Annotated in this window: 98 protein-coding genes and 5 tRNA genes (1 of these 103 only partly in view); 67 read left to right on the plus strand and 36 right to left on the minus strand. The window is 50.0% G+C overall.

The window, feature by feature from the left end; genetic code table 11:
* Window positions 1-341: 341 nt before the first annotated feature.
* Complete coding sequence (locus tag ACT53C_RS12095) at window positions 342-827, minus strand: ester cyclase (protein ID WP_194747692.1); 486 nt, start codon at window positions 825-827, stop codon at window positions 342-344.
* Window positions 828-973: 146 nt separating this feature from the next.
* On the opposite strand from ACT53C_RS12095, the gene ACT53C_RS12100 reads away from it, so the two are divergent.
* Window positions 974-1,417: a winged helix-turn-helix transcriptional regulator gene (locus ACT53C_RS12100; protein WP_476146451.1), complete on the plus strand. Its 444-nt coding sequence runs from the start codon at window positions 974-976 to the stop codon at window positions 1,415-1,417.
* A 4-nt stretch (window positions 1,418-1,421) separates the two neighbouring features.
* Here ACT53C_RS12100 and ACT53C_RS12105 read toward each other — a convergent pair whose 3' ends face one another.
* From ACT53C_RS12105 to ACT53C_RS12125, 5 genes are all read right to left on the minus strand, one after another.
* Window positions 1,422-2,135 (minus strand): SAM-dependent methyltransferase, encoded by a 714-nt coding sequence (locus tag ACT53C_RS12105; protein WP_476146453.1) that lies wholly within the window; start codon window positions 2,133-2,135, stop codon window positions 1,422-1,424.
* Between the two features lie 118 nt (window positions 2,136-2,253).
* On the minus strand, window positions 2,254-3,693 hold the full coding sequence (locus ACT53C_RS12110) for a DUF4139 domain-containing protein (RefSeq protein WP_275355363.1): 1,440 nt from the start codon (window positions 3,691-3,693) through the stop codon (window positions 2,254-2,256).
* 97 nt (window positions 3,694-3,790) lie between these two features.
* A complete protein-coding gene (locus ACT53C_RS12115; protein WP_476146455.1) occupies window positions 3,791-4,384 on the minus strand; it encodes a Maf family nucleotide pyrophosphatase in 594 nt (197 codons plus the stop codon).
* 61 nt (window positions 4,385-4,445) lie between these two features.
* Complete coding sequence (gene oadA, locus ACT53C_RS12120) at window positions 4,446-6,293, minus strand: sodium-extruding oxaloacetate decarboxylase subunit alpha (RefSeq protein WP_476146457.1); 1,848 nt, start codon at window positions 6,291-6,293, stop codon at window positions 4,446-4,448.
* 41 nt (window positions 6,294-6,334) lie between these two features.
* Window positions 6,335-7,753, minus strand: coding sequence for an acetyl-CoA carboxylase biotin carboxylase subunit (locus ACT53C_RS12125; protein WP_275355359.1), 1,419 nt, complete (start codon window positions 7,751-7,753; stop codon window positions 6,335-6,337).
* A 340-nt stretch (window positions 7,754-8,093) separates the two neighbouring features.
* Here ACT53C_RS12125 and ACT53C_RS12130 point away from each other — a divergent pair, with 340 nt between their 5' ends.
* The 8 genes from ACT53C_RS12130 to fabF all read left to right on the plus strand — a co-directional run bounded on the left by ACT53C_RS12130 (window position 8,094) and on the right by fabF (window position 14,525).
* On the plus strand, window positions 8,094-8,600 hold the full coding sequence (locus ACT53C_RS12130; RefSeq protein ID WP_476146459.1) for a YceD family protein: 507 nt from the start codon (window positions 8,094-8,096) through the stop codon (window positions 8,598-8,600).
* Between the two features lie 209 nt (window positions 8,601-8,809).
* Window positions 8,810-8,989 carry a 50S ribosomal protein L32 gene (rpmF, locus tag ACT53C_RS12135; protein WP_018985326.1) on the plus strand — a complete coding sequence of 60 codons (180 nt, stop codon included), beginning with the start codon at window positions 8,810-8,812 and terminating at the stop codon, window positions 8,987-8,989.
* A 127-nt stretch (window positions 8,990-9,116) separates the two neighbouring features.
* Complete coding sequence (plsX, locus tag ACT53C_RS12140; RefSeq protein ID WP_476146462.1) at window positions 9,117-10,169, plus strand: phosphate acyltransferase PlsX; 1,053 nt, start codon at window positions 9,117-9,119, stop codon at window positions 10,167-10,169.
* A 48-nt stretch (window positions 10,170-10,217) separates the two neighbouring features.
* Complete coding sequence (locus tag ACT53C_RS12145) at window positions 10,218-11,159, plus strand: beta-ketoacyl-ACP synthase III (protein WP_228518732.1); 942 nt, start codon at window positions 10,218-10,220, stop codon at window positions 11,157-11,159.
* An 83-nt stretch (window positions 11,160-11,242) separates the two neighbouring features.
* Window positions 11,243-12,166, plus strand: a complete 924-nt coding sequence (gene fabD / locus ACT53C_RS12150; RefSeq protein ID WP_476146464.1) for an ACP S-malonyltransferase — start codon at window positions 11,243-11,245, stop codon at window positions 12,164-12,166.
* Window positions 12,167-12,176: 10 nt separating this feature from the next.
* Complete coding sequence (gene fabG, locus ACT53C_RS12155; protein WP_275355353.1) at window positions 12,177-12,917, plus strand: 3-oxoacyl-ACP reductase FabG; 741 nt, start codon at window positions 12,177-12,179, stop codon at window positions 12,915-12,917.
* Between the two features lie 86 nt (window positions 12,918-13,003).
* Window positions 13,004-13,240, plus strand: a complete 237-nt coding sequence (acpP, locus tag ACT53C_RS12160; RefSeq protein WP_018985321.1) for an acyl carrier protein — start codon at window positions 13,004-13,006, stop codon at window positions 13,238-13,240.
* Window positions 13,241-13,292: 52 nt separating this feature from the next.
* Complete coding sequence (gene fabF, locus ACT53C_RS12165) at window positions 13,293-14,525, plus strand: beta-ketoacyl-ACP synthase II (RefSeq protein ID WP_194747679.1); 1,233 nt, start codon at window positions 13,293-13,295, stop codon at window positions 14,523-14,525.
* An 89-nt stretch (window positions 14,526-14,614) separates the two neighbouring features.
* Here fabF and tpx (ACT53C_RS12170) read toward each other — a convergent pair whose 3' ends face one another.
* Together tpx (ACT53C_RS12170) and tpx (ACT53C_RS12175) are read right to left on the minus strand one after the other, a co-directional pair.
* Entirely contained in the window at window positions 14,615-15,118 is a 504-nt protein-coding gene (gene tpx / locus ACT53C_RS12170) for a thiol peroxidase (protein ID WP_194747678.1), read from the minus strand.
* Window positions 15,119-15,206: 88 nt separating this feature from the next.
* Window positions 15,207-15,713, minus strand: a complete 507-nt coding sequence (tpx, locus tag ACT53C_RS12175; RefSeq protein WP_476146467.1) for a thiol peroxidase — start codon at window positions 15,711-15,713, stop codon at window positions 15,207-15,209.
* Window positions 15,714-15,897: 184 nt separating this feature from the next.
* On the opposite strand from tpx (ACT53C_RS12175), the gene dnaE reads away from it, so the two are divergent.
* The 7 genes from dnaE to ACT53C_RS12210 all read left to right on the plus strand — a co-directional run bounded on the left by dnaE (window position 15,898) and on the right by ACT53C_RS12210 (window position 27,657).
* Window positions 15,898-19,377, plus strand: a complete 3,480-nt coding sequence (gene dnaE, locus ACT53C_RS12180; RefSeq protein WP_476146469.1) for a DNA polymerase III subunit alpha — start codon at window positions 15,898-15,900, stop codon at window positions 19,375-19,377.
* 33 nt (window positions 19,378-19,410) lie between these two features.
* Window positions 19,411-20,406 carry an acetyl-CoA carboxylase carboxyltransferase subunit alpha gene (locus ACT53C_RS12185; protein WP_476146471.1) on the plus strand — a complete coding sequence of 332 codons (996 nt, stop codon included), beginning with the start codon at window positions 19,411-19,413 and terminating at the stop codon, window positions 20,404-20,406.
* Between the two features lie 10 nt (window positions 20,407-20,416).
* A complete protein-coding gene (gene tilS, locus ACT53C_RS12190) occupies window positions 20,417-21,868 on the plus strand; it encodes a tRNA lysidine(34) synthetase TilS (protein ID WP_476146473.1) in 1,452 nt (483 codons plus the stop codon).
* A 218-nt stretch (window positions 21,869-22,086) separates the two neighbouring features.
* Complete coding sequence (locus ACT53C_RS12195) at window positions 22,087-24,438, plus strand: TonB-dependent receptor (RefSeq protein WP_476146474.1); 2,352 nt, start codon at window positions 22,087-22,089, stop codon at window positions 24,436-24,438.
* 17 nt (window positions 24,439-24,455) lie between these two features.
* Window positions 24,456-25,871 carry a sigma-54-dependent transcriptional regulator gene (locus tag ACT53C_RS12200; protein ID WP_476146476.1) on the plus strand — a complete coding sequence of 472 codons (1,416 nt, stop codon included), beginning with the start codon at window positions 24,456-24,458 and terminating at the stop codon, window positions 25,869-25,871.
* A gap of 155 nt (window positions 25,872-26,026) precedes the next feature.
* Window positions 26,027-27,223, plus strand: a complete 1,197-nt coding sequence (gene purT, locus ACT53C_RS12205; RefSeq protein ID WP_476146478.1) for a formate-dependent phosphoribosylglycinamide formyltransferase — start codon at window positions 26,027-26,029, stop codon at window positions 27,221-27,223.
* 11 nt (window positions 27,224-27,234) lie between these two features.
* Window positions 27,235-27,657 carry a group II truncated hemoglobin gene (locus ACT53C_RS12210; protein ID WP_476146480.1) on the plus strand — a complete coding sequence of 141 codons (423 nt, stop codon included), beginning with the start codon at window positions 27,235-27,237 and terminating at the stop codon, window positions 27,655-27,657.
* A 122-nt stretch (window positions 27,658-27,779) separates the two neighbouring features.
* On the opposite strand, the gene ACT53C_RS12215 is transcribed toward ACT53C_RS12210, so the two are convergent.
* Both ACT53C_RS12215 and ACT53C_RS12220 read right to left on the minus strand, forming a co-directional pair.
* Window positions 27,780-29,231 carry a DEAD/DEAH box helicase gene (locus tag ACT53C_RS12215; RefSeq protein ID WP_476146482.1) on the minus strand — a complete coding sequence of 484 codons (1,452 nt, stop codon included), beginning with the start codon at window positions 29,229-29,231 and terminating at the stop codon, window positions 27,780-27,782.
* A 9-nt stretch (window positions 29,232-29,240) separates the two neighbouring features.
* Window positions 29,241-30,791, minus strand: a complete 1,551-nt coding sequence (locus ACT53C_RS12220) for a DEAD/DEAH box helicase (RefSeq protein WP_194747667.1) — start codon at window positions 30,789-30,791, stop codon at window positions 29,241-29,243.
* Window positions 30,792-31,168: 377 nt separating this feature from the next.
* On the opposite strand from ACT53C_RS12220, the gene typA reads away from it, so the two are divergent.
* From typA to ACT53C_RS12245, 5 genes are all read left to right on the plus strand, one after another.
* Window positions 31,169-32,977, plus strand: coding sequence for a translational GTPase TypA (gene typA / locus ACT53C_RS12225; protein ID WP_194747666.1), 1,809 nt, complete (start codon window positions 31,169-31,171; stop codon window positions 32,975-32,977).
* A gap of 241 nt (window positions 32,978-33,218) precedes the next feature.
* Window positions 33,219-33,962, plus strand: coding sequence for a protein NO VEIN domain-containing protein (locus tag ACT53C_RS12230; RefSeq protein ID WP_476146485.1), 744 nt, complete (start codon window positions 33,219-33,221; stop codon window positions 33,960-33,962).
* A 95-nt stretch (window positions 33,963-34,057) separates the two neighbouring features.
* Window positions 34,058-34,870, plus strand: a complete 813-nt coding sequence (locus tag ACT53C_RS12235) for a polyphosphate kinase 2 family protein (RefSeq protein ID WP_476146487.1) — start codon at window positions 34,058-34,060, stop codon at window positions 34,868-34,870.
* Window positions 34,871-34,997: 127 nt separating this feature from the next.
* Entirely contained in the window at window positions 34,998-36,299 is a 1,302-nt protein-coding gene (locus tag ACT53C_RS12240) for an ATP-binding protein (protein ID WP_476146580.1), read from the plus strand.
* A 29-nt stretch (window positions 36,300-36,328) separates the two neighbouring features.
* Window positions 36,329-36,949, plus strand: coding sequence for a response regulator (locus ACT53C_RS12245; protein ID WP_194748431.1), 621 nt, complete (start codon window positions 36,329-36,331; stop codon window positions 36,947-36,949).
* A 104-nt stretch (window positions 36,950-37,053) separates the two neighbouring features.
* On the opposite strand, the gene ACT53C_RS12250 is transcribed toward ACT53C_RS12245, so the two are convergent.
* Window positions 37,054-37,890: a DMT family transporter gene (locus ACT53C_RS12250; protein WP_476146582.1), complete on the minus strand. Its 837-nt coding sequence runs from the start codon at window positions 37,888-37,890 to the stop codon at window positions 37,054-37,056.
* 89 nt (window positions 37,891-37,979) lie between these two features.
* A complete protein-coding gene (locus ACT53C_RS12255; protein WP_476146488.1) occupies window positions 37,980-39,131 on the minus strand; it encodes an aromatic ring-hydroxylating oxygenase subunit alpha in 1,152 nt (383 codons plus the stop codon).
* A 274-nt stretch (window positions 39,132-39,405) separates the two neighbouring features.
* On the opposite strand from ACT53C_RS12255, the gene tal reads away from it, so the two are divergent.
* From tal to hxlB, 3 genes are all read left to right on the plus strand, one after another.
* The gene (gene tal, locus ACT53C_RS12260) at window positions 39,406-40,359 is read left to right on the plus strand and encodes a transaldolase (RefSeq protein WP_476146490.1); all 954 of its coding nucleotides are present in this window, start codon (window positions 39,406-39,408) and stop codon (window positions 40,357-40,359) included.
* 172 nt (window positions 40,360-40,531) lie between these two features.
* On the plus strand, window positions 40,532-41,164 hold the full coding sequence (gene hxlA / locus ACT53C_RS12265) for a 3-hexulose-6-phosphate synthase (protein WP_194747659.1): 633 nt from the start codon (window positions 40,532-40,534) through the stop codon (window positions 41,162-41,164).
* A 105-nt stretch (window positions 41,165-41,269) separates the two neighbouring features.
* Window positions 41,270-41,806 (plus strand): 6-phospho-3-hexuloisomerase, encoded by a 537-nt coding sequence (gene hxlB / locus ACT53C_RS12270; RefSeq protein ID WP_091470596.1) that lies wholly within the window; start codon window positions 41,270-41,272, stop codon window positions 41,804-41,806.
* A 45-nt stretch (window positions 41,807-41,851) separates the two neighbouring features.
* Here the strand turns inward: hxlB and ACT53C_RS12275 are convergent, their stop codons facing one another.
* The gene (locus ACT53C_RS12275; protein ID WP_476146493.1) at window positions 41,852-42,559 is read right to left on the minus strand and encodes a HisA/HisF-related TIM barrel protein; all 708 of its coding nucleotides are present in this window, start codon (window positions 42,557-42,559) and stop codon (window positions 41,852-41,854) included.
* Here ACT53C_RS12275 and ACT53C_RS12280 point away from each other — a divergent pair.
* The 4 genes from ACT53C_RS12280 to ACT53C_RS12295 are packed head-to-tail and all read left to right on the plus strand — an operon-like array spanning window position 42,554 to window position 46,793.
* Window positions 42,554-43,630, plus strand: coding sequence for an ATP-grasp domain-containing protein (locus tag ACT53C_RS12280; protein ID WP_476146495.1), 1,077 nt, complete (start codon window positions 42,554-42,556; stop codon window positions 43,628-43,630). The two genes, ACT53C_RS12275 and ACT53C_RS12280, sit on opposite strands and share 6 nt — an antisense overlap.
* A complete protein-coding gene (locus tag ACT53C_RS12285) occupies window positions 43,617-44,669 on the plus strand; it encodes a hydantoinase/oxoprolinase family protein (RefSeq protein ID WP_476146497.1) in 1,053 nt (350 codons plus the stop codon). Before ACT53C_RS12280 ends, ACT53C_RS12285 begins: the two co-directional genes overlap by 14 nt.
* Window positions 44,666-46,093, plus strand: a complete 1,428-nt coding sequence (gene pabB, locus ACT53C_RS12290) for an aminodeoxychorismate synthase component I (RefSeq protein WP_476146584.1) — start codon at window positions 44,666-44,668, stop codon at window positions 46,091-46,093. Before ACT53C_RS12285 ends, pabB begins: the two co-directional genes overlap by 4 nt.
* A gap of 34 nt (window positions 46,094-46,127) precedes the next feature.
* Complete coding sequence (locus tag ACT53C_RS12295) at window positions 46,128-46,793, plus strand: amino acid kinase family protein (RefSeq protein WP_194747655.1); 666 nt, start codon at window positions 46,128-46,130, stop codon at window positions 46,791-46,793.
* Window positions 46,794-46,813: 20 nt separating this feature from the next.
* On the opposite strand, the gene ACT53C_RS12300 is transcribed toward ACT53C_RS12295, so the two are convergent.
* From ACT53C_RS12300 to ACT53C_RS12315, 4 genes are read right to left on the minus strand one after another with little or no spacing between them, the layout of a single operon-like run.
* The gene (locus ACT53C_RS12300) at window positions 46,814-49,945 is read right to left on the minus strand and encodes an efflux RND transporter permease subunit (RefSeq protein WP_476146586.1); all 3,132 of its coding nucleotides are present in this window, start codon (window positions 49,943-49,945) and stop codon (window positions 46,814-46,816) included.
* Between the two features lie 19 nt (window positions 49,946-49,964).
* On the minus strand, window positions 49,965-51,032 hold the full coding sequence (locus ACT53C_RS12305; protein WP_476146499.1) for an efflux RND transporter periplasmic adaptor subunit: 1,068 nt from the start codon (window positions 51,030-51,032) through the stop codon (window positions 49,965-49,967).
* On the minus strand, window positions 51,029-52,444 hold the full coding sequence (locus ACT53C_RS12310) for a TolC family protein (RefSeq protein ID WP_476146501.1): 1,416 nt from the start codon (window positions 52,442-52,444) through the stop codon (window positions 51,029-51,031). The genes ACT53C_RS12305 and ACT53C_RS12310 overlap by 4 nt, the downstream gene beginning before the upstream one ends.
* Before the next feature lie 10 nt (window positions 52,445-52,454).
* Window positions 52,455-52,703, minus strand: a complete 249-nt coding sequence (locus tag ACT53C_RS12315) for a hypothetical protein (RefSeq protein ID WP_476146503.1) — start codon at window positions 52,701-52,703, stop codon at window positions 52,455-52,457.
* Between the two features lie 168 nt (window positions 52,704-52,871).
* Between ACT53C_RS12315 and ACT53C_RS12320 the strand changes: the two genes are divergently transcribed.
* From ACT53C_RS12320 to ACT53C_RS12365, 10 genes are all read left to right on the plus strand, one after another.
* Window positions 52,872-52,956: transfer RNA gene (locus tag ACT53C_RS12320), tRNA-Leu, on the plus strand.
* A 159-nt stretch (window positions 52,957-53,115) separates the two neighbouring features.
* Window positions 53,116-53,490 (plus strand): RidA family protein, encoded by a 375-nt coding sequence (locus tag ACT53C_RS12325; protein ID WP_476146504.1) that lies wholly within the window; start codon window positions 53,116-53,118, stop codon window positions 53,488-53,490.
* Window positions 53,491-53,826: 336 nt separating this feature from the next.
* Window positions 53,827-55,137 (plus strand): trigger factor, encoded by a 1,311-nt coding sequence (tig, locus tag ACT53C_RS12330; RefSeq protein WP_476146506.1) that lies wholly within the window; start codon window positions 53,827-53,829, stop codon window positions 55,135-55,137.
* A gap of 3 nt (window positions 55,138-55,140) precedes the next feature.
* Window positions 55,141-55,788, plus strand: a complete 648-nt coding sequence (gene clpP / locus ACT53C_RS12335) for an ATP-dependent Clp endopeptidase proteolytic subunit ClpP (protein ID WP_275355305.1) — start codon at window positions 55,141-55,143, stop codon at window positions 55,786-55,788.
* Between the two features lie 27 nt (window positions 55,789-55,815).
* On the plus strand, window positions 55,816-57,105 hold the full coding sequence (clpX, locus tag ACT53C_RS12340) for an ATP-dependent Clp protease ATP-binding subunit ClpX (protein ID WP_194747643.1): 1,290 nt from the start codon (window positions 55,816-55,818) through the stop codon (window positions 57,103-57,105).
* A gap of 136 nt (window positions 57,106-57,241) precedes the next feature.
* Entirely contained in the window at window positions 57,242-59,674 is a 2,433-nt protein-coding gene (gene lon, locus ACT53C_RS12345) for an endopeptidase La (protein ID WP_194747641.1), read from the plus strand.
* Window positions 59,675-59,794: 120 nt separating this feature from the next.
* A complete protein-coding gene (locus ACT53C_RS12350; RefSeq protein WP_018985281.1) occupies window positions 59,795-60,067 on the plus strand; it encodes an HU family DNA-binding protein in 273 nt (90 codons plus the stop codon).
* 60 nt (window positions 60,068-60,127) lie between these two features.
* Window positions 60,128-60,203, plus strand: a tRNA-Val gene (locus tag ACT53C_RS12355).
* A gap of 163 nt (window positions 60,204-60,366) precedes the next feature.
* Window positions 60,367-60,443, plus strand: a tRNA-Asp gene (locus tag ACT53C_RS12360).
* A gap of 332 nt (window positions 60,444-60,775) precedes the next feature.
* On the plus strand, window positions 60,776-62,674 hold the full coding sequence (locus ACT53C_RS12365; protein WP_476146509.1) for a SurA N-terminal domain-containing protein: 1,899 nt from the start codon (window positions 60,776-60,778) through the stop codon (window positions 62,672-62,674).
* A gap of 78 nt (window positions 62,675-62,752) precedes the next feature.
* Here the strand turns inward: ACT53C_RS12365 and ACT53C_RS12370 are convergent, their stop codons facing one another.
* The 9 genes from ACT53C_RS12370 to gloB form a co-directional block, all read right to left on the minus strand.
* On the minus strand, window positions 62,753-63,370 hold the full coding sequence (locus ACT53C_RS12370) for a DUF1294 domain-containing protein (RefSeq protein ID WP_476146511.1): 618 nt from the start codon (window positions 63,368-63,370) through the stop codon (window positions 62,753-62,755).
* A 138-nt stretch (window positions 63,371-63,508) separates the two neighbouring features.
* Window positions 63,509-64,126: a hypothetical protein gene (locus tag ACT53C_RS12375; protein WP_476146513.1), complete on the minus strand. Its 618-nt coding sequence runs from the start codon at window positions 64,124-64,126 to the stop codon at window positions 63,509-63,511.
* A 113-nt stretch (window positions 64,127-64,239) separates the two neighbouring features.
* Complete coding sequence (locus ACT53C_RS12380; protein WP_476146515.1) at window positions 64,240-64,482, minus strand: hypothetical protein; 243 nt, start codon at window positions 64,480-64,482, stop codon at window positions 64,240-64,242.
* 303 nt (window positions 64,483-64,785) lie between these two features.
* Complete coding sequence (locus ACT53C_RS12385; RefSeq protein WP_476146517.1) at window positions 64,786-65,571, minus strand: enoyl-ACP reductase FabI; 786 nt, start codon at window positions 65,569-65,571, stop codon at window positions 64,786-64,788.
* 48 nt (window positions 65,572-65,619) lie between these two features.
* Entirely contained in the window at window positions 65,620-66,444 is an 825-nt protein-coding gene (locus ACT53C_RS12390; RefSeq protein WP_476146519.1) for an ABC transporter permease, read from the minus strand.
* Between the two features lie 11 nt (window positions 66,445-66,455).
* Complete coding sequence (locus tag ACT53C_RS12395; RefSeq protein ID WP_338654154.1) at window positions 66,456-67,481, minus strand: ABC transporter permease; 1,026 nt, start codon at window positions 67,479-67,481, stop codon at window positions 66,456-66,458.
* A 3-nt stretch (window positions 67,482-67,484) separates the two neighbouring features.
* A complete protein-coding gene (locus ACT53C_RS12400; RefSeq protein ID WP_476146588.1) occupies window positions 67,485-69,092 on the minus strand; it encodes a peptide-binding protein in 1,608 nt (535 codons plus the stop codon).
* A 125-nt stretch (window positions 69,093-69,217) separates the two neighbouring features.
* Window positions 69,218-70,786, minus strand: coding sequence for a transglycosylase SLT domain-containing protein (locus ACT53C_RS12405; protein WP_476146521.1), 1,569 nt, complete (start codon window positions 70,784-70,786; stop codon window positions 69,218-69,220).
* Between the two features lie 210 nt (window positions 70,787-70,996).
* On the minus strand, window positions 70,997-71,776 hold the full coding sequence (gene gloB / locus ACT53C_RS12410; protein ID WP_476146522.1) for a hydroxyacylglutathione hydrolase: 780 nt from the start codon (window positions 71,774-71,776) through the stop codon (window positions 70,997-70,999).
* A 90-nt stretch (window positions 71,777-71,866) separates the two neighbouring features.
* On the opposite strand from gloB, the gene ACT53C_RS12415 reads away from it, so the two are divergent.
* From ACT53C_RS12415 to rfbD, 7 genes are all read left to right on the plus strand, one after another.
* Window positions 71,867-72,646, plus strand: a complete 780-nt coding sequence (locus ACT53C_RS12415; protein ID WP_476146524.1) for a methyltransferase domain-containing protein — start codon at window positions 71,867-71,869, stop codon at window positions 72,644-72,646.
* The gene (rnhA, locus tag ACT53C_RS12420) at window positions 72,636-73,061 is read left to right on the plus strand and encodes a ribonuclease HI (protein ID WP_194748425.1); all 426 of its coding nucleotides are present in this window, start codon (window positions 72,636-72,638) and stop codon (window positions 73,059-73,061) included. Before ACT53C_RS12415 ends, rnhA begins: the two co-directional genes overlap by 11 nt.
* Before the next feature lie 13 nt (window positions 73,062-73,074).
* Window positions 73,075-73,755 carry a DNA polymerase III subunit epsilon gene (dnaQ, locus tag ACT53C_RS12425; RefSeq protein ID WP_476146526.1) on the plus strand — a complete coding sequence of 227 codons (681 nt, stop codon included), beginning with the start codon at window positions 73,075-73,077 and terminating at the stop codon, window positions 73,753-73,755.
* 122 nt (window positions 73,756-73,877) lie between these two features.
* Window positions 73,878-74,963 (plus strand): dTDP-glucose 4,6-dehydratase, encoded by a 1,086-nt coding sequence (rfbB, locus tag ACT53C_RS12430; protein WP_476146528.1) that lies wholly within the window; start codon window positions 73,878-73,880, stop codon window positions 74,961-74,963.
* Entirely contained in the window at window positions 74,963-75,844 is an 882-nt protein-coding gene (gene rfbA / locus ACT53C_RS12435) for a glucose-1-phosphate thymidylyltransferase RfbA (RefSeq protein WP_476146530.1), read from the plus strand. Before rfbB ends, rfbA begins: the two co-directional genes overlap by 1 nt.
* Complete coding sequence (gene rfbC / locus ACT53C_RS12440) at window positions 75,844-76,389, plus strand: dTDP-4-dehydrorhamnose 3,5-epimerase (protein WP_275355271.1); 546 nt, start codon at window positions 75,844-75,846, stop codon at window positions 76,387-76,389. The genes rfbA and rfbC overlap by 1 nt, the downstream gene beginning before the upstream one ends.
* A 39-nt stretch (window positions 76,390-76,428) precedes the next feature.
* Complete coding sequence (gene rfbD / locus ACT53C_RS12445) at window positions 76,429-77,346, plus strand: dTDP-4-dehydrorhamnose reductase (protein ID WP_476146533.1); 918 nt, start codon at window positions 76,429-76,431, stop codon at window positions 77,344-77,346.
* A 13-nt stretch (window positions 77,347-77,359) separates the two neighbouring features.
* Here the strand turns inward: rfbD and queD are convergent, their stop codons facing one another.
* Together queD and ACT53C_RS12455 are read right to left on the minus strand one after the other, a co-directional pair.
* Window positions 77,360-77,806 (minus strand): 6-carboxytetrahydropterin synthase QueD, encoded by a 447-nt coding sequence (gene queD / locus ACT53C_RS12450; RefSeq protein WP_476146535.1) that lies wholly within the window; start codon window positions 77,804-77,806, stop codon window positions 77,360-77,362.
* A 70-nt stretch (window positions 77,807-77,876) separates the two neighbouring features.
* Window positions 77,877-78,050, minus strand: a complete 174-nt coding sequence (locus ACT53C_RS12455) for a hypothetical protein (RefSeq protein WP_476146536.1) — start codon at window positions 78,048-78,050, stop codon at window positions 77,877-77,879.
* Window positions 78,051-78,271: 221 nt separating this feature from the next.
* Here ACT53C_RS12455 and ACT53C_RS12460 point away from each other — a divergent pair, with 221 nt between their 5' ends.
* From ACT53C_RS12460 to ACT53C_RS12470, 3 genes are all read left to right on the plus strand, one after another.
* Window positions 78,272-78,802, plus strand: coding sequence for a glutathione peroxidase (locus tag ACT53C_RS12460; RefSeq protein WP_228518728.1), 531 nt, complete (start codon window positions 78,272-78,274; stop codon window positions 78,800-78,802).
* Between the two features lie 182 nt (window positions 78,803-78,984).
* Window positions 78,985-79,060, plus strand: a tRNA-Ala gene (locus tag ACT53C_RS12465).
* 89 nt (window positions 79,061-79,149) lie between these two features.
* A tRNA-Glu gene (locus ACT53C_RS12470) sits at window positions 79,150-79,225 on the plus strand.
* 162 nt (window positions 79,226-79,387) lie between these two features.
* Here the strand turns inward: ACT53C_RS12470 and queF are convergent.
* Complete coding sequence (queF, locus tag ACT53C_RS12475; protein WP_194747615.1) at window positions 79,388-79,834, minus strand: preQ(1) synthase; 447 nt, start codon at window positions 79,832-79,834, stop codon at window positions 79,388-79,390.
* Between the two features lie 79 nt (window positions 79,835-79,913).
* Here queF and smc point away from each other — a divergent pair, with 79 nt between their 5' ends.
* The 7 genes from smc to ACT53C_RS12510 all read left to right on the plus strand — a co-directional run bounded on the left by smc (window position 79,914) and on the right by ACT53C_RS12510 (window position 92,211).
* Window positions 79,914-83,423 carry a chromosome segregation protein SMC gene (smc, locus tag ACT53C_RS12480; protein WP_476146539.1) on the plus strand — a complete coding sequence of 1,170 codons (3,510 nt, stop codon included), beginning with the start codon at window positions 79,914-79,916 and terminating at the stop codon, window positions 83,421-83,423.
* 52 nt (window positions 83,424-83,475) lie between these two features.
* Complete coding sequence (locus ACT53C_RS12485) at window positions 83,476-84,909, plus strand: cell division protein ZipA C-terminal FtsZ-binding domain-containing protein (RefSeq protein ID WP_476146541.1); 1,434 nt, start codon at window positions 83,476-83,478, stop codon at window positions 84,907-84,909.
* Window positions 84,910-84,911: 2 nt separating this feature from the next.
* The gene (gene ligA, locus ACT53C_RS12490; protein WP_476146590.1) at window positions 84,912-86,996 is read left to right on the plus strand and encodes an NAD-dependent DNA ligase LigA; all 2,085 of its coding nucleotides are present in this window, start codon (window positions 84,912-84,914) and stop codon (window positions 86,994-86,996) included.
* A gap of 59 nt (window positions 86,997-87,055) precedes the next feature.
* Entirely contained in the window at window positions 87,056-87,877 is an 822-nt protein-coding gene (locus ACT53C_RS12495) for a tetratricopeptide repeat protein (RefSeq protein WP_194747610.1), read from the plus strand.
* A gap of 177 nt (window positions 87,878-88,054) precedes the next feature.
* Window positions 88,055-89,002 carry a protein-methionine-sulfoxide reductase catalytic subunit MsrP gene (msrP, locus tag ACT53C_RS12500; protein ID WP_476146543.1) on the plus strand — a complete coding sequence of 316 codons (948 nt, stop codon included), beginning with the start codon at window positions 88,055-88,057 and terminating at the stop codon, window positions 89,000-89,002.
* Between the two features lies 1 nt (window position 89,003).
* Complete coding sequence (locus tag ACT53C_RS12505) at window positions 89,004-89,618, plus strand: protein-methionine-sulfoxide reductase heme-binding subunit MsrQ (RefSeq protein WP_476146545.1); 615 nt, start codon at window positions 89,004-89,006, stop codon at window positions 89,616-89,618.
* Window positions 89,619-89,949: 331 nt separating this feature from the next.
* Window positions 89,950-92,211 carry a putative bifunctional diguanylate cyclase/phosphodiesterase gene (locus ACT53C_RS12510; RefSeq protein ID WP_476146547.1) on the plus strand — a complete coding sequence of 754 codons (2,262 nt, stop codon included), beginning with the start codon at window positions 89,950-89,952 and terminating at the stop codon, window positions 92,209-92,211.
* Window positions 92,212-92,270: 59 nt separating this feature from the next.
* Here ACT53C_RS12510 and ACT53C_RS12515 read toward each other — a convergent pair whose 3' ends face one another.
* From ACT53C_RS12515 to flhB, 7 genes are read right to left on the minus strand one after another with little or no spacing between them, the layout of a single operon-like run.
* Entirely contained in the window at window positions 92,271-93,206 is a 936-nt protein-coding gene (locus ACT53C_RS12515; protein ID WP_476146592.1) for a flagellar motor protein MotB, read from the minus strand.
* Window positions 93,206-93,958, minus strand: coding sequence for a flagellar motor protein (locus ACT53C_RS12520; protein ID WP_476146549.1), 753 nt, complete (start codon window positions 93,956-93,958; stop codon window positions 93,206-93,208). The genes ACT53C_RS12515 and ACT53C_RS12520 overlap by 1 nt, the downstream gene beginning before the upstream one ends.
* The gene (locus ACT53C_RS12525) at window positions 93,958-94,692 is read right to left on the minus strand and encodes an RNA polymerase sigma factor FliA (RefSeq protein ID WP_476146551.1); all 735 of its coding nucleotides are present in this window, start codon (window positions 94,690-94,692) and stop codon (window positions 93,958-93,960) included. Before ACT53C_RS12525 ends, ACT53C_RS12520 begins: the two co-directional genes overlap by 1 nt.
* A 17-nt stretch (window positions 94,693-94,709) precedes the next feature.
* The gene (locus ACT53C_RS12530; RefSeq protein WP_476146553.1) at window positions 94,710-95,501 is read right to left on the minus strand and encodes a MinD/ParA family ATP-binding protein; all 792 of its coding nucleotides are present in this window, start codon (window positions 95,499-95,501) and stop codon (window positions 94,710-94,712) included.
* Entirely contained in the window at window positions 95,494-96,843 is a 1,350-nt protein-coding gene (gene flhF / locus ACT53C_RS12535; protein ID WP_476146555.1) for a flagellar biosynthesis protein FlhF, read from the minus strand. The genes ACT53C_RS12530 and flhF overlap by 8 nt, the downstream gene beginning before the upstream one ends.
* A 1-nt stretch (window position 96,844) precedes the next feature.
* A complete protein-coding gene (gene flhA, locus ACT53C_RS12540) occupies window positions 96,845-98,932 on the minus strand; it encodes a flagellar biosynthesis protein FlhA (RefSeq protein ID WP_194747601.1) in 2,088 nt (695 codons plus the stop codon).
* Between the two features lie 21 nt (window positions 98,933-98,953).
* Window positions 98,954-100,126, minus strand: a complete 1,173-nt coding sequence (gene flhB / locus ACT53C_RS12545) for a flagellar biosynthesis protein FlhB (RefSeq protein ID WP_476146558.1) — start codon at window positions 100,124-100,126, stop codon at window positions 98,954-98,956.
* A gap of 609 nt (window positions 100,127-100,735) precedes the next feature.
* On the opposite strand from flhB, the gene flhD reads away from it, so the two are divergent.
* The 12 genes from flhD to ACT53C_RS12605 form a co-directional block, all read left to right on the plus strand.
* Window positions 100,736-101,056, plus strand: a complete 321-nt coding sequence (gene flhD, locus ACT53C_RS12550) for a flagellar transcriptional regulator FlhD (RefSeq protein ID WP_194747599.1) — start codon at window positions 100,736-100,738, stop codon at window positions 101,054-101,056.
* Between the two features lie 49 nt (window positions 101,057-101,105).
* Entirely contained in the window at window positions 101,106-101,672 is a 567-nt protein-coding gene (flhC, locus tag ACT53C_RS12555) for a flagellar transcriptional regulator FlhC (protein WP_476146560.1), read from the plus strand.
* A 46-nt stretch (window positions 101,673-101,718) separates the two neighbouring features.
* Window positions 101,719-102,567, plus strand: coding sequence for a class I SAM-dependent methyltransferase (locus ACT53C_RS12560; protein ID WP_476146562.1), 849 nt, complete (start codon window positions 101,719-101,721; stop codon window positions 102,565-102,567).
* A gap of 182 nt (window positions 102,568-102,749) precedes the next feature.
* Window positions 102,750-103,607 (plus strand): flagellar motor stator protein MotA, encoded by an 858-nt coding sequence (gene motA, locus ACT53C_RS12565; protein WP_476146564.1) that lies wholly within the window; start codon window positions 102,750-102,752, stop codon window positions 103,605-103,607.
* A 59-nt stretch (window positions 103,608-103,666) separates the two neighbouring features.
* Window positions 103,667-104,611: a flagellar motor protein MotB gene (gene motB, locus ACT53C_RS12570; RefSeq protein WP_476146565.1), complete on the plus strand. Its 945-nt coding sequence runs from the start codon at window positions 103,667-103,669 to the stop codon at window positions 104,609-104,611.
* A 95-nt stretch (window positions 104,612-104,706) separates the two neighbouring features.
* A complete protein-coding gene (locus tag ACT53C_RS12575; RefSeq protein ID WP_476146567.1) occupies window positions 104,707-105,249 on the plus strand; it encodes a chemotaxis protein in 543 nt (180 codons plus the stop codon).
* Window positions 105,250-105,293: 44 nt separating this feature from the next.
* A complete protein-coding gene (locus ACT53C_RS12580; RefSeq protein WP_018985223.1) occupies window positions 105,294-105,662 on the plus strand; it encodes a response regulator in 369 nt (122 codons plus the stop codon).
* Window positions 105,663-105,692: 30 nt separating this feature from the next.
* Complete coding sequence (cheA, locus tag ACT53C_RS12585; RefSeq protein WP_476146569.1) at window positions 105,693-108,101, plus strand: chemotaxis protein CheA; 2,409 nt, start codon at window positions 105,693-105,695, stop codon at window positions 108,099-108,101.
* 12 nt (window positions 108,102-108,113) lie between these two features.
* Window positions 108,114-108,629, plus strand: coding sequence for a chemotaxis protein CheW (locus ACT53C_RS12590; protein ID WP_194747587.1), 516 nt, complete (start codon window positions 108,114-108,116; stop codon window positions 108,627-108,629).
* Window positions 108,630-108,719: 90 nt separating this feature from the next.
* Window positions 108,720-111,329 carry a methyl-accepting chemotaxis protein gene (locus tag ACT53C_RS12595; RefSeq protein ID WP_476146572.1) on the plus strand — a complete coding sequence of 870 codons (2,610 nt, stop codon included), beginning with the start codon at window positions 108,720-108,722 and terminating at the stop codon, window positions 111,327-111,329.
* 174 nt (window positions 111,330-111,503) lie between these two features.
* Entirely contained in the window at window positions 111,504-114,008 is a 2,505-nt protein-coding gene (locus tag ACT53C_RS12600; protein ID WP_476146574.1) for a methyl-accepting chemotaxis protein, read from the plus strand.
* A 216-nt stretch (window positions 114,009-114,224) separates the two neighbouring features.
* Window positions 114,225-115,343, plus strand: partial view of a methyl-accepting chemotaxis protein gene (locus ACT53C_RS12605; RefSeq protein ID WP_476146576.1) — the start only. The gene runs 1,527 nt beyond the window's last position; the window shows 1,119 of its 2,646 coding nt (coding positions 1-1,119); the start codon lies at window positions 114,225-114,227; the stop codon falls past the right edge of the window.

Genomic DNA, 115,343 nt, shown 5'->3' on the forward strand with positions numbered 1-115,343 from the left:
GGATGGCAGCCAAAGAGATAGAGGAGATTGCAAAGCCGGATTATCCCACGAGAGTACTTAAAAACAATTCTTGTCCAAGAGTGCTTTTTTAAACGGCCTCTACAATCACCATTGCTTTATCCGCTATGAAAACCGCCGTAATAATAGCCCACTTGGGCGGCATATTCGTTCCGTTTCCCGGTAATGATTGTGTTGCATGCGTTTTTTCAACAGCGATGTACTGATTGATTAATACCGCGGTTGGATCATATAGTTTAAATCGCTTTAAGCAGTGCGGTAGCGGATATTGTTGTAGGTGCAAAAAAGGCCTATCTTGGATAGGCCTTTTTAATCGGTGAAAGTTACTGAATAACGCCTAGTTGTTTGAACAAGCCATAAGCATCCAGCACATCCCAGTGCTCGGCCAGTTTACCGTTCTCGATCCTGAAAATATCCACGGCGTAAATACTGTAGTGCTTGCCTGTAGCCGGGATGCCTAACCAGTCGCCTTTTTGCGTCCCTGAGTACACGCCGTACGCCCAAACGGTATCCCCTTCGGCGACCAGCTTTTCCAGTTGATAGTGCCAGTCTGGTACGGCTTTAAACCAGGCACTAAAAAACTGCTCGAAGCCAGTCAGGCCTTGTGGCACGAGCGGGTTGTGTTGAATATAGCCTGGCTGCATGAAGTTGGGCAGTTGGCTAAGGTCTTTTTTCACAAAGACGGCAGTGGCAAAGTCTGCCAGCAGTTGTTTGTTTTGTTGCGTTTGGTCTTGTGCCATGGTGAGGGTTCCTTTGGTTAACAGGGTGGTGAATAGCAAGGTGGTAAGCAGCGATTTGAATAGATGCATATGGCTTCCTTAAGTGAATTGAAAATGCTTGCGTGCTGTAGGTGTTGCGCATCATAATTTCAATGGTTACTTTTAGTAAGTAGGCACCTTAAAGTAACTTATGCACTTGTCACTCACTTGAACGTCTTGGATACCGAGGGAAAACCATGCTGGAAGAGATAGAACAACCGTTGCAGATTGTCAGTAGCTGGAATGCGTATCAGGCAGCGTGCCCGACACGTTTGATGTTGAACCGGATAGCGGATAAGTGGACAGTGCTGGTGTTGGGGTTGCTGGAGAGTGAAACCAAGCGGTTTAGTACCTTGCAGCGTGAGATTGGCGGAATTTCACAGAAGATGCTGACGCAAACATTGCGTGGGTTGGAGCGGGACGGGCTGATTGCGCGTACGGTGTATCCTGAGGTGCCGCCAAGAGTGGAGTACAAGATAACACCGCTGGGGAACACGCTGGTGGGCCTGCTAGCCGCATTGCGTGACTGGTCTGAGACGCATATGGATGAGGTGTTGCAAGCGCAACGTGATTATGATCAGGCGCAGCAGGCAGCCTCCAATCCCGAGGCTGCCTCTGGTGTGAGGGTGGTACGTTTTTGATCCCTTAGGCTAGCAGCAAAAAAACGGTCGGTTTTTTATGCAAATCTGGCAGGGGTGCTTTCTTCCAGTCAGCCACTGTTTTTGTCACAATCAATTCTTCTTTGCCTGACACATTGCACGCCACACATAATTTTGTTTGTGCTTGCAGGTTAGCAATCAGGTCTTCTAATACATGCTGATTGCGGTAGGGTGTTTCAATAAACAGCTGGGTCGCTTGCTGTTTTTTTGAGTCAAACTCAATGCCTTTGATGGTTCTGATACGTTCATTTTTATCGCTGGGAAGATAGCCTAAAAACGTAAATCTCTGGCCGTTCAAGCCGCTGGCCATCAGTGCCAGCAGCAAGCTGCTGGGGCCGATGAGCGGGGAGACGCGTATGCTTTTGTGATGAGCGACGGCGGCGAGCGCGGCCCCCGGATCGGCGATACCCGGGCAGCCGGCTTCACTCATCAAGCCAACATCCATGCCCTGTTGCACAGGTTGCAGTAACTTTTGCAGGTCTTTATTCGGTGTATCTTTAGTCAGCACCGTGAGCGTGATTTCACGCATAGGCACTGGGTGCCCGCTGGCGCCTAGAAAGTGACGGGCCGTTTTTTCGTTCTCGACGATAAAGTGACGCAAGCTGTGCATACGTTGTATGACTTCAGGCGGTACGACTTGTTGGGGTGTGGTGTCCTCGGTGAGGGGGACGGGAATAAAGTAGAGGGTTCCAGCAGTCATGGCAATCTTAATGAGTTAAACAACGTGATTATCCCACGGCCAGACAGCAAAAAAGCATTCTTTTGCAAGAATGCTTTTGTTGACGCCCTTGAAGCATGTTGAGCGGGAGTGTGGCAGGCTAATATTTCACCTGCACACGATATTTCAGCGTGGCATCGCCATCGGCAGGTACATTGATTTTCCAGCTGGCCTGGTGGGCACTGGTTTTCTGGTGTGGCTGTGATTCGCTTAGTATTTTCCAGCTACCTGCAATCGGCTCTTGCACGGTGACGGTGACCGCTTCTTTTTTCGCGTTGTGTAAAGTGATGGTATAAGCGCTTTCATACACGGGTGGCTGGTTTTGCTTGCTCAGGTTTTTAAAATCGGTTTGCACACGGTCAGCCGTCACATCAAAGGCATTGCCAAGTTTGAGGCGCACCGTGTCGTTCTTTGGTGTATGGTCGATCTGGTCTTCGCCCACAAACTGTGCCGTGCCGTCGTGATCTTTTTTGTACACGCGCATGGTGCCTTTAGGCAGAGGAATGCCCAACTGGCTACTTTCTTTGTTATCAAATTCTACAAAGACCTGCACTTTGAGTTTTTTATCGATATCGGGATACTGACCCTGGAAGTAATACTCCGAGCCATTCAGTACCAGTTCTTTATGCGCCGGGATATGTTGCGCAGAAAGCAAGGCCACTTGTTTGGTTTGGTTTTCTGCAATGGTCGTGGGGCGTGGCAGGGTGTATAAATGATATTCGAGTAATGCTTGCTCGGTGGGCATGGCGGCTTCGGCGACCATGGCATCCGCGCGCATCATCATGGTTTTGGGGTGGATCACTTCACGCACACGGTTGACATCCCCTGCCACCAGTTGCACTTTTGCGTTGGGATAGCTGGTGCCGCTGGTATTGGTGAGCGTGACCCAGCCAGACAGGTCTATCGCATCCTCTTTGCTGCTGAGCTCAGCGACATAGTCGGTTTTCCACTGCAAGCCACCTGTGAGGTAACTGAGCTCCAGAGTGGACTGTTCACCGCCTTTATATTGCAACTGCGTCGTCAGGGTTGGACGGTCTTTGAGCATGCCGGGGACGTTAGGATAGGCGATACGGCCCGGGATCACGGTTTCGATACGGTTACCTATTTTGAGCACCGGGCCATCCTGGGCAGAGAGTACGGTGGCTGTTTCTTCAGTTTCGGCACCTGTGGTCGGGTTGGTACGAATCACGGTGACTTGTTGGCCGACATATTTTTCCAGCAGTTTGTGCGGGGTGAGCAAGTCAAAGTCGAAGTTCTGCTCCAGCACCTGCAAGCTGGTGTTAGGGAGCAAGCTACGCAATAAGGCAGTTTCAGGCTTGATCTGCGCACTGACATCACGGAAAGAAACGGCAGACAGGCCGTTGCTTAACTTTAACTTGCGACTGTCTTTGACCAGCGCAAGGTCTTCATTGTAAATCGTCACCGCCACACTGGTCTGGTCAGATTGCGGGCTGGTGAGGGTGGTTTCCGCTTGTGCAGCGGCTGCGTACGTCAATGCAGCCGTCCCCATGGAGAAAAATAGCAGGGTGCTGAGTCGCATGTGTATCCTTTCGTTATGGGTTATTTGCGTTTTAAGCATGAGACTGCCTAAACGCAGTGGCCGTTCAAAAGTTAACACATGACTTTGTTTTATGCTATCAAGTTGAAGCCGATAATACGTCTACACCCGCTTGTCGCAGCATCTCGACCAAGGCAATCAAGGGCAGTCCTATCAGCGCATTCGGGTCATCGCCCCGCATATAGTCCAGCAGCGCGATGCCCATGCCTTCAGATTTGGCACTGCCTGCACAATCATAAGGTTGTTCAAGGTGCAGGTAGGTCTCGATCTGGCTGGCACTTAAGGATTTGAATTTAACGAAATAGGGCACGATGGTGGCTTGCATGTGCTGCCGTTGGCTGTCATACAGGCACAAGGCACTATGAAAAACCACCTCTTTGCCGCTGAGCATGGTGAGTTGCGTGACAGCATTGGCATGATTACCAGGTTTACCTATCTGCATACCATCCACGGTCGCGACCTGGTCGCAGCCAATAATCAGCGCATCAGGCTGGGTTTCTGCCACTTTGCGGGCCTTGGCCTCTGCCAAGCGCAAAGCAGTCTGTTCGGGGCTTTCATTTGGCAACGGGGTTTCATCAATCTCTGGTGACAGGCAGGTAAACGGTAAATGCAGCTTTTGCAATACTTCACGACGGTAACGTGAAGAGGAGGCAAGAATCAGTGATTGTTTCATGGATCAGGCAGCTCAAAAGCAAAAATCCCTGAATTGCTTCAGGGATTTTTGTTGATTGTAATTATTCAGGTTGAATTTCAATCAGTGTTTCATCTGGCGTGACACTGTCGCCCTTGGTCACATGAATGGCAACCACGGTGCCCGATTTGCTGGCCTGGATCTCGTTTTCCATTTTCATGGCTTCGATCACCAACACGCCATCACCGGCATTGACTTTGTCACCCACATTTACTTTTACCGTCACTATCGTGCCTGGCATTGCCGTGGTGACGCAGCCTGGATGGTGAGGGCGTGGACGCCCACTCGCGGCGACTGCAGCGGCTTTTTTCTTGCTGCCGTTACTGCCGCCACCGCTGACTTCCATTTCGCTCAAGGTCTCAACAAACACTTCTTCAGAAATGCCGTCTACCTTGACATAGTAAGGTCTGCGTTCTTCACCCGCGTGACCGCTGCCGGTCAGTTTGATGTGGTAGGTTTCACCGTGCAGGGTAATATTGAATTCATTCGGCGCATAACGGGCGGCCGCTGTTTGCTGGGTGACTGCGTCTTTGCTCAACAATGGCTCTGGATTCAATGAGCCTGCATTGCGTTCTTGCAAGAAGGTTTTACCGATGTCCGGGAACATGGCATAGGTCAATACATCTTGCTCGTTATTGGCAAAGCGCTCGGCCTCGGACTGCAGCTTGACCATTTCCGGTTGCAGCAAGTCTGCTGGACGGCAGGTAATGACTTCAGCATCGCCAACCGCTTGTTTGCGCACCTCAGCATTGACTGCCGCAGGCGCTTTACCATATTGGCCTAACAAGTAATTTTTGACTTCGTTGGTAATGGACTTGTAGCGGCCACCGGTCAATACGTTCAGTACAGCTTGTGTCCCGACGATTTGCGAGGTGGGCGTCACCAACGGAGGATAACCAAGATCCTCACGCACACGCGGAATCTCGGCCAGCACCTCGTCCATACGGTTGAGTGCGCCTTGTTCTTTCAACTGGTTCGACAGGTTGGAAATCATGCCACCTGGCACCTGGTTAACCAAGACGCGGGTATCCACGCCGGTAAACTCGCTTTCAAATTGCCAGTATTTCTTGCGCACTTCTTTGAAGTAGGCGGTGATTTCCTGCAATTTGCCTAAATCGAGGCCTGTATCGTATTCCGTGCCTTTCAATGCGGCCACCAGGCTTTCTGTGGTCGGATGGCTGGCACCTTCGGAGAATGAAGAGTTGCAGGTATCAATAATATCCACGCCGCTTTCCACGCTCTTGAGCAAGACCATACTGGCCAGACCGGAGGTGGCGTGGCTGTGCATGTGTACGGGCACGCTGACCGCAGCCTTCAGACCTTTGACCAGTTCAGCGGCCATGGTAGGTGTCAGCAGGCCAGCCATGTCCTTGACGCCAATGCTGTCACAGCCCAGCGCCTCAAGCTCTTTGGCCATGTTCACAAAGTAGGCCACATCATGCACCGGGCTGGTCGTAAAGGACAGGGTACCGATGGCATGTTTTTTGACTGATTTGACGGCCTCAATCGCAGTTTTAAGGTTGCGGATGTCGTTCATCGCATCAAAAATACGGAACACATCGACACCGGCATCGGCTGCCTGTTTGACAAAGGCATGCACGACGTCATCAGAGTAATGACGGTAGCCGAGCAAGTTCTGGCCTCGCAACAGCATGTTGATAGGCGTGTTTGGCAAGGCTTTACGCAAGCTGCGCAGACGCTCCCAGGGGTCTTCCTTCAAAAAGCGGACGCAAGCGTCAAAAGTTGCACCGCCCCAGGCTTCGAGAGACCAGAACCCAATCTCATCCAGCTTGCTGCAGATCGGCAGCATGTCTTCGGTGCGCATGCGCGTTGCAATCAGGGATTGGTGACCATCTCTTAAAACGAGTTCGGTGACATGTATTTTGCTCATAGTCTTGTCGATCTAAATAAATATCTTGCAATGCGGGTTAATCAAATACCTTCGTGGGCGGCAATCGCAGCCGCAATGGCGGCTGCCATTAACTCTTTGGGTAATCCTACGTCGTACTCAGTCAGCTCGGGGTGTTGCTCCACAAAGCTGGTGTTGAAATCAGCGGCGCGGAAGTCCGGATGCTGCATGATCTGCTGGTAGTATGGAATGGTCGTTTTGACGCCATAGACAATCATGTCATTCAAGGCACGGCGACCACGTTCAATCACGCTTTCCCAATCCAGGGCCCAAACTGTCAGTTTGGCACACATGGAGTCGTAGTAAGGCGGGATGACATATCCGCTGTAAATCGCCGCATCCATACGCACACCCGGACCGCCGGGCGCATAGTAGCGGGTGATTTTACCAAAGCTGGGCAAAAAGTCTTTTTTCGGGTCTTCTGCGTTAATCCGGTACTCCATGGCAAAGCCACGGAAAGCAATTTCACTTTGCTTGTATTGCAGCGGTAAGCCGGCCGCAACACGAATCTGCTGTTGAACAATGTCCACGCCAGTAATGGTCTCGGTCACAGTATGCTCTACCTGTAAGCGCGTGTTCATTTCCATGAAGTAAAAGTTATTGTCTGAATCCAGCAAGAACTCAACCGTGCCTGCGTTCTCATAGCCAACAGCTTTAGCGGCTTTCACGCCCAGACCACCAATATATTCACGTTGAGCTTGAGTCAGTTGTGGAGAGGGGGCGATCTCGATCAGTTTCTGGTTACGACGCTGGATGGAACAATCGCGTTCAAACAAATGAATGACATTGCCATGTGAGTCGGCCAGCACTTGCACTTCGATATGGCGCGGATGCACCACGCACTTTTCGAGAAAGACTTCTGGCTTGCCAAAGGCTTTGCTGGCTTCTGAAATGACACGGTCGTAGTTACTGAGCAGCTCTTTCTCGTTGTCGCAACGACGAATTCCGCGGCCACCGCCACCATTCGTCGCCTTGAGCATCACGGGATAGCCAATTTTATTGGCCAGGGTCACTGCGGCCTCTACCGATTCCAGATTGCCTTCACTGCCTGGCACGCAAGGAATGCCTGCGTTAATCATGGCATTACGTGCCTGGATCTTGTCACCCATTTGACGGATGACGTCGGCATCAGGACCAATGAACTTGATGCCGCGACGTGCGCAGACTTCAGCAAGTTCCGGATTCTCTGACAGGAAGCCATAACCAGGATGCAAGGCGTCACAGCCTGCAGCCACAGCAATGTTGACTATATTGTGTGCGTTCAGGTAGCCTGCGACAGGGTCTGAGCCAATGTTATAGGCTTCGTCTGCCTTTTTAACATGCAACGCATGGCGGTCAGCATCGGAGTAAATAGCTACCGATTTAATGCCCATTTCAGAGCAGGCACGTACGATGCGCACCGCAATTTCACCGCGATTCGCGACTAAAATTTTCTTAAACACACATTACCCTTAAAGCAAGAAAAAAGGACTAGAGTCTTTTAGTAACTCAACCGAGTTTTTCAATCTCCAGGAGACTGAATATAAAACGGTTCAAGTTGATTTGGTTGTGGTTTGGAGTCGTCTTTGCTACAGCAACAAATGGCCGATCAGGCAAACCGGCACCATGGGTGCGCCCTTGAACAGAGCGCCGCGTGATGCGGTGTCATTATAACAACAAACCTTGCGCTTAAACAGAGGCCTGTCATTTTAGTGCTGGCCTTGTCCGTGTTTTAGTCGTCAATGATCATTGAGTTTGTTATAGTGCCGGCTTAATAGTTGATTGAATTGTTTGGTAAAGATCATGGCGCATTTTCAGGGGCTGGCAAGGCAGCAAAAAACCGTTGAGGGGGCGTTAGCGCTGAGCGCTATGCCCAGGTTACATGAGGCGTTGCAAGCGCTAGGGGTGTCGGATGTGGCCGCCCTCGACGGCATGCAGGTGCATTATCGGTTGCAAGGCTTGTCATCCCGCTATTTTGGTGAGGTGTCGCTGCCTATGCTGGCGCTGAGTTTGCAGACGACTTTGCCGCTGGTGTGTCAGCGTTGCTTTGAGCCCATGCCAGAGTCTCTAGAGATGACCTTTGAATTTGCGCTTTGTGACGAGCCGCCGGAAGCATTGCTAGAAGATGAAACGGTGGATTGGCTGGAATCTACGGATGAGTCGTCGCTGGAAGTGTTGGTCGAGGATGAGTTGTTGATGGCGCTACCTATTTCTGTCATGCATGAAGAAGCGTGTACACAATTACAGCGGTCTGCGGGTGAAAAGCCGAATCCATTTGCTGTGCTCAAGCAGTTGAAGTTGGACAAATAACCCCGTAAGCTGGGTGTTCATGCCGCGAATCATGGCAAATAAACCAATGAAAAGCGATATTTGCATGATTTATTTGCAGTTGTCCCTGAGTTATTTTATAATGCTGGATTAGGTAGCATTTTTAATTTATTAATAACCGAGTTTGTTTTATAAACTGTCATTGAGCTTCGATACCTGAGGTGTGGCGGTTTGATATTGGAGTAACTTAAATGGCCGTTCAGCAAAACAAAAAGACACCTTCCAAGCGTGGTATGCACCGTTCCCACGACTTTTTGACTAACCCACCTTTGGCAATTGAGCCAACCACAGGTGAAGTGCATTTGCGTCATCACGTGAGTCCTAACGGTTTTTACCGTGGCCGCAAAGTGATGCCTGCAAAAGGCGAATAATCGCCACATTAAAGCGAACCGCTTTAAAACGCGCCGCGCAGTAAAATGCGCGGCGTTTGCGTATCTGACGTAAGCCGCTGTGATGGCTGCGCTTAAACGCGCAAAGTTAACAAACTTGGAAAATCACATGACAACTGGTCAACACGTGCATTCACATGAAGTAGTGATTGCCATTGATGCCATGGGAGGAGATCACGGTCCGCATGTGACTGTGCCCGCGGCAGTTCGAATTCTGAACGAAAATCCTGAATTAAACATTATCCTGGTCGGCCTGCAAGGGGCAATTGAATCCGAGCTTAAGGTCTTGAATGTCCAGCCGGGGCCGCGATTGCGTATCCGCCATGCCAGTGAAGTGGTGTTGATGGATGAGTCGCCACAAAGTGCGATGAAGAACAAAAAAGATTCTTCTATGCGGGTGGCTATTAATATGGTGAAAACGGGAGAAGCGCAGGCTTGCGTGAGTGCCGGTAACACCGGTGCATTGATGGCGACCGCACGTTTTGTCCTCAAAACCTTGCCCGGGATTGACCGGCCAGCCATTGCCTCGACTTTACCCTCTGAAAAAGGCAGTACATTTATGCTGGATCTGGGGGCGAATGCCGACTGTACACCTGAGCATTTGTACCAGTTTGCCATTATGGGCGCGATGGTGGTGAGCTGCCTGACCAACAAGCCGAATCCAACCGTGGGCTTGCTCAATATCGGTTCTGAAGATATCAAGGGCAATGAGGTGGTCAAGCAGGCGGCGGAGTTGTTACGCGGCAGTCATTTGAATTTTTACGGCAATGTAGAAGGCGACGATATCTTCAAGGGCACGACAGACGTGGTCGTTTGTGACGGTTTCGTTGGCAACGTATCGTTGAAAACCACCGAAGGCCTTGCGCATATGATGGGTAAGTTCCTCACCCAGGAATTTAAACGTAATTGGTTGACCAAGTTAATGGCGCTGGGCGCTTTCCCGGTGCTAAAAGCCTTTAAAAAGCGGGTAGATCCAAGACGTTATAATGGGGCAAGCTTTTTGGGCTTGCGTGGCATTGTGGTCAAGAGTCATGGTGGCGCAGACAGCGTCGGTTTTTACCATGCGATTCATGTCGCGATGGAAGAGGCGCAGAGTGGTGTCCTCAAGCGTATTCAGTCGCAGTTGGAGATTGAGCATCTGACGACCTCCGAGCAACCCTGAACCCCTTTTTGTTAGGTGTTTCAAACCAATTAAGGCATAATCGCACGAATGATTTACGCTCGCATTGCAGGTACTGGAAGCTACCTGCCACCCCATATTTTGACCAATGCCGATCTGGAAAAAATGGTGGATACCACCGATGAGTGGATTTACGCCCGAACTGGCATCAAACAACGCCACCGCGTCACGGATGAGCGTACCAGCGATCTGGCGACCCACGCGGCGCGTCAGGCGATTGACGCGGCCGGCATCGCGGCTGAACAGATTGACCTGATTATTGTGGCAACAACCACGCCTGACAAGATTTTCCCAAGTGTGGCGACCATGGTGCAACGCAAATTGGGCATCAGCGGCTGTCCCGCTTTTGATGTGCAGGCGGTATGCAGTGGCTTTGTCTATGCGCTGACCACCGCCAACCAGTTCATCAAGTCTGGCCAGTCCCGCAATGTCCTGGTGATCGGGGCGGATACATTCACCCGTATTACTGATTACAGCGACCGTAGCAACTGCATTTTATGGGGCGATGGTGCCGGTGCGGTGATCCTGCAAGCCAGTGAGCAACCCGGTATTCTTTCTACCCACATCCACGCCGATGGTAACTACGAAACCTATTTACATGTGCCGCGCAATCCTGATGGGCCTGACACGGTGGTGATGGAAGGGAATCCGGTGTTCAAAATGGCGGTCAATACACTGGATCAGATCGTCGATGAGACGCTGGAGGCTAACCAGATGCAAAAGTCAGATATTGACTGGCTGGTGCCGCATCAGGCTAATATCCGTATTTTGCAGGCAACGGCCAAAAAACTGGAAATGCCGATGGATAAAGTCGTCGTGACAGTGGATCGCCATGGCAATACCTCCGCAGCCTCAATTCCACTCGCACTGGATGTGGCTGTACGTGACGGGCGCATCCAGCGTGGACATACCTTGCTCATGGAGGCCTTTGGTGGTGGATTCACCTGGGGCTCAGTCCTGGTAAAGTACTAACCAGTGCTAACAGTACCAAGGTTCAACAATGAAGCATGCCGTGCTTGCACGACCGTTTTAACTGAATAAATAACTGAATCAATATGTCTAAATTTGCTTTTTTCTTTCCTGGTCAAGGTTCACAGTCCGTGGGCATGATGCAAGGACTTGCAGCCCATGCCATCGTTAAACAAACCTTTGACGAAGCCTCTGCTGTGTTGGGTGTGGATTTCTGGAAAATGGCCACCGAGCCAAATGAAGAAATTAATCTGACTGAACACACACAACCCATCATGCTGACCGCCGGTATTGCTACCTGGCGTGTTTATCAGGCGCTGGGTGGCCAGTTGCCAACCGCGATGGCGGGGCATAGTCTCGGTGAGTACACTGCACTGGTTGCAGCCAATGCCATTTCGTTTGCGGATGCCTTGCCACTGGTAAAATTTCGCGCCCAGGTAATGCAGCAAGCCGTGCCGGAAGGCCAGGGGGCCATGGCAGCGATCTTGGGGCTGGATGATGATACCGTGCGTGCTGTTTGTACCGAGGCGGCACAAGGTCAAGTCTTGCAGCCCGTTAACTTCAACTCACCAGGCCAGGTTGTCATTGCCGGTGACAAAGCGGCGGTTGAGCGTGGCATGGAGTTAGCCAAGGCGAAAGGGGCCAAGCGTGCGCTAGCATTGCCTGTCAGCGTGCCTTCGCACTGCGACCTCATGCAGCCGGCGGCTGAAAAGCTGCGCGAATATCTCAATGGCGTGAATGTACAGGCGCCGGTTGTGCCTGTCTTGCATAACGCCGATGTCGCAGCCTACGCGGATGTCGCGCAGATTAAAGACGCGCTGGTTCGCCAGCTCTATAGCCCGGTCCGCTGGGTGGAGACCGTGCAACAGCTGGCTGCACAAGAGGTGCTGAGCGCCGCTGAATGTGGCCCCGGCAAGGTGCTGGCTGGTTTAGCCAAGCGCATTGTGGCCGAGGTGAGCTGTGTTGCGCTCGTCAATGACGAAGCCATGCAAACATTGATTACGCAATAAGGGAGAGACCATGTCTGACCAACAAATCGCATTAGTGACGGGCGCCAGCCGCGGCATAGGTGCAGCGATTGCACAAGCCCTGGGCAAGCAGGGAGCCACCGTGATTGGTACGGCGACCTCTGCCAGTGGCGCAGAAGCAATCACCGCCCATTTGAAAGCAGCTGGGGTCAACGGCGTCGGGATGGCGCTGGATGTGACACAGCCTGAACAAATTGAGGCGGTATTAAAGCAGATTGCCGAGCAGTATGGGGATGTCAGCATCCTGGTGAATAATGCCGGCATCACCAAAGATACCTTGCTCATGCGCATGAAAGACGAAGACTGGGATGCGGTCTTGACGACCAACCTGAAGTCCGTATTCCGCATGAGTCAGGCGGTATTGCGTCCGATGATGAAAGCGCGTCAGGGACGTATTATCAACATTTCCAGCGTGGTGGGTCATATGGGCAATGCCGGACAGACCAACTACGCAGCGGCCAAGGCTGGGATGACTGGCTTTACCAAGTCTATGGCGCAAGAAGTCGGCAGTCGCGGTATTACTGTGAACTGTGTGGCGCCTGGCTTTATCGCCACGGATATGACCGCTGAACTACCTGACGATATCAAGACCAAAATGCTGGAGCGTATTGCGCTTGGGCGTTTGGGGGCTGTGGATGAAATCGCGGCGACAGTGGCTTTCCTGGCTTCGCCAGCGGCCGCTTATATCACGGGCGAAACCATCCATGTCAATGGCGGCATGTACTGCGCTTAATATTTAGTTTCTTTGGTATTCTTGGCAAGTTTTGCTAGAATACTGGTTTACTGTACACGACACTTATCAACAAAGGGGTATTTTAGATGTCCGACATCGAACAACGCGTAAAGAAAATCGTTTGTGAACAATTAGGTGCAAACGAAGCTGACGTAAAAAACACATCATCTTTCGTAGATGATCTGGGTGCAGATTCTCTGGACACCGTAGAATTAGTAATGGCTTTGGAAGAAGAGTTCGATTGCGAAATCCCTGACGAAGAAGCTGAAAAAATCACTACAGTGCAGCAAGCGATTGACTACGTCAACGCAAACCTCAAGTAATTCATTGACTTCATTCTTCAATCAGCCCTCGCAAGAGGGCTGATTTTCTATTATGACGAAACGCAGAGTAGTAGTAACTGGCTTGGGCGTGGTGTCTCCAGTAGGGATTGGTACCCAAACCGCTTGGAACAATCTGGTCGCTGGTCAATCAGGCATTACCCGTATCACTAAATTTGATCCTACCCCATTTGCCTCGCAAATCGCAGGTGAGGTTAAGGGATTCAACGCTGAAGACTTTATTCCAGCCAAGGATGCACGCCGCATGGATACTTTTATCCAGTACGGTCTGGCTGCTGGCTTGGAGGCTTTCCGTGATTCTGGCCTGGAAGTGACCGACGCTAATGCAGAACGCATTGGCGTGACCATTGGTTCCGGGATTGGTGGTTTGGGCTTGATTGAGTCCACCAACGACAGTTATGACGAAGGTGGCCCACGCAAGATCTCGCCATTCTTTATTCCTGGCACCATCATCAACATGATCTCCGGCAATTTGTCCATCATGTTGGGTCTCAAGGGGCCGAATATTGCGGTGGTGACTGCCTGTACCACAGGCACCCATAGCATTGGTGAAGCCGCACGTATGATTGAGTATGGTGACGCCGATGTCATGGTGGCAGGTGGGGCAGAAGCCGCCATTACCGAGCTCAGTGTCGGTGGCTTTGCCTCTGCGCGAGCCTTGTCTACACGCAATGACGATCCTGCGACGGCCAGCCGTCCCTGGGATAAAGACCGTGATGGGTTTGTCATCGGTGAAGGTGCAGGGGTGATGGTACTCGAAGAGTATGAGCATGCTAAAGCACGCGGTGCCAAAATTTATGCAGAGGTGGCAGGTTACGGCTTGAGTGCCGATGCCTATCACATGACCGCACCGAATATGGACGGTCCACGCCGCTCCATGGTGAACGCGCTCAAAAACGCAGGGGTGAACCCGGACCAAGTCCAGTTCATGAATGCGCACGGGACCTCGACGCCCCTGGGCGATACCAACGAAACCAATGCCATCAAGGCAACGTTTGGCGATCATGCCTACAAGCTGGTAGTCAATTCGACCAAATCGATGACTGGTCACTTGCTCGGTGGCGCAGGCGGTCTGGAGTCGGTCTTTACGGTGTTATCGATTTACCATCAGGTTTCACCACCGACCATCAATCTGTTGAATCCTGATCCGGATTGCGATCTGGATTACTGTGCTAACACGGCACGTGACTTGCAGATTGAATATGCCCTCAAAAACAATTTTGGTTTTGGTGGGACTAACGGCAGCTTGTTGTTCAAGCGCGTTTAAAAGTATTTAAGACGGGTCTTTAGCAATATAAAAGCAGTAATAAAAAAGCCAGCTTAATGCTGGCTTTTTTATTACTCAAATCTGCTGACTTATTTGAGGACTGCCAAGGCAGCAGCATAGTTTGGTTCGTCAGCAATTTCGCCAACCAGTTCGCTATGCAATACCTGATTGTTCTCATCCAGTACAACCACTGCACGTGCAGTCAGGCCTGCCAGGCTGCTATCGGTGATCAGGACGCCATAATCATTGCCAAATTTGGCTGTATCGCGGAAGGTAGACAGGGTTACAACATTCTCCAGACCTTCTGCACCGCAGAAACGGCTTTGTGCGAAAGGCAGGTCTGCAGACACGCACAGCACGACGGTGTTGCTGACGCTACTGGCTTCCTTGTTGAAGGTGCGCACTGAGGTGGCGCAGGTGGGCGTATCAATGCTAGGGAAAATGTTCAAGACTTTACGCTTGCCTGAAAACGCATCCAGACCAAGCAGGTTGCGTTTGGCATCTGCCAATTGAAAATCAGGAGCCTTGTCGCCTTTGGTTAAAAATTTACCGCCAACCGCGACCGGATTTCCTTTGAGCGTAACGCTAGACATAGTGTTCTCCAAAATGTGATGAATAAAACTTAAACAAGCACTTTAACGTGTCAGCGCAACGCAATCAACCACATAAAAAGTAAGGGAATCAGGCGGGCAGCACCGCAAGCACGGCTTCGTAGTCTGGTTCCATGACCAGGTCCTTGACCAATTCAACGTGGAGGACGCGGTCATTTTCGTCCGCGACGATGATGGCGCGTGCAGGTAGGCCTGCCAGTTTGCTGGTCATCATGAGCACGCCATAATTCTTGAGCATGTCGCGGCCACGCAAGGTGGATAAAGTCATGCATTGCGGCAGGCTTTCCATGGCGCAGAAGCGGGCCATGGTGAATGGTAAATCCGGTGAAATATGCAGGATGGCGGTGTTAGTCAGATCTAGCGCCATGCGCTCAAGAATACGCACGCTGTTAGCACTGGTGGGCGTATCAATGCCTGGGAAAAAATGCAGTATCTTGCGCTGACCTGCAAAGGCATCCAGCGCAACGTCCTCAAGCTCGCGGTTAACTAGCTGGAAATACGGCAGGTGCTGCCCCAAGGCAGGCAGCTCGTCCTCCACCAGTATCGGGTCATCGAGCAGGGCAGTGGCATTGGGCATGTGATCTATCGCTTATGACAAAAACGCCTGCCATCATAGAACATAATCCCGGTTCGTTTCAATTTTTTACAACTATCAACAATCCATTTTTTACGAGGTTTGCATGGCTTTTTTGACGCTGTCAATGACATTATTTGTCGTTGGCATGGGTACAAAAAAGCAGGTTGGCGGTTAAAATAAAGTGATGGAAGCGCCTGAAACACCCTCTCTCCAACCTGCATTTATTCACCTGCGTTGCCACAGTGAGTATTCCATTGTGGATGGCACGGTGCGCATTGATGATTACGTTAAGGCGGCAAAAAGTGATGCCATGCCAGCGATTGCGCTGACCGATCTGGCTAACCTGTTTGGGGCGATCAAGTTTTACAAGGCTGCCCGTGGCAAGGGGCTCAAACCGATTCTGGGCTGTGATGTCTGGATCGAGAATCCGCTCCAGCGCGACCAGCCTCACCGCTTGCTGTTGCTGGTACAAACGCAGCAGGGTTATCGCAACCTGTGTGAATTACTCAGTCGCGCCTATCTGGAGAACCAGTACCGTGAACGGGCAGAAATCAAACCCGAGTGGTTACAGCAAAAAAACGCAGGGCTATTGCTGCTGTCGGGCTTTACTGCCGGTGACATTGGACAGGCACTGCAGGCTGGCAACCAGGCTCAAGCCTTGCAAGCGGCAGCACACTGGGCCGGGGTATTTGAAGGCCGCTACTACCTGGAAGTTCAGCGCGTACATGTGCCCGGCAATACCGAAGCCTATGCCCAAGAGCAATTGATCAGACAAACCATCGCCATTGCACAGCAGCTCGATTTACCTGTGGTGGCAACGCATCCGATCCAGTTCCAGACGCCGGATGACTTTATGGCGCACGAGGCGCGCACCTGTATCGCGGAAGGCTATGTGCTGGCCGATACCCGTAGACCCAAGCGTTTTGTCGCCACCCAGTATGTGAAAACCCAGGCAGAAATGCAGGCTTTGTTCGCCGATATGCCCATCGCTTTGCAAAACTCGGTGGAGATTGCCAAGCGCTGCAACGTGACGCTGACTTTGGGGAAAAATTACCTGCCCGATTTTCCGACGCCTAATGGTGAGAGTCTGGATCAATATCTGGTGGACCAGTCTAAAGCAGGCTTGGAGCACCGCCTGGCCTATTTGTACCCGGATGAACAGCTGCGGGAAGCCAAACGAGCTGAATACGAAGCGCGCTTGCAGTTTGAGTGCGGCATCATCATTCAGATGGGGTTTCCTGGCTACTTTTTGATCGTGGCCGATTTTATTAACTGGGCAAAAAACAACGGCGTGCCAGTCGGACCAGGCCGGGGCTCCGGTGCGGGGTCTTTGGTCGCTTACAGTTTGGGGATTACCGACCTCGACCCGCTCAAATACAACCTGCTGTTCGAGCGTTTCTTAAACCCGGAGCGGGTCTCCATGCCCGACTTTGATATTGACTTCTGTCAGGAAGGGCGAGATCGCGTCATCGATTACGTCAAGCACAAATATGGCTTGGCTTCGGTGTCTCAGATCGCCACCTTCGGGACCATGGCGGCCAAAGCGGTGATCCGCGATGTGGGCCGCGTGCTGGATTTGCCGTTCAACTTTGTCGATGGCATCGCTAAGCTCATTCCAATGGAGCTGGGCATCACGCTTGAATCCGCACTGGAAAAAGAGCCGCAACTGCAAGAGCGCCGCGAAAAAGAAGAAGAGGTCGCAGAATTACTGTCTTTGGCATTGCGGCTGGAAGGCCTGGTCCGTAACATCGGTATGCACGCCGGGGGGGTGTTGATTGCGCCTGGCAAGATTTCAGATTTCTCGCCCGTCTATTGCCAGCCCAATGGCGATAGCCTGGTCAGTCAGTACGACAAAGATGATGTGGAGGCGGTCGGCCTGGTTAAGTTCGACTTTTTGGGCCTGCGCACGCTGACTATCCTCAATATGGCGCTTGAAAATGCCAATGCGCAGCGCGCGCAAGAAACGTTGCCGCCACTGAGTTTTGAGACGATTCCGCTCGATGACAAGCGTAGCTACCATCTGCTGAAAACAGCCAATACGACAGCGGTGTTCCAGCTGGAATCGCGCGGCATGAAAGATATGCTTAAGCAAGCCAAGCCAGACTTGTTTGAAGACATTATTGCGCTGGTTGCCTTGTACCGTCCTGGCCCAATGGATCTGATTCCAGACTTCTGCCGCCGTAAACATGGCACGCAGCGCGTGGAATACCCGCACCCGTCGACCGAATCTATTCTCAAGGAAACCTACGGTATTGCCGTGTATCAGGAACAGGTGATGCAGATCGCCCAGGTGGTCGCCGGGTATAGTCTCGGTGGTGCAGACTTGCTGCGCCGCGCCATGGGTAAGAAAAAGCCGGAAGAGATGGTCAAACAGCGCGAAATCTTTAATGAAGGTGCGCTCAAAAATGGCCTGACCTTGCAGCAGTCCAATGATTTGTTTGACTTGCTGGAAAAGTTCGCGGGGTACGGCTTTAACAAGTCGCACGCGGCAGCATATGCCTTGGTGGCTTATCATACCGCTTACCTCAAAGCGCATTACCCGGCGGCTTTTCTGGCGGCGACCATGTCTGCTGACATGAACAACACCGATAACGTGCATACGTTTTTTGATGACTGCGGCGCCAATCATATCGAAGTGTTGCCGCCAGACATCAATGCCAGTGTCTATCAGTTCAAGCCGCTCAATGCGCAGCAGGTGCTTTACGGCCTGGGCGCCATCAAAGGCACCGGCCTGGCGGCGATTGAGTTGATTATGGCGTCCCGTCAGTCTCAAGGCCCTTTCAAAGACTTATTCGACTTTTGTCAGCGCCTGGATTTGCGCAAGGTTAACCGTCGGGTGATTGAATCCCTGATCCGCGCCGGTGCTTTTGACAAGCTGGAACCTAACCGGGCTGCGTTGCTGGCGGGCCTGGATAGGGCGATCAGTGTCGCAGAGCAGGGCGCGGCACACGCCGGGCAAGATTGCCTGTTTGGCGGGGTGATCGAAACGCAGCATGCGTTGCCGGATATTGCCGCCTGGAGCCCTGAGCAGGCCTTGCAAGAAGAAAAAACGGCGCTGGGTTTTTACTTGAGTGGTCACCCTTATTTAAGCTACAAAGCGCAGCTTGGCCCCTTTATCAAAGGCAATCTGGGTGAACTGGCGCCACAAGAGCAGCCGAAACTGCTGGCCGGGGTGGTCATGGGTGTACGTGTCCGCATGACGCAGCGTGGGAAAATGGCGATTGTGACGCTGGATGATGCCGTCGGTCGCGTGGATGTGGTCGTCGGTAGCGAATTGTTGAATCAGCACGCACAGTGGATCAAGGAAGACCAGCTGCTGGTGGTAGAAGGGCGGATCAGTAATGATGAGTTCTCCGGTGGCATCCGCGTCAGCGCCCGTAAACTCTATGATCTGGCCGCCGTGCGTAACCGTTTTGCGCAAATGCTGACCTTGAGCTGCAATGGCACTTCGGATGTGCAGCGTCTCATGACAGTATTAACGCCTTATCGCTACGCCGGTGAGGAGCAGAAGCGTTGTCCGATCAAAGTCGACTACCATAACCAGTCTGCGCAGGTGAGTTTGATGCTAGGCGATGACTGGCAAGTCGTGCTGCATGATGACCTGCTACACAATTTACAGGGCTGGTTGTCTAAAGAAAACGTCAAAATCCTTTATAATGCCTGAACTTTTTTCTAAAGAATTCATATTGGAATTCCAATGAGTGTAAAACGTTTAACGCCTAGTAAACTGACTTATCTTGATTTTGAACAACCGATTGCCGAACTGGAAAAGCGGATTGACGCGCTACAAGTTTCGCATGACGAACATGACTCTCTGGATATTTCCAAAGAGCTGGATTTGTTACAAAAGAAGAATACCAAGTTATTGCAGGATACCTTCCAGGCCTTGACTGCCTGGCAGATTTCCCAGGTGGCCCGCCATCCGCAGCGCCCCTATACTGCAGACTATATCAATGCCTTGTTTACTGATTTCCAGGAGTTGCATGGCGACCGTGCCTATGCAGATGACCCGGCCATTGTCGGCGGCATTGCGCGCTTTAAAGGCATTCCGGTCATGGTCATGGGCCATCAAAAAGGCCGCGATATCAAAGAACGCCAATACCGCAATTTCGGTATGCCGCGTCCTGAAGGCTACCGCAAGGCGCTGCGCCTGTTCCGTCTGGCCGAAAAGTTCAAGATGCCGATTATCACCTTTATTGATACGCCAGGCGCCTATCCCGGCATTGGGGCTGAAGAGCGCGGCCAGTCAGAAGCGATTGCACGCAATTTGTATGTCATGGCCGAACTGAAGACGCCGATTATTGGCATGGTGATCGGTGAGGGCGGTTCTGGTGGTGCGCTGGCCTTGGGCGTGGTGGATCATTTGAATATGTTGCAATATTCCACTTACTCGGTGATTTCGCCTGAAGGGTGTGCGTCCATTTTGTGGAAGAGCGCCAGCAAGGCCCCGGAAGCTGCCGAAACCTTGGGCATTACCGCAGACAGGCTCAAGTCTTTGGGCTTGATTGATACCATTATCAACGAGCCGCTGGGTGGCGCACATCGTAATTATGAAGATGTGATGGAGAAGGTTTCGCTCGCGATCGGCCAACAGTTGAAAACATTGCAAGCCAAAAAAATACCGCAGTTGCTGGAGACACGTTACCAGCGCCTGATGAGTTACGGTAAATTTAAAGCGGCCAGTGAAAAATAATGCTTCTCTTATGACCAGCCTGGAAACCCAGTTATCTGGTTTTCTGGCTGGACTGTCAAATCAGGATGCCAACACACCACATCTGCTGCTCGCACTGAGCGGTGGCGTAGATTCTATGGTGATGTTACATCTGCTCGCAGAGCTCTGCCAGCGATTGCCATTTCGGCTGTCAGCCATGCATGTGCATCATGGCTTGAGTCCTAATGCCGATGCGTGGTTGCAACAATGCGAACACCGTTGCCAGACCTACAATGTCCCTTTTTTTGCTGACAAGGTGCGCGTAGATTTGCAAAGCGGACAAGGCCTGGAGGCCTCCGCCCGCGAAGCACGCTATCATGCCCTGGAGCAACAGCGTCAACAGATCGGTGCAGATGCGATTGTGACGGCTCATCATCTGCAAGACCAGTCAGAAACGTTGATGCTGCAACTGGTAAGAGGCGCTGGCGTCAAGGGCTTGAGTGCCATGGCCGCATGGGATGGGGCACGCCGCTTGTATCGGCCACTGTTAAGCGTGCCAAAAGCTGCACTTTTACAGTTTGCTACCGCACACCACTTGCAATGGGTAGAAGACGAAAGCAACGCAGATACGGTTTACGACCGCAATTTTATGCGTCATGCAGTGATGCCAGTGTTGCGCGAACGTTATCCGCAAGTGGATCAGTCGTTGTTGAGAACGGCGGGGCACATGGCAGACGCGCAGAGTTTGCTGGATGTACTGGCCAGCCAGGACTTGGCGCAATGTGATTTGCAAGCCGAATGGCTGGGGCAATCGATTGCGATGTCAAAGCTGTATGCATTGGGTGATGTCCGCTCCAAAAACTTGCTCCGCCATTGGTTTCAACAGTTGCAGTTACGGATGCCCAATCAGGATCAATTGCAAGACTATTGGCAGCAGCTTTCATCGGTAAAACCTAACCGTTATCTGCATTTGCCGTTACAAGGGCAAGCCTCGCTTCAGTCAGCTTATTTGCACCATTACCAGCAACGCCTGTATTGCGTTACCAAACCAAGCGCATTGCCACAAACACCGCTGGTATGGCAAGGACAAGCCTCGCAGCAATGGGGTGACTGGCTAGTGCAGTTTAAAGTCGTGAAAGCGCGCGGGATTGCTTTGGCCAGACTGGGGGTTTCCCCGGCAGCGATTACCCTTAACCGGCGGTATGGACAACCTTTGGTGCTTGCTGAAGGCACTTCGCTCAAGTTGATGCCTAGGGCAGGGGGTGAGAGTTTGCAGCCTGATGCCAAGCGTCCACGACGTGAATTGAAAGTCCTCTTTCAAATGCTGGGCATTCCGCCATGGCAACGTGCTTTTTATCCTTTGGTCCAAGTGGCCACCACCCATCCAGGCGCTTCTGAAACGCTGGTCTCACTGGCAGGTCTCGCCGTGGATGCCGCCTGGCAGCCTGGCCGTAATGCTTACGGTCTGGAAATCAGCCTGACGCCGTCTCCCTCTCTTCTGTAATTGGTTGTATATATCCAATGGTGGTTGTTAAATTGGTTGTATTAAACCAATTTTAAGATAAAATCTGGTTGTAATAAACCAGATTTATTTTTATCTCATTGATTAAAAAAAGATATTTTTTTACCCTCCCAATGGAATGATTTTTGCTCAATACGTTGAGTGTTTTTTGCAGCCAAAAGACATTCATTTAAGTATTCTCGGGAAAAGGATCATTCGTTATGAATAAACAAGCAGTCAAACCATTGTTAATGGCCATTCTCTCTGCTTATGCGGCGCATGCGGTCGCAGGCAGTGCGGAAGAAGTGCAACTTGATAATGTAGAAGTGATTAGTACAACGCCAGTAAAAGGTGTTGGGTTGCCTTTAAATAAGATTCCTGCAGGCATTCAGCAGGCCAAAGAGGCGGATTTGGTAAAACAAAAGAATCTAACTATTGGGGATTATATGAACCAAAATATGTTAGGTGTGAATATCAATGAAACCCAGGGAAACCCCTATCAGCCAGATGTGAATTACCATGGATTTACCGCTTCTCCATTAGCAGGCACTCCCCAAGGTTTGTCTGTTTACATCGATGGTGTCCGGGTAAACGAGGCATTTGGTGATGTTGTAAATTGGGATCTGATTCCGATGACCTCTATTAGCAATATGGCGTTGATCCCAGGCTCTAATCCCCTTTATGGCCTAAATACACTGGGTGGGGCCATTTCTATTCAAACAAAAAGTGGCCGCACGAATCAAGGCGCAGCCGTAGAAGCTTACACTGGATCTTGGGGCCGTAGAGTCGTCAATGCAGAATACGGTGGAGTGTCTGAAGATGGGTCAAAAGACTTTTTCATTTCAGGTAACAGTTTTCAAGAAGATGGCTGGCGTAAGTTTTCTTCAACTCGGGTTCAGCAGTTGTTCAGTAAAGTAGGCTGGCAAAATGACAAAACCTCAGTGCACCTGAGTCTTTCATTCGCAGACAATAAAATGATTGGGAATGGCACTCAAGCAGGTAGTCTGTTTAATACCTTAGGCTATGACAGTATCTATACTGCACCTGATATTACCAATAATAAAATGGGGTTTGCGAATTTGACTTTTAGTCATTATTTTGCAGACACAATTCAGTTAAGTGGTAACGCTTATTTTAGGCATGTAAATACTAAATCGATAAACGGTAACATTAACGACGACTATTCTGGGAGTGCTTCACCTGGTACTCCAGCCTCTGTTGAGGCTGATAACACGAATTGCTTGGGAGGAAATAACACAAGTTGTAATGGCGTAGATATTACTGGCAATATGCATCAAAACACTTATGGCTTTAATACTCAGTTAACTTTCACGCAAGATTTAATGCGCATGCAAAACCAATTTGTTGCTGGAGTCGGTTTTAATCACGGCCGAGTTAAATACCAACAATATAATGCTTATGGCGTATTGAACGATCAATTATATGTCAATCTTGTACCGGGTCTACAGGACGCCCCAAATGTTAACTTGAGCGGTACTACGCAAACCTCCAGTGTTTTTGCGACAGATACGCTTTCATTAAACGATTTTTGGCACATTACCGCCTCTGCTCGCTATAACACAACCAGAGTAAATAACTCTGATCATTTGCTTGCAAGCGGTCCCGGGTCCTTAACTGGGCACGATGTTTACAATCGGTTAAATCCTGCTGTAGGCGTTAATTTTACGCCTACTAAAGACTTTACTACCTATGCTTCCTATAACGAAAGTAGCCGTGCTCCAACCACTATTGAACTAGGTTGCGCTGATCCAAATAACCCATGCGCTTTACCTAATGCACTTGCAGGTGATCCCCCACTTAAGCAAGTGGTAAGCAAAACCTATGAGGTTGGCGCGAGGGGAGCATTAACTAAAGATATCGGATGGAACTTAGATATTTACCATACTATGAACTATGACGATATTCAGTTTATTTCGAATCAATCATCTGTTCAAAACCAGACGGGCTTTTTCTCTAACGTAGGAAAAACGCGTAGACAAGGTTTTGATGTTAGTTTGAATGGCAGAATTGAGAAGTTTACATGGATGATTGGGTACAGCTTTATCGATGCAACCTATCAGACTCCGTTGACCTTACCCAATTCAAATAATACTTCCAATGTGGGCGGGCAAATATCTGTTAATCCTGGCAATCACATCCCAGCTATTCCCAAGCATCAACTGAAATTGCGTTTAGGTTACGACATCACGCCGCAATGGAATTTGGGTTCCAATATTTTGGCATTCTCAAATCAATATTCACGCGGTAATGAGAATAATCAGGATACAAGCTCTGCAGCGAAAGTTCCAGGGTATACCGTGGTTAATCTATTTACAAATTACAACTTTAATAATGGTTGGAGCATGTTTGCTCGCGTCAATAATGTATTTGACCGCGAATATTATACGCTTGGTCAATTAGGGACAAACGTGATTAGTACAACGACAGGGCAATTTACAGGTAATGGCGTTAATGACGGATTTTATGCGCCTGGGGCCCCACGTGCAGCGTGGATTGGTGCGCGTTACGATTTTGGCGTCAAAAAATCAGTCGCTTCTTATGATAAAGACTAAATAAACGAGGAGGATGCGTGCTTTCACAACTTTCATCATCAGTGGATAAATCCAGCTTAATGCCTCTCAAGAAAAAAATCTTGCTGGTAGAGGATGAGGCGCTTTTTGCGCGCGCGGTGGTTAAGCGTTTGCAAAAAGCAGGATTTGAGTGCGAGCACGCAGAATCTTTAAGCGATGCAAGACTGCTAATCAAGCAGTTTGAACCGGATATGGCGTTGTTGGATATGCGCCTGCCCGATGGCAATGGTCTAGACCTGTTATCAGACTTTATTGCCAGAAATATCAATACGATTGTCATGACTGCGTTTGGTGACGTGAGTGATGCGGTCAATGCCATCAAGCTGGGGGCCATTGATTATTTAAAAAAGCCCATTGATCTTGAAGAGTTATTGCTCATTATTCAGAAAAACGAGAAGACGACAGAACTGCAAACCAGCCTGGATTACTCGCGCCAGCGCAATGCCGTTGCTAATGACTCCGTTCAACTGATAGGCGAAAGTACGCCTATGCAAAGTGTGCGCCAACAGATCACGCGTATTGCCCAGTTAAGTGCGCTCAGTGATGCGGTGCAACCCACGGTGTTGATTACTGGGGAAACCGGCACAGGCAAAGACGTTGTTGCACGTTTTTTGCATGGCAGTTGTGCCAATCATGATAAACCTTTTGTGCATGTGGATTGTGCCTCTTTACCGGCTGAGTTGATTGAGAGCGAGCTGTTTGGGCATGAGAAAGGCGCATTTACCAATGCAGTTTCCTCACGGCCAGGCCTGATCGAATCTGCAGAAGATGGTACCTTGTTCCTCGATGAAATTGGCGAGTTGCCGTTGGGTTTACAGGCAAAATTACTCAATGTACTTGAGCGCAGAATGGTGCGTCGCTTGGGCTCTACCAAGGAGCGTCCAGTGAACGCGCGTATTATCGCCGCCACCAATCGTGATTTATACCAGATGTCGAATGAGGGGCGCTTCCGTTCGGATCTGTATTACCGACTGAACGTGATCACCATGAAAATGCCTCCCTTGCGTGATCGTGGGGCAGATGTCTTGTTGCTGGCTAATTATTTCCGGCAACTGACTGAGAAGCGCTACGCCTTGCCGCATCATGAGTTCAGCGCCGCGGCATTGATGGCAATGCAAACCTATCACTGGCCGGGCAATGTCCGTGAGTTGCGTCATCAAATCAGCCGTGCGGTTTTGATGTGTACACAGACGATGATTTCCGAGCTTGACTTGGGCTTGCCTCAGGTTGGCATGAACCAGGTGGCGAGTGTCTTGCAAGGCGACAGCCAGGTGACGCTGGATGATGCAGAAAAAGCCATGCTGCTAAATGCCTTGGAGCAGTCGCGTAACAATGTCTCTAAGGCCGCAAGATTGCTGGGCATCACGAGAATGACCATGCGCTATCGTATGGATAAACATGGCATCTCTGTATAACGCGCTGAATCTCTGTCATCCCGAATAAAACGCCTCGCAATTGCGGGGCGTTTTGTTATGCCCGTGCGTGGTTGTTGCATGATGTAAATCAAGCGTACGGCCTCTTGCACATAAATCGCGCATGGTATCATTACGTTTTTACAGTGGAGCTAAAAATGATTGGTACCCCGTTAAGCGCAAATGCGACCAAAGTCATGTTGTTGGGCAGTGGCGAACTTGGCAAAGAGGTGATTATTGCCTTGCAGCGTTTGGGGGTGGAAGTGATTGCGGTAGACCGTTATGAGCATGCGCCGGGTCACCAGGTCGCTCATCATGCCTATGCCATAGACATGACCGACGCAGATGCGCTTAAAGCTTTGGTGAGTCAGGTCAAGCCACATTATATCGTCCCGGAAATCGAGGCGTTGAATACGCAGGCGCTGGCCGAGATTGAAGCCACGGGCGTCACGGTTGTCCCCACCGTCAAAGCCGTCCAATTGACCATGAATCGCGAAGGTATACGCCGTTTAGCGGCCGAAGCGCTCGGTTTGCCAACTTCACCTTATGCGTTTGCGCGTTCAGAGGCAGAGTTACAGGCGGCCATTGATGCGGGCATCGGCTATCCCTGTTTTATCAAGCCCACCATGTCTTCGTCTGGTAAAGGTCAATCCCGCATTACACAAGCCTCAGAAGTGAAGGCCGCCTGGGAGTATGCCGCCAGTGCGGGGCGTGTCAATCAAGGTGTGGTGATTGTCGAAGGCCAGATTGATTTTGATTATGAAATTACCTTGTTAACCGTGCGTGCCAAAAATGCCGCTGGCGAGATTGAAACGCATTTTTGCGCGCCGATTGGCCACGTGCAAAAGCAGGGCGATTACGTTGAGAGCTGGCAGCCACAAGCGATGGATGCACAAGCCTTGAAAAATGCTCAGGACATTGCCAAAAAAGTGACGGATGCCTTGGGGGGGCAGGGCTTGTTTGGCGTCGAGCTGTTTGTCAAAGGTGAGCAGGTCTGGTTCTCTGAAGTCAGCCCTCGTCCGCACGACACTGGGATGGTCACCATGTGCACGCAGCGCCTGAATGAGTTTGAACTGCATGCGCGTGCGATTTTAGGCTTGCCTGTGGATGTGACCCAGCGTGAGACTGGCGCAAGCGCCGTTATTTATGGCGGTGCAGATACCAAAACACTGGCCTATCACGGCCTGGAAGCGGCCATGTCAGTACCTAACAGCGAGATTCGCTTGTTTGGCAAGCCGGAGTCTTTTGTGCGGCGTCGCATGGGCGTCGCCTTGGCAACCGCTGACAATACTGACCTCGCGCGTGCGCGAGCCAAAGAGGCGGCGGGCTTGGTCACGCCTAAAGTCGCAGGATAACTGGTGTGGCAATGACTGAAATTCAAGAGCCAAATGCCGCCAAACAATCGTTGTTTGACTGGCTGGGCGGCACAGAAAAAGGGACTGAGACCATCCGACAGCTGGTGGAAACCTTTTATGACATCATGGATAGCGACCCAAAAGCGGCGGGCTTACGCGCCATTCACCAGCCAGATCTCACCGAGGCACGCGAAAAGCTGTTTATGTTTTTAACTGGCTGGACGGGCGGGCCGCAGTTGTATATCGAACGCTATGGTCATCCCAGATTACGGGCACGGCATTTGCCGTTTTCCATCGGTGAGTCCGAGCGCGATCAATGGATGTATTGCATGATTAAAGCCATGCATACCTTACAGTTTGAAGAGTCGCTGATGAAGCATATTGCCAATCAATTGTATGGCGTGGCGGATTTTATGCGCAATCGCGAGGGTTAATCCCCTTAATATTCGCAAGCTCAACCTCTCATCCGCAGAAAGAAAAAGCCCCGAATCTCGGGGCTTTGTCATCATCGCAATCCCAGTTCCAGGACTTCAGTGTCGTCTCTGGGATTGCAGGCTTAGGACTCAATATTCGCGGTCTCCGCTGCATTTTCAGCAGGTTGCTGAGCAGGAGGGAGATCTGATTTCTGCTTAGACCTGCCTGTCGTGCGCTTGGCTTGCGTGCGGTTTTGCGGCGTCGCTTTAAAGCCAAATCCACCCAGCAGCGCGGCAACCACTTTGCGTTTTACGTTTGCTGCAGATTTTGCCGTGACTGCTCTGGGCGCGGCCGTGGCGGCGGCTGGCTGGTAAGGCTGCTCAAACCAGGCATCCTTGCCACTGGAGGCTTTAGAGGGGCGTGAACGTGCAGGGGTAGCGCTGCTGACATTCGCTTTTTCTTTTGGAATCTGTTTTTTGATGAGCTTTTCAATCTCGTCAAAATACTTGGTTTCATCCTCGTCGATCAGCGAAATGGCAATGCCTTTAGCGCCTGCACGGCCTGTACGGCCAATACGGTGCACGTAATCTTCTGGCGAAGTAGAGATCTCGTAGTTAACCACCAATGGCAAGTCCGTGATGTCCAGACCGCGTGCGGCAACATCGGTCGCAACCAAGGCGTGAATAGTGCCCGCCTTAAACGCATCAAGCGCTTCGATCCGTTCTTTTTGTGACTTGTCACCATGAATCGCGCTACAAGGCACCTGATCACGTTCCAGTGCTCTGGCCAGTTTGCTGGCCGAAAGCTTGGTTTTGGTAAAAACAATCACTTGCTGATTGGGGTATTGCTTGAGCAGTTGTACCAAAAAACGTTGTTTCTGGTCAGTGTTCACCAAAAACGCTTTTTGTTCCACATTGTCGTTGGTGGCGTTGCTGCGTGCCACTTCAATCAATGTCGGATTATTTAAAAACGCATCTGCCAGTTTTTTGATTTCATCAGAAAACGTCGCCGAGAACATCAGATTTTGCCGCTGTTTTGGCAACAAGGCCAGAATGCGCTTTAAGTCAGGCATAAAGCCCATATCTAGCATGCGGTCGGCTTCGTCCAACACCAGAAACTGTACCTGATTTAACGACAAGGTTTTTTGCTCGACATGGTCCAGCAGGCGGCCGGGTGTCGCGACCAGAATTTCAACGCCCGTCTTGAGGATAGGCGTTTGCGTCTTGATATCTACACCGCCATACACCACGGTACTACGCAAAGCCGTGTGTTTGGCATAGGTTTTGATGTTGTCGTATACCTGAATCGCCAGCTCACGTGTCGGCGCCAGCACCAAGGCCCGGATGGGATGCTTGGCTGGTGAGGTGCTGGTGCTGGCCAATGGCAGCAGGGTATGCAAAATTGGCAGCGAAAACGCCGCCGTTTTGCCTGTCCCGGTTTGCGCACCGGCCATCAAATCCATGTGCTGCAAGGCGAGGGGAATCGCCTGCGCCTGAATCGGCGTCGGCGTGGTATACCCGGATTCCTCAATCGCTTTTAACAGCGGCTCGGCCAGGCCGAGCGCACGAAAATCTACAATGGTTTGCTCAGTCATAGGCTAGGCTTAGGCAAATGAACGAGGACGTTTGGCGGCGCCACCACCATTGTCACCAAAGGATTTCCCCGCTGGACGTGGTTTTTGATTGCTGCGGCTGGCGTTAGGGTTGCCAAAGCGTTCCTGGCTATTGGTTGGACGTGGGCGGCGCTGGCCAAACTCGTCCGCCAATGCGCGGGCAAACTGGAAGTCGGTGTCTTTGTTGTAGCTCTTGCTGTTACCGTTGACTTCTTTGCTTTGTCCGGCTTCTGGGGTACGCGGTGCACGTGGCTTATTGTTTTGCGCATCGCGCTGGCCTTCACGTGCAACACGTTCACCAAATGACTTTGGCTGTGCTGAACGCTCGTCGCGACGGAAGCCACCTTTACCTTGTGGTTTGCCAGGGCGCTTGCCACGACGGCTATCGCCATCATCCATGCGTACCGCACGTTTTGGCTCAAAACCGGCAATCACTTCAGCCTGTAATTTCTGGCCAGTATATTGCTCGATTTTGCGCAGCAAATGACGATCAGCGTTTGAAGCAAACGAAATCGCAACGCCGGTATTGTTGGCGCGGCCAGTACGGCCAATGCGGTGTACATAGTCTTCAGCAAATTTAGGCAGGTCGTAGTTAATGACGTGTGAAATACCTTGTACGTCAATGCCGCGCGCTGCGACATCCGTCGCCACCAGCACTTTTACATCGCCGTGGCGCAATTTTGTCAGCGTGCGGTTACGCGCACCTTGTGTCATGTCGCCGTGCAATGCCGCAGTGCTATGGCCGGCAGCATACAAGTCTTCAGCCAACAAATCGGCATGGCGCTTGGTGCTGGTGAAAATAATGGTTTGATTCACATCTGGCGCAATCAGCAAGTGCTCCAGCAGTTTGTTCTTGTGGTTCATGTCATCCACAAAGTGCAAACGTTGTTCAATGTTGGCATGTTTTTCTTTTTGACCAGCCACCTGAATGGTGAGTGGATTGTTGAGGAAACGTTTGCCGATATCCATAATGCCGTCAAGTGTGGCAGAGAACAGCAAGGTTTGGCGCTCAGCAGGCAAGGCTTCGCAAATACGTTCTACATCCGGCATAAAGCCCATATCCAGCATGCGGTCAGCTTCATCCAGCACCAGCATTTGCAAGCGGCTCAGGTCAATGCGGCCACGCTCAAGGTGATCAATAAAACGGCCTGGCGTTGCTACCAGAATATCCAGTGGTTGCGACAGCAGCTTGTTTTGCAATGGGTAAGGCATGCCACCCACAATGCTGATGCAGCGTGCACGCAAAAATTTACCGTATTTACGTGCGGCTTCATTCACTTGTGCAGCCAGTTCACGGGTTGGTGTCAGTACCAGGATACGTGGGCCACGGCTGCGCACTGGGTGTGGTGTTGCCAGCAAGTTTAAAGCGGGCAGGGTAAAGGCAGCGGTCTTGCCAGTGCCGGTTTGTGCAGAAGCCATGATGTCACGGCCTTGCAATGCTTCAGGAATAGATTGTGCCTGAATCGGTGTTGGGTTTTCATAGCCTGCGTCGGTCAATGCGCGCAAAATGGAGGGGTCGAGATTTAAATCTGCAAAAGACAAGGAATGTCCCTTTCATCAACAATTAAAAAGGGCGCTAGTAAAGCAAATGCAAAGCCAGTCAATTACATTGCACAAAGTGTGCATGTAGTACTTGCTGAGCGAAAGCAACATCAGGAATGGATTGCTTTTACCGGCGCTTGGGCATGGCCACTAACCGATAAAAGAAGATGGTGTCATCAAGACTTCATCTAAAGATGATAACCTCAAAAAATCGCGAGTTATCGACAGGTCAGGGCAATGAATTTAAAACGTATTGGGCTATTAGAGCACCAGCAACGCTTTAAAGTTGCTTGCAGTATATCCATTTTATTTTAAAAGTCAATTATTTAGTTGATTTGTGATAAAATCGCGCCCTTTCCAAACAGATGGCAGTTCACATGGCACGCAATTTAAGAAATATCGCAATTATCGCCCACGTTGACCACGGTAAAACCACCATGGTCGATAAGCTACTTCAACAGTCAGGTACTTTTGCCTCACACCAAGCGGTGACTGAGCGTGTGATGGATAGCAATGATCTCGAAAAAGAGCGTGGCATTACCATTTTGGCCAAAAACACCGCCTTAACGTATGAAGGCACGCATATCAATATCGTTGATACCCCGGGCCACGCCGACTTTGGTGGTGAGGTAGAGCGTGTATTGGGTATGGTGGATGGCGTATTGCTGTTAGTGGATGCCGTTGACGGCCCCATGCCGCAAACCCGTTTCGTGACCAAGAAAGCACTGGCCTTAGGTTTGAAGCCTATTGTGGTCATTAATAAGGTAGACCGTCCAAGTGCCCGTCCGGATTGGGTGATCAACCACACTTTTGACTTGTTTGCCAATTTGGGTGCAACGGATGAGCAATTAGACTTCCCTGTGGTCTATGCCTCTGCCTTGAATGGTTTTGCAACGCTGGACCTGAAAAATCCTTCAGACAATATGCGCGCCTTGTTTGAAACGATTTTGAGTCACGTTGAGCCGCCAAAAGGCAACAGCGATGCACCATTGCAATTGCAAATTTCAGCCTTGGATTATTCGACATATACAGGTCGTTTGGGCGTTGGTCGTATCACTAATGGTCGTATCAAGCCAGGTCAAGTCGTAGCAGTGATGCGCGAAGATGAACAAGTCGCACAAGGCCGTATTAACCAAGTGCTCGGTTTTAGAGGTTTGGAGCGTGTGCCGGTTGAAGAAGCAGAAGCCGGTGACATTGTGATCATTTCAGGGATCGAAGAAATCGGTATTGGCTTCACCATCTGTGATCGCGACAAACCTGTTGGTTTGCCACATCTGGGCGTAGATGAGCCGACTTTGACCATGGACTTTATGGTCAACACCTCACCATTAGCCGGCACTGAAGGTAAGTTCATCACCTCACGTCAAATTCGTGATCGTTTAACCAAAGAGTTGTTGGTTAACGTGGCTTTGCGCGTTGAAGATACTGAAGACACCGATGTATTCCGTGTGTCTGGTCGTGGCGAATTGCACCTGACCATTTTGCTGGAAAACATGCGTCGTGAAGGCTTTGAAATTGCCGTGGGTAAGCCACGCGTCGTGTTCAGAGAGATCAATGGCGAAAAATGTGAGCCTTATGAAATCCTGACTGTAGACGTTGAAGATGAAAATCAGGGCGCAGTGATGGAGGAGTTAGGCCGTCGCCGCGGTGAAATGACTAACATGGAGTCTGATGGTAACGGTCGCACACGTTTGGAATACCGCATCCCAGCACGCGGCCTGATTGGTTTCCAAGGTGAGTTTTTAACCTTAACCCGTGGTACAGGGTTGATGGCGCATATTTTTGACGAATATGCCCCGGTAAAAGCAGACATGCCAGGCCGTCGTAATGGCGTACTTATTTCAGCTGAACAAGGTGAGGCCGTTGCCTATGCCTTATGGAAGCTGCAAGATCGCGGCAAAATGTTCTCTAGCCCAGGCGACCGACTGTATGAAGGCATGATCATCGGTATTCATAGCCGCGACAATGACCTGGTCGTTAACCCGATCAAGGGCAAACAACTCACAAACGTACGTGCTTCTGGTACAGACGAAGCGGTGCGTTTGATCCCGCCAGTCTCGCTAAGCCTGGAAAGTGCCGTAGAGTTTATTGACGATGACGAATTGGTCGAAATCACACCAAAAACCATCCGTCTGCGTAAACGCTACCTGTTAGAGCACGAGCGTAAACGTGCTTCTAAAGACTAAGCTCTGCTCAGTATAAAAAACGCCAGTGTTATGCTGGCGTTTTTTATTAGGAAGCACGCACAGCTTAAGCTTTAGAAGTGCTTTCGGATAACTAATCTACCTTTTGTATAAAAAGTTAAATTTTTTGTGAGCGCTAATAGATTTAACTATAAGTGTTTATACAAGCATATATAAATACAATGTAATATTTGCTTTAAAGTATGCAAAAAATAGAGGCGTTATAGTTTCCATGGAGCACCAATTGTCTAAGACTATTACCACTCAAGAGCTTGCGAAACTAACAGCTGGTGGAGACGACTACATTCGAACTAAGCTGAATGTAGTGAAGGGTTTGGCACTTCGTATGGATTTGAATCCCGATGCTCCTGATGCAGTCGTATTTGGAAAAGGTCCTAGGGTTGAGGGAAGGGCGCGACTCTTTTTAGAGTCAGGAGCCGTTGTGCCCGCTTATGTTAAATGTGGTGTCAATAAGTGGCAGTATCTTGGTCTGTTTCGCGCCACCGAAATCAGATATGACAAAGAAACGATTGAATCTCATCTTGGCAATCGCAAGCCTGAGGAGGTCGCAGGCGTTTTGTTCTTAGCGTCCGTTGAGGAGCCCAAGATTGCTATGATCGGCGGCGGTTTTCCTGATGCTGCAACTCGAAAAGACATCGAGGATGCTGCCATTAAGCATGTAACGAACTCACTCAAGAAAGAGGGTTTTCATGTAGTTGACCGTCAAAACGAGAATCTAGGGTACGATCTTTTGGCAATAAAAGATACAGTTGCTAGATTCATTGAAGTAAAGGGAACTGACAACCCAGAACCCAGGTTTTTTATCACTAGAAATGAGTCAAAATTTGCTGATGAAAACTCCGAATGGTTTATTTACGTTGTCTGTATGGCAAGACGCTCACCCCAGCTTCACGTATTTACGGGGCATGAAATGCGTCAGAAATTTAGCTTTTCTCCGTTGGCATGGGAGTGTAATTTAGCCGAGTAGGGAGCAATGCGTTGTGATCCTAATTTATCTCTACCTTTTGCAACCCTCTCAGCTTGAGATACACTGCTTGTGATTTTGTCATCTTGGCAGGCCTCATGGAAAAGCTGGAAAAATACCGCGTTAACCCTAAAAAATTCTCCCTCAAGCAATATTCTCCCGATGACCGTTCTGCGCGCAGTGAAGATAAAGCGCAGGATTTAGCTGAGTTGGCAAAACTGACTGAGGCGATTAATGCGCGGCAGGATATTTTGCATGCTGAGGGCAAGCATAAGGTGATTTTGCTGTTGCAGGGCATGGATACCAGCGGCAAGGATGGCACAGTGAAGCATGTGTTCAGTGCTTGTGACCCGTTAGGCATCCGTCTGGCGAGTTTTAAAGCGCCTAGTGCTGATGAGCTGGCGCATGATTATTTATGGCGGGTGCATGCGCAGGTGCCAGCTAACGGTGAGTTGGTGATTTTTAACCGTAGCCATTATGAAGATGTGCTGATTGTGAGGGTGCATGGCTGGATTGATGATGTGGAATGCAAGCGCCGTTATCAGCAAATCAACGATTTTGAGCGTATGTTGACCGAGACGGGCACAACACTGATCAAGTGTTTTTTACATATCTCGAAAGAAGAGCAAAAGGAGCGCCTGCAAGAGCGTCTGGATGAACCGACCAAGCATTGGAAGTTTAATCCGAAAGATCTGGAGGAGCGGGCGCTTTGGGAGGATTATATGCAAGCGTATGAGTCTGCCTTGCAAGCCACTTCTACTGAACATGCGCCTTGGTACGTGATCCCGGCCAATTCTAAAACCAACCGCAATCTGCTGATTTCACGTTTGTTGCTTGAGACGCTGAATCAACTGCCATTGGCTTACCCGCCTAAACCCAAGGAATGGGATGCTTTGAAGATTAAAGACTAAGCGCCGGATTGGTTGAATTTAATGATTTTACGCTGTGAGAATGCGCGGTAGTTAAAGTCTAATAGGGCAATTGCGATTATCATCACTCTCCATGAGTTTACGTTTCAGGTTAAATCTTTTAGTCACCATGCTGTCGCTGGCTTTTTTGGTCGCGGCAGGCGTGGTGTTGGTGCGCGATACCAAAGACAGTATTCGTGAGCGGGTGGAGGCGGCTACGCGGGTGACGGTGCAATTGCTGGATACGGTGATTGTCAGTTCTGCCATGAATCCCAGCCTGGGGCCGACGCATTATGTGTTGCAGGACTTTTTGCGCTCTTTGGGCTATGTGCGCAGCAGCCGGATTGAGTTGTATGACTACGCCAATAACCCGTTGTATCTTTCCCCTGGCTCCACTTTTAAATCTGAGGTCATCCCGCCACAATGGTTTGTGAGCCTGGTGGCCCCCAAGGTCGAAACCGTGACGCGCCGGGTGCGGTATGGGGTGCTGATTGTTCACTCCAGTGCAGAAGGCTCGATTCGGGAGGCTTGGTCCGGGTTTCGCCAATTGATGATTATGGGCATTGGTTTTTTTGTGCTGCTCAACTTGCTGGTGTATGGCTTGTTGAGTCATGCGTTGCGCCCGGTCAGGCATATTTTGCATGCGATTAACCGCATAGAGCAGGGTGATTTGACAACGCGCCTGGAGCGCTTCTCTTTGCCCGAGTTTGACCGTATTGGCCAAAGCTTGAACCAGATGGCTGTCTCGCTGGATGCCGAGCGCCAGTTGGAGCAAAACCGCCAGCTCACGCAACTGATACAGCAGCATATTGAAGACGAGCGGCGCAGCCTGGCGCGTGAGCTGCATGATGAGCTCGGCCAGTATGTGACCGCGATCAAAACCTTTGCCGTGGCTATTGTAAACAAAACCAAGGCGACCACGCCTGATATCTCTGCCAATGCGCAGACCATCGTGGCGGCGGCCAACCATATTTACGACGGCATGCACAATATCATCCGTCAGTTACGTCCGGCTGCCATGGACAATATGGGGCTGGTGGAAACCTTGCGCGATATGATGTCTGGTTATCAGGCGCAGCATCCAGAATTAAGCATACAGCTGCATGTCTCTGGCGAGTTTCAGCCCATGGGCGAGAATGTGAACATCAATCTTTACCGCATTGTGCAAGAGGCGGTAAATAACGCCATCAAGCACGCGCATGCACAATGTATCAATGTACATTTACTGCTGGATAAGGATGGCTTGCGCCTGATGATCTGCGATGATGGCGTGGGGGTGCATATCGACAACGTGGACCAGACCAAGCATTTTGGCTTGCTGGGCATGCGTGAACGTGTACAAGCATTGCATGGGCAATTTAAGGTAGTTTCTCAGCCGGATGCCGGCCGTGGAACCACCCTGGAAGTTCGGTTGCCTATACAATCAGCATAAATAAAGGGGAGACAAGCGTGATTAGTGTAATGCTGGTGGATGACCATGCCGTGGTCAGGATGGGTTTTAAAATGTTGCTGGAGTCCGACCAGGATATCAAGGTGATTGCTGAGGCTGAAAGCGGCGAGGCAGCCATCAAGGCCTATCAGGAGCATCATCCGCAAGTGGTGGTGATGGATATCACCATGCCTGGTATCGGCGGCATGGAGGCGATTGAGCGGATTCTCGCCAAAGACAGCCACGCGCGTATCCTTGTACTGTCTGCACATGAAGACTCCGTGCATCCCAAGCGCGTGCTAAATGCCGGTGCGATGGGCTATGTCACCAAACGCAGTGCGGCGGAAGAGTTGATCAAAGCCATCCGCAGTGTGGCACAAGGCAAAAAGTATCTTGAAGCCAGCGTGGCTCAGCAAATGGCGATTCAGCAATTATCAGGTGAGCAAAATCCGGTCGATGTGCTCAGTGAACGTGAGTTTGAAGTGTTTATGTCGCTGGCGCGAGGAAAATCCACTAACGAGATTGCTGAAACCTTGTTTTTGAGTCCGCGTACTGTGGGCACGCACCTGTATAACATCAAACAAAAACTCAACGCACAAAACTCTGCCGAGATTGCGCTGATTGCCATGCGTTGTGGCTTGCTGGAGCCATAAGCGCTCAATTAAAACCAGCTTAGGTCTTTAATAAAAAGTCATTCTTAGCAATAAGAATGACTTTTTTATTGCACTTTGGGAGAGGGTAAGGCCTTGGGATTGCTTTAAGCCCGGCTACGGGTACTTAAAACACCAAAGGCGATAATCAGCAGCATGCCTGCTGTTTCAAGCAGACTCAGGGCTTCTCCCCAGAAGAGCATCCCAAGCAGAGTGGCAAAGACGATGGTGCTATAAGCCAGGCTTGCCACCGTCAAGGTGTTGCCTGTGCGGTAAGCGCGGGTAAGCGCCAGTTGGCTCAGGGTTGCCGACAGGCCGAGACCGCACAATAATGGCAGGTCTTGCCAGCGTAGGGGCGTAACATGGTCGATCAACATCCAGCCGCCACTGGCAATCGTGCACACCAGTGTGAAGTAAAAGACGGTACGCCAGTCGGGTTCGCCTTGTATCCCCAGTTGTTTGACGTGGACATAGGCGAGCGCTGCCCCAATGCCTGAGAGCAGAGCCACGCCCCCGGCCAGCCATTGCTCGCGATGGAACGTAGGTTGCAAGAGCAGGCAAATGCCAATAAAGCCTCCCACCACGCATAGATTAAGCCTCAACCGCTGTTGGCGCGTCAGTGGCTGGTCACCTGTGAGCAGCCAGGGGGAGAGCAGCGCGAGGAACATGGGCGAGGTGTAATTGAGTGTAATGGCTGTGGCCAGCGGTAAATGCGCGATGGCATAGAAAAATAGCAGCAAGGCCGCGAACCCCACGCCGGCTCTGCGCAGCTGCATATTGAGTAGCGGTGTTTTTATCTGCTTGCCTTGACCATAAACGATGGCGGCAATCATCACAAAGCCAAAGGCAGAGCGGTAAAACACCAGTTCACTGGTGGTGAAGCGTGCTGCGCCTGCTTTGACAAATGCGCCCATGATGGCAAAGCCCAAGCCTGCCAGCAACATCCAGTAGCTACCCAACTGCCAATGTTGGGGGTGCCAGGAGCGTGGGGAAGGTGGTTTTTTCAAGCGGAAACAGTAAGGTGGGTGTTCGGTTAGCGTGGCAAGTGGTCAGGTAGATGCGGTTCCATCTGGCGGCGATACCATTGATGGAAGTGTTCCAGTCCTGTTTCCATCGGGTGCTGATAGGGGCCACGCTCATCTTTACCTAGCAGATACAAGCCTTTGCGGCCATCCTGCATACGCTGGCAGATTTCTTTGTCTTCTACTGCGGTCTCAAAATAAGCCGCTTGCTGCGCTTTGATGTACTCACGCTCAAACAGCGCAATATCTTCTGGATAGTAAAATTCGACCACGTTTTTGCAGGACTCGACGCCGGTCGGGATGATGTGGGAGACGACCAACACATTGGGGTACCACTCGATCATCAGGAAAGGATACATGACGAACCAGATGGCGCCGTATTTGGGCGCGGTGCCTTGTTGGTAATCGGTGACCGTTTGTTGCCACTGCTTGTAGACTGGCGACAGGCTGTAATCTGGCAGCGGTTTGTAGCCCACGGTTTGTACGCTGTAGTGTTCGCCAAATTCCCAGTGCAGTTCACCACAATCAACAAACTGGTTCAGGCCAGGGTGGAAAGGGCCTACATGGTAGTCTTCCAGGTAGACTTCGATAAAAGTCTTCCAGTTGAAATCATAGTGATCCACAATCGCCGAATCAAAATAATAGCCGGTGAAGTCAAAGTCCTGCTTGCAACCAAGCGTTTTTAACACCTGGCTAATCTCCAGACCTTTTTGTTTGCCAGTGGTCTCGTTCGCTTTAAAAAGCAGGCCTTGCCATTCTGTCAGGGATTGTTTTTCAAGGTGGAGGCAAGGGGTTTGCTCAAAATGCGGGGCGCCGAGCAATTGTCCGCTCAGGTCGTATGTCCAGCGATGAAGCGGACAGACGATATGTTGCGTATTGCCTTGTCCATTGAGCATGACTGCTTGCCGGTGACGGCAAATATTGCTGATCAGTTGAGGCGTGCCTTGCTGGTTGACCAAGGCCACGGCGTCGTGCATCCAATCCAGCGCCCGGTAGTCTCCGGCGTTAGGCACCATGCGCGTATGCCCCATGTATTGTGGCAGCAAGGAAAACAAATGCGCCTGCTCCAGCGCATAGATTTCCGGGTTGAGATACCAGTCTACGGGTAATTGTGCGAAGCGAGTCTGATGGTGTTCTTTATTTAAAGAGGTGACAGAGCCCATATGCCCAACGGATAGATTACTTGCAAAAAAGGTGAATTGTGCCCGAAAAGGGGGTAAATGAAAAGTCAAAGCGCCTTTATTCACTGTAAAAATCCGGCTCAATCATTTGATTTTAATCAAAAAAATACGCGTTGTGTGTGAGGTAGACCTGGCCCCGGGGCTTATCCAAGGCCAAAACGAGGCTTAACCAACTCAAATAAATTCAGTTATAATGTTCGAGGTTTTTGTGTATAACAATACGTAAACGATAATTGCAATTTTTAGGAGCAATCGAATGGCAAATTTATTAGATCAGTTGAAAGCAATGACAACCATCGTGGCTGACACTGGTGATGTTGAAGCAATCAAAAGTGTTAAACCTGTGGATGCAACCACAAACCCATCTCTGGTGTTGAAGGCTAGCCAAATCCCTGAATACGCACCATTGATTGACACTGCCATTGCTTATGCTAAAGCACAAGGCGGCTCTAAAGAGCAACAAATTGAAAACGCAGCGGATAAATTGGCTGTGTTGATTGGCGCTGAAATCACGAAAGTGGTTCCAGGCCGTATTTCTACAGAAGTGGATGCACGTCTGTCTTTCAATATCGACGCCATGGTTGCTAAAGGTCGCAAATTGATCAGCCTGTACCAAGAGTCTGGCATCAGCAAAGATCGCGTATTGATCAAACTGGCTTCTACCTGGGAAGGTATTAAGGCCGGTGAGATTCTGGAAAAAGAAGGCATCCAATGTAACCTGACTTTGCTGTTTGGTTTTGGTCAAGCCCGTGCGTGTGCTGAAGCTGGCGTATTCCTGATCTCCCCATTCGTTGGCCGTATCCTCGACTGGTACAAAGCGAAAAACCCAAGCACTGAGTACACACAAGAAACTGACCCAGGTGTAGTTTCTGTGCGCGCGATCTACCAGTACTACAAAGAACACGGTTACAAAACCGTGGTAATGGGTGCTTCTTTCCGTAACACTGGCGAGCTGATTGCCTTGGCTGGTTGTGACCGTTTGACCGTGTCTCCAAACCTGCTGCAAGAGTTGGCTGCAACTGAAGGTACATTGACTCAAGTGTTGAAAGATGGCGGAAAAACCAAAGAAGTGCCTGCCAAATTGACAGAAGAGCAGTTCCGCTTTGAATTGAATCAGGATCCAATGGCGACAGAAAAATTGGCTGAAGGTATCCGTGGTTTCGTGGCTGACCAGAACAAACTGGAAGCTGCATTAGCCGCAAAACTGTAATATCGCCATGCGATAATGCACACGGGCAGTGATCTGCCCGTGTGGCTTTTAAGTCAGGCATAAATTGGCCTGCAACATTGACTTATTTTGGCTGCGAGCTTACTATGGGCGACCAGCTTGAATTGGTAGTACGCTAGCAATAGCATTTAAATTTTAACTTTTGGAGAAAAACATGGCATTAACACAAATGGCATTAGACTCATTGGATTTCGACGCAACTATCGCTTTGGCAGAAAAAGTTGCTCCACACGTTGACATTCTGGAAATCGGTACACCATGCATCAAGCACAACGGTATCAAATTGCTGGAAACTCTGCGCGCTAAGTTCCCAAACAACAAGATCCTGGTTGACCTGAAAACTATGGACGCTGGTGAGTACGAGTCTGAGCCATTCTACAAAGCTGGTGCTGACATCTGCGTAGTTTTGGGCGTATCCGACATCGGTACAATCAAAGGCGTAATCAAAGCTGCTAACAAATACGGCAAAAAAGCTCAAGTTGACCTGATCAGCGTTGAAGACAAAGTTGCTAAAACTAAAGAAGTTGCTGCTGCTGGTGCACACATCATCGGTATCCACACTGGTTTGGACCAACAAGCTGCTGGTCAAACTCCATTTGCTGACCTGGCTGCTGTTGCCGGTTTGAACCTGGGTGTTGACATCTCTGTTGCTGGTGGCGTTAAAGCTGCTACAGCTGCTCAAGTACGTGACGCTGGCGCGACTATCATCGTTGCTGGTGCTGCTATCTACGGCGCTGCTGACCCAGCTGCTGCTGCTGCAGAAATCACTGCTATCGCTCACGCTTAATTCATTTAAGCATCAATAAGCAATTATTGATTAGCGATCATAAAAACCCGACCCAGCAATGTGTCGGGTTTTTTATTCAATTTTATGTTTACACAGGATTTAAAAATGGATCATCAACAATTTATTCTGGACAACCTGAAACGCATTCTTGACGTGACCGACAAATCAAAAGCAGCTGAGCTGCTCAAGTTGGTTGATGAGGCAGGTTCTACGTTCATTGGTGGCGCAGGTCGCTCACTGCTGGTCTCACGTTTCTTTGCCATGCGCCTGGTACACTCCGGTTACAGCGTTTACATGATCGGTGAAGTGGTGACTCCAGCCATCAAAAAAGGTGACTTGCTGGTATTGGTTTCTGGTTCCGGTGGTACAGCGACCTTGCTGCCATTTGTGAAAAAAGCCAAAGAAGTGGGCGCAAAACTGGTGGTTATCTCCATGAAGAAAACTTCTGCCATGGCAGATGTGGCTGACCTGGTGATTCAAATTGGTCAGGATGACAGCTTCCCACTGGTAAAAGGCATGCCTATGGGTGGTCAGTTCGAGCTGTCAACCTTGGTATTCCTTGAAGGCGCGATTTCTGAATTGATTCATGCTAAAGGCCTCACAGAAGAAGGCATGCGCGCATTGCACGCAAACCTTGAGTAAGTGTTTAGGCTTGGCCTATAAAAACCGGTCGTATGACCGGTTTTTTTATGCGCCCCATTTGGATAAATCATGTGCAGTGAGTTGCTTTTGATGCAACGCACTGGCGATCAATACGCCGGCGGCGCCTGCCTGCGATAAGGTTTCAATATCTTGCGCATCACGTACGCCACCAGCGGCATATAAAGCTTGTTGCGGATGCTGCGCTTTGAGCGTGGCCAGTTGTGTATGGTCTGGGCCGCGATTTGCCCCGACCTTGGGCAAGCTCATGACGATGGTGGGGTGTGTCCATTGCTGTGGCGCTGAGAGCAGTTGGGTGGGCCCATGAAAGCCATCTTGGAAAAAGTCCAGCGAGAGTAGGCTGTTTGGGCACGTTTGCCGCATTTGTGCATAGGTTTGATCATCTTGCATAGACTCACTGGCCAGAATAGGGGTGATGCGGGCAGATTGCCAAGGAATCAGCTGGTCGGCGGTTTGAAAACCTGCGTCTATCCACCAGGCTAATTGCGGGAACTCGACCATCGCCTGCTGGATCAAGGACAGGTGGTTCGGCAACGTGCCTTGGCCAGTGATGGCATTTAAATCTGCAATATACAGGCAGTCAAACGGATAAACTTGTAAAATAGCTGCCACGATATCGATCAGGGCATGGCTCTCCGTCAGTTGCGATTGAATAGGACGGTAGTGCTGGCGCTGGCCTTGTATGGCCTGGACCACCTGGCCATGCATCAAATCGATGACGGGAATAATATGCAAAATACCACTCGTTTCAAAATCTGGGTTTGTGAATACATCAGCGCCGGCGGCTTGGTTGCAGAAGCCTTGCCTGCCAGTTTGCTGCAGGAAGGGCTGTTGATGCGAGACGCCCTATTGGCAGACCTGGCTGCGCTGGGCATGGATTGTATCACTAGCCATGACTACCGCGTGATGCCGCCTGCAATGGCGCAGAGTGTTGCCATACAGGCGCATGAAAATGCGCATTCGGTATGGCAACAGCAACTCGCTGAGCAGGACATTGATGCCTGTTGGGTGATCGCACCCGAAACGCAGGGGATTCTGCAAGCGTTGTGTCATCTGGTGCAAGACATGGGTATTCCATGGGTCGGATGCACGGCACAGGCTATTGCCGACACCACCAGCAAGGCATGCATGGCTGAGCTTTGTCACCAGGCCGGTGTGCCAGTGGTGCCACACGTGATGTTGGCTGAACTGACCACATTTGAATCGTTGTCCTGGTATGCTCAGGGGCAGTTGCATGGCTGGGTAGTGAAACCTGATGATGGCGCGGGTTGCACTGCAACATATTACTTTAAAAAAGATGCTGAACTGATTGAATTTAAAAATAATTTAATCAATAATTCCTTGCTGAGTCAGACGCAGTTTTTGCTACAGCCCTATGTGCCTGGCATCGCCTTGAGCATGTCGGTGGTGGCCGCCACTACCGAGGTAAAAGTGATCGCTGCGCATCGCCAGCAGGTGAAAATCGTCAATGGTGAATTTACTTTTAACGGGGCTGGTGTCAACGAAGCGACGGATCAGATCCTCGCCATGCAGCGACTGGCCGAGCAAGTGCATCGTGCGATCCCGGGCCTGATCGGTTATTGGGGGGCGGATATGATTTTGAATGCTGCGGGCGCCTTGGTTCTGGTTGAAATCAATCCACGATTAACCACTCCGTATATTGGATTGTCGAGGATAATGAACAGCAATCCGGCAGGAGTCATTCTGCAGGCAGTATTAAACAATCAGTTACAAGCAGACGTGGCTAGCAGCTCGCTAAGACTCACGCTGAACACATTGCAAGAGGGGGGATATGACCAGGTCTAAACCTGTCATTGGATGGGATATTGGCGGTGCGCATGTCAAAGCGGTGATGCTGGATACACAATCGCAGGTACTCAACGTTTCACAGCAGGCATGCGCTTTATGGAAAGGCCTGCCGCGATTGGAAGAGGCCATTAAGCATCTGTTGCATGACTGGCAATTGTCGGCGGACGAATGCGATCATGTCATTACCATGACCGGCGAGTTGGTGGATTTATTTGAAAATCGGGCACAAGGCGTACAAGCAATTGCGGAAACGGTCCATCGCTATTTGCCAGCCGCCAGATTTTATCAGGCCACAAAGGGTTCAGGCATGACCTTTACCGACAATGTGACAGGCCAAGCGGAAACGATTGCCTCCATGAATTGGCATGCCTCAGCACAATGTCTTGCCATGGCCTTGCCTGATACCGCGATGGTTGTGGTTGATATCGGCAGTACGACTTGCGATCTGACACGATGTCAGCAGCAACAGGTCTTGCCCTCAGGCTGGACAGATGCCGAACGTATGCGGCAATCTGGACTCTGTTATACCGGTGTCGTCCGCACACCGCTGATGGCGCTTGGGCCATTTATTGAATGGCAAGGTGCACAGCGCCATATCGCTGCCGAGTATTTTGCCACCACGGCGGATGTCTACCGTATTTTGGGCGAGCTGCCGGCCAGCGATGACCTGGCAGACACGGCGGATGGTCAAGGCAAATCGCTGTTAGAAAGCATGCGGCGCATCGCTCGTATGGTTGGGCATGATGTCGAATCAGCCGAGGACAACCTCTGGCAGTCTCTGGCGCAGGCGTTTAAAGCAGCGCAGCTCACCTTAATCAAGCACAGTATTCAGGCAGTGATCGCGCAGGGACAAGACCGACCGCAGACCTTGGTGGGTCTTGGTGCGGGCAGTTTTCTGGTCAGCCAATTGGCTGACGAATTGGGGATGAAGTACTACGCTGCTTCTACTGTGGTAGAGGCCGCTGAGGCAAGTTTAAAAAAGGATGCAGAGGTATGTTTTCCGGCCTATGCAGTGGCGAGGTTATGGCAGCAATGACATTGAATACGCTGACGCTCCCGTATGCTGAAGGCATGCATTGGTTCAAGCAGGTGAGAGACCTCACTTGGCCCATGTTGCTTGAAAGTGGGCAGATTGAAAAAATAGATGCGGTCGCGACCGTGGATGAAGAGATCAGCCTGGGTGCACGCTTTGATATTGTGGTGGCTGCCCCTGTGGCGAGAATAATTCATCGGCACCCGCACACAGACGTGCTGGTTGATGAGCAGCGCACCCGCACGGAAGAAGATCCTTTCAAAGCCATTCAGCAATGGTTGCTCTCTCATCCTGTTGAACGTACCCCTGAGGTTCCGTTTGCAGGGGGCGCCCTCGGCTATTTTGCCTATGACTTGGGTCGCAGTATTGAAAACATTCCAGTGATGGCGCAAAAGGATGTGCCGTTGCCAGAGATGATGGTCGGTATTTATGACTGGGCAATCATCGTGGATCACCATGCACGGCAGTGCAAGCTGGTTTCGCATTTACGCTATCTGGATCAAGCAGGCCTTGAGCAGCTGCATGCCAGGCTGCTATCCACGGCGCCAGAACGCAATAGCGTACCATTTGAAGTCGTCGGCAACGTAGAGGCCAATCTGGATCAAGCCGCTTATGCTCAGGCCTTTACACGCGTCAAAGATTACATCCGTGCCGGGGATTGCTATCAGATTAACCTTGCGCAGCGTTTTGCCGTGGAAGTGCGCGGTGACGCCTGTCAGGCGTATGATCATTTCCGGCAATTGAGCCGTGCGCCGTTCATGGCGTTGATGCAAGTGGAGGACGGGGAGGGGTTGCCTGTTTCGGTCCTTTCCATGTCGCCTGAGCGTTTTTTGCAGGTGGTGGATCAACAGGTGGAAACGCGTCCGATCAAAGGCACTCGTCCGCGTCACCAAGATGCTGAGCAAGATGCGGCGATTGCGCAGGAGTTATCCGGCTGTATCAAGGACCGCGCCGAGAACCTCATGATTGTTGATCTGTTGCGCAACGATATCGGCAAGGTGTGTGCCGTTGGGTCGGTGAAAGTCGAAGCGTTATTCAAATTGCAGCGATTTACCAATGTGCATCATCTGGTCAGCATCGTTCGTGGTCAGCTGGCCAATGGGTTTCATGCGCTGGATTTGCTGCGCGGTTGCTTCCCTGGCGGTTCTATTACTGGTGCGCCCAAGTTGCGTGCGATGGAAATTATTGAGGAGTTGGAGCCGCATCGGCGTGGGATTTATTGCGGCAGTATTGGCTACATTGGCTTTGATGGTTGTATGGATACGAATATTGCGATTAGAACGGCGGTCATTGCCCAAGACCGCATGACGTTTTTTGCCGGCGGTGGCATTGTCGCTGATTCGGATTGCGCCAAAGAGTATCAGGAAACCTTTGACAAGGCGTCGCAGTTCTTCAAGCTGGTTGCGGCATTTAAAACAAAAAACTAATGGTCAGCAAAAAACTAATGTTCAGGAAGATGCGATGTGGGTGATCAAGCTAGGGGGTAGCGTGACCCACTATGATAGCCTGATGCAATGGCTAAAGCTGGTGGTGCGCTGGGGGGATGGTAAGGTGATCATCGTCCCCGGGGGCGGTGTGTATGCTGATGCGGTACGTGAGTTCCAGCGTTTGCGGGCGACGATGCCTGAGGGACATATCGATGACAGTCAGGCGCATGCGCTGGCAATTTACGCCATGGATCAAATGGCACGTAGCCTGGTAGCGATGATGCCCGCGCTAACCTTGGTGCGTAATCCCTTTGAAATTGCCGAGCGTGGCTGGCAACACCGTGGCCTGGTCTGGTTGCCGAGTGAAATGGCATTAAACCAGGCATTTGCCACGGAATATCCGCTGCCGCACAGCTGGGACGTGACCTCGGATAGCCTGGCAGCGTGGTTGGCTTTGCAACTGGATGCTTGCCAGTTGTTGCTGGTGAAGTCTGATGAACGCTTGCTGAGCCTGGACCAGGCGCTGACATTGCCGCAATTGCAGGAGATGGGCATGATAGACACCGGAGTCACCGCGCTTCTCAAGCTGGCGCGGTTTAAAACCCGGGTGGTGCATCAGAGTCAATACATGCTGTGCGAGCACGGCTTTGATGCCAGCCATTTTGATCGTTGTGGCGTGACGAGTATTTCAACTGCGTAATGCAGGTTTAGCCAGGCACATTATTGAGGGGCTGTCTGCTCAAACTTGCCAAAATGCAGCATGATCGTGGGCAGAATCAGCAAATTAAGAATCGTTGAAGACACCAGCCCGCCGACAATAATGGTCGCCATCGGGCCTTCAATCTCCCGCCCGGGTTCGCCGCTGCCAATGGCGAGCGGGAGTAAGCCTAACGCCGTTACCAATGCGGTCATGAGCACCGAAGGCAGTCGTTCTGAGGCACCACGAATGCAGGTTTCCAGATTCCATTCACAGCCTTCATGATCCACCAGATGCTGGAAGTGCGATACCATCATGATGGAGTTGCGTAAAGTGATGCCGAACAAGGTGACGAATCCGACCATAGAGCCAACCGATACCCAACCGCCTGTCAATAACGCTGCAATCACTCCACCTAATAGTGCGAAGGGCAAGTTAGCAAAGGTGAGTAGAAGATTCCTTAGCCTACCAAATGCAATGTAGAGGATGAGGAATATTGCAACACCAGCAATCAGTGCATGCACAATCAAATCTTTGCGAGACTGAGCATTCGCCTCTGACTCACCAGACATTTCAAGGTAGTTTCCAGCATCCAAATGCAAGTTCTTTTTTAAGGTCTCCTGTATATCATTTATGATCATTGCTTGATCACGTGCACCAATGTTCGCAGTAATGGTCTGGATACGTTTAGCGCCTGAATGCAATATTTTAGAGCGTCCATTTTCTTGCTGAATGTAGGCGACATCCGAGAGTTTTAACATCTGTCCTTCGATATTGAAAATCGGAATATTACGCATATCCCCGATATCATCTCGTGACTCATCATTGAGTAATACACTCACGCCTACTGGGCGGTTACCAATAAACACTTGGTTCACAGGAACACTTTCATAACAAGCGCGTATCGTATCGAGGATATCCATCGGTTGTAGTCCCCATACACTTAGCTTATCTTGCTTGAGTCTGATTACAATCTCTGGTGTTCCCGGAGGGGACTGAATCATTACGTCTTTCACGCCATTGACTTTACTGATCAGATGAGCAACTTTCTGCGCATCCCTATCCAGGGCATCAAGGTCTTGTCCAAAAACATTGATGACTAACCCTGCAGCATAGCCAGAAATGGTTTCTTCAATTCTCTCCGTCAGAAATGTATTGATAGCGAAGTTTGATCCAACAAATCCAGTTTCTGCCTTGTGGTCATTGTCTGAGTCTACTAATTCTCCCGTTATTTCTTCGCGGATATCTTGGAGAATGTCATCTTGTTTTTTGCCTGGCAGTGTTCCAATTTCGATTTCAAATTCACTGTAATGCGTGCCAAAAGTGTCAGCAGCATGCGGTGCTCTGCCTGCCCATTGTGCGATCGATTTAATCCCTGGAATCTCGCTTAAGGATTTTGTGACAGCATTGCCTAGCTGAATCGATTGGGTTTCAGAAGTCCCTGGCACGGTAGTCATGTGCATGATGTAATGACCCTCATGCAATGCGGGAATAAACTGGCTTTTAAAGAAGGGTAATAAACCTAGCCCTAGTAAAATAGTGATAAAGCTGCCTATCAGTATTGTCGTATGATGATGCTCAATTTGCGTTAAAAGAGCTTGATAGCGCTGTTTGAGTTTTTGGATGACTGGAGCATCGGTGGTGTTCAAGTTCACTTTGCCGAGTAAGGCATAGCAGAGGGCCGGGGTGATGGTCAGTGCAACTGCCAACGATGCCAAAATCGCTGAAATATAAGCATAGCCCAGTGGCGCGAATAGCTTCCCTGCCACCCCGCCAAGCGTCAATAACGGCAGAAAGACCAATGCTACAATAATAGTGGCATAGACCACTGAACTTCGCACCTCGATTGAGGCGTTGAACACCACCTGGGGGATAGGCTGGGGGTGCCTGAGTAAGCGGTTTTCTCGCAAACGGCGAAAAATATTTTCAGTATCAATAATGGCGTCGTCTACCACTTCGCCTAGCGCGATGGCTAAACCACCTAGGACCATGATATTCAAACCCACACCAAATTTATGTAGCACAATGGTGGCTGTCAATAGGGAGAGTGGGATAGCCGTGGCTGAGATAATGGCCGTCCGGATATTGAACAAAAATACAAACAAAACACCAATGACAAGAACCGAGCCAATAAGAATGTCACTTTGTAAACCATCTATGGCTGACTCAATAAAGTTTGCTGGACGAAACAAGCCTTCGTGCAAATGCGTTTTTTGTTCAGCTAGCATGGGTTTCAGTGCTTGGATCGCTTGCTCGAGTGACTTGGTAACTGCATGCGTATTGGCCCCTAGTTGACCCTGCACAGAAAGATAAATCCCAGGTTTACCATTGATAGAGGCTGCACTAATTGAAGGCGTTTTTCCTTCAACTACGTTTGCAACATCACTGATTCGAATCGTACGTCCCTGTTTTCTAACCAGGGTGGTATTGGCTAATTTTGACGGAGTTGTGGATTGCCCCTGACTGCTGAGTACTATCCTCTGATTATCGCTTTGAATATACCCTGCACCACTGACGCCAGTGGCTCTTTTGGCAGCATTCACAACATCCTGAATATTCAACTGATAAAGAATCAACTTTTCAGGATCGACCTTGATCTGGAATTGACGGATATCTCCACCGTAGACATTGACGTCGGCTACGCCAGCGACAGACAACAGGTGCGGCACAATACTCCAGTCTACAAGAGTACGTAGCTCCATCAGAGATTTTGAGTTTGAAGTCAGGCCTAGGCCCATCACTGTACTGGCTGAAGAGGTGAGGGGGGTGATGTTAGGGACAATGCCAGACGGGAGTTGGCCGACTAATGTATTCAGATGTTCGGCAATGATTTGCCGATTGCGATAGATGTTATTTTCTTCTTTAAAGATAACGGTAACGATAGAAAGCCCTGGAATAGACTGAGAGCGAAGACTTTTAATCCCGATCGATCCTGCGATACTATTCTCGATTGGTTGCGTCACCAGCTTTTCGACTAGGCTCGCCGACAAGCCAGGGGACTCTGTCTGGATAACGACTTGAGTGGGAGCGAATTCTGGAAATACATCCAGATTGCTTTGGGAAATGCTATAGCCACCATAGACAATAATCAGGATGGCAAGCCCGATCATCACGCCATAATAACGAATTGCAAACCTTACTAGTGCAGTCATGATTTAACTTAATCTGATGCTGTCAGTCATCATTCTCGTTTTTAATTGAGAACTTCAATTCTTCAGATAATAGCAACTGTGCACCTTTCGTAACAATTTCTGTGCCTGGTTGAAAACTCTGGTCGAACCAGCCATCTTCGATTTCGATATCCGCCGAAATTGGTTTTCTGAGAAAGGTCTCCGGTTTGGTTTTCACGTAGGTCCACGCCATGCCACCATGCCAAACAATCGCTGAGTTAGGGATTCGTACACCTTTTTTAATACTCTCCTCAGCATCTTTGGTAATCACGTTAACACGCATGCCAATACGCAAGTAATCCGCTGCAGCACTGTAGAAGTATGTTTTACCGATATTGCTCATATCCGTTTGCAATGATTGAGAAATATAAGAGGCCTGAAGTGGTTTTACACTTTCATGGATAGGGGTAATGTTGATAGTTGAGTTCTTGGACGGCGCTTTGTAACTCAGTGGGAAGCTGACCTGAACAAGGACTCTTTTTTGTACGATCAGGTCATGAAGTTGACTGGAATTGTTATCACGTGTGACTAGTGTGACCAGTTCTTCTCCCCATTGCGCAATAATCCTGTCGTTTAATGCTTTAAGTTGTGATTTTGCCGTTTCAATTTGAGTTTGGTTGTTTTGTACCAAGGCATATGCATCTTGAACAACCTTGTCGGAGACGTTCTTATCATCCTCATTGAGTAACTTATATCTTTTGTACTGTGCAATATGGTTGGGCAAAGTACTTTGCGCTAATTCCAGTTGTGATTTTAATGCTTGATACTGACTGTTGTAGTCAATTAGTGGTTGAATGGAAATGACTGTGCCTAGTACTTTAATGTTGTCTTGGTATTCATATGGCTGCAACGCTTGAACTTGAATACCACTGTTTTTTTGCGCTGCCAGAGTCAGTTCCACTATTTGCAGGCCATTCTGGCTCGCGACTCTGGACTGGCTTTCTAGGGGCTCACCCTCTTGGCTTTGCGTGGAGGCGTACTCATCTTGCCCAAGAAAAACGATTATCCAAAACAGCAAAATAATCAAAATGGTTTGTACCCCGATGAGTACCTGCGTTTTGTTTATGCTCATGGTGTAACGAATTTAGGTGTAATTTGATTTGGTAAGCCTTGATCTGAAAGCAAGAAAGGTTTTTGAGTTGTATTTTCAATCTCTAATAATGCTTTTAGAACCGCAGATTTTTGCATGATCACACGCTGGTCATTGATATAAAACTGTACTTGAGCTTGAAGCCATTCAACTTTATCAATCAGTCCCGCTTTCCATTGACGTTCTAGTATCTGCATTTTTTTAGGTTGATCTTGAGTGTCATGGATCATTTGTACCAAAATCTGAGCACCTTGTATGTACTTTTTATAGGATTGCTCACTCAACGTGATGACTTGGTACTGTAAAGCATAGAATTTTGTCGCTTCGTTTTCTCTTACCTGTTCCGCCTGCTTTCTCATCGTATCGTTGTAGCTGGCAGTACTAATTAGGGTATTGATTCCTAACATCCATATAAAATCACCAAAAGAAAATTCAATGCCCGGATCCAGGGAGATATTCGGGTATTGCTTGGCAATCTGTAGTTTTAATTTAGATTCGGCTTGCGCATACGTGGCCAACGCGCGCTGTATATCCATGCGATTAATCAATGCTTCTTTACGCGTGCTTACCGAAGAGTTCAGTAGTGATTTGTAGTGGTTAGTTTTCCGTAAAAGTTCATCCATATCAACAGATAGGATTTTTATTTTAGATTGTTGCTGATCGCTCAGCCCTGCATCATGGATGATTTTCTGTTCTGACAGCTGCAATGAAGACTGCATTTGTTGTAATTGCGATACTGCCTGATCGTATTGCAATTGTATTGTCAATAATTCAGACTTCCCTATCATTCCGGCATCTAAACGTTTGCGATAGGCATTAAGCAAAGCTGCTTGAACATCTCTCAGTTTTAAGATGTTTTTGACCATCGCCTGTTTTTCAGCACGATCAATCAAATCCAAAGAGAGTTGGTTCCTTAATCCCCAAGCAGCTTCGCCAATTTGAATTTCTGCAATATTTACTTGGTGTTTTGCGATTTCTTGAGTGATCTCAGTTTTACCTGCGGTAACAATCGGAATGTTAAATCCAACAATATTAGATGAAGGGTCAACGTTGTCAGATGTGTTGTTGCTTCTCGAAACAAGTGCATTGAAGCCGGGTTGAGGCTTCAGTCCAGCGACCATCATGTCAGAAACCGCAAGATCGTAGTTTGATTTTGCGACCTTAAGTGATGGGTGAAAGAATACTGCAGCTGCAGTCAGAGCTTTAATGTCCCAGAACTGAATAGGCCAGCCCATTTCTGGAAGTTGTGAGGTAACGTATTGTTTAAAGCCTGCTTGTTCTGGAGAGGCGTTAAGTAAATCGGTACTACTTGACTCAGGAGTTAATGGTTTTGCTTGGTAGGTGTGGTAGCACGCAGATAATGCGATCGCAATAAAAATGACACATATACGCATGCTTGATTAATTAATCTACGATACTTGCATGAACTGCGTTCAACGCATCTTTTAACAGGTCTTCTGGAAGTTGATTAATTGTTGTGGCGAGTAAGTCTGCCGCCTCCACAGTTCTTATTGGTAAATCTGTGGTGTTTAATTCAGCAATTAGTCCTGCAGCTATCCCTGTGATTTTTAGTAATATATCGCGCTCTTTCATCACTAATTCTACTTCGGCGCGTAATAAAGTATCTTCTGGAGTGTTGGCGTGTTGTTTCATGATTTTTATCTTAGAGGACCAAGCCTTGAATCTTGAAGCTCTGTGTTCTGCTTGTCAATCCTCAAATGGTTGAGAGTCGTTAGGTAATAAATTCTATGTTTATTGATAGCTTACCTTAAGCTGGTAAATACAGTATAATAATTAACTCGGTATTTAGGTGCTGATTTAGCGAAAGTGGCGAAATTGGTAGACGCACTGGATTTAGGTTCCAGCGCCGCAAGGCGTAAGAGTTCGAGTCTCTTCTTTCGCACCACCTCACCCTATGGGGAGGATACAAATTAAAGGCTTCCTTTGCGGAGGCCTTTGTTGTTTTTGGCGGCCGTTCAATGGTCATGATGGGGGCGGCCTAAGTAAATGATCTGGAGTGAGTTGAGCGAGTCATCTTTGAGTGACGCTCTGAAAGGAACGAGAAATGAATATTGTACAAACAGCGAATGCACCAGCCGCAATCGGGCCTTACGCGCAAGGTGTTGTCGTCGGGAATATACTGTATACCTCAGGCCAAATCGCCTTGCGCCCGGATGGCACGCTCAATGATGGCGATATCGAGACCCAGACGCGTCAAGTACTATCCAATTTGCAGGCCATTATCGAGGCTGCAGGGGGCAGTTTGCAGCAAGTCGTGAAAACAACCGTGTTTCTCAAGAATCTGGATGATTTTGTGGCGATGAATCAGGTCTATGCCGAGGTGTTCGGCACGCATACCCCGGCACGCTCTACCGTACAAGTGGCTAAATTGCCGCGCGATGTGCTGGTTGAGATTGAGACGATTGTTGCGCTTGCTTAATATGGTGAGTAGACATTGCTGAGCCAGGCCGCTTGCAATTAAAGCGCTCAGCCCCATCTTTGATTCATGTAGTGACTTTTTTCGCATTTTGATGGGGTTGTCGTTTAAACGCGCACTGTCTGTCGCCATGTGTTGTGCGCAGTTGCGCTAAACTGGCTTTAAGTTTATTTCAATTAAGACTTGTGTTATATTTTTACGCTCTTTTTTCATCATTTGATCGCCGGCCTCTGCCTTTAGAGTGTGGTCAGGTTGTGTGAAAACATTATTAAATGCGCATTCAATGGCGCTCACTTACATAACCCATCGTTAAATAACGATTTTTACAGGAAGTTCAGCATGGCAGCAGTATCTGTTGAAACAGTCAGCAACTTGGAACGTCGCATGACAATCAAAGTCCCTTTGGCACCGCTGGAAGGGCAAATCAGACAACGTTTACAGCAAATTTCACGTACCGCCAAGTTTGCTGGTTTCCGTCCGGGCAAAGCGCCCATGGGTTTGGTCAACCAGCACTATGGCAATCAGGTACGCGATGAAGTGTACTCCAAAGCGGTAGAAACCAGCTTTGGTGAAGCGGTAGAGCAGAATCAGCTGCGTGTGGCAGGCTTCCCTAATATCGAACATATTCCGTTTAAGGATGCTGCAGAGGAATTTGAATACATTGCTACTTTCGAAATTTTCCCGGAAGTGCAACTGGGCGATCTGAGCAAAGTCAAAATTGAGCGTCCAGCGTTGGAGTTGACCGATGCCGATGTGGAAAAAACATTGGATGTGTTGGTGAAGCAGCGCGTGAGCTATGAGCCGGTCAAACGTATGTCGAAAAAGGGTGACCGCATTAACATTACTTTGACCGCTTCTATTGATGGTGAGCAGGTTGAAAGTACAGGTGACCGTGGTATTGATCTTGTGATCGGTGAACCAGGCCGTGTGAAAGAATTTGACGATGCGTTGATCGGTGGCAAAGCTGGTACCGAAAAAACATTTGAGATCACTTATCCGGAAGATCACAATCCGGCGCAGTTGGCAGGTAAAACTGTGTCTTATGCGGTGAAGTTTGTTTCTGTGTCGCAGCCAGTCTACCCTGAAGTGGATGCTGAGTTTGCGAAAAGCCTCGGGGTGGAAGATGGCAACATCGACACCATGAAAGCTGAAATCAAGCAAAGCCTTGAGCAAGAAGTAGATAAACGTATCAAGGCGCGAGTTAAAGAGTCTGTCTTCCAGGCCTTGGTCGATGAGAGCACCTTTGAATTGCCTAAAGCAGTGATTGCGGCCGAGACTAATCGTTTGATGCAGGTTGCTGCACAAAACCTGCGTCAGCGCGGTGTGGATCCGGCACAAGTGCCTATGGAGCCTTCTGTGTTTGAAACGCAGGCACAGCGCAATGCCAAGTTGCGTTTGGTTTTAACTGAGTTGGTCAACACCAACAACTTGCAGGCCAATGCCGATCAGGTACGTGCGATGGTAGATACTTTCGCTCAAAGCTTTGAGAAACCTGAAGAGCTGGTCAACTGGTATTATGCAGATGTGAAACGTCTGGATGAGCCAGCGGCCTTGGCAACAGAAGAAAATGTTGTTGCCTGGGTGTTGGAAAAAGCCAAAGTAACAAACAAAAAAATTAAATTTGATGAATTGATGATGGCAGGTGCTTAAACCATGAATTATATGAACGCGAACGAAGGCATGATGCAACAACGTATGGAGCCACAAGGCCTGGGATATATCCCTATGGTTATTGAGCAGAGTGGCCGAGGAGAGCGTTCATATGACATCTATTCCAGGCTGCTCAAAGAACGCGTCATTTTTCTGGTGGGGCCGGTTAATGACATGACCGCCAATCTGGTGGTGGCGCAGTTGCTGTTCCTCGAGGCCGAGAATCCTGACAAGGACATTTCTCTCTACATTAACTCTCCCGGTGGCTCGGTCACTGCGGGGATGTCTATCTATGACACCATGCAGTTCATCAAGCCCGATGTCAGCACGCTGTGTATCGGTCAAGCTGCCAGCATGGGCGCGTTCCTGCTGACCGCTGGTGCGAAAGGCAAGCGTTTCTGCCTGCCTAACTCACGCGTGATGATTCACCAGCCGCTGGGTGGCTTCCAGGGGCAGGCGTCTGACATCGAGATCCATGCCAAAGAGATTTTGTACCTGAAGGACAAACTCAATGGCATCATGGCCCATCACACTGGCCAAAGTATTGAAACCATTGCCAACGATACCGATCGTGACAATTTTATGAGTGCTGACGCTGCCAAAGCTTATGGTTTGGTAGATCAGGTGATTGCCGCACGTAGCGCTGCTTAATCAGCGCGTAACTAGCAGGGGAATAGCATGGCAAACAAATCTGACAGCGAGAAGCTGTTATATTGCTCGTTTTGTGGCAAAAGTCAGCATGAAGTGAAAAAACTGATTGCAGGCCCCTCTGTGTTTATTTGTGATGAATGCGTTGATTTATGCAATGACATTATTCGTGAAGAAATTCAGAGCCTTAACGAAATCAAGTCCGCAGACAAAAAATTGCCGACGCCACAAGAAATCTGCTCTATTTTGGATCAGTATGTGATTGGCCAAATACAGGCGAAAAAAAATCTGTCTGTTGCGGTGTATAACCACTACAAACGTCTGGGGTATAACCCTTTGTCTGACGGCAACCAGTCTGGCAAAGATGATGTTGAGGTACAAAAAAGCAACATTTTGCTGATTGGACCAACAGGCTCTGGCAAAACATTGCTGGCGCAGACCTTGGCACGTTTGCTGGATGTGCCTTTTGTGATGGCGGATGCGACCACACTGACCGAAGCCGGTTATGTGGGTGAGGATGTTGAAAACATCATGCAGAAACTGCTGCAAAAGTGTGATTACGATGTAGAGAAAGCCCAGCGCGGCATTGTTTATATCGATGAAGTCGACAAGATTTCCCGCAAGTCTGATAACCCGTCAATCACCCGTGATGTGTCTGGTGAAGGCGTGCAACAGGCCTTGTTGAAACTGATCGAAGGCACGATTGCCTCGGTGCCGCCACAAGGTGGACGCAAGCATCCTAACCAGGAGTTTGTGCAGTTGGATACTACTAACATTCTGTTTATCTGCGGCGGCGCTTTTGACGGGCTGGAAAAAGTCATTCGTCACCGTTCAGAAAAAGGCGGTATTGGTTTTGGTGCCGAAGTGAAGAGCAAAGAAGATGTGCGCGCGGTTGGCGAAGTTTTGCGTGAAGTGGAGCCGGAAGATCTGATCAAGTTTGGTTTGATTCCTGAGTTCATTGGACGTCTGCCAGTCGTGGCGACACTTGAGTCTCTTGATGAGGCTGCACTGATGACGATTCTGGTAGAACCCAAAAACGCGCTGACCAAGCAATACATGAAGCTGTTCAAAATGGAAGGCGTTGAGCTGGAGTTTGAAGAGTCTGCCTTGCGTCTGATTGCTAAAAAAGCGCTGGAACGTAAAACCGGTGCACGTGGCCTGCGTTCGATTCTCGAGCACGCTTTGCTAGACCTGATGTATGAGCTGCCATCTCTCAAAAACTTGTCTAAAGTGATTGTAGATGCTGGCGTGATTGAACACACCTCCGAACCAATTCTGATTTATCAGGATGCACAAAAACGCGTTGAAAACGCACATTAAATCCCGCTTGCAATAGCCGTCCGGCTATTGCAAGATAGCATCTAATAGCATGAGATGCTTGCTCTCTTGAATTCTCAAAGAATGTTCCCATCTATATGCAAAGGACTTGTTCCTTTGACACTTATTGAAAGACGCTATGACAGAACACACTTTGCTTGACTCCGAGACACCGGAAAACGCTTTAATCCCTTTATTGCCTTTGCGCGATGTCGTCGTCTATCCCCACCTGGTGATTCCATTGTTTGTTGGCCGGACTAAATCGGTCAAAGCGTTGGAGCGCGCTTCAGAGGGCGATAAAAAGATTTTGCTGGTTGCACAAAAGTCAGCCAACAAAGACGATCCTGTGGCTGAAGATTTGTATGAAATCGGTACTCTGGCGACCGTGCTGCAAATGCTCAAGCTCCCGGACGGCACAGTGAAAGTCCTGGTAGAAGGCTTGCATCGCGTACGTGTTTCCGATTTTGTGGAAACTGACGAGTGCTTCATGGCCTTGGGCGAAGAAGTTGAGCAAACAGATCAGGATGACAAAGAGGCCGAAGCCTTGATGCGTACGGTCATGACCCAGTTTGATCAATACGTCAAACTGAATAAAAAGATTCCCCCCGAAATTCTGACTTCGCTGGCAACAATTAACGAGCCTGGTCGTCTGGCTGACACCATTTCAGCTCACTTGACGCTCAAGCTGGAAGAAAAGCAGAAAGTGCTTGAGATGCTCAGCGTGATTGAGCGTCTGGAGCATTTGCTCTACCTGATGGAGTCTGAAATCGACATCCTGCAGGTTGAAAAACGCATCCGTGGCCGTGTTAAACGGCAGATGGAAAAAAGTCAGCGCGAGTACTACCTGAATGAGCAGGTGAAAGCTATCCAGAAAGAGCTCGGTGAGCAGGATGAAAATGCCGAGATGGAAGAGCTGGACCAGCGCATTAAAAACGCAGCCATGCCTAAAGAGGCATTAGCCAAAGTCACCGCCGAGTTCAAGAAGCTGAAACTGATGTCACCGATGTCAGCTGAAGCTTCTGTGGTACGTAACTACATTGATACTCTGTTAAATCTGCCATGGAAAAAGAAAACCAAAATCAGCAAAGACTTGCAGGCAGCAGAAGCGATTCTGGATGCGGATCACTATGGTCTTGATAAAGTCAAAGAGCGTATTGTGGAATATCTGGCAGTACAGCAGCGTGTTGGCAAGCTCAAAGCCCCAATTTTGTGCCTGGTGGGCCCTCCAGGGGTGGGTAAAACCTCGCTGGGACAGAGTATCGCCAAAGCGGTTAACCGTAAGTTTGTGCGCATGGCTTTAGGCGGTGTGCGTGATGAGGCGGAGATTCGCGGCCATCGCCGTACCTATATTGGCTCCATGCCAGGCAAAGTGCTGCAAAGCATGACGAAAGTCGGGGTGAAAAACCCGTTGTTCCTGCTTGATGAGGTCGACAAAATGGGCCAGGACATGCGCGGTGATCCGTCTTCAGCTTTGCTGGAGGTGTTGGATCCAGAACAAAACCATACCTTTGCTGACCACTATGTCGAGGTTGATTATGACCTGAGTGACGTCATGTTTGTCGCGACGGCTAACAGTATGAATATCCCCGAGCCGTTATTGGACAGGATGGAGATTATTCGTCTGTCAGGCTATACCGAAGATGAGAAGATCAATATTGCGCAACGCTACTTGTTACCCAAGCAGCTTAAAGCCCATGGCTTGAAGTCTACCGATATCTCGGTGGCGGAAAGTGTGCTGCGCGATATCGTGCGTTACTACACCCGTGAAGCGGGGGTGCGTCGCCTGGAGCAGGAGATTGCCAAGGTCTGCCGTAAAGCAGTCAAAGAGCAATTGCTGGCTAAAGGCAAAACCAAAACCGTTAAAAAGATTAACATCACCAGCAAGAATATTGAGCAATACCTGGGCGTCAAGCGCTATGACTTTGGTGTTGCCGCTAAAGATAACCAGGTAGGGCAGGTAACAGGCTTGGCATGGACCTCGGTCGGCGGTGAATTGCTGACCATTGAGGCGGTGACTTTGCCTGGTAAGGGTAAAACGATCACCACCGGTAAGCTGGGCGATGTGATGCAAGAGTCTGTCACTGCGGCCATGAGTGTGGTACGTAGCCGTTCAGAAGGATTGGGTATTCCGACCGACTTTTACGAGAAGAAGGATATTCATATCCACTTGCCAGAAGGTGCGACGCCTAAAGATGGTCCAAGTGCCGGTATTGCCTTAACCACCGCCTTTGTGTCTGTGCTGACGGGCATTCCAGCCCGTGCAGACGTGGCGATGACAGGCGAGATCACTTTACGTGGGGAAGTGCTGGCGATTGGCGGCTTGAAAGAGAAATTGCTGGCCGCTCACCGTGGGGGGATTAAAACGGTATTGATTCCTTCCGCCAATGAAAAAGATCTGGTTGAAATCCCTGCCAACATCAAAAAGGATCTCGACATTCATTGCGTGAAGTGGATAGATCAGGTCTTGGATCTTGCGCTGGAAAGAGCACCGCAACCGTTGGCTGTGGAAGCGCCTGCAGTCGAGATTGTTGCCGCTGGCGAAGGGAATGCCGAGCAAGCTGTCACGCATTAGTAAAATTGATGCGAATTATTGTCAAAAGGCCGGAATACCGCTTGACAGCTCGTTTTGCGGCTTGATATAAAGACGGTACAGGATGTACCTGTCTTTTTAACTAGTTATTAGGGGAAACACGTGAATAAATCAGAATTGATAGATCATATTGCAAGTGCTGCTGGTATTTCTAAAGCCGCTGCGGCTCGTGCTCTGGATGCAACAACTGAGGCTATTTCCGGTGCATTGAAAAAAGGTGATATGGTGACCTTGATTGGTTTTGGTACATTCTATGTAGGTGAGCGTTCTGCCCGTTCTGGCCGTAATCCTCGTACCGGCGCAACAATTAACATCAAAGCTGCTAAATCTCCTAAATTTAGGGCTGGTAAAGGCCTTAAAGATGCTGTAAACTAGCATTCTTTGGTTGAGCAGGGTTTGTTGCTTAACTGCAGTAGCAACACCAGTGGTTGTTACGGGTGCTTAGCTCAGTTGGTAGAGCGTCGCCCTTACAAGGCGAATGTCAGCGGTTCGACCCCGTTAGCACCCACCAAACAATTTAAATTAAGAGTGCGAAGTTTGCGCTCTTAATTTTTTGAGTGACACGGTACTTAAGAAGTTACTTTAATTAGCAATGCTAAGTACCGAATAAGTAATTAAAAAAATTAGTTGATTTTATAAAAAACAATGTTATAATTTCAGCTTAACGATTACCGGGAGCGGTAGTTCAGTTGGTTAGAATACCGGCCTGTCACGCCGGGGGTCGCGGGTTCGAGCCCCGTCCGCTCCGCCAAATAAAAGCCCTGATTATTCAGGGCTTTTTTCTTTTTCAGCACCTAAAACAATCCTCATCTACTCACTAAAAAATTCCAGCATTGGTACAAGTAATTTTATCTCTGCTGAGTTTGTACAGGCTCTGTGCTGAGTGTCACGCCTTTACCGCTCGTTATCATATCTGGCTTGCAGCACTTTGATTGAGTGCGGGTTACTGGTGTGATTATTACTGTTTATTTTTCCTGCACAAATTGGCCGCGGTTATGTCTTAAAGGCGTTGCACTCAGGCGGTTTTAATCGCTTTATGGTATAGTTTGCTGTTGCAAAAAATCAGGTAATGGAAACGATAAAATGTTGGAAGCACTTAGAAAACATACACAAGGATGGATGGCAAAAATCATTCTGGCACTGATTGTGGTGCCGTTTGCATTGTTTGGCATCGACTCCTATTTGAATCAGGCGGGTGGGCAGGTTGCAGTGGCCAAAGTTGATGGCCAGAAGATATCCCTGCAGGAATATTCTAACGCCGTGGAAAATGCGCGTAACTATATGCAGTCCCAGGGACAAAAAGTCGATACGGCTTTGCTCGAAAGTCCAGCTTTCAAGCAATCTGTGCTGGAAGGCATCATTACACGTCGGCTGATTGAAGGCGCGATTCATGATTACCGCTTTAAAATCAGTGATGAGCAACTCAGCCAGCATATTCTTGGCATGCCGGAGTTTCAAAGCAACGGTAAGTTTTCTGAGGAAACCTACAACCAGTTGCTGACACAAAACAAGCTGACACCAGCCAAATTTGAGCAGAGCATACGCAAAGACCTCGCGGTCCAGCAGGTAAGAGAAGGCCTGAGCAATCTGGTCTTTATGCCGAAAAAAGTCGCTGAGCAATCGCTGATGTCCGAGTTTGAACAGCGTGAAGTCAGCGTGACCGATATTAAAGTAGCTGACTTTATGAATCAGGTGACGGTGACGCCTGAGCAGGTACAAGCGTATTACAACCAGCATAAAACTAAATTCATTGCACCTGCCAAGGTGAAGTTACAGTTTGCTTTGCTCTCTGCTGCAGGCCTGATGGGCCAAGTCAGCGTGACTGACCAAGAAGTTAAGCAATACTATGATGAAAATGCGGCTAAATTTCAGGGCAATGAACAACGTCAGGCCAGCCATATTTTGATCGGTTTTAATAGCACTGCCACGCCTGCTGAAAAAGCCGCTGCCAAAGAAAAGGCAGAGTCCATTCTCAAGCAAGTCAAGGCCAATCCTAAGAGTTTTGAAAAGCTGGCAATTGAGTTTTCACAAGACACAGGCTCAGCAGGCAAGGGCGGCGATTTAGGCAGTTTTGGCCGTGGTGCGATGGTCAAGCCTTTTGAGGATGCAGCTTTCTCAATGAAGGTTGGCGATATCAGCGATTTGGTGGAATCCGAGTTCGGCTACCATATCATCAAGCTGACAGGCATTACAGGCGAGTCTTCTGATTTTGATTCGATGAAGCTCAAAATTAAAGCTGAATTGTTGTTCCAGAAAGCACAAGCTAAATATGCTGAGTTGGCCGATGATTTTGGCAATACTGTGTATGAGCAATCTGGCAGCCTGGAGCCAGCGGTCAAGAAATTTAACCTGCAATTGCAGTCTTCTCCAGCCATGAGCAAAGATGAAGTCGCCAAGTTCTTCAAAAGCGATCGTTTTGCTTCGTTGGTGTTCTCCGATGACGTGCTCAAAGATAAACGCAATACCGAAGCCGTTGAGGTATCACCGAATAACCTGGTGTCTGCACGCGTGGTTGAGTACAGCCCAGAAGCGCCTCGTAGCTTTGATGAAGTTAAAGCCGGTATTGAAGGCTTGCTCAAAGCTGAAGCCGCAGATAAATTGGTGCAGCAAAAAGGCGAGGCCTTGTTGGCTGAGCTAAAGGCCGGTAAAGCAAGCAATGCAGACTGGATTACGCCCGTGACGGTTGATCGCAGAAATGCGCAAGGCTTGAGCGATGGTGTGATGAGAAATGTGTTCAAGGTCAACACACATGCACTGCCAGCATACTATGGCTTTAACGAGGCCAACAAAGGCTATACCGTGATTAAAGTGATTGCGGTGAACCAGAAGCTCAAAGACCAGCCAGATGTGGCTGACAGAGCCTTTAAGGTGTATCAGATGGCACTGGGGGCAGAGATGTCACATGCTTATGTGGCTTCACTCAAAGCCAAGAAAGATATTCAGTTCAATGCCAAAGTGTTGTTATCCAAAGGTAACGAATAATTAGCGAACTGAAGTGAAAAAAGGAGGGCATAGCCCTCCTTTTTTATTTCATGTCACTATGTTAATTAATACACCTGGCTAATTTAAAAATGTGCCAATCACGCGCTCTGTAAAAGCAAATCCATCTATGGAAAGCAGCCACGCTAATGTCGCGCAGTTCAGAATAATAGTTGCCCAAAAAATCACTTGAAAAGAAAGCTTCTTTGATTTGTGTCGAAACAGTTTCTGGCCAATGATGGCCCCAGGCCAGCCACCGATCAAGGCTAATAGATGCAAGGTTTTTTCAGATGTACGTCTATTGTTCTGGCTTGCAGCCATTTTATCCAGTATATAAACAATCAGTGTGCAGCTGCTTACCAGCAAATAGATTCCTAACACCCATAATTGTAGTTTTCCGGCGAAAACGGATATTGCCATGCAAACAAGAAAAATGATGGCAAATAGCAATAGAAACTGCCCATCCTTTGATCGCGATGGTGCATCAATGTATTGAACACGCTCGGCTTTTAATTTCCCACTCGCATCTTTAGTGACTTCATAACTCACAATCTCGTTGCCAATCGGGCGTCGATGATGGTTTGAAAATGCAGTGATATGAACAAACACTTGCTTTTCGCTACTATTGGGCGTGATAAAGCCAAAACCTTGTTCGTCTTTCCATGAAGTAACTTTGCCTTGATAACGAGTGTCACTCATATTTAGATATTGTCGTTATTAGCTACTCTTTGTAGTTAACGTTTGAACTAAGGGGCTGGCGACAATGGTGCCAAAACCCTCGTTATTGAAAATTGGTTCATCGAAGCGCGCTTTCGCCAGTCCCGCTTGATGGATGGGTTAGCCATTTTTAATTCTTTCTAGCCATTTTTCAGCAAACAATTTTGCGTTCTGATGCGGGGCACTTTTTATTGCACTCTCCACAAGTTTAATTGATTCAGCTTTCTTATTTAAATACATCAGTAGCCAACTATACTCTTCATACTTCAGTATTGGATTCTCTTGGTTTTGATAAAACTCAAGCACTCCCTCTAGCGTCCTAAATTGCTCAAGTATAGCTAAACCGTAACTAGAAACGACATGTTTAACATCGGCGCATATTTCAAGCAGAGTTACTTGAGAGGTTTCAAATCCAAGCGACCAAAATCGAGCTGAATCTTTATCAAGACCTCTTAAGCTCACTTCAGCAAGTGGGGGATAGTTTTGTCCTATCAGTCGATTTGAAAAACTATCTGAATGCTGTGGGTATCTGAAAACTAAATAATCATAGTGGGTAACTGTAGCAAAAATCTGAAATTCATTCCCCCCCTGGTTTGACCAGCATAAAATAGCCCGACTTAAATCGCCTTCATTGATTTGGCTTCTAAGCCCATTTTTCTTGAAACCCAAAGGCTTTAAAATCTCATAATGCAATCTTTTAAAAACTTCATCCTTAGTTTTTCCGAAATTTGTAGGCATGGCTAACGTTTGAAGTAAGGGGCTGGGGACAATGGCGGCTCAACCCTCGTTATTAATAATTGTTGATTCAAAGCGCAATTTCGCCAGTCCCGCTTGACTGATGGGTTAGGCTTTTACTTACTAGCCTTAAATACATAGCTAACAATAACCAACACCATACCGAGCCCAATAAGAAAATAAATGAATGAACTATCATTCTCAGTAGGGACAACTCTCATAAATTGCGAACCATCACCCTGAAAATGATTTTTCAAGGAAGCCAAAAAGCCAACAGGCAATAATTCAGCAATTGGCGATAGTAAAATTGCTCCCAACGCTGCAATTGCTACGCCAATCCAAAATAATATGTTTGCCATGATTGAATGCCTAACGTTAATTAGACCCTAAAAAGCGCCCATAATATTGTATGTAGTCGGGGGTCTATAAATATATAAAATTAATTATTTATTAAAATTCAATGTGTTATTTATTTTTCGTACACCATTGTGATGGGGGCGGTTTTTAGTGCACCTTTTATTTATTTTATGTTTCTGAGTGCCATGAATAAGATACATTTAATTTAGCGTATTGTGGTTTAGCAATGCAAGTACATAGTGTTGAGTAATAAAAAACGCCTGGCTTTTTACAGCTCAGGCGTTTTGTTTTACTAGCGGTCAGCTTTAGTCGATTTGACCGGCAGCAGTGATGTTCATACCACCATCAACATAAGTGATTTCGCCAGTAACGCCAGAAGCCAGGTCGCTGGCCAGGAAGGCGGCAACGTTGCCGACTTCTTCAATAGTGACATTACGGCGCAAGGCGGCGTGTTTTTCGTTAAAGCCGATCATTTTGTCAAAGTCAGCGATGCCGGAAGCAGCCAGCGTTTTGATTGGGCCGGCAGAGACTGCGTTAACGCGGATGCCACGTGGGCCCAAGCTCTGTGCCAGGTAACGCACGTTGGCTTCTAAGCTGGCTTTGGCAACGCCCATGACGTTGTAGTTAGGCATGGTGCGCTCTGCGCCCAGGTAGCTGATAGTCAACAGGCTGCCATTGCGGCCTTGCATCATCGGGTAGGCTGCTTTGGCCATCGCAGAGAAGCTGTAGGAGCTGATATCGTGTGCAATGCGGAAATATTCGCGGTCGATTCTTTCGAGGTAGTCACCATCAAGGGCGACTTTAGGGACGAAAGCAATCGAGTGCACCAGGCTATCCAGGCCATCCCAGACTTTAGCCAGCTCTACAAACAGGTTGTCGATTTGTGCATCTTCAGCAACGTCACAGGGGAGAACGATCTCGGATTCAAAGTCTGCGGCCAGGTCACGTACACGCTTTTCGTGCTTGTCGACTTGATAGGTAAATGCCAGTTCGGCACCTTCACGTTTCATTGCGGCTGCGATGCCATAAGCGATTGAACGGTTGCTCAGCAAACCGGCAATCAGGATTTTTTTTCCAGCAAGAAATGCCATGCTTGTTCCTGTGTGGTTGTTAGTTCGTTTGGTCAGTTGATTGAAGGGTTAGCGTACTGTGTTGGAGCGTGGGTCGAACACATCCCGCAGTCCTTCGCCGAGCAGATTATACCCTAACACCGTGATTAAAATGGCAAGTCCGGGAAACACGGATAACCACCAGGCAAACTGGATGTACTCTTTACCATCGGTGAGGATGTTGCCCCAGGAGGCTTGCGGCGGTTGCACGCCCAGACCTAAAAAGCTGAGGCCAGACTCAAGGAGCACGGCGCTGGCGATGCCCAGCACAACACTGACCAGAATAGGGGTGAGGCTGTTAGGCAGGCAATGCTTGAAAATAATGCGACTGTCCAGAGCACCGAGCGCCGTGGAAGCGGTGACAAATTCACGTTGTGTCAGACTCAGGAATTCAGCGCGCACCAGCCGCGTGACGCCCATCCAGGAGGTGAGGCCGATGACCACCATGACGTTGGTGATCGAAGGGCTTAAAAAGGCAATCACGGCTAAAATCAAGAAAAAACTGGGAATAGACAACATCAAATCAACCAGTCGCATGATCAGCGTATCTACCCAACCACGATAGTAGCCAGCTAAAGCACCGAGCACGACACCGATGGCAGTCGAAATCCCCACCGCGACCAGGCCTACCAATAGCGAGACGCGGCCGCCAAACAGCATCCGGCTCCAGACATCCCGTCCCAGACCATCGGTGCCCATCCAGTGCAGGCCCGAAGGCCCCACCAGAATCTGCTTGACCTGGATCGCATCCGGGTCATAAGGGGCAATCCAAGGCGCAAGTAGCGCCAGCAGCAAGATGATGCTGATAATGATCAACCCGGTTAGGGCTAAGGGATTCTGCAGGACTTTTTTCATGTCTGGATAGCCTAGCGTTGTGGCATGACCCCTTTACGCAAACGCGGATCCGCCCACGCGTAGGCCAGATCAGCCAATAAGTTGCCCACCAGTGTCAGGGCTGAGCCTATGGTGAGTATGCCCATGACGACCGGGAAATCACGCATCATCACCGCTTCATAAAAGAGTTTACCCATGCCTGGAATGGCAAAAATGGTTTCTGCAATCACCGAGCCGCCAATCAAGCCCGGCAGTGACAGGCCGACCAAAGTAATCAGTGGTAGCAGGGCATTGCGCAGAGCATGTCTATAAGTCACGACCCGGTCACTCAAGCCCTTGGCGCGGGCGGTGATCACAAAGTCTTGGCTCAATACGTCCAGCATGCCGTTTTTCACAAACATGGTGACACCTGCGAGGCCCGTCAATGCTGGAATGATCACAGGCAAACACAAATGCATGAACAGATCCTGTGCTTGCTGCCAGGCGTTGAGTTGGTCGTAGTTGAGGCTATGCAGGCCAGAAATCGGAAACCAGGGGTGAATCACACCCAGCCAGTACATCAGCAACAGGGATAACCAGAAGCCGGGGATAGAAAAGCCAATAAAATTAAATAAGGTAATGCTTCGATCTTGCCAATGACCATGTTTTTTGGCCGCCATGACACCCAGCGGAATCGCAAGGCTCAGCGTCAACAACAAACCAACTAAATTCATGAGCAAGGTCACTGGCAAGGCTTCTTCAATCATGCCCTTGGTGGTATTGCCGTCTTTGTCGGTTTCTGACCAAAACACCGGTTTTTGATGGCTGGCAAACGAATGGCCGAAATCAAGGTGCACCATGCGCTCCAGCCATAAGCCATACTGCACGATAATGGGTTTATCCAGATGATAAAGCTCACGCAGTTTTTGCCGTGACTCTTCTGAGGATTTGGGGTCGAACGCAGATTCCGTACTGGTGATATCGCCAGGCGCCAGATGCATGATAAAAAACGAAATCAGACTGATGCCGATCAACATCGGGATCATCCATAACACACGTCTGATTAAATAACGTAGCATGTTTTATTCAGCCTGTATTTGCGCGCGGCGCAGCGGCGCCGGAATATACCATTTTTGTGAGTCGTAGCCGACACCCGCCGGAGGTATAGGATTCATAATCCCTTGCACACGTTTGTGGATGGCGGTCAGCCCGTAGCCGGCAGACAGGTAAACCAGAGGACTATCGTCATAGAGGGCCTTGGCGAATGCATGATAAATCTGCATGCGTTTTTCCGGGTCAAACTCAAGTCGCCCTTGCTCCAGCAGATGGTCTACTTGAGGATTGTGGTAGCCGATAAAGTTGAATTGTCCGGGATTCTGCTGACTGGAATGCCAGATATTGTACTGGTCAGGGTCCAGACCCAGTCCCCAGCCCATTACCACGGCATCAAAATTACCCGGTTTGATAAAATTGGTCAGTAAACTGGCCCATTCCAGCGTACGCAAGCGGGTATCAATCCCGACTTCCTTGAGTCTGCGCTGAATAATGACCGAGGTTTTCTCGCGCTGCTTGTTACCGAGGTTGGTCAGGATTTCAAATGACAATTTTTGACCATTTTTGTCTAGATAACCGTCGCCATCGCTGTCTGTGTAACCTGCTTCGGCTAGCAATTGTCTGGCTTTGGCCGGATCGAAGGCATAGGGTTGAAGATCAGGATTGCTCCAGCGCGTGCCCGGCTTGTACGGGGAGGCAATCGCAATGCCGAGGCCAAGATAGACGCCATCAATAATTTCCTGTTTATCAATGGCATAGTTGATCGCTTTACGCACACGCACATCATCAAATGGTTTGCGTTTGAGGTTAAAGCCCAGGTAGGTATAGCTGTTGCCTAGCTCTTTGTATTGGTTGAGCCTGGCTGCGAGTGCCGGACGCGAAGGAATAATGCGTGCATAGGTAATCGGATCCATGTTCATGCTATCAATATGGTCCGCCATGAGCTCGAGAAATTGGGCGGCTGGATCAGGGATCACGCGTTCGACCAGCGTTTCGATGTTGGCGGGTCCCATCACAGACTTGGGGTTGCGGCTTAATTTGATGTATTCGCCGTGTCGCCATTCCTGAAGCTGGTAATAATGACTGCCTAACGGTTTTTGCGCAAAACTGGTGGTATGTATATCCTGTCCTGCCAGTTTGTGTTTGGGCAGCACTTGCAAACTGGCCCAGCTTTCGAGCGCGGGTGCAAAGGGCTGCGAATAGTGCACGATAAACGTTTGTGGATCTGGCGCTTCTGCCTGGGTGACGAGTTGATAATCAGAGGCATAAGGGCTATGCGTTTTTTCGTCTGTGATCAGCTGCCAGGTGAAAAGCACATCCGCACTGGTAAGCGGCTTGCCATCGGCCCATTGCAGATTGGGTTTGAGCTTGAAAGTGATGGTCTTATTGTCGTCTGCGACTTGCCAGGAAGCGGCTAATTCGCCGGCCAAATCCAGATTCTGGTCGTATTTGAGCAGTGAATTAAACAGGTAACTGCCAATTGCCAGCGAGGCGGATTCGCCAGCCACCATACCGATCATGCTGCTCGGATCTGAGGGCATGGCGCTCATCAGCGTGCCCCCGGCCTGTGGTGGGTAGGCATGATCAAACGCCAGTGTCTCCTGGTTGGCTTGCTCTGGACTACAGGCTGACAGCATGGCCGCCAGAGCCATGGTCATCATGGCATGGCGCACATATCCTCGGCGCTTGCCTTGCGCATTCTGCGGATGAGACACAACGTGCAAATTGAGCGGTGAGTGTGCAGTGCGCATGATGGGCCGATTTAATGTTTGCTGGACTGACTTTTCTTATGATGCGATGTTGTGCTCTTTTTAGCTGAATCTGATGAAGAGGCGCTATGTTTAGTGTGGCTGCCTGCTTTCCTAGTACCAGATTTTACGCTTGTTTTCGAGTCATGCGATTTTCCAGAGTTCCCTTTACTTGATTTGCTGGCATGGCTTTCTTGTTTTTGCAGTTGCAATACCTGGCCAGCCGCCAGTTTTTTAGACTTGAGATGGTTTTGTTGCATGATTTGCTGGCTGCTAATGCCATAGCGCTTGGCTAGAGTAGACAAGGTCTCGCCAGCTTTCACTTTATGGGAAATAGTCATTGGTTCGCTGGATGACTCTTTTTCAACCGGCACTTCTACGGAAAGTTTAGCCATGGCTGCAACATCAATCGGTTTGGTCAGACCAGCTGACTCCACGCTGGCGGGCACTAATAATGGTCGACGGACAATCAGATTGCGATTCGGCTTTAGGTTATTGGTTGCGCTCAATTCGTAAATACTGATATCAAACTTGCTGGCAATCACACCCAGGCGCTCACCACGCTTGGGCTGGTAGCTGTGCCAGTTGGAGAGGGGACGGTTATACGCATTCAGATTTTGTGTAAAGTTGCTGGCCGCCCAGGTTGGTAACAGAAGTTTTTGATAACTGTTTTCCGTGATGAGGACCGGCCGCGTAAAACTTGGGTTGAGTGCGCTAAACTCCTCCAGCGTAATCCCTGCCAACTCTGCTGCCAGTTTTGCATCAATCTTGTTGGGGGCCTGGACGGTGGTAAAGTAAGGCCGGTTTGGAATTTCGTTGAGCGTCAATCCATATTGTTCAGGCCGGAAAATAATGTTTTTGATGGCCTGCAGCTTGGGCACGTAATTGCGAGTTTCATCCGGTAAGGACAAGTGCTGGTAATCGGTCGGCAAGCCCAGGCGCTCATTGCGCTCGATGGCGCGTGCAACCGTACCTTCGCCCGCGTTGTAAGCGGCCAGTGCCAAGTCCCAGGCGCCAAACATGGTATAAAGCTTTTGCAGATAATTGAGCGCAGCCTGGGTGGCGGCAGTCACGTCTTTGCGTGAGTCTTTCCAGTAGTTCTGCTTGAGGCCAAAGTCTTTGCCGGTAGAGGGGATGAATTGCCAGATACCTGACGCCTTGCTGGTAGACAGCGCTTTAGGGTTAAAGCCGCTTTCTATCATGGGCAGTAGCGCAATCTCGGTGGGCATGCCTCTTTTTTCAACCTCAACAACGATGTGGTAAAGATACTTTTTACTCCGCTCCAGCATGCGTGAAACGTAGTCTGGGCGAGAGGCGTACCATTGTTCGTGTTTGTTGGTGTAGCTTGAGTCGATGTCAGGCATGTTAAAGCCATCGCGCACGCGGTCCCACAAGCTGTTTTGCAAGGTCAGGCTATCTTCAAACTGATAACTGGAGGTGTAGCCTTCTACGCCAGTCTCTCCATAGCTTTCGTCATAACTGCCATTGTCATCGGACAAGGTGGCTGGTTCCACGTATTCAGCCGATCCGCACCATGGCGAGGCTGACAGTGCAATGCAGACGATGAATCTTTTAAAACGCATGACGGTAATACTTTATCCTGAGAGTGTTGTGCATCCGGCAGGGCGGATACACATGGATTGCTAAATCCGGATGGCCGTAGCGGCCGCGCCGATCTGTTTGAGATAGGCCTAACGCACACAAGCGCTTTAAGGAGGACATCATTCTACGTTAAATTCGGGGGGAGACAAGCCCTTGCCAGCGAGCCCAGACTGTGCATCAATGTTGCGCGATCAGAAGTCATTGCGACGGGTGCGGATCTCGGTAAACACTTCCAGCGCCGAGCGCGATTGAAATTCAGGGCGCAGACGCAACTGTTCACAGCGCAAAAACGGATTGGTCGCCAATTCTTGTGCCAAGGACGTTGGCAGGGTGGGGCGTTGCTGATGGCGTAACTCGCGGGTGGTTGCGATACGTTGGAGTAATGCGCGGTTATCCGGCTCTATGGTCTGCGCAAAAGCAAGATTGTGCGCGGTATATTCATGCGCCGGGTAAACGAGTGTTTCTGGGGGAAGCGCGGCAATCTGTTGGAGCGAGACATACATTTGTGCAGGCGTGCCTTCAAACAGGCGGCCGCACCCTGCACCAAACAGAACGTCGCCGCTAAACAAATGCTGCTGATTGACATAATAAGCCACATGATCAAGTGTATGGCCCGGCAGCGAAAGCACTTCGCAGCTTATTATGTCTTCTGGCAGCAGACTGATAGTGTCCCCGGCGTGGACGGGGATGGTCTGCATGGCCTGATAAGACGGCTGTGAACTGTCCGGGGCATAGACAGGACAGCGCCAATGCTTTTGCAATCTGGCAGCGCCGCCCACATGGTCTGCATGATGATGTGTGAGTAAAATCCCTTTTAAGCTCAGTTCTCTCTTGCTCAAAGCCTCTTCAACCACGTCGGCATCGCCCGGATCAACCACCCAGGCCAGCGAGCCAGACTGAATTAACCACAGATAATTGTCGCTAAAAGCGGGCAGGGGGATGATTTCTATACTTGCAGAACTTTTGTCCATCACGCATCATTGAAAAAATCATGATGCTTGTCAAGGGAGATGCCCTGGACGGTATTCAAGAGGTGTTTTAAGTGCGTGAGGGAATCTATCTTGCAATCAAGCCAGTCAGTGTTCTTTGAACAAATGCCTCTGGGTCAATATATTGTCGCGCGTGAAACGCCTTTGTACGCGCAAGCCGTGGCTGATGTGTTCGGCTTTCATGCCCTGCAGATCGGATGGTCTGCGCATGACCTGCTCGAGCAGTGCCGGATTCCTTACAAACACTCCCTGCAGCTAACCGCCTCGGCCAATGCCTCGTTATTATGCGAAAGCGAGTTTTTGCCATTTGCCGAAAATTCGGTTGACTTGGTTTGCATGCCACATGTGCTGGAGCAGTGTGCGGATCCACAGCAGACGTTACGCGAAGTGTTTCGGGTACTGGTGCCTGAAGGTAGTTTGGTGCTGACCGGGATTAGCCCTGCCAGTTGTTTGGGTATGCGCGCCAGAGTCGGGCAATTCAGGCAGGCAGGCGGTTTCAACAGATTGTTTACAGTCTGGCGCATTCGTGACTGGTTGAGTGTATTGGGATTTGAGGTCGTGCGTAGTGGTTATTTGATGCACGCTTTTCCATTCAATGATCCTGACTGGCTGGCGCGCCAGTCTTGCCTGGAACGGTGGGGGCCACGCTTGTGTGGCATGAGTGGTGGCATTTATTTCCTGATCGCCAAAAAAAGAGTCCTCAACATCCGTTTGTTAAAACCAGACTGGAAAATGTTGCCGCTGAATCCGGCGTTGCAGGTCAGAAAAGGCCGTTCCAGCATACAAAAAAACGGCCAAAAGCAGTTAGAATGCGCGGATGTCGAATCAACAATGGATAGAAATGTACGCTGATGGTGCTTGCAAGGGCAACCCTGGCGTCGGTGGCTGGGGGGTCTGGCTTAAAGCGGGCTCGCACGAAAAATCTCTCTACGGTGGCGAAGCGCTGACCACCAATAATCGTATGGAGCTGACGGCGGTGATTCAAGGCTTGCAAGCGCTCAAGAAGCCTTCGCATGTCAGGGTGTATACCGATTCCAGCTATGTGCAAAAAGGCATGACCGAGTGGTTGGCAGGCTGGAAGCTCAAGCAATGGCGTACGGCGGATAAAAAGCCGGTTAAAAATGCGGATTTATGGCAACAGTTGGATGTCATCGCCCAGCCTCACCAGATTGAATGGATTTGGGTGAAAGGTCATGCTGGCAACGAGGGCAACGAGCGTGCGGATGCCTTGGCAAATCAAGGTGTATTAACCGTGGCGATAGGATAGGAGTGTAGCTTAAATGAGACAGATTTTCCTCGATACCGAGACCACTGGCCTCTATCCCGATCAGGGACATCGAATTATTGAAATTGCGGCGGTCGAGATGTTGAACCGCCGACCAACCCAGCGTCACTTTCACTTGTATATCAATCCCGAGCGTGAGATTGATGCCGGTGCGCAGGAAGTACATGGCATTTCACTGGAGTTCTTGCAGGATAAGCCGCTTTTTGCGCAAATTGCACAGGATTTCATTGCGTTTATTCGTGGTGCAGAGCTCATTATTCATAACGCTCCGTTTGATGTCGGCTTCCTCAATATGGAGTTGTCTAGGCTTAGCATGGGCCCGCTGCCGTCATTCGTCAGTGGTATCGTTGATACCTTGAAAATGGCCAAGGAAATGCGTCCAGGCCAGCGTAACAATCTGGATGCCTTGTGCCGCCACTACGGTATCGATAACTCACAGCGGACGTTGCACGGCGCCTTGCTCGATGCGGAATTGCTCGCCGATGTCTACATTGCCATGACGCGCGGACAAGAGAGCCTGTTGATGGAACTCTCAACCTCCGAGCAGCAAACCATGCAAAGCCATATTGAGGTCGACTTTTCTGCAATGAAGCGATTGCCGCCTAGCGAAGAGGAGTTGGCCAGCCATCAGCAATATATAGAAAGTCTCAGCAAGTCTGGCGCCTCGCCCTGGTGACGACTGTCTTTTGTTGTGATTTGATGCGGGTCTGCAGCGCTTATTCACTCTTTACATACCTAATGCTTGCGGTAGTATCAAAAGATATTTCCAAGTTGTAATCACTATTAAGCAGAGATTCTATGCACACAGACACCATTGTAGTGACCGGGGGTGCCGGTTTTATCGGCAGCAATTTCGTCAATGCCTGGGTAAAGCTGAAGCTGGGTAAACTGGTCAATCTGGACAAGCTCACTTATGCCGGCAACATGGAGAATCTGGCGGAGATTAGCCACGACCCGGACCATGTCTTCATTCATGCGGATATCGGTGACCGTGTTGCGGTGAAGTCGCTGCTAGAAACCCATAAGCCCAGGGCTGTGCTTAATTTTGCGGCAGAAAGTCACGTAGACCGCTCTATCCACGGGCCGGATGCGTTTATCCAGACCAATGTGGTTGGCACGTTTAACCTGCTTGAAGAGGTCCGCGCCTATTGGCAAGCATTACCAGTAGAGTCACAACAGTCGTTCCGTTTCCTGCATGTGTCTACCGATGAAGTCTATGGCTCGCTGGGTCCGAATGATCCAGCTTTCAAGGAAACCAACCCTTACCAGCCAAATAGCCCTTATTCAGCCTCAAAAGCGGCTTCAGATCATCTGGTACGTGCCTATCATCATACCTATGGCCTGCCGACCCTCACCACCAATTGCTCCAATAACTATGGCCCTTACCACTTCCCGGAAAAACTGATTCCGTTAGTGATTCATAACGCCTTGTCTGGCAAACCCTTGCCAATCTATGGTAACGGCAGCAATATCCGTGACTGGCTGTATGTCGAAGACCACTGCAGTGCCATCCGTGAAGTGCTGGCCAAGGGCCTGCCTGGCGAGACATACAATATTGGTGGCTGGAATGAGAAAACCAATCTGGACGTTGTACATACGCTGTGCGACATCCTCGATCAGGAGCAGCCCAAAGCACAAGGCAGCTACCGCGACCAGATTACGTTTGTCAAAGACCGTCCTGGTCATGACCTGCGTTACGCCATTGACGCCAGCAAGATCGAGCAGACCTTAGGCTGGAAACCTCAGGAAACCTTTGAAACCGGGATCCGTAAAACGGTGCGCTGGTATCTGGAGCATGCCCAATGGGTGGCACGCGTCACCAGCGGTGAATACCAGCACTGGCTCAGTACAAACTACCATGAACGTGGCGAGGAGTTGGCATAATGGCAAGAAAAGGCATCGTATTGGCCGGTGGCTCCGGCACCCGCTTATATCCAGTGACGCAAGTCGTCTCCAAACAACTGTTGCCGGTGTATGACAAACCCATGATCTACTACCCCCTGTCCGCACTCATGCTGGCAGGCATCCGGGAAGTGTTGATTATTTCTACCCCGATGGACACGCCACGCTTTAAAGAACTGCTCGGCGATGGCAGCCAGTGGGGCATGCGCATTGAGTATCAGGTACAACCTTCACCCGATGGGCTGGCACAAGCCTTTATCCTCGGCGAGTCGTTCATTGGTAACGACAGCAGCACCCTTGTGCTCGGTGACAATATTTTTTACGGGCATGAGCTCGGTGACATGGCCATGACTGCCGGTAAACGCGAGCAGGGCGCCACGGTGTTTGCCTACCCGGTCAACGACCCCGAGCGCTATGGCGTGGTCGAGTTTGATGCGCACGGCACGGCCATCAGCCTGGAAGAAAAGCCTACACAACCCAAGTCGCGCTATGCGGTAACGGGGCTGTATTTTTACGATCAGCGCGTGGTTGAGATTGCCAAGAACCTCAAGCCCTCGGCCCGTGGCGAACTCGAGATCACTGACGTCAACAAGCATTATTTGGCCTCTGGGGACCTCAATGTCGAAGTCATGGGGCGTGGCATGGCCTGGCTGGATACCGGTACCCACGAGTCACTGCTGGAAGCCAGTGGCTTTATTCAAACGATTGAAAAGCGCCAGGGCCTTAAAATTGCCTGTCTGGAAGAAATCGCCTATCGCCAGGGTTTTATCAATGCAGAGCAACTGGACAAACTGGCGGACAAATATGCCAAGAATGGGTACGGACAGTATTTGAAGATGATTTTAAAAGAGCGGGTGTTTTAATGCTGGTGACTGCGACCAAAATTCCAGAGGTGTTGATTCTAGAACCCAAGGTATTCGGCGATGCACGAGGCTTCTTTATAGAGAGCTTCAATGCGCAAGCCTTTAAACAAGCCACAGGGCTGGATGTGACATTCGTGCAAGATAACCATTCCCGTTCGGCCAAGGGCGTATTACGCGGCCTGCATTATCAAGTCCAGCAAGCGCAGGGCAAGCTGGTGAGAGTGGTTGCCGGAGAAGTGTTTGATGTCGCGGTCGATCTGCGTCAGAGTTCTGCGACCTTTGGATTATGGGAAGGCGTGCATTTAAGCGCTGACAATCACCGTCAGTTATGGATTCCGCCTGGCTTCGCGCATGGCTTTGTCGTGCTCTCTGACACGGCTGACTTTCTGTATAAAACAACGGATTACTATGCACCACAACATGAGGCCTGCCTTAAATGGGATGACCCGACGATTGGCATAGACTGGCCGTTGGACATGCCTCCCAGCCTATCTGCCAAAGATCAGCAAGGGCTCCCCTGGGCACAGGCGCCCAAATTTGACTAATCATTAGCATATTCTTTGATTCGGACCTTGCTCACGCATATGAAAAAAATCCTGTTAACAGGCGTCAATGGTCAAGTGGGGCATGCACTTGCCGCACAGCTGCAACAACAGCCCATTGCTCAAGTACAGCTCATCAGCTGTACCCGCCAACAACTGGACCTCAGTCAGCCAGCGCAGATCCGGCAAGTCATCCGTCAGGTCAAACCAGACCTGATTATTAACCCTGCTGCCTATACCGCGGTAGACCAGGCCGAAACCGAGCAAGAACTTTCCTTTGCCATCAACGCCACGGCCCCACAAATCATTGCAGAAGAAGCCGTACGACTGAATGCAGCGCTGATCCATTTCTCGACTGACTATGTATATGACGGCAGCAAAGCCACAGCTTACCTTGAAACTGACGCAGTTAATCCAGTCAGTGTTTATGGCGCCAGCAAACTTGCTGGCGAGCAGGCAATTGCTGAGGTTGGCCTCCCGCATCTCATCCTGCGTACCAGCTGGGTCTATGGCAGCTACGGCAAAAACTTCCTCAAAACCATCATTCGGTTAGCACAGAGTAGTGAACAACTACGCATTGTGGCAGACCAGCATGGCGCCCCCACGGCCGATATCGCGATTGCTGAAGCAGTCGCGCAATTAATTGAACGCTGGCATCCGCACAACGCTGAACAAACCGGGATTTATCATTTGGTGAATCGAGGTGAAACCACCTGGTATGGTTTTGCCAGTGAGATTGTGGCGCAGTATCAAGCGCTGGCGCTAAAACAGGGCTGGCCCGCCTTGCTACTTAAAGAGCTGCAAGCCATATCAACTGCAGAATACCCAACGCCTGCCAGACGCCCTCAAAACTCAAGGCTGGTCAGTGATAAGCTGGAGCAGGTGTTTGGTGTGCGTTTGCCGGGATGGGACACATCACTTGCGCAAGTCATGCCAGCGTTGAGTGCGCTGGAAAATTAATTCTGATCGCAGACTATTTCTGATCGAATGCGTCCGTCCAGCTATTGGGCGTTTCGTAAAGGCGAACCCTTACCAGCTTGAGCTGATTGCCGAAGGTACCACGATATTGGGCCTTGAGCAGCTTAAAGGCTTCCGCAGCCATGTTTTCTGCCGTCGGGATGGTTGGGAACACCACAGTCTTGTGATTGGGCAAGCTGTTTAGAAAATCCAGCACCGCCGTATCGTCATGGTAGACCAGAAAAGCATGGTCCCAGCGATCGACAATGGTTTCACGGGCAATTCTTTTTACATCAGCAAAATCCATTACCATACCATTTTCAGAGGCATGCTCTGCCTGAATCACCTCTCCAGACAGTGTAATTTCAATTGCGTAGCGATGACCGTGCAGATTACGGCATTGACTCTTGTGATCAGGAATGCGATGGCCCGCATCGAATTCCAAGCGTGTAGTAATTTCCATCACGCCATTATATCAGCAACCACGGCTCACGCTGATGCGCGATCACGGATTGCAAATGCAAGTGCATGCATTAATACAAATCATCAATATTCATTGATGCATCTTCATCGGCAGAGTAGTGCTTATGACTTTTTTCATAGCTGCCATAGCCACTGTCATAATCATCGACTTCATCGCCGGCAAAGTCTTCGAGCATTTGATCAATTTTCTTGAATTTATCGTTAGGTGCTGCTTTTTGTAACATGATGATCTCCCATGACGTTATTCTGTTAACAAAACCTGTCAGTATCAAATTGCTTTAGAACATCTTTAGCATAGACTGTGCCAAGCATGGCGAAGGTTCCTTACAAGAAGGTTAACGGCACCTATTAAAAAAAGTAAAATATGAAAACTCAATTGAGAACAATCAAGCTAACACATTGTCTACAAAGGCATAACACAATCATAACTATTTGGAGAGTTGCAATGCGCAGTTTTATATTGATGTTTTTAACCCTGGGGGGGGTATCCATGGCTGAGGCAGAATGTCTACCGTTATACCAGCACCAGTTTAAGACCCTGCAAGGTCAAACTGTCGATTTTTGTCAATTTCAGGACAAGCCAGTGCTCATTGTGAACACTGCCAGCAAATGCGGATTCACGCCACAGTTTGAAGCGCTGGAAGCCATGTATGAGCAATATAAGGATAAAGGGCTGGTGGTGATTGGCTTCCCCTCCAATGATTTCCGTCAGGAGCCTGGCAACAACAAGCAGATTGGCGACTTTTGCAAGCTGACTTATTCGGTCAAGTTTCCCATGGTTGAAAAATCCAGCGTGACCGGAAGTGGCGCCAATCCGCTTTATCAGCAACTGATCAAACAAACAGGGCAGGCACCACAATGGAATTTTTACAAATATCTGATTTTGCCAGGTGGGCAGAAGGTTTATTCTTTTAACAGTATGACACGTCCGGAAAGTGAAGAAATTCTCGGCAAGATCAAACCCCATCTCAAGTAAGTTTCTCAACGCTTTTGACGGCTGGCTCTGTGGCAAAACAGGCAGGGCCTCATAAAACAAAACGATATAAAGTTTTTTTCATGTTTTCTTATCAAAGTCGTTGACAAGATATCTGGGCATCATTAATATGGCGCCTTCTTTGAATTGCACTGCAAAACAAAGAACTGCAATACCAGAGATTTGGGGGTATAGCTCAGCTGGGAGAGCGCTTGCATGGCATGCAAGAGGTCAGCGGTTCGATCCCGCTTATCTCCACCAAGTGATTGAAAATATTGAATTTTTTTAAAAAATAAATATTTTAATTATTTGAAAAACTGGTATAATGCACGGGTTGTTAAATTTCTTAGGTCCCCATCGTCTAGAGGCCTAGGACACCTCCCTTTCACGGAGGCGACCGGGGTTCGAATCCCCGTGGGGACGCCAAAAATCACTCAGTGATTTCTAGCTTTAAATTTCATATTTATTTAAATCACCTGCTTATTAAAGCTTAAGCTTCTTTAAGGCTATGGTGTAAAGCTGCGTACAGATTACGCAGTAAAAAACCCGGCATTGCCGGGCTTTTGTTTTTTTGCATGGTCAAATGGCTTATCCGCGTATATTACTTTGCGCAGAAAACTGAGAGAGCTCGACAAAAGGTTGTGGCTGCCAGCCTGGGGCACGATGTTCGGCCACCACATTGGTGAAAATGCCACCACGGACATAAAATTTGGCGGTTACGCGCATAAATTTTGGGTCTATGGCAGAGACTAGATCATCCAGAATCTGATTGGTGACCGCTTCATGGAAGCAGCCCTCATCGCGGAATGACCACATGTAAAGTTTAAGACTCTTGAGCTCAACACATAACTTGTTGGGAATATAGTCCAGATAAATCACCGCAAAGTCAGGTTGACCGGTTTTTGGACACAGGCAGGTAAACTCTGGAATTTCCATATGGATATGGAAGTCTCTCTGCGAATTGGGATTTTCAAAAGTTTCCAGTGTTTTAGTCGGTTGTGCAGTGGGTTTCCCACCAAGTAAATGTTCGTTCATTGTGCGCATGTTTCGTCTTAAAAATGGGTATTATAACGCTTAAGCGACCACTCAAATTCTTATAAGCAGTTTACTTACTTTGCGTCTGACACATTTAAAACTTGCGGGGTTCAAGTCTTTTGTTGATCCAACGACCATCCACCTGCATGGGCAGCGTGTGGGCGTGGTAGGGCCCAATGGCTGTGGCAAGTCTAACGTCATGGAGTCGGTCCGCTGGGTGCTGGGCGAATCCTCCGCCAAGGAAATGCGCGCCGATGCCATGGACGCAGTGATTTTTAACGGATCTTCGCATCGCAAACCTATTTCGCGGGCCAGTGTCGAGCTCATTTTTGATAACAGCCTGGGTGGTGCCAGTGGCGAGTGGAATCAATATGCCGAAATCTCGGTCAAGCGCGTAATCGAGCGCGATAAGGGCTCAAGCTACTATATTAATAACACTGCGGTACGCCGTCGGGATGTGGCGGATTTGTTTTTGGGCACCGGCCTTGGGGGGCGTGCTTACGCCATCATCGGTCAAAACACGATTTCACGTATTGTTGAAGCCCGGCCAGAAGAGCTGCGCGTATTTCTCGAAGAAGCCGCAGGGATCAGCAAATATAAAGAGCGCAGGCGTGAAACAGAGCTACGCCTGCGTGATACACGTGAGAATCTTGCGCGCGTGGAAGATATTTCACGCGAGATGAACAAGCAGATTCTCAAGCTGGAGGCGCAAGCCGTTGTGACGCAGAAATATCAGTCACTGCAAGCGGCGTACCAACTGGCTGAGGCGCAATGGTGGTGGTTGCGCAAGCGAGATGCTGTGCTGGCTTACGAGGCCGCTTCACAAGCGGTAGCGCACGAAGTGAATGCGCTGGAGGAGAAAGTTGCGGCGTTAAGGCGTTGCGAGCTGGCTTTGGAGCAGGCTCGACAGCAGTATCAGGCCGCATCAGGCGAATTGCATACGGCACAGGCGGCCTTTTACGAGGCCAACGCGCAAGTTTCCAATCTGGATTTACAAGTTAAGCAATCGGAAGAGGCCCGCTTAAGATTACTGCAACAGCAACAACAGCTGCAGGGGCAAATTGAGCGTGGTAGCCAGCAGCAAACGCAGTTACAACAGCAACTGGACGAAAAAACCACTGCGCTCGCCTCCGCACAACAAGCGCTGACCGGACAAGCGCAGCAGTTGCAAGCCTTGCAACAGGCTTTGCCTGCACAGTCATTACATTTGCAAGGCATACAGCAAGCCGCCAGTGAAGCACAGCAAGCCGTGCAGCAATGCCGCCAGCAGATGCAACTGGAGCAGAATAACGTACAGTTTTTGCAACGCAATCTTTCGGAATCCAACCAGCGCTTGCAACAGTTACAAGGTGAGCTATCAGCCTGGGCCTTGCCAGGTATGCAGGCCTTGGAGGGGTATAAGCAGCAGCAGGCGCAACAGCAAGCTCAGTTGCAGCAAGAAGAACAGCAGCTACAACAATGGCGGGTAGATGAGCAGCAGCAACAGCAATGGTTGCTGCAAGCCAGGCAAGACTGGCAGCAGGCTCAACGCCAGCTGAACCAGCTTGAAGCCGAAATCCAGTCTTTGCAAAAGTTGCAGCAAAGCCTCAAGCAAGACCAGCAACTAGGGCCCTGGTTGCAACAAAGCGGTTTGCAATCAGCGGCGCGTTTGTGGCAGGCGGTACAGGTGGATGCCACATGGCAGCCCGCGCTCGAAGCGGTCCTGGGCTATAAACTGAATGCCTTGCTCACTGATTCTTTGCCGACCTTGGCTAAATTACCGCATCCGCAAGCCGCTTTAGCCATAGCCATGCTTGGAACGGCACGCGATAGCTTGCCAGACCATTGGCAAGGATTACCCAGCTTATATAGTTTGCTCACGCTCAAGCAGCCGGAAATGGCTGGTGCCTTGCAGCACTGGCTCATGGGTATTTACGTGATTGAGGATGTTGCCCAAGTGGGCCAGTTTCAATCGCAACTCCCGGCAGGCGTGAGTCTGCTGAGCAAGCAAGGGGATCTCTATCAACGCTATAGCGTGGTTTATCATGGCCGCCAGAATGCCATGCAAGGCGTGTTGGAGCGGCAGCAGCAACTGGACAAGTTACAGGCCGGTTTGGAAGCCGCGCAAGCTGCGGTTAATCACACCCAGCAGCAGGTGCAACTGATTGAACAGGCGCTGCAACAGTTGCGCTTGCAACAGCAACAGGCACATCCACGGATCAAACAACACACTGCAGCCATGCATGAGGCGCAGATGCAACAGTCAAGCTTGCAGCAGGCCTATGACAACGCGTCGCGCAGGCAAACCGCCTTGCAACAAGACCTGTCTGCGCTGCAAGTGCGACAGCAGAGTCTCAATGACGAGCTTTCGCAAGCACAAGCCAGGATCGCGCAGTATCAGGCGCAGTTTGCCAGCCTGGAACAGGCGGCGCGCGAAGCGCAGGCCCTCAAGCATCATGCAGAGCAAGCCTATTTTGATGCGCGTGACAGCGTACAGCAGGCTGAAAAAGCCCATCAGTCACAAGTATTCGAGCAAACCTTGTTGCAAAATGCTGTCAATGATTTGCAGCACCGCTTGAGTCAGCTCAGCCAAGAGCGTGAGCATTTGCAATTACGCCTGCAAGAAACCGAGCAAACACTGGCCGTCAGTGCTATGGAAACCTTGAAGGCACATTTGGCACAGGCCTTGGACATGCAGCACACTTGTGAGCAGGCGCTGGCGCATGTGCGTAACGATCTGACGCAGAAAGAAGCCGTTTTGCAGACAGAAGAGCGTCAGCGCATGCAAATCGAGCAGCAATTGCATCCCTTGCGCGACACCGTGGAGCAACAAAGACTTAAACAGCAGGCCTGTCAGCTGCAAGTCGAGCAATGCCAGCAGTCTTTGTCTGAAACGGGGCTGGATGAAGCCTTGCTTCAGCAAGGGCTAAATCATGACAGCAAAGCCGAAACACTGGCGCAAACGACCCAAAGGTTACAACAGCAGATCCAGCAACTCGGTGCGGTCAATCTGGCTGCGATTGAAGAATTAGCCAGCGAGCAAGCGCGTAAAGGGTATCTGGACAGTCAACTGCAAGACCTGCTCACCGCCAGCGAAACGCTGGAAGAGGCGATCCAGAAAATAGACCGCGAAACCCGCGGAAAACTGCGTGCAACCTTTGATGAAGCCAACCGTCACTTTGGCGAATTATTTAATACCTTGTTTAATGGCGGCAATGCCAAGCTGGTGCTGTTGGGTGATGAAATTCTGGATACCGGCGTGCAAGTCTTTGCGCAACCGCCAGGCAAAAAAAACACGACCATCCAGTTATTATCCGGGGGCGAAAAAGCGCTGACGGCCATGGCGCTGGTATTTGCGCTGTTCAGGTTAAATCCGGCACCGTTTTGCCTGATGGATGAGGTGGATGCCCCGCTGGATGACAGCAATACCGAGCGTTTCTGCCAACTGGTGCGCGTGATGTCAGAAAAAACCCAATTCTTGTTTGTTTCTCACAACAAAATCACCATGGAGATGTCTGAACAGCTAATTGGGGTCACCATGCAAGAGTCGGGCGTGTCACGGATTGTCGATGTCGATATCGAAGAGGCCATCCGCATGCATGCGGCTTAGCGCCAGTTTTGTTGTATCATAATGCAAGCGTTATAAAGGATTGTTAAGTCACATGTCTGATTTGTGGATGATATTGGTGTTGCTCGGGGTCAGCATCGTTCTGGCAGTGGTTGTATTTAACTGGTGGCAGGAAAAAAAATATCGTAGAGACGTTGAATACCGTTTTAGTCATACCCGTAGCGATTTGCTGGATGGCGAGCCTGCCGCCAAAGTCAAAGAGGCTGCCAAGAAAGCTGCCGTGGATACCGCGCCTGTGTCCGAGGAGGTAGAGGGCTGGATGTCTGAGCCCCGTGTCCGCCAAACCGGCGTGCGGCCTTCAACTCAACCTTCTGTTAAAGTTGAGCCGGAGTTTTCCAATCCCCCCCCGGCAAAAGCCGCAGAGCCCGCCAAGCTTAAACCAAAACCAGCGCCTGCCATTTCCCCAGTTAAAACAGCGCCTTCCCAACCTATTCATGAGCCAGCGGTCAATCTGACCAAGCCAGAACCGGTCACCCCACAGGTGTCGGCTTATCAACCGCCAGTCGCAGTGCCAGAGCCGGCTGTGGTGGCAGAGCAACCGACTTTTGCTTTTGAAGTACCGCCAGTCCAGGCCTTGGAAGAGATGCCATCGGCAGAACCGGCTTCCTTGTCCCCGACACTGCCGGACTTGCCTGCTGAAGTGCACCCCTCTATGGATTGGATAGGCTTGATTGATGCGCCGCTAGGCGTCATGTTGGTTGAGCTGGAAGATATGCAAGCTGAGGTACGTACGTTCCCACAACATGCCACCCTCTGGGCGCAGAGCGCAACAACGGGCGAGTGGCAGGATGTATTGGCTCTGGATGCTGCCGCCATGCAAACACAAACGCCCGCCAGTCAGGTCGCTTGCAGTTTGCAATTGGCAGACCGTGGCGGTCCGGTTGATCAGGAAACGCTCAAGCGCTTTCAGAAGTCCATGGAAACATTGTCCAGGGCCTTGGGCCTGACTGTGGTATGGCAGGGCGGATATGAGCCTGCATTGCAAGCACAAGCGATAGATGCTTTCTGTATCGACGTTGATAAAGCCGTTGAATTTCATGTGTTAGCCAACCAGGGCATGTTTCATGCGACCAAGCTGCGTGGCTTGGCTGAAGCTTGCGGCATGCAGCTGAGTGCCGAAGGCCGCTTCGAGTTATTGAATGCTGACGGTCAATTAGTGTTTTCAGTACGTAATTACGAGGGCAAGCCATTTTCTGCAGATATGTTGAAATCCGCAGTGATGACTGGGGTGACTTTCCAGCTGGATATTCCTACTACGCCTGACAGTTTGCAGGTGTTTGACCAGATGGTCGAAATTGCACGTCATCTGGCGACTAGCCTCAATGCCGCCCTGATTGACGTCAACCGCAAAGCGATTGGTGATCCACAGCTGGATAAAATCCGCCAGCAACTCAAAAATATCTCTAATGCAATGGCGACGCAGGGGATTATCCCCGGTAGTAGCCATGCCAAGCGCCTGTTCTCCTGATGATGTCCATGCAAGAGGCTGCGCTGGCGTTGCAGCAGCTCAAGCAACGTATTGCCGAGTATGACTATCACTATTATGTGCTGGACGCGCCCTTGGTCAGCGATAGTGAATATGATGGCCTCTACCGCCAGCTGGTCGAGATTGAGCAGCAATATCCAGCGCTGATTACTGCGGACTCCCCCAGCCAGCGGGTGGGGGGACAGGCGCTGGCTGCTTTTGAAAGCGTGCAACACCGGCAAGCCATGCTTTCCCTGAATAATGCCTTTACAGACGACGAGCTAGATGCATTTGACCGTCGAGTGCGTGAAGGTACCGGGGAGGCCGTGGTGGCCTATGCCGTCGAGCCAAAATTTGATGGCCTGGCGATTACCCTGACCTATGAGCACGGGCTATTTGTGCAGGGCGCGACCCGTGGCGATGGGTATACGGGGGAGAACGTCACCCATAACCTCAAAACCATACGCGCCATTCCCAGCCGCTTGAATATTGCGCAGCCACCAGCCTTACTTGAGGTGCGCGGCGAGGTCTTGATGTTGAAAAGAGACTTCGAGAAGCTCAATCAGCAACAGGCCGCTGCTAATGGCAAACTGTTTGCCAACCCGCGCAATGCCGCAGCAGGTAGCTTGCGCCAGCTGGATCCTCACATTACCGCCAAACGCCCTCTACATTTCTTTGCCTATGGTCTGGGCGCCAGCATAGGCGTGCCGGAATTAAATACTCATTCTGAAGCCATGCAATACCTGGCTGACTTGCGTTTTCCTGTCAGTGATTTGCGCGCGGTGAAAATAGGCGCTCAGGGGTTGCGTGAATACTATGCCGAGATTGGCGAAAAACGGCACCAGTTACCGTTTGACATTGATGGCGTGGTCTACAAAGTGAATGGCTTTGCCTTGCAGGCCAGCCTAGGCTTTGTTTCGCGTGCGCCGCGCTGGGCGGTGGCACACAAGTTTCCGGCCGAAGAGGCGACAACCATTGTTGAAGATATTTCTGTGCAGGTGGGTCGTACTGGTGCAATCACACCTGTTGCCAGATTGAAACCCGTATTTGTAGGCGGCGTGACGGTCACGAATGCCACCTTGCATAACGAGGATGAATTACGGCGCAAGGATATCCAGATCGGCGACACCGTGATTGTCAGGCGGGCAGGGGATGTGATCCCAGAGGTTGTTTCGGTAAAAACAGAATTACGCCCGACAGATGCGCGTCACTTTGAAATGCCTGCCGTCTGCCCGGAATGTGGCTCGCATGTGGTCCGTCCGCAGGATGAAGCAGTAGCACGCTGTACTGGTGGATTGATCTGCCCGGCACAGCGTAAACAGGCCATTACACACTTTGCTTCTCGCCGTGCCATGGATATTGAGGGCCTGGGTGAGAAGCTGGTTGACCAGCTGGTTGCACGCGAACTCGTCCATCATCTGGATGATATTTACCGTTTGACCCTGCCCATGCTCAGCGACCTTGAACGCATGGCAGAAAAATCTGCACAAAATGTGCTGGTAGCCATTGAAAAAAGCAAGCAAACGACCTTGCCCAGATTTATTTATGCATTAGGTATTCGCAATGTGGGTGAGGCCACTGCAAAAGACCTGGCACAACATTTTGGTAATCTTGATGCCTTGATGCAGGCCGATGTAGCCGCACTCACGCAAGTCAAGGATGTCGGGCCGATTGTGGCGGAAGCTGCATATCAGTTCTTTCAGGAACCGCATAACCGCGAAGTGATCGCCGCCATGCGCGATTTAGGCGTGCATTGGGCCGACATTGAAAAAAAGGCCGCTTTGACCCCGTTTGCTGGCAAAACCTTTGTGCTGACTGGCACATTGCCTACGCTCAAGCGTGACCAAGCCCAAGCGATGATTGAAGCCGCGGGCGGTAAGGTCAGCGGCAGTGTCTCGGCCAAAACCAGTTATGTGGTGGCCGGAGAAGAGGCGGGCAGCAAACTTGAAAAAGCGCAGCAACTGAATATCGCCATTCTGGATGAAGCTGCATTGCTCCTCATGTTACAGGCCGCTTCTGAAGATGACACGACAACGGAAACGCCCTCTGATTCAATCGAACCTCTCTCAAAACAATCGAGTTTATTCTGAATATGAACTTAAAATTAACTTTAATTTTGGCTGTTAATCTATTGATTATCAATGAATCAATGGCTAAGGATGCTGCATTAGATGCCTGCGATACTGCCGTCCAAAAACATCAATACGCTGAAGCCGTCAAACTTGCGGAGCAGCATGCAAAACAGGCTGAATTTTGGCTTTGCAAAGGCCGCGCGCAATCGGGTTTAGGGGATAACACCGCCGCCCAGCAGAGCTTTAAACAGGCACTCAGCCTCAAGCCGGAAGGGCTGGATCTGATTGCGGCGCATATGTTGTTGGGCAATGCGCAGCTGGAAGCCAAAGTGCATGCCGCAGCGCTGGAGAGTTATCAGCAAGCATTGAAATTTAGCGAGCAGCAAAACATGCGCCGCTATGCCCGCGTTGCCCACAACCTCATCGGCGAAGCCTATTTTGAAATGGAGCAGTATGCTGACGCGCTCAAATCATTTGAAGCCGGCGAAAAGCTCTCCTTGAACGACGACGAGCGCGCGGATAGCTATATCCACGAAGCCATGACCTATCAGCAGTTAAAACAGGCTGAAAAAGCGATTGAATATCAGCTCAAAGGTGTCCTGATGCTGCGCAAATCAGGCACCCCTGACCAATATGCTGAAGCCAGCCTGACTTTGGGGCAATTGTTTACCGATAAAAAAGACTTTGTCGGGGCAGACAAAACCTACCAGCGCTTGATGGACTATGCGCATGAGAATGGCGGCGAATTTTATGAAGCCAAGACCGCCATTCAATGGGCCGCTTCAAAAAAGGCACAAGGGGATCATGCGGCTGCGCAACAGTTACTGCAGCAAGCCCGTACCATTGCCGCCAAATTAAAAGATGCTGAACTGGACGCCTTGTTGACACAGGCAAAGTAAAGCATTCCCAATCAAACTGGATGATTTGCGCTTGAGGCCCAGTTAAGGGCCTCAAGTGACGCATTTAGCCCTGTCAAACTTCCCTGGCAGTTAAAGATTTATTTTTATTTGGAATCCCCTGTAAGGTTTTCCTGTCATACGCGACAAACATACAATTGTCACCACACAGGAAACAACATGCAATTTGACCCTCACCGCAGCAACCCCAGCGGAATCTTACCCTCAGAAATCACGCCGCAAGCGCTGTTTGAACAACGCCGGACTTTGATCAAGGCTGCTGGTGTCGCCGCTGCCAGTTTGTGGTTGCCGACCACGGCACAGGCAGCGCAAACGCTGGAGTTCCAAAAAACCGCCTATGGCAAGGAGGAGACGCTGACCGCTTTGCAGGACGTGACCAATTACAATAATTATTATGAGTTTGGCACCGGCAAAGAAGACCCGGCGCGAGAGGCGGTGCTGTTCAAGCCGACGCCATGGACCATCAAGATAGAAGGTGCGGTCAAGCAAGCGAAAACCATAGGCATTGAGCAACTGATGAAGCTGGCACCGCTGGAAGAGCGGATTTATCGTATGCGCTGTGTCGAGGGCTGGTCTATGGTCATCCCATGGATAGGGTTGCCACTCAAGGCGCTGATTGACTGGGCGCAACCGACCGGCAATGCAAAGTATATTGAGTTTGTGTCGTATAACGACCCCCGGCATATGCCTGGCGCGCGCATGCCGATACTGGACTGGCCTTATGTGGAGGGGTTGCGTATGGATGAGGCCATGCAACCACTGACGATTCTGGCGGTGGGACTGTATGGCAAGGTCTTGCCAAATCAGAACGGCGCACCAGTGCGTCTGGTGGTGCCATGGAAGTATGGGTTTAAAGGGGCCAAAGCCATTTCTACCATTCGCTTTGTTGAGCAAATGCCAACGACAACCTGGATGCGGGCGAGTCAGCGTGAATACGGGTTTTACGCCAACGTAAACCCTCAAGTCGATCATCCACGCTGGACGCAGTCCTCAGAGAAGCGTATCGGCGCAGGACTGTTTGCCGGGCGCGTGAAAACCAAGCTGTTTAATGGTTATGAAGAAGTCGCCAGCTTGTATGCCGGGATGGATTTGAAGAAAAATTTCTAATATGAGTCCTTTATTCACATGGCCTTCTCTTTCAGTGAAAGACCGCATCAAGGGGGTGAAGATGCTGGTTTGGCTAGGCGCATTACTGCCGATACTGCGCCTGGTCTATCTGGGGGTTACCAATGACTTGGGGGCGAATCCGGTTGAGTTTATTGAGCGTTCGACCGGCACGTGGGCACTGGTATTTTTGTTACTGTCACTGAGTGTGACACCGCTTAAATCTCTCACCCGTCTAGGCTGGTTGATCGCCGTGCGGCGCCTGTTAGGGTTATGGATGTTTGCCTATGCCAGTTTGCATGTGACCAGTTATGTCTGGCTGGATTATCAGTTCGACTGGTCGGACATGGTCAAAGATATCGTCAAGCATCCCTATGTGCTGGTTGGGGCATTGGCTTTATTATTGACTGTGCCGTTGGCGGCTACTTCTAACCAGGCAGCCATGCATGCCCTTAAACAGCGCTGGAAAACATTGCATCAACTGGTGTATGTGATTGCGGTCTTGGCCTTGCTGCATTTCTGGTGGCTGGTCAAAAAAGACCTGACCGAACCGATCATTTACAGCGGGGTGTTTGGCTTGATCATGCTCTTGCGTTTGCCTGTCTTTAGTAGAAAGTAGATTTGGGCGATTTTTCTTTGATTTTTTATGATGCAAAGCCATCTTACGTGGGACGAACTCCAATCGCCGGATTTACCCCAAAGTGAGGCCGGGGAGGGGGATGGTCGCGCACTGTTTCTACCCGCGAACTTGCTTGCAGCCAGACAAGTGTTAAGGTATCTGTGCTTGACATCGCACTGCTTTTTGGACACATTATTGTAAATATAATGCGCAGCCATCCATTGGTAGTGCTATTCTAAAAATATTCTTCGGGGGTGTGCCATCTCATGACCAGCGTATTTACCTGCGTTGGAGGGACAGAGATTGTGCACTGCAGTTGTGAAAGTTTGCGATGTCTTCAGTAATCTCTGAGCCAAGTGCTTCAATATTGGCCAATCCTGCACTGTGTGTGCTTCTTGAACAGTGGTCTGATTTGCTTGATCCGGCCCAGTATTACCTGGCGGTTGAGACCAATGCCGCCGGTGATTGTTTGTCTGTGTTAGCGCAAGGGCCAGCTGCGACTACACCAGCGCATCAAGTCTTGAATAGCAACGGCCTTTGGCAAGCCTTACCCGCCGAAAGTCATGCGTTGATAAAAGCCCTGTTAACGCCCGCCACTGATCAGACCACCCAACAATGCATACAGATTGCCTGCGACCAGCTGGGAGTGCAGTGGCTAGAGTGTCGAGTGCATTATTTTTTGCATGGGCAAAACGAGCCACGTTGTTTGCTGCTGGTGCGGGATGTGAGTCAGACGCATCAAGCTGCCTTGCTTTACCAGCAAGAAAAACAACGAGTGCGAGACTATGATCGCTTCAAGTTTTCTATGCTGGAGCTGATTCTTAAAGAACAGGACACCGAACACATCCTGGCCTGGATTGTTGGCGAGATCGAAGCGCTGCATCCCGAGACCTTTTGTGCCATCGTGCTGACGCAGGATCTGGGGCAACGTGTACAAACCGTGATCGCGCCCAGTTTGCCATCTCCGCTACTGCAAACCTTGCAACAGCTCAAGCTGGAGGCCGGTAACGGCTCTCTAGCCACCGCGATCGCCACGCGCCAGCGCGTGATGGTTGAAAATGTCATGATCCATCCTTACTGGCAGTACCACCGAACGGCAGCACAGGCTTCGGGAGTGCAGGGTGGATGGGCAGAGCCTATTCTTAATGCTGCGGGGGAAGTGCTCGGGGCGTTTGCCTTGTATTCGCGTCAGGTACAACTGCCTACAGCCGCTGAGCAATCCCTGATCGGGCAGGCGGCCAGACTGGTCAGCATCGTCGTGGATCGCCATTTGTCACAGCAGTCGATGCAAACCCTGGCCTATCTTGAGCCGGTGAGCGGCTTGCCTAACCGCAAAAAAATGTATGAAGTATTGCATGCCTTGCGTCATCAATCCGCCGCAGAGCAACATGGCGGTCTCATTTATATAGACCTCGACCATTTCAAATGGGTGAATGAAGCCCATGGCCACAATGCAGGCAATACGCTGTTGCAGCAAGTGGCGCAGCGCCTGCAAAAGGCGGCACAACCGCATTTTATTGCCTGTATGGGCGGCGATGAGTTTCTGATTCTGCTTTCAGGACTGTCGACTCAAAAAGACAAGGCGGTACAACAGGTCTGGGCCTTGCAGCGCAAATTGCACAAGACCCTGCAACGGCCGTTTAACGTGGCAGGACTCAAGCTGCCGGTGACCGCCAGCATGGGTTTGTGCAGTTTTAGCGGGACAGACATGGATGAAACGGACTATGTGAAAGCCGCGGACATCGCTTTGCACAAAGCGAAGCAGTCTGGCCGCAACCATGCCTGTCTGTATGAGCCTGGCATGCAGACCGAGATTGCGACGCAAGCGCGCCTGGAAGCCGAGCTGCGCGAAGCCATCGTCCAGCAACAGTTGCGGGTTTATTATCAGGTGCAAGTGGACCACACCGGCCGGCCGTTTGGCGCAGAGGTCTTGCTGCGTTGGCAACACCCCACGCAAGGCCTCACTTCACCGCTGCAATTTATCGCGGTGGCCGAGAGCAGTGGCCTGATTGTTGAAATCGGCATGTGGGTACTCGACCAGGCATGTGCACAAATTGCCGTTTGGCAACGGGCACAAAAAACACGTGAACTCAGTTTGTCGGTGAATATCAGCGCGCGTCAGTTCCGACAGGCCAATTTCACCGCCATGGTCAAAGCCTGTTTACAGCGGCATCAAATCAACCCCAATGCCTTGCGTCTGGAGTTAACCGAAAGCCTGCTTTTGGAAAATGTGGACGATGCGGTACGCATCATGACAGAGCTCAGCCAGTCAGGCATCCAGTTCTCCCTAGACGACTTTGGCACCGGCTATTCTTCGTTGCAATATCTTAAAAAATTGCCACTGTATCAACTCAAGATAGACCGCTCATTTGTAAATGATATTGTGACCGATAGTCATGACCGCACCATTGTGCGTACCATTATTGCCATGGCGCAGAGCATGTACCTCGGCGTGATTGCCGAAGGGGTTGAAACCCCAGAACAACTGGAACTGTTGCTAAACAATGGTTGCCGCCGCTACCAGGGTTACCTGTTTGGTAAACCCATGCCAATAGACGCATTTAATGATTGGTTGCAACAAGCGTTGGTTTAGAAATGATGCCCTAAAAGGCGATGGTTTAAAAAATAACTTTTACGGCCGCACAGCCAAGGTCAAGGCTGACTGTTGCGCTTGTTTGTCATTGCTGATGGCAAGGTAGCTGGCGTTGCCATCGGTGGAATCTCTGCGGTTGCTTCTGGCTCGGCTGGCGAGACTTCCTGGCGGTTCGCCAGATTGGTGGTGAGTTGCTCACCTGCCTCTGCGGTGAGGATGCGCAGGGTGATACGGCTGTTGAGCGATTGCGCCAGATTGTTGTCACTGCTGGAGAGCGGCCTTGTTTCTGCCAGGCCAAGGGCTGAAAGCCGTTTGGCTGCGATGCCATCGGCGGCCAGTGTAGCCGCGACGCGTGCTGCCTGCGTCGCCGTCAATGTCCAACGCTTGCTTTCTGCGTCAACCATGCCACTGAAGGTGTGCTTGTCACTATGCCCTTCAACCTGGAGGGTGCGGTATTCATTTTTTAGTTGTGCGCTGATGATGTGCAGTACCTGGCTGGCCTGGGGTGTATATGCCGCCTGGTTGTTCTGGAACAGCAGATGGGTGGAAATATCCATTTCCACCCCCAAGTCTGACTGGTAAACCGTGATCTGTTTTTGCTCTATCCATTGCCCCAGAGTGTTGGCCAGTTGCTGAGCCATGGCGCGTATTTTCTCCTGATCACGCAGTTTTTTTTCCTGATATAGATAGCTGAGCGGCAAAGGCTTCATCACCGCACTTGGAACTTGCCCATTTTGATTCTGTGCGCCAGGAACTGGCAAACCAGGCGTTTGTAAGCCCTGTGGCATATTCTGCGGCTGGCCGACAGCCCCCGGTTGCCCCTGAAACGCATTGACGACCGAGCTGGAGAGGGCGCGGTATTTATTCAGGTTAATGTTGGAGGTGGCATACATGACCACAAAAAAAGCAAACAGCAGGGTAATGAAGTCTGCATAAGAAATGAGCCACCGTTCGTGGCTTTCCTCTTCATCTTCGAGCTTGTGGCGTCTGTACATCACGATTGTCTCAAATGCAGATAAGATTCCAGCCGTTCACTGACCAGTTTTGGATTGTCGCCCCGTGCGATGGAGACCCAGGCATTGAGCAGCATTTCGCGCCTGGACATTTCATGCTGGACATGGCCTTTGAGTTTATTGGAGATGGGTAAAAACACCAAGTTGGCCAGCGCCACACCATAAATGGTGGCAACAAAGGCCACTGCGATGCCACTACCAATCTTGCTTGGGTCAGACAGATTCTCCATGACATGAATCAGGCCGAGCACCGCACCCAGAATGCCTACGGTGGGCGCATAGCCACCTGCCGCTGACCAGATTTTGACAGCCTCGCGCTGTTGCATTTCGTAGTAATATATATCAATGGCACAGACTTCGCGGATGCGGTCAGGCGGGGTGCCGTCCACCAGCAATTGCAAGCCCTTGCGTACAAAAGGATCCTGCTCACGCTTGATGTAGCTTTCCAGAGACAGCACGCTTTCTTTGCGCGCCTGCTGGCTCCATTGATTGATTTTAACGGCGAGTTTTTTACGGTCATCCTGTGGGTGCACAAAGGCCAGCTTCAGCATGCGCAGGCCTTTGATAAACACTTTGAGTTCGGTTTGCAGCAAGACTGCGCCAGTCGTGCCTAGCATGACTACCGCAAAGGCCGCAGGTTGCATCAGGGAGTTGAGGTGGCCCCCTTCTATGACTTGGCCAAGGACCAGGCCGCCGAGTGCAATCAGCAGTCCGGCCAGGCTACCCCAATCCATCAGGCAACTCCGGTCCAGGCTTTTTCACGCATGGCGGCACGCAAGCGGGCGACCGCCTGGCTATGCAGCTGGCAAACGCGTGATTCGGACACACTCATGATGGCGCCGATTTCCTTGAGGTTAAGTTCCTGCTCGTAATACAAGCCCATCAATATCTTTTCACGCTCTGGCAAATTGTCGATAGAGGCAATCAAGGCTTCGCGGAAGTCGCTTTCGAGCAGGGCCTTCACCGGGTCGCTGCTATCATCGTCCACATAGCGATCCAGAAAGTGCTCGCCACCGTCATCGTCCTGAAAATCTTCGTAATAAATCAGCTGGTGACCCTGGCAGTCGCTCAAGACGTCATAGTAGTCTTCCAGGCTAAAATTCATATGCTTGGCGATTTCGGATTCGGTAGGCGGGCGGCCCAGTTTTTGTTCCAGCTGTTGCACAGCCATCTCGATATCGCGCATGTTTTTGCGGATGCCGCGCGGGAGCCAGTCGGCACCGCGCAATTCATCCAGCATGGCGCCACGCACGCGCTGAGAGGCATAGGTTTCAAATTGTGCCCCATGCGTATCTTCGTAACGCTGTATCGCGTCCATCAGGCCGATCATGCCCGCTTGCACCAGGTCATCCAGCTCGACGCAGGAGGGCAGCTTGGCCTTCATTTGATAAGCCATTTTCTTGACCAGGCCGCTATGCATTTTGAGCATCTGATCGGTATTTTGAGTCGTGCCTTTAGCGGTATACATGTTTTTCCTTTTTGACTTTAGGCAACAGCCATGGATGGCATGGAAATCCGTTGTTGTTCGAGACGATGGGCGACGGTTTTAAACGCCAGTGTGCTGGAAAGCTGTTTGCTCACTTCGGCGGTCGCGCGGCCAGGGTTATCAGTGACTGCCATACTGGTGTCAGCAGGCATGGCACCGATGAACTCCAGCGTGATGCCCAAAAATTGTTTGCACACCTGGTTCAGGCGCATAAAGTACTGATTGCCTTGATCATGGTTAGCGTCTGTTACGACGACGCCCAACGGAATCTGCCCATGTTGCTGGCTGATATGCTTGATGGTCGCATACGCCGACTTAATGGCGGCGTCGCTTCTATCCATTTGGATCACCAGCTCATGCGCGGCAATTACCGGCAGCAGCAGGCTGTAGTCTTGACTATCCAGTTGTGCTTCAATCATCACAGTGTCGTAATCGTACGCAAGTTGCTCCACTATACCGTTGAGTTGCGTTTTTAAATCGTGAGATAAAGGCGAGGTTAACAGGTCATTTTCGCCCAAACAGGTCAGGTCATAGCCTTGCGGGTGTTTGAAAATGCCCCGCTTGATGGCCTGGCGTTGCACGGCGATGCCTTGCAGGGAATGTGTCATCGCGGGTTGGCGGTGCGCGTGCACCAGCAACAAACGCTGTTCTGGCGTCAGCATGCTGGTCGCCAGTTGACGCATCCACTGGCTGACTGGCTGGCCATTGGCCCCAATCACACTGATAATGCGGGCAGAGGTTTTGGCCATGATACGGCGCAAGCCGTCCGCCTGGTCACGGTAATTAAACATGTGGCTGCTCCTGGCTGGCGGTTTGCATCATGCTGGAGATCACCAGCGGTAATTCTTCATCCAGATACTGGTAGGGCAGGCTGGCCTGGTGTGGTGTCAACACGCGTTCGACCAGGGCTTGCTTGTCTGCAACCTCGATATCCTCTGGCACACGCTGACCGCTGGTGGTGTAAAACAGGCGCATGCGTTCGCGAATCAACACGTCCAGTACATTGCCAATCGCAGCCGCTTCGTCGAGTTTGGTGACGATACAGCCAGCGATATCATGCTTTTTGTAGCTACGCATCACATCAGTTAAGGTATCGCCGGTTGAGGTCGCATTCAGGCACAACAGTTTCTGTATCGGGCTGTCGGCACGGCTCAGCATGGAAAGTTGCTCAGTCACCGCCTGGTCACGCTGGCTCACGCCTACGGTATCCACCAGAATCATATGTTTGTTCTTGAGTTCGTTTAAGGCTATTTTTAAGTCTTCTTCATCTTTGACCGCATGTACCATCACGCCCAGAATCTTGCCGTAAATGCGTAATTGCTCGTAGCCGCCAATCCGGTAGCTGTCCGTGGTGATCAAGCCCAGGTTCTGGGTGCCATGTTTCATCACATAGCGGGCCGCCAGTTTGGCTGTGGTGGTGGTTTTGCCTACCCCGGTCGGGCCGACCAAGGCATAGATACCGCCACGGTCCAGCAAAGCATCTTCGTCGTCCAGCGTGTGCAAATTGCGGCTGATCACTTCTTTGGCCCACATTGGCGCCTTGTTCACATCAATGTGTTGCGGCATTTTTTCGGCAATCTGGCGTGAAAGCGACGCACTGAAGTTGGCAGCGAGCAGGGTGCCCAGCACTTTTGATTTGGCCGGGCTATGTTGTAAATGATGCTGCCAGGTCATGGCACTCATCTGGGTTTCAAAGTGGCTGCGCATCTGGCGCATTTCCACCATCATGCCTTGCATTTTTTCTTCCAGCGTTTGTGTTGCCAGCTGATACGCATGCTCTTGTTGTTCACTGTGCTGCTTGAGCATGTCCATGATGGCCGATTCGTTGACACTGGCCTCTTCAGATACCGTGGCTGCCGGCGGCTGAACGGCGCGCGGCGCCAGCACTGGAGTTGCTTGCCGGGGTTGCTCTTTGGCATTCACAAAATCAAGCAGGCTGCGTGTTTGCTCGCTGCCTTGCTCAGCAGTTGGCTGGCTCGCACTGGCATCGACATCCGACTCCAGCATGGCCATGATCTCAGTCCCACCGTTGACACTGCGATTCGCAACAATAATGGCATCTTCCCCCAAGGCCTGCTTGACCTGAGCCAGGGCTTCACGTGCGTTTTTGCCAAAAAATCTTCTGATGTTCATATTACTGCGCTCCAATTAAACTGGTGACACGAATCGATTTGTTGTCTGGCAACTCATCATGGGATAACACTCTGAGGTGCGGGACGGTCCTTCTTAAAAATCTGGATAAAGCCTGGCGGAGGGGGCCAGCCACCAGCAGGACTGGTGTCAAGCCCATCTGCTCTTGCTGTCTGGCGGCCATTTCGGTCTCTTGTGACAGTCTTTCGGCAATGCCAGGCTCGATCACGCCCTGGCTGGACTGGTTGTTTTGTAATGCTTGCAACAACAGTTTTTCCAATTGACCATCTAAGGTCATGGCGGTGATTTCGTTGCTGTAGGGGAACAGGTCCTGCACAATTGCACGCCCCAGCTTGATGCGGACCATGGCGGTCAGGTCATTGGCATCTTGCGAATACTGGGCATGGTCTGCCAGCGTTTCCAGAATCGTGCGCATGTCACGGATATGCACGCCCTCATTAAGCAGGTTTTGCAAGACCTTTTGCAAGGTGGACAAGCTGATGATCTTGGGCACAATTTCCTCAATCAGCTTGCTGGATTCCTTGCTCATGTGATCTAGCAATTGCTGGACTTCCTGGCGGCCCAACAGCTCACCGGCATTGAGTGAAATGATGTGGTTTAAATGGGTGGCAATCACGGTGCCAGGATCTACCACGGTATAGCCCAGACTTTGTGCGAATTCTTTCTGCTCGGGATCAATCCACACTGCGGGTAAGCCAAAGGCTGGGTCTGTGGTACGCGTGCCTTCGAGATCACCGGTGACTGCACCAGGATCAATCGCCAGCATTTGATGATAGTTGGATTCCCCGGTAGCCATTTCCACGCCTTTCATGGTGATGCGGTAGGCGTTCGGTTTGAGCGTCAGGTTGTCACGGATATGAACCGTCGGCGCCAGGAAGCCAATCTCCTGGGCAAATTTTTTGCGGATGCCCTTGATACGCTTGAGCAATTCACCGCCTTGACCTTTATCGACCAGCGGGATCAAACGGTAGCCAACTTCGAGGCCAATGGTATCTACTGGCAGCACATCGTTCCAGGTGGCTTCTTCCGCCTCGCTGGCCGGGGCCAATTTATCATCTGGTTGTGGTTCAATCACCGTCTGCTGTTTGGCTTTTTCCTGTTTTTGTTTGACTGAATAAGCAATACCACCCAACAATCCCCCCAACCCGATAAAGGCCAGGTGAGGCATGCCTGGAATCAGGCCGATACCGCCAATAATGCCGGCGGTGATGGTCAGCACACGTGGATTTTCAAACAGTTGGCTAATCAGCTGTCCGCCGATGTCTTCATTGTTGGCCACACGTGAAACCACCACACCGGCCGCAATGGAAATCACCAGCGAAGGGATTTGCGCGACCAGGCCATCACCAATCGCGAGCAAGGTGTAGTTTTTCACTGCGTCGCCAAAGCTCAGGTCATGTTGCACCATGCCGACAATCAACCCGCCGACAATGTTGATAATAATGATCAGGATCCCGGCGATCGCATCCCCGCGCACATACTTACTGGCACCATCCATCGCGCCATAGAATTCGGATTCCTGGCCGACTTCTTTACGGCGGCGGCGGGCTTCATCTTCGCCAATCAGGCCCGCGTTCAGGTCCGCGTCAATCGCCATCTGTTTGCCTGGCATCGCATCCAGGGTAAACCGTGCACCCACTTCTGCAATCCGGCCCGCACCTTTGGTGATCACGGTAAAGTTGATAATGGTGAGGATGACGAACACCACGATACCGACCGCATAGTTCCCGCCAATCAGAAAGTGACCAAAGGCCTCGATCACTTTACCGGCGGCATCAGGGCCGGCATGGCCCTCGGTCAGCACGATACGGGTCGAAGCCACGTTGAGCGACAAGCGCAACATGGTGGTCATCAGCAGTACGGTCGGGAAGGCTATAAAGTCCAGCGGCTTGGTGGTTTGCAGACCGATCATCAAGACCAGGATGGACAAGGCAATATTAAAAGTGAAAAACACATCGAGCATGATGGCCGGTAACGGCAAGATCATCATGGCCAGCAGCAAAACAATAATGAGCGGGGCGGCGATGCTGCGGCCGTCCATTTTCCCCATTATTTGTTGCCAGTTATTCATCTAAATACTCCTCAGTCTTGCTTATTCAATATCTGTTGCCGTGGCAGGCGCTGCTACCAGTGCATGTGGATCCAGTGCATCCTGGACCGGTACATCAGTTGGGATGACCGGACGGACGCCGCCATGCTGCTTGAACACGCGCAGTTGAAACACATAAGCCAAAATTTGCGCTACCGCGGCATACAAGGTTTGTGGAATCTCGCGCTCCAGCTCGGCATGGGCATACAAGGCCCGTGCCAGTTTGGGGGATTCCAGCGTCATCACATTATGTTCTGCAGCAATTTCCTTGATTTTTTGCGCAAGTACATCGACGCCTTTGGCAACGACGACAGGCGCTGCATTTTCACCTTCTTTATAGCTGATCGCTACGGCATAGTGGGTCGGGTTAGTAATCACCACGTCTGCCTTGGGCACATTACTCATCATTCTTCTGCGCGCCATTTCACGCTGCTGCTGACGGATACGGCCTTTAATTTCAGGGCTGCCTTCGGACTCCTTGGATTCGTCCTTGAGTTCCTGTTTGGTCATTTTGTGTTTTTGCGCGTATTGATACAGCTGGTAGGGCACATCAATCACGGCGATCAGGACCAGCGCAGAAGCCAATGTTAAAAAGCCGGTCACCATAAATTCGCTGACAGTGCTAATCCCTGATTCCAGCGGCATGTTGGACAAGCCCAACATCGGTTGCAAATCCTTTTTCACCAGCGTGTAGCCGACAGAACCAACCAGGATGGTTTTTGCAATCGACTTCACCAACTCCACCAGCGAGTTCTTGGAGAACAGATTGGACAAGCCTTTCATCGGGTTGAGTTTGCCAAAGTTGGGCACCAGCGATTTCTGCGACATCACCCAGCCACCGACCAAGATCGGTGAAGCAATCGCTACGGCAACCACAATGACTGCCAGTGGCAAAAAGGCCCACATCGCCTGTTCCACCACTTTGATCATATGCACAATCAACAGCTGCGGCTCAAACGCCATGGCCCTGTCCAGACTCAGGCCCTGACGCAATACATCCTTCATGGCCTCACCCATCGGCTTGCTCATCATCATGATGGCAATGCCGCTGGTAAACAAAACCGCACAAGAGGCCAATTCGCGCGACCTGGGAACATCGCCGTCTTCGCGTGCCTTCTCCAATCGCTTGGGGGACGCGTCTTCGGTCTTTTCCATATCGCTGTCTTCAGCTGCCATGTCTTTCACTCGTTTCGGGTTTGCACACCACGCCATGTCGTGTGTCTTGTGAGTGATTATTGGCTAGATAAATGTATTTCTAAGTTGGGAATAAAAGGGCGAATTGACCGCTTTCTCACAGTTGCTGCCTGCCTGTTGTTAAGGGGTGTAAAAGCTAAAAATATTTTTGATTAATAAACAGTGACTTATAAAATTTTTGGATTTTTTTTGATTGTGCACCCTAAAGTTTTATCAAGTAGGGACGTTAACCGGAATATCTGAAAAAGTATCTGGCCACCATGAAGGCGGCTTAAAAACTAATAAAAGTCATTGTTTACGGAATACAACAAGAAAACTTGAATTAATTTTTGAATTGGAAATCAAAAAATGCTGACAGACTGCACATAACGAACTTGTAGCTCAACTTTAGGTTTGAGCGATAAGTGATTGATATTATTGTTAGTGAATAATGCCGTGTAGGGGTTTGTAAGACAAACTCCTACACGGCTGTTTTCGTCTGTCTTACAAAATAAACCGACAAACCCTGATTGTTGCAGTTCATGATTGCGCGCAAAGTACGCCTAACGCTCAGGCGGACTTAAATTTACGCAAAAAAACGGAGAAAAGATCATGAACATGCAAAACGATTTACTCGCTGAAATCAAGGATGCCAACCTGAACTACCTGATGTTGGCGCAACAACTGATCCGTGCTGACAAAGCCACTGCCATCTTCCGCCTTGGCATTAACAAGGAAATTGCAGATCTGCTCGAAAACTTGACCAATCTGCAGTTACTCAAACTCTGTAACACCAACATGCTGCTGACCCGCTTCCGCTTTGATGATAGCGAAATCCTGGGAATGCTGACCAGCTATGCCAAAGACCCTGCCCAAGCCCATCTGCATACCGCGGTATTGATGTCAGCCCAGGCCGCAGATTCCACAGTATAACCAGCGTAGTTGTAACCACACGGCGATTAGAAAGAGAAAAGAGGATATCATGCAAAAGAAGAGTGTAGTAAACGAAGCAGAACAAATTCAACTGGCCATGCAAATGATCGAACTGGGCGCCCGCCTGCAGTTGCTCGAATCACAAACCACATTGTCACGTGAGCGTCTGATCAAGTTGTACAAAGAGATGAAAGGCGTTTCTCCTCCAAAAGGCATGTTGCCATTCTCTACCGACTGGTTCTTGACTTGGCAGCCAAACATTCACTCCTCTATTTTCTACAACATTTATCGCTTTATGGTTGATTACGCAGGGGTAGACGGCATCCAAGCCATCATTAAAGCCTATACCTTGTATATGCAACAAGTACAGCATCCTGATGCCGAGACTAAAGATGAGCCTGTGCTGTCGCTGACACGCGCCTGGACCTTGGTACGCTTTATTGAAAGCAAAATGCTGACAACTAAAGTCTGTCATTGCTGCGGTGGCCAATACATCGTCAATAGCTATGATTTGAACCAGAACTATGTCTGCAACTTGTGCCATGTGCCTTCACGTGCCGGCAAAACCAAAAAGGCAAAAGAGTTGAGCTACAAACTGGTTTCCATGACAGCCTGATCACCCGGATCAGTGTCACGGCACTATGTGAGTGAAAGGAATCAGCATGCCATCGGCCAAACTTTCGGTAGAGACGCTGTTGCCCAAACCCTGGCTACAGCGCCTGCTACCAAAACGGTTGTGGTGCCAGGCATTACTGATCCAGACGCTGAGTATACTGTTGATTGCAGGCCTCGCGCCAGGCGTGATCAACAGTGTATTCGCATTTGAATTAAGCCATCTTGGCATTTCGCTAGCGCATGTCTGGATTTGGCTGCTCCTGCATATTTGTATGGTCAGCCTGCTGGCCAAAGCCGCGCAGATGCCTGTCTGGTGGCGCTGGATTCATGTGATTTTCCCAGTGGCTGTCCTGGGCATGCAGCATATTGACTTGCCTGCCACCGTTTATCTGGCTGGATTTATCATTACCTTGACCCTGTACTGGTCTGTACACAACACCCGGGTCCCATTTTATCCTTCTTTCCCTGCCACCTGGCGCGCCCTGCATCACGTGTTGGAGCATCATGGCGATGACGCGCCGCTCAAAGTACTGGATATCGGCAGCGGGATTGGGGATCTCGCCCTGTTTTTGGCGAGCCAGCGTGTGCATGACGAGGTTTCAGGTATCGAAATTGCGCCGCTACCATGGGCGGTCAGTGCGGTCAGAGCCTTGTTTTCTGGCACCAGTGCCAGATTTACGCTCGGTGACTACCGCGAACTGGACTTTGCAAAATTTGATGTCATCTTTGCTTATTTGTCGCCTGCTGTGATGCCCGATGTTTGGCAAAAGGTGAGGGCAGAGATGCCGGCTGGCACACTGTTTGTGAGCTCCGAGTTTCCGGTGCCCGACATGACGGCGCAACGAATTATCTATCCGCAAAAAAACGCCCCTGCCTTGTACGTCTACAGCCTGTAGACGGACTTTATTCAGCTCTTGTATCCGCCATCGCAGGTGATTAAGCCTGTGATCACTGGCATGAAATCTAACCAGAATTAACCATATTTAATAAGGGGCTAAAGCCCTTTTATTTGGATGATTGAATTCGTTGGCCTGTTGCTATGCTTTTAACATTGGTAAAACCATTGTGGAGTGTAGGCATGTTAGTCATTGTCGGGTATGTCGTTATTTTAGCTGCAGTTTTTGGCGGTTATGCCGCTGCTGGCGGCCATTTGGGAGGCTTGTGGCAACCTCTGGAGGTGGTCATGATTTTCGGCGGGGCGTTGGGTGCATTCGTGGTCGGCAATGATGCCAAATCACTCAAGGCAACGCTCAAGGACTTGCCAAAAACCTTTAAAGGCTCGCATGTCAACAAAGCCTTGTACATGGACTTGCTGGCTTTGCTATTCGAGATTCTGACCAAAATCCGTAAAGAAGGCTTGATGTCGATCGAAAAGGATGTCGAAGATCCTGAATCCAGTGCCTTGTTTGGCAAATATCCCAAAATCCAGCACGACCATCATGTGGTTGAGTTTATCTGTGACTACCTGCGTTTGATGGTGTCCGGCAACATGGATGCCTTTCAGGTAGAAAACTTGATGGATAACGAAATTGAAACCCACCATCAGGAAGGCCATGTGGCCGCGCATTGTATTGCAAAGCTCGGTGACGCCTTGCCAGCTTTCGGTATTGTGGCTGCCGTGATGGGGGTGGTGCACACCATGGAAAGCTTGCAATTGCCGCCTACTGAACTGGGCGTGCTGATTGGCCACGCGCTAGTGGGTACCTTCCTCGGGATTTTGCTGGCGTATGGCTTTGTTGGCCCGCTGGCCGGGGTGCTGGAAGCCAAGCTGGAAGAAAGCTCCAAAGTCTTTCAAACCATCAAGGTCACGCTACTGGCCAGCCTGAATGGCTATGCCCCTGCGATTGCCGTGGAGTTCGGCCGCAAAGTCTTGTACTCCACTGAGCGTCCAAGTTTCTCTGAGCTTGAAGATTACGTCAAGCAAGCTAAAAAATAAGCCTGGCAAACAAGATCAATCCAAATAAAGCACAGGACCAACCCTAGAGGACCACGAAAATGGCAGAAGAACATATTGCCCCCATTATCGTTAAAAAAATCAAGAAAGGTGGCGGCGGTCATCACGGGGGTGCCTGGAAAATCGCTTACGCCGACTTTGTGACGGCGATGATGGCGTTCTTTTTGCTGATGTGGCTGCTCGGCTCCACCTCCAAAGCACAACGTGAAGGCATTTCCGAATACTTTAAAACCCCGCTCAAAGTCGTGCTCATGGGCCCGGGCGTGGGTGCCAGTGATTCCGCGCTGAAAAATACCGGCGGTAAGGATGTGACACTCAAGCAAGGTCAGGTGAAGCCGGTGGATGGCGACCCTGGTCGTAACAAAACCATTAAGGAACAAGAATTAAAAGAAGTACTCAAGAAGGCAGAAAAAGCCAAATTGGAAGAAATCAAGGCCAAGATTGAACAGGCGATTGAAGAAAATCCTGAGCTCAAGCAATTCAAATCGCAATTAAAACTGGACATGACGGCGGAAGGGCTGCGCGTACAAATCATCGACGAACAGAACCGTCCGATGTTTGAAAGCGCGCGTGCCGACTTGCAACCTTACGCCAAGAAAATTCTGCGAGAAATTGGTAAAACACTCAATGGGGTGGATAACAAGATCAGCTTGTCTGGGCATACCGATGCCACGCCATATGCGAGCGGCGATCAGGGCTATAGTAACTGGGAGCTCTCGGCCGACCGTGCCAATGCTTCGAGGCGAGAACTCATTGCCGGCGGCATGGATGAGACCAAGTTGTTGCGCGTGGTCGGCATGGGCTCCGCCATCATGATGGACAAGGAAAATCCGTTCAATCCGATTAACCGCCGGATCAGTCTGATCGTGATGAACAAAGAAACTGAAGAAGATTTACTCAAGGATAATGAAAAAATTTCTGTCAGTGAGAAAGACCATTCACAAGTAGATGCATTGCAGAAAAACGCCGCTACGCCTGCGGAATAAAAAACAGGGGGCGGTAAAAGCGCAAGAAATAAGTCATTTTTATGATGCTTATTTCTTGATTGAAAATCAGGGGAATCAGGCAAGATAGGACCACTATGAAAACATTGCCCATAGAAGAACTAAGAGAGTTACTGGCTGCAGTTTCGCACCATGGTGATTGGCATTTGCTCGAAATCGAAACCGATTTACAGCAAACCAGCTTTTTGCTCAATGAGGCGATTGAAAAGCTCAGTGCCAGCTTTATGAATGTCTATGCCCAGTTAATGGAGCAACAGTCAGCCCTCCAGTTATTGGTAGAGGCTGGCAAGTTGCAACCTGAAGAAATGCAGCAGTTGCAGGTGTTTCAGGACAATATTGGTCAGGAAGTGAATAAAGTGGTGACTGGCATGCAGTTTCAGGACATGACCAATCAATTGCTGCAACGGACGATTAACCGGGTGAACGGCTTAAAAGAGCTGTTGCATGAGTTATCCAGCCACCAGGTTCCGATGGCTGCGGATGACGAGCATGAGGAAATCAGAAGTTTCATTCAGCAATTGAACCAGAATTTTGATCAGGGTAGCCAGCATTTGACCGGCAATTTACGCAAGTCAGTGAACCAGCAGGACTTGGCAACCGGTGATATCGATTTATTTTAGTCACAGCGGCGTTTTACAAAATTAGTGAAAAAGGCGAATCAAACATGGCGAAAACAATTTTAACAGTAGACGACTCCGGATCATTGCGTCAAATGGTGGCTTTTAGCCTGAAAGCGGCTGGCTATGATGTGGTACAGGCGGTCGATGGTCAGGATGGCTTGAACAAAGCAAAAGAGAAAACCGTTGACCTGGTTTTGACGGATCAGAACATGCCCGTGATGGATGGGCTGACGCTGATCACCAACCTGCGTACATTGGCTTCTTACCAGAAGGTGCCTATTTTGATGCTGACCACCGAGTCATCAGACGAAATGAAGGCAAAAGGCAAAGCGGCTGGTGCAAATGGCTGGTTGGTCAAACCATTTGATCCAAAACGTCTGATTGAAGTTGTACAAAAAGTAATTGGTGCCTAAGGGCACAAGGTTAAGGGACTGGAGTAAACAATGACAGTGGATATGAGCCAGTTTTATGAGGTGTTCTTTGACGAGGCTGAAGAGTTATTGGCCGAAGCAGAGCGCCTGTTGCTTGATATTGACGTAGAGTCACCTGATATCGAGCAGTTAAACGCGATTTTCCGTGCTGCGCACTCAATCAAAGGGGGCGCGGCAACGTTTGGCTTTATGGACATGGCAGAGATTACCCATGTTCTGGAAAACCTGCTTGATAAGATTCGCAAGCAGGAAATGGCATTGACCACAGAGCATGTGGACGCCTTTTTGGCCGCCAAAGACGTGATCAAGATGCAACTGGATGGGCATAGACATGGTTCAGCAGTAGATGCTGAGCAAGTCGGCGATGTCTCCATGATGCTGAAGTCCTTGTCTGAAGGCAAAAGCGCCATTCCCGAAGACCCTGTCATTGCAGCTGCGACACCAGAGCCGGAAGTGTTGGTCGTCGGTGCTGAAAAGCCAGCCTTGTCTGTCAGTGAAGATGAAAAAGCCAAAGGCATCACCTTATATGACGTCGGCTTGCCGGTAGTTACCGAGCGCGACTTGGCAAACTTGAAAGACGAGTTAGCCTTGTTAGGTGAGGTGGCCGTGTATCAGCGTGCGCCAGGCTCACATGCACTGTTGGTTAAAACCGATTCGAGCGCAGACGACATTGTTTCGATTTGCTCCTTTATTGTAGACCCTGACGCACTGGTGATTCAGGTAGCGAGCGAGACCGCCAAAGCGCCAGAAGCCGCCGCCGCACCAGAGCCTGCGCCTGCCGTCGCGGTTGCCGCACCCGTTGAGGAAGATCTGGGCTATGGCTTCTTCGATGATGATCCGATTATCAAGCCTGAAGCAACAGCGGAGGCCGCCCCGGTTCAGCCGGTCGCTGCAGAAGTGACTGGTAATGGCAAAGTTCAGGTGGCTGAAGAAATGGGCTATGGCCTGTTTGGCACTAATAATGAGGAGCGTCAGGAGGATGGTTACGGCTTCTTTGCCCCATTCAAGCCACACCCAGATGCCCCCAAAGCACAATTGATCGGTGACGATACTGCCGTCGCAGCGCAAGCTGCGGCAACACCGGCGCCTGCACAAGTGGCTGAAGCGGCGCCTAAAGAAGTGAAAGAGGACCGCAGGTCACAACAACGCCGTGAGTCCGATAAACCGGCGGCAGCGCAAAATGCAGAAAGCAGCTCCATCCGTGTCGGGATTGAAAAAGTTGACCAGTTAATTAACCTGGTTGGCGAGCTGGTGATTACCCAGGCCATGATTGAACAGCGTGTCAATGCACTGGATCCTGTGGATAACGAAGCACTGATTAATAGTGTCAGCCAACTGACCCGTAACACGCGTGACCTGCAAGAGTCCGTGATGTCTATCCGCATGATGCCGATGGACTTTGTATTCTCACGCTTCCCTCGTATGGTGCGTGACCTGGCAGGCAAGTTGGGCAAAAAAGTGGACTTTGTCACTAGCGGTGCCACGACAGAGCTCGACAAGAGCCTGATTGAGCGGATTGTGGATCCACTGACCCATTTGGTGCGTAACAGTGTAGACCATGGTATTGAAAAACCGGAAGTGCGTAAACAGCTAGGCAAAGCCGAGAATGGCACGTTGACCCTGTCTGCGGCACACAAGGGCGGCAGCATCGTGATTGAAGTCACCGATGATGGTGGCGGCCTCAACCGCGACAAGATTCTGGCTAAAGCCATGTCTAACGGCTTGCCAGTCAGTGAAAGTATGTCTGACGCTGACGTTTATAGTTTGATTTTTGCCCCAGGCTTTTCTACCGCTGAGGTGGTGACCGATGTCTCTGGCCGCGGGGTTGGCATGGATGTGGTGAAACGGAATATCACCGCCATGGGCGGCAATATTGAAATCCGCTCAGCGCTGGGCTATGGCACGACCATCTCGATTTCCTTGCCACTGACGCTGGCCATCCTCGATGGCATGTCGGTGTCGCTGGACAAGAGTGTGTATGTGGTGCCATTGAACCTGATTGTCGAAACCTTGCAACCTCGTGCAGAAGACCTGAAAACGGTCACAGGCGAGGGGCTGATGGTGCATGTCCGTGGAGAGTATCTGCCGATTATCGCCTTGCATGCCTTGTTTAACCATCCTACCCAGATCACCAATCCGACTGATGGTGTCTTGCTGATTCTGGAAGCCGATGGCAAGAAATCTGCCCTGTTTGTAGACCGTCTGGTTGGTCAGCAGCAAGTGGTGATCAAGAGCCTGGAAACCAACTTCAAGCGGATTCCCGGTGTTTCTGGCGCCACCATTATGGGCGATGGCTCGGTGGCATTGATTCTGGATGTGCCAGCCATTATCCAGATGGGTCAGACAACCAATTATGTGACTGGTGGATTGGCATTTTCCAACCAGAACTATTCGACTTCACAAACACATATCAATGCATAAGGAGTATATGCAATGAGTACAACAACAGAATTAGCAAATACATCGGCCAATAACACTGGCGGCAGCCTGAAAACGGCGGCCGGCGAGTACCTGACCTTTGTGCTTGGCAGCGAGCAATATGGGATTGAAATCCTCAAGGTGCAAGAAATCCGTGGCTACGATGCCGTGACGCAAATTGCCAATCTGCCATCGTTTATCAAGGGCGTGATCAATCTGCGCGGCAAAATTGTGCCGATTGTCGATTTACGTATCAAGTTCAATCTGGGCAAAGTGGAGTATGACGAGTTTACTGTCGTCATCATTCTGAATCTGAATGGCCGCATCGTTGGCATCGTGGTGGATGGTGTGTCTGATGTCCGTGAATTGCGCGATGAACATTTGCGCGAGGTCCCCACGCTGGTCACCCGTATCGACACCAAATACATTGTGGGTCTGGCCACTATTGAGCAGGAAATGCTGATCCTGGTGGATATTGAGAAACTCATGACCAGTGACGAAATGCAACTGATGGATGCTGCCGTACATTAAATAGAGAGAATGCAATTAAAGCATTGACACAATAATTATTATAAAAATTGCAACTCGTTTCATAGAGATCTTTTGCAAGGGGTAACAACCATGTTTTCTACAATCATCAACAAATTGGCAGCAAACACAAGGGGCTATCAGAATGTGTTGAATCAGGTGGCTGAATTTAGTGCCCTGAAGTCAGAAATCAACAAGGCACGTGCCATTGTTGAGTTAAATGACAAGGGTGAAATCAGCCATGTGAACGAGAATCTGTGCCACTCTTTAAAATACGCAGCCAATGAGCTGGTCGGCAAGCATCATCGCGCCCTGTTGGCTGGTGTTGATACAGAAAAACCAGAATATGAACAATTCTGGAATGCCTTAGGCAGTGGCAAGTCGCAAGTGGGTAGCTTTAAACTGATCAACAAAGAGGGCAAGGATGTCTGGTTTCAAGGGTATTACGCCCCAGTGATGCAAGGCAACCAGCTGCGCAAAGTAGTTGCGTACCTGACAGACATTACAGCAGACAAGCTGCGCAACATCATCCTGCAAGAGGAAGAGCACGCACTCAACCAGTGTTTTGGTGTCATGGAGTGTGACTTGCAAGGGCATATTCTCGAATGTAATGATGTTTTTCTGACCCCGCTTGAGTTTCGCCGTGAAGAGGTGATCGGCAAGCATGTGTCCATGTTGCTCAAGGCTTCTACCGCGCAAAGCGATCAGTACAAGCAAATGTGGGAAAAATTGAACAAGGGGCAGAATGCAAAACTGGAAATCTGCCGTGTGGCAAAGTCTGGCAAAGAGTACTGGTTTAGTTCCAGCTATGTGCCTATCCCAGATGCGAGCGGCCAATTAGCCAAGGTCAAAGTCTATTCGTACTGTATTACTGAAGAAAAGCAGCGAGAAATTGACTTTCAGGGTAAGGTGGCTGCGATTAACAAGGTACAGGGAGTCATTGAATTTGACATCAATGGCAATATTTTGCATGCCAATGACAACTTCCTAAAACTTACAGAGTACTCACTGGCTGAGGTGGTTGGTAAGAACCATAGCATTTTTGTTAGTGAGCGTTACAAGAATAGCCCTGAGTATAAAGTTTTCTGGGAAAAGTTAAGCAGCGGTCAGTACGATGAAGGGGTTTATCATCGCTATACTAAAAATGGTAAGGATATATGGGTGCAGGCATCTTATAACCCCATTTTAGGGTTAGATGGTAAGCCGATGAAAGTAGTTAAATATGCTACGGACATCACCAAAGCAGTGCTGGCAGACAAACAGCAAAAAGAAAAGTCCAGAGAAGCTTCGATGATCAAGCAAGCGTTGGAGTCTTCCTCTAACAACTTGATGGTTGCGGATAACGATGGTGTCATTTCCTATATGAATCCAACAACCTTGAGCTTAATGCGCGAGGCTGCTGATACGTTCAGAGCCATCTTTCCTTCTTTTGACCCAGACAAGCTGATCGGGCAGAACTTTGATCTGTTCCACAAAAGTCCTGCGCATCAACGCAATTTACTGGCAAGCCTGAAGGGCAAGCATGTTGCTGAGTTACCGATTGGCCAGATGTTTTTCAGACTGACTGCAAATCCTCTCATTGATGAGCAAGGCGAACGTATTGGGAGCGTGGTGGAGTGGGTCAATTTGACCGAGGAAAAACGTCTTGAAAACGAAATGAAATCTGTGGTTGAAAATGCCGTGGATGGTGATTTGTCTACCAGACTGGATGCAAATCGTGCAAAAGGTTCTGCCGTCAAAACGATGGAAGCCATTAACCAGCTTCTGGACACGTTTAGCGATATTTTGTTGCGTGTGCGTGAAGCGGGCGAAACGATTAATACGGCAGCCCATGAAATTTCCAGTGGCAATAATGATTTGTCCAGCCGCACTGAACAGCAAGCTTCTAACCTTGAAGAGACAGCTTCCAGCATGGAAGAACTGGCATCAACCGTTAGACAGAACGCCGAAAATGCCCGCCAGGCCAACCAAATGGCTGAAGCAGCTTCACAAGTGGCGCTTCGTGGTGGCGATGTCGTTGGCAATGTAGTGACTACCATGAGCGCGATCAACGAAAGTGCGCGCAAAATTGAGGACATTATTTCTGTCATTGATGGCATTGCCTTCCAGACCAACATTTTGGCATTGAACGCCGCAGTTGAGGCTGCCCGTGCAGGTGAGCAGGGTAGAGGCTTTGCCGTGGTCGCTGGTGAGGTACGTAACCTGGCTCAACGCTCCGCCAGTGCTGCCAAAGAGATCAAGGAACTGATTACTGACTCTGTCAGCAAAACCACTGAAGGCACCAAACTGGTGGAAAGTGCTGGTGTAACCATGCATGAGGTGGTCACTTCCGTACAACGTGTGACCGACATCATGAGTGAAATCACCGCGGCGTCAGCAGAGCAAAGCTCAGGCATTAACCAGGTGAATGACGCGGTCAATCACATGGATGAAGTCACACAGCAGAATGCTGCCTTGGTTGAAGAAGCCGCTGCGGCAGCAGAATCGCTGGTAGAGCAGGCTGCGACGCTGATGGATACCGTGAATCGATTTAAATTACGTGGCGTGAGCCAGAGCAGTGCTGTCAGCCGCCCGACGATGACAAGCAAAGTGGCGGCCGCACCTGCGGTAAGCAAAGCCAAACCGACGGTAGCTGCGGTCAATCATGCGCCAGTCAAAGCCGCAAAAACCGGCACGGATGACCAGGAGTGGGAAGAGTTTTAATGTGAGCGCTCAATACAAGGAGGTGCAACATGATCAGATGTCCTGCAATGATAGAAAAAATAATTGAAGGCCTGAAATTGTGGGCCTCCTTATTGAGCGGTTATCCTCTGTGGTAAAAAGTTGTGATTTCAAAGTCCTGTTGCAGGGCTTTGCCATTTTGAAGGTGGAAATACAATGAGAACCTGGCTAGGCATACTCAAGCAATGGATAACTGGATCTCATCATTCTCAACTCAGTGAGGTGGATCTAGAACGCTTGAACAGGATGGAGGCCCTCCATCGCGTCGTGGCGATGATTGAGTACGACCTAGATGGGAACGTGCTTGATGCCAATCAAACATTTTTAGACTTAACCGGTTATACGCGTGACGAAGTGCTCGGTCAGCATCATCGCATGTTCCTGCCATTGGGAAACCTTGATGCGCCAGAGCATAAGCAGTTTTGGCAAAAGCTTTGCAATGGAGAGGCGCTGACGGGCCAATTTAAACGCTTAAGCAAAGGAAACCGCGAAGATTGGATTGAAGGCAGCTTTATCCCGTTAAAAAACCAAGACGGGCAAGTGGTTAAAATCGTCAACTACTTTAGTCTCATCACCGCGCTTAAGGCACGTGAGCTTGAGAGCCAAGGCCAAATTGATGCCTTAAACCGGGTGCTTGGAGTCATTGAATTTTCGCTGGATGGCACGATTCTGGCATTGAATCAGAACTTTGCGCGGGTGACCGGTTACGATGCTGCTGAAGTGGTTGGTAAACATCATCGCATTTTCATGCCACACTCAGAAGCCAGCTCCTCGGACTACATCAGATTTTGGCAAGATCTTGCCAGAGGTGAGTTTAAATCCGGGATCTACAAACGCATTGCGAAAAATGGACAAGAGGTCTGGTTACAGGCGACCTATAATCCTATTTTAGACAGTGACGGCAAGCCGTTGAAGATCATTAAATTTGCTACTGATATCACACAGCAAAAGGCGCGAGACTTAGACTTGGCCAGCCAGTTGTCCGCCATTCGGCAAATCATGGCTGTGATTGAGTTTGACCTGCAAGGCAATATTCTGGATGCCAATGATAACTTCTTAAATACTGTTGGTTATCAGAAAAGCGCTGTTGTGGGCAAGCATCATAAAATGTTTGTTCCAAGCGACGTTCAACAATCCGCTGAGTATGTGCAATTTTGGCAAAAGCTGGCTCAAGGAAACACACAAGCGGGTGTTTATCAACGTGTCGCGGCGAATGGCAACCCACTATGGTTGCAAGCCAGCTACAATCCGATTTTAGACTTGAATGGCAAGCCCTACAAAATAGTCAAGTATGCGATTGATGTGACTGAGCAGCGCCTGCGTGATATCGATAACCAAGGGCAAATGACCGCTATCCAACGCTCATTAGGAACGATAGAGTTTTCGCTGGATGGTCATATTACTAAAGTGAACGCAAATTTCATGCAAGTCGTGGGTTATCAAGCGGCGGAACTGATTGGCAAACATCACAGTATGTTTATGCCACTGGAAGAGCGTCATTCAATGGAGTATAAAAACTTTTGGCATCGCCTTGGTCGCGGCGAATTCATGCAGGGTGTGTTTAAACGGATAGATAAACACGGCCAGGAAATTTGGCTCCAAGCGAGTTATAACCCCGTGCTTGATGAGCATGGGAAACCCATCAAGGTAGTGAAGTTTGCAACAGATATTACTCAGCAGAAACGTGCTGAAACAGGCTTGATGGAGGCCGTGCTATCGACTGAGCAATTACTGGAAGCGGCTCAGCACGGAGACATGACCGCACGCATAGACTTGCATGGTAAAGCGGATCAGATACTTAGTTTGTCCAACGGTATCAATCGCTTAATGGACCGTGTGTCTGAAATTCTGTTGCAAGTCAAAGAGGCCACCACCACGATCAATAGCGCAGCCAATGAAATTTCAACGGGCAATATTGATTTATCTACGCGCACAGAAAGACAAGCGCACAGCTTGCAGGAAACCTCCTCCAGTATGAGCCAACTGGCGGCAACGGTGAAGCAAAATGCTGAGAATGCATTGCAGGCAAACCGAATGGCAGAGGCGGCTTCCAAAGTGGCTGAGCGTGGTGGGGAAGTAGTGAATCAGGTCGTGGATACCATGACTGCGATCAGTCAAAGTGCGCGTAAGATTGAAGATATCATTTCAGTGATTGATGGGATTGCCTTCCAAACAAATATTCTGGCATTGAATGCGGCGGTTGAGGCTGCGCGTGCTGGCGAACAAGGTAAAGGGTTTGCTGTTGTGGCTGGAGAGGTGCGTAATCTGGCACAACGCTCTGCAAGTGCTGCCAGAGAAATCAAGGATCTGATTGCTGACTCTGTCAATAAAACCACGGAAGGTACACAACTGGTCGAAGGTGCAGGTCAAACCATGGTGGAGATTGTGCAGTCAGTCAAGCGCGTCAGCGATATTATCAGTGAAATTTCTGAAGCCTCGATTGAACAGACCTCAGGGATTGATAGTGTCAACCAAGCCATCACCAGCATGGACGATGTGACGCAGCAAAATGCAGCGTTAGTTGAAGAGGCGGCGGCCGCAGCCGAGTCTTTAGTTGAACAAGCCAGCCAATTGGCTGATCTGGTGGCTGATTTCAATCTGAATGAAGCAACTCAAAACAAAGCCAAACCACCTCTATCCCGAACAGGTACTTACAATTGATCCATTGAATGGTGGAAGAGTTGTTAGGACCTAGCAAACTCTGATTGAAGCCGACTGCAAAGTCGGCTTTTTCTTTTTTCAAATCTGCTATTTAACACGCGATCACATGCTTTTTCGGTATCTATGTTGCAGTTGTAATCTAATAAACTCACTGGCAGAAGTAAAAATTGTAATTTCGTCCTAGTGAAAATACAAAATATCGAAAGAGATCAGATTATGAAAATCAACTTGCCCGTGACACAAAAAGAGATTGAACTCAAAGAGGATGCCTCTATTGTGTCCAAGACGGATTTAAAAGGGGCCATCACCTATATCAATCGTGAGTTTATTGAAATCAGCGGCTTCAGTGAGGCGGAGCTGATAGGTAAAAATCACAATATTATCCGTCACCCGGACATGCCAGCAGCGGCGTTTGAGGACTTGTGGCGGACGGTGAAAGCAGGGAAGCCCTGGAACGGTATGGTGAAAAATCGCTGTAAAAATGGTGACCACTACTGGGTAGAAGCGAATGTGGCCCCCATCCGTGAAGGTGCAACCGTCATCGGGTATATGTCTGTTCGTAACAAAGTGAGCCGTGCACAGATTGAGCAGGCTGAAAAACGCTATCAACAGATGCGCGAAGGCAACATTCCACAACCTGGATGGGGTGAAAAACTGGTCGAAAAAGTGCATGACCTGCCGATTTTCTACAAGCTGTCAGCAGCCATGCTGACCCCGGTGGCTGTTGTTTCTTCAGTGGGCTTTTATCGTCATGATCCTGGCGCATGGGTAGGCATGGGGATGGGGATCGCGGCTGCATTGGTGGCTGGCGGCATTTTCTCGCTAAAACTGAAAAAGTCGATGGCTGTGATGGCACATGCGATTGAAGGCTTGGCTGGTGGCGAGTTGAATCTCAAGATTGATACGCGCGGCAACGACGAATTTGGCAGTTTGATGAAGACACTGAAGTCCATGCAAATCAAGGTGGGCTTTGATGTCAACGATTCTAGGAAAATGGCTGAAGAGGCGGGTCGTCTGCAAACCGCGCTGGATCAAAGTGCCACCGCCTTTTCCTACAGCGACAGTCAACATCAATTGCAATATATGAATGCTGCGGCCCGTAGCCTTTGGCAACAACTGGTAGATGAGATTACCAAAGAACAGCCAGGATTTACCTTGGAAAATATGTTTGGGAATGCGATTTCCAGTTATTTACCTGAGGCTTATCGCGCCGCATTCGCCGAAGTTTCCAAGATACCACGGGTGATTGAGTTTGCCGCTTATGGCAAAAAAATTCAAGCGACCATTGTTTCAGTGTATACCGCCAAGGGCGAATATCTGGGCCGTATGACGCAG

Source organism: Methylophilus sp. DMC14 (assembly GCF_056314085.1).

Bases quoted from the DNA above. Each gene is read 5' to 3' on its own strand.
- motB (WP_476146565.1), top strand. From the start codon at position 103,667: ATGGCAGAAGAACATATTGCCCCCATTATCGTTAAAAAAATCAAGAAA.
- ACT53C_RS12235 (WP_476146487.1), top strand. From the start codon at position 34,058: ATGGAAAAGCTGGAAAAATACCGCGTTAACCCTAAAAAATTCTCCCTC.
- ACT53C_RS12590 (WP_194747587.1), top strand. From the start codon at position 108,114: ATGAGTACAACAACAGAATTAGCAAATACATCGGCCAATAACACTGGC.
- ACT53C_RS12370 (WP_476146511.1), bottom strand. From the start codon at position 63,370: ATGAGTGACACTCGTTATCAAGGCAAAGTTACTTCATGGAAAGACGAA.
- ACT53C_RS12365 (WP_476146509.1), top strand. From the start codon at position 60,776: ATGTTGGAAGCACTTAGAAAACATACACAAGGATGGATGGCAAAAATC.
- ACT53C_RS12515 (WP_476146592.1), bottom strand. From the start codon at position 93,206: ATGTACAGACGCCACAAGCTCGAAGATGAAGAGGAAAGCCACGAACGG.
- fabF (WP_194747679.1), top strand. From the start codon at position 13,293: ATGACGAAACGCAGAGTAGTAGTAACTGGCTTGGGCGTGGTGTCTCCA.
- ACT53C_RS12380 (WP_476146515.1), bottom strand. From the start codon at position 64,482: ATGGCAAACATATTATTTTGGATTGGCGTAGCAATTGCAGCGTTGGGA.
- rfbA (WP_476146530.1), top strand. From the start codon at position 74,963: ATGGCAAGAAAAGGCATCGTATTGGCCGGTGGCTCCGGCACCCGCTTA.
- flhB (WP_476146558.1), bottom strand. From the start codon at position 100,126: ATGGCAGCTGAAGACAGCGATATGGAAAAGACCGAAGACGCGTCCCCC.
- ACT53C_RS12530 (WP_476146553.1), bottom strand. From the start codon at position 95,501: ATGTTTAATTACCGTGACCAGGCGGACGGCTTGCGCCGTATCATGGCC.
- fabD (WP_476146464.1), top strand. From the start codon at position 11,243: ATGTCTAAATTTGCTTTTTTCTTTCCTGGTCAAGGTTCACAGTCCGTG.
- ACT53C_RS12110 (WP_275355363.1), bottom strand. From the start codon at position 3,693: ATGCGACTCAGCACCCTGCTATTTTTCTCCATGGGGACGGCTGCATTG.
- lon (WP_194747641.1), top strand. From the start codon at position 57,242: ATGACAGAACACACTTTGCTTGACTCCGAGACACCGGAAAACGCTTTA.
- ACT53C_RS12245 (WP_194748431.1), top strand. From the start codon at position 36,329: ATGCTGGTGGATGACCATGCCGTGGTCAGGATGGGTTTTAAAATGTTG.
- ACT53C_RS12325 (WP_476146504.1), top strand. From the start codon at position 53,116: ATGAATATTGTACAAACAGCGAATGCACCAGCCGCAATCGGGCCTTAC.
- tpx (WP_194747678.1), bottom strand. From the start codon at position 15,118: ATGTCTAGCGTTACGCTCAAAGGAAATCCGGTCGCGGTTGGCGGTAAA.
- ACT53C_RS12095 (WP_194747692.1), bottom strand. From the start codon at position 827: ATGCATCTATTCAAATCGCTGCTTACCACCTTGCTATTCACCACCCTG.
- queD (WP_476146535.1), bottom strand. From the start codon at position 77,806: ATGGAAATTACTACACGCTTGGAATTCGATGCGGGCCATCGCATTCCT.
- tig (WP_476146506.1), top strand. From the start codon at position 53,827: ATGGCAGCAGTATCTGTTGAAACAGTCAGCAACTTGGAACGTCGCATG.
- ACT53C_RS12520 (WP_476146549.1), bottom strand. From the start codon at position 93,958: ATGGATTGGGGTAGCCTGGCCGGACTGCTGATTGCACTCGGCGGCCTG.
- rpmF (WP_018985326.1), top strand. From the start codon at position 8,810: ATGGCCGTTCAGCAAAACAAAAAGACACCTTCCAAGCGTGGTATGCAC.
- ACT53C_RS12580 (WP_018985223.1), top strand. From the start codon at position 105,294: ATGGCGAAAACAATTTTAACAGTAGACGACTCCGGATCATTGCGTCAA.
- clpX (WP_194747643.1), top strand. From the start codon at position 55,816: ATGGCAAACAAATCTGACAGCGAGAAGCTGTTATATTGCTCGTTTTGT.
- tpx (WP_476146467.1), bottom strand. From the start codon at position 15,713: ATGCCCAATGCCACTGCCCTGCTCGATGACCCGATACTGGTGGAGGAC.
- ACT53C_RS12210 (WP_476146480.1), top strand. From the start codon at position 27,235: ATGACTGAAATTCAAGAGCCAAATGCCGCCAAACAATCGTTGTTTGAC.
- typA (WP_194747666.1), top strand. From the start codon at position 31,169: ATGGCACGCAATTTAAGAAATATCGCAATTATCGCCCACGTTGACCAC.
- ACT53C_RS12250 (WP_476146582.1), bottom strand. From the start codon at position 37,890: ATGTTGCTGGCAGGCTTGGGCTTTGCCATCATGGGCGCATTTGTCAAA.
- ACT53C_RS12575 (WP_476146567.1), top strand. From the start codon at position 104,707: ATGAAAACATTGCCCATAGAAGAACTAAGAGAGTTACTGGCTGCAGTT.
- rfbD (WP_476146533.1), top strand. From the start codon at position 76,429: ATGAAAAAAATCCTGTTAACAGGCGTCAATGGTCAAGTGGGGCATGCA.
- tilS (WP_476146473.1), top strand. From the start codon at position 20,417: ATGACCAGCCTGGAAACCCAGTTATCTGGTTTTCTGGCTGGACTGTCA.
- fabG (WP_275355353.1), top strand. From the start codon at position 12,177: ATGTCTGACCAACAAATCGCATTAGTGACGGGCGCCAGCCGCGGCATA.
- ACT53C_RS12310 (WP_476146501.1), bottom strand. From the start codon at position 52,444: ATGCGTATATGTGTCATTTTTATTGCGATCGCATTATCTGCGTGCTAC.
- rfbB (WP_476146528.1), top strand. From the start codon at position 73,878: ATGCACACAGACACCATTGTAGTGACCGGGGGTGCCGGTTTTATCGGC.
- motA (WP_476146564.1), top strand. From the start codon at position 102,750: ATGTTAGTCATTGTCGGGTATGTCGTTATTTTAGCTGCAGTTTTTGGC.
- ACT53C_RS12295 (WP_194747655.1), top strand. From the start codon at position 46,128: ATGTGGGTGATCAAGCTAGGGGGTAGCGTGACCCACTATGATAGCCTG.
- dnaE (WP_476146469.1), top strand. From the start codon at position 15,898: ATGGAAGCGCCTGAAACACCCTCTCTCCAACCTGCATTTATTCACCTG.
- rnhA (WP_194748425.1), top strand. From the start codon at position 72,636: ATGTACGCTGATGGTGCTTGCAAGGGCAACCCTGGCGTCGGTGGCTGG.
- ACT53C_RS12195 (WP_476146474.1), top strand. From the start codon at position 22,087: ATGAATAAACAAGCAGTCAAACCATTGTTAATGGCCATTCTCTCTGCT.
- hxlB (WP_091470596.1), top strand. From the start codon at position 41,270: ATGGATCATCAACAATTTATTCTGGACAACCTGAAACGCATTCTTGAC.
- ACT53C_RS12485 (WP_476146541.1), top strand. From the start codon at position 83,476: ATGTCTGATTTGTGGATGATATTGGTGTTGCTCGGGGTCAGCATCGTT.
- ACT53C_RS12455 (WP_476146536.1), bottom strand. From the start codon at position 78,050: ATGTTACAAAAAGCAGCACCTAACGATAAATTCAAGAAAATTGATCAA.
- ACT53C_RS12105 (WP_476146453.1), bottom strand. From the start codon at position 2,135: ATGACTGCTGGAACCCTCTACTTTATTCCCGTCCCCCTCACCGAGGAC.
- ACT53C_RS12390 (WP_476146519.1), bottom strand. From the start codon at position 66,444: ATGAAAAAAGTCCTGCAGAATCCCTTAGCCCTAACCGGGTTGATCATT.
- rfbC (WP_275355271.1), top strand. From the start codon at position 75,844: ATGCTGGTGACTGCGACCAAAATTCCAGAGGTGTTGATTCTAGAACCC.
- ACT53C_RS12560 (WP_476146562.1), top strand. From the start codon at position 101,719: ATGCCATCGGCCAAACTTTCGGTAGAGACGCTGTTGCCCAAACCCTGG.
- cheA (WP_476146569.1), top strand. From the start codon at position 105,693: ATGACAGTGGATATGAGCCAGTTTTATGAGGTGTTCTTTGACGAGGCT.
- acpP (WP_018985321.1), top strand. From the start codon at position 13,004: ATGTCCGACATCGAACAACGCGTAAAGAAAATCGTTTGTGAACAATTA.
- ACT53C_RS12400 (WP_476146588.1), bottom strand. From the start codon at position 69,092: ATGCTGTCAGCCTGTAGTCCAGAGCAAGCCAACCAGGAGACACTGGCG.
- ACT53C_RS12505 (WP_476146545.1), top strand. From the start codon at position 89,004: ATGAGTCCTTTATTCACATGGCCTTCTCTTTCAGTGAAAGACCGCATC.
- msrP (WP_476146543.1), top strand. From the start codon at position 88,055: ATGCAATTTGACCCTCACCGCAGCAACCCCAGCGGAATCTTACCCTCA.
- hxlA (WP_194747659.1), top strand. From the start codon at position 40,532: ATGGCATTAACACAAATGGCATTAGACTCATTGGATTTCGACGCAACT.
- ACT53C_RS12185 (WP_476146471.1), top strand. From the start codon at position 19,411: ATGAGTGTAAAACGTTTAACGCCTAGTAAACTGACTTATCTTGATTTT.
- ACT53C_RS12305 (WP_476146499.1), bottom strand. From the start codon at position 51,032: ATGAGCATAAACAAAACGCAGGTACTCATCGGGGTACAAACCATTTTG.
- dnaQ (WP_476146526.1), top strand. From the start codon at position 73,075: ATGAGACAGATTTTCCTCGATACCGAGACCACTGGCCTCTATCCCGAT.
- ACT53C_RS12395 (WP_338654154.1), bottom strand. From the start codon at position 67,481: ATGCTACGTTATTTAATCAGACGTGTGTTATGGATGATCCCGATGTTG.
- queF (WP_194747615.1), bottom strand. From the start codon at position 79,834: ATGAACGAACATTTACTTGGTGGGAAACCCACTGCACAACCGACTAAA.
- ACT53C_RS12240 (WP_476146580.1), top strand. From the start codon at position 34,998: ATGCTGTCGCTGGCTTTTTTGGTCGCGGCAGGCGTGGTGTTGGTGCGC.
- clpP (WP_275355305.1), top strand. From the start codon at position 55,141: ATGAATTATATGAACGCGAACGAAGGCATGATGCAACAACGTATGGAG.
- ACT53C_RS12385 (WP_476146517.1), bottom strand. From the start codon at position 65,571: ATGGCATTTCTTGCTGGAAAAAAAATCCTGATTGCCGGTTTGCTGAGC.
- ligA (WP_476146590.1), top strand. From the start codon at position 84,912: ATGTCCATGCAAGAGGCTGCGCTGGCGTTGCAGCAGCTCAAGCAACGT.
- flhA (WP_194747601.1), bottom strand. From the start codon at position 98,932: ATGAATAACTGGCAACAAATAATGGGGAAAATGGACGGCCGCAGCATC.
- flhD (WP_194747599.1), top strand. From the start codon at position 100,736: ATGAACATGCAAAACGATTTACTCGCTGAAATCAAGGATGCCAACCTG.
- ACT53C_RS12510 (WP_476146547.1), top strand. From the start codon at position 89,950: ATGTCTTCAGTAATCTCTGAGCCAAGTGCTTCAATATTGGCCAATCCT.
- ACT53C_RS12525 (WP_476146551.1), bottom strand. From the start codon at position 94,692: ATGTATACCGCTAAAGGCACGACTCAAAATACCGATCAGATGCTCAAA.
- ACT53C_RS12100 (WP_476146451.1), top strand. From the start codon at position 974: ATGCTGGAAGAGATAGAACAACCGTTGCAGATTGTCAGTAGCTGGAAT.
- flhC (WP_476146560.1), top strand. From the start codon at position 101,106: ATGCAAAAGAAGAGTGTAGTAAACGAAGCAGAACAAATTCAACTGGCC.
- pabB (WP_476146584.1), top strand. From the start codon at position 44,666: ATGACATTGAATACGCTGACGCTCCCGTATGCTGAAGGCATGCATTGG.
- ACT53C_RS12315 (WP_476146503.1), bottom strand. From the start codon at position 52,703: ATGAAACAACACGCCAACACTCCAGAAGATACTTTATTACGCGCCGAA.
- ACT53C_RS12115 (WP_476146455.1), bottom strand. From the start codon at position 4,384: ATGAAACAATCACTGATTCTTGCCTCCTCTTCACGTTACCGTCGTGAA.
- flhF (WP_476146555.1), bottom strand. From the start codon at position 96,843: ATGAACATCAGAAGATTTTTTGGCAAAAACGCACGTGAAGCCCTGGCT.
- ACT53C_RS12460 (WP_228518728.1), top strand. From the start codon at position 78,272: ATGCGCAGTTTTATATTGATGTTTTTAACCCTGGGGGGGGTATCCATG.
- ACT53C_RS12495 (WP_194747610.1), top strand. From the start codon at position 87,056: ATGGCTAAGGATGCTGCATTAGATGCCTGCGATACTGCCGTCCAAAAA.
- purT (WP_476146478.1), top strand. From the start codon at position 26,027: ATGATTGGTACCCCGTTAAGCGCAAATGCGACCAAAGTCATGTTGTTG.
- ACT53C_RS12255 (WP_476146488.1), bottom strand. From the start codon at position 39,131: ATGGGCTCTGTCACCTCTTTAAATAAAGAACACCATCAGACTCGCTTC.
- gloB (WP_476146522.1), bottom strand. From the start codon at position 71,776: ATGGACAAAAGTTCTGCAAGTATAGAAATCATCCCCCTGCCCGCTTTT.
- ACT53C_RS12375 (WP_476146513.1), bottom strand. From the start codon at position 64,126: ATGCCTACAAATTTCGGAAAAACTAAGGATGAAGTTTTTAAAAGATTG.
- ACT53C_RS12215 (WP_476146482.1), bottom strand. From the start codon at position 29,231: ATGACTGAGCAAACCATTGTAGATTTTCGTGCGCTCGGCCTGGCCGAG.
- ACT53C_RS12405 (WP_476146521.1), bottom strand. From the start codon at position 70,786: ATGCGTTTTAAAAGATTCATCGTCTGCATTGCACTGTCAGCCTCGCCA.
- oadA (WP_476146457.1), bottom strand. From the start codon at position 6,293: ATGAGCAAAATACATGTCACCGAACTCGTTTTAAGAGATGGTCACCAA.
- plsX (WP_476146462.1), top strand. From the start codon at position 9,117: ATGACAACTGGTCAACACGTGCATTCACATGAAGTAGTGATTGCCATT.
- tal (WP_476146490.1), top strand. From the start codon at position 39,406: ATGGCAAATTTATTAGATCAGTTGAAAGCAATGACAACCATCGTGGCT.
- ACT53C_RS12595 (WP_476146572.1), top strand. From the start codon at position 108,720: ATGTTTTCTACAATCATCAACAAATTGGCAGCAAACACAAGGGGCTAT.
- ACT53C_RS12145 (WP_228518732.1), top strand. From the start codon at position 10,218: ATGATTTACGCTCGCATTGCAGGTACTGGAAGCTACCTGCCACCCCAT.
- ACT53C_RS12130 (WP_476146459.1), top strand. From the start codon at position 8,094: ATGGCGCATTTTCAGGGGCTGGCAAGGCAGCAAAAAACCGTTGAGGGG.
- ACT53C_RS12600 (WP_476146574.1), top strand. From the start codon at position 111,504: ATGAGAACCTGGCTAGGCATACTCAAGCAATGGATAACTGGATCTCAT.
- ACT53C_RS12280 (WP_476146495.1), top strand. From the start codon at position 42,554: ATGCAAAATACCACTCGTTTCAAAATCTGGGTTTGTGAATACATCAGC.
- ACT53C_RS12285 (WP_476146497.1), top strand. From the start codon at position 43,617: ATGACCAGGTCTAAACCTGTCATTGGATGGGATATTGGCGGTGCGCAT.